This is a genomic window from Pseudoalteromonas aquimarina (genome assembly GCF_049257255.1).
GTDB lineage: Bacteria > Pseudomonadota > Gammaproteobacteria > Enterobacterales > Alteromonadaceae > Pseudoalteromonas.
Window position 1 is genome coordinate 288,358 of sequence record NZ_JBMMUG010000004.1, and the last position, 115,343, is coordinate 403,700.

At 38.4% G+C, this 115,343-nt stretch carries 96 protein-coding genes (1 of these 96 running past the window's edge); 44 read left to right on the plus strand and 52 right to left on the minus strand.

Translation table 11 applies throughout. The annotated features are described in order from the left end of the window. The 5 genes from AAEU29_RS12055 to AAEU29_RS12075 form a co-directional block, all read right to left on the minus strand. Positions 1 to 275 carry the 5' portion of a helix-hairpin-helix domain-containing protein gene (locus AAEU29_RS12055; protein ID WP_421973575.1) on the minus strand. The gene continues 16 nt to the left of window position 1, outside the view, so only the first 275 of its 291 coding nucleotides appear in the window; its start codon is at positions 273 to 275; the stop codon falls past the left edge of the window. A 26-nt stretch (positions 276 to 301) separates the two neighbouring features. Further along, complete coding sequence (locus AAEU29_RS12060) at positions 302 to 970, minus strand: RDD family protein (protein ID WP_421973576.1); 669 nt, start codon at positions 968 to 970, stop codon at positions 302 to 304. A 148-nt stretch (positions 971 to 1,118) separates the two neighbouring features. Then, on the minus strand, positions 1,119 to 2,453 hold the full coding sequence (locus tag AAEU29_RS12065; protein ID WP_421973577.1) for a sigma-54-dependent transcriptional regulator: 1,335 nt from the start codon (positions 2,451 to 2,453) through the stop codon (positions 1,119 to 1,121). Between the two features lie 9 nt (positions 2,454 to 2,462). Next, a complete protein-coding gene (locus AAEU29_RS12070; protein WP_421973578.1) occupies positions 2,463 to 2,939 on the minus strand; it encodes a hypothetical protein in 477 nt (158 codons plus the stop codon). Beyond that, positions 2,936 to 4,291 carry a sensor histidine kinase gene (locus AAEU29_RS12075; RefSeq protein ID WP_421973579.1) on the minus strand — a complete coding sequence of 452 codons (1,356 nt, stop codon included), beginning with the start codon at positions 4,289 to 4,291 and terminating at the stop codon, positions 2,936 to 2,938. Before AAEU29_RS12075 ends, AAEU29_RS12070 begins: the two co-directional genes overlap by 4 nt. Positions 4,292 to 4,639: 348 nt before the next feature. Here AAEU29_RS12075 and AAEU29_RS12080 point away from each other — a divergent pair, with 348 nt between their 5' ends. The 6 genes from AAEU29_RS12080 to phnW all read left to right on the plus strand — a co-directional run bounded on the left by AAEU29_RS12080 (position 4,640) and on the right by phnW (position 7,608). Beyond that, positions 4,640 to 4,864, plus strand: a complete 225-nt coding sequence (locus tag AAEU29_RS12080) for an EF-hand domain-containing protein (RefSeq protein ID WP_372768498.1) — start codon at positions 4,640 to 4,642, stop codon at positions 4,862 to 4,864. A gap of 74 nt (positions 4,865 to 4,938) precedes the next feature. After that, positions 4,939 to 5,154: an EF-hand domain-containing protein gene (locus AAEU29_RS12085; RefSeq protein ID WP_274759885.1), complete on the plus strand. Its 216-nt coding sequence runs from the start codon at positions 4,939 to 4,941 to the stop codon at positions 5,152 to 5,154. 70 nt (positions 5,155 to 5,224) lie between these two features. After that, positions 5,225 to 5,440 carry an EF-hand domain-containing protein gene (locus AAEU29_RS12090; protein WP_274759886.1) on the plus strand — a complete coding sequence of 72 codons (216 nt, stop codon included), beginning with the start codon at positions 5,225 to 5,227 and terminating at the stop codon, positions 5,438 to 5,440. A gap of 107 nt (positions 5,441 to 5,547) precedes the next feature. Beyond that, on the plus strand, positions 5,548 to 5,772 hold the full coding sequence (locus tag AAEU29_RS12095; protein ID WP_421973580.1) for an EF-hand domain-containing protein: 225 nt from the start codon (positions 5,548 to 5,550) through the stop codon (positions 5,770 to 5,772). A gap of 156 nt (positions 5,773 to 5,928) precedes the next feature. Continuing rightward, positions 5,929 to 6,399, plus strand: coding sequence for a Cys-tRNA(Pro) deacylase (gene ybaK / locus AAEU29_RS12100; protein ID WP_421973581.1), 471 nt, complete (start codon positions 5,929 to 5,931; stop codon positions 6,397 to 6,399). 108 nt (positions 6,400 to 6,507) lie between these two features. Then, positions 6,508 to 7,608 (plus strand): 2-aminoethylphosphonate--pyruvate transaminase, encoded by a 1,101-nt coding sequence (gene phnW / locus AAEU29_RS12105; protein WP_421973582.1) that lies wholly within the window; start codon positions 6,508 to 6,510, stop codon positions 7,606 to 7,608. A gap of 55 nt (positions 7,609 to 7,663) precedes the next feature. Here phnW and AAEU29_RS12110 read toward each other — a convergent pair whose 3' ends face one another. The 7 genes from AAEU29_RS12110 to AAEU29_RS12140 all read right to left on the minus strand — a co-directional run bounded on the left by AAEU29_RS12110 (position 7,664) and on the right by AAEU29_RS12140 (position 17,692). Beyond that, complete coding sequence (locus AAEU29_RS12110; RefSeq protein ID WP_421973583.1) at positions 7,664 to 8,776, minus strand: GGDEF domain-containing protein; 1,113 nt, start codon at positions 8,774 to 8,776, stop codon at positions 7,664 to 7,666. A 117-nt stretch (positions 8,777 to 8,893) separates the two neighbouring features. Beyond that, entirely contained in the window at positions 8,894 to 9,580 is a 687-nt protein-coding gene (locus tag AAEU29_RS12115; protein WP_421973584.1) for a UTRA domain-containing protein, read from the minus strand. An 81-nt stretch (positions 9,581 to 9,661) separates the two neighbouring features. Then, on the minus strand, positions 9,662 to 11,077 hold the full coding sequence (locus AAEU29_RS12120; RefSeq protein WP_421973585.1) for an FAD-dependent oxidoreductase: 1,416 nt from the start codon (positions 11,075 to 11,077) through the stop codon (positions 9,662 to 9,664). After that, positions 11,077 to 11,886 (minus strand): phosphonoacetaldehyde hydrolase, encoded by an 810-nt coding sequence (gene phnX / locus AAEU29_RS12125; protein ID WP_421973586.1) that lies wholly within the window; start codon positions 11,884 to 11,886, stop codon positions 11,077 to 11,079. The genes AAEU29_RS12120 and phnX overlap by 1 nt, the downstream gene beginning before the upstream one ends. Positions 11,887 to 11,895: 9 nt before the next feature. Continuing rightward, on the minus strand, positions 11,896 to 13,221 hold the full coding sequence (locus AAEU29_RS12130) for a DUF5690 family protein (protein WP_421973587.1): 1,326 nt from the start codon (positions 13,219 to 13,221) through the stop codon (positions 11,896 to 11,898). A gap of 218 nt (positions 13,222 to 13,439) precedes the next feature. Then, positions 13,440 to 16,244 carry a TonB-dependent receptor gene (locus AAEU29_RS12135; RefSeq protein ID WP_421973588.1) on the minus strand — a complete coding sequence of 935 codons (2,805 nt, stop codon included), beginning with the start codon at positions 16,242 to 16,244 and terminating at the stop codon, positions 13,440 to 13,442. Positions 16,245 to 16,489: 245 nt separating this feature from the next. Further along, entirely contained in the window at positions 16,490 to 17,692 is a 1,203-nt protein-coding gene (locus AAEU29_RS12140; protein WP_421973589.1) for a hypothetical protein, read from the minus strand. A gap of 164 nt (positions 17,693 to 17,856) precedes the next feature. Here AAEU29_RS12140 and AAEU29_RS12145 point away from each other — a divergent pair, with 164 nt between their 5' ends. Beyond that, positions 17,857 to 19,557: an alkaline phosphatase family protein gene (locus AAEU29_RS12145; protein ID WP_421973590.1), complete on the plus strand. Its 1,701-nt coding sequence runs from the start codon at positions 17,857 to 17,859 to the stop codon at positions 19,555 to 19,557. A gap of 52 nt (positions 19,558 to 19,609) precedes the next feature. Here the strand turns inward: AAEU29_RS12145 and AAEU29_RS12150 are convergent, their stop codons facing one another. Continuing rightward, on the minus strand, positions 19,610 to 21,262 hold the full coding sequence (locus tag AAEU29_RS12150) for a methyl-accepting chemotaxis protein (RefSeq protein ID WP_421973591.1): 1,653 nt from the start codon (positions 21,260 to 21,262) through the stop codon (positions 19,610 to 19,612). A gap of 121 nt (positions 21,263 to 21,383) precedes the next feature. Here AAEU29_RS12150 and AAEU29_RS12155 point away from each other — a divergent pair, with 121 nt between their 5' ends. Next, positions 21,384 to 22,250: a patatin-like phospholipase family protein gene (locus AAEU29_RS12155; RefSeq protein ID WP_421973592.1), complete on the plus strand. Its 867-nt coding sequence runs from the start codon at positions 21,384 to 21,386 to the stop codon at positions 22,248 to 22,250. 9 nt (positions 22,251 to 22,259) lie between these two features. Here AAEU29_RS12155 and AAEU29_RS12160 read toward each other — a convergent pair whose 3' ends face one another. Genes AAEU29_RS12160 through AAEU29_RS12185 form a run of 6 tightly spaced genes read right to left on the minus strand, consistent with a single transcriptional unit; the run spans position 22,260 to position 28,423 of the window. After that, positions 22,260 to 23,465, minus strand: a complete 1,206-nt coding sequence (locus AAEU29_RS12160) for a hypothetical protein (RefSeq protein WP_421973593.1) — start codon at positions 23,463 to 23,465, stop codon at positions 22,260 to 22,262. Next, positions 23,465 to 25,081, minus strand: coding sequence for a VWA domain-containing protein (locus tag AAEU29_RS12165; protein WP_421973594.1), 1,617 nt, complete (start codon positions 25,079 to 25,081; stop codon positions 23,465 to 23,467). The genes AAEU29_RS12160 and AAEU29_RS12165 overlap by 1 nt, the downstream gene beginning before the upstream one ends. Then, positions 25,074 to 26,054, minus strand: coding sequence for a vWA domain-containing protein (locus AAEU29_RS12170; RefSeq protein ID WP_421973595.1), 981 nt, complete (start codon positions 26,052 to 26,054; stop codon positions 25,074 to 25,076). Before AAEU29_RS12170 ends, AAEU29_RS12165 begins: the two co-directional genes overlap by 8 nt. Continuing rightward, complete coding sequence (locus tag AAEU29_RS12175; protein ID WP_421973596.1) at positions 26,047 to 26,499, minus strand: DUF4381 domain-containing protein; 453 nt, start codon at positions 26,497 to 26,499, stop codon at positions 26,047 to 26,049. The genes AAEU29_RS12170 and AAEU29_RS12175 overlap by 8 nt, the downstream gene beginning before the upstream one ends. 6 nt (positions 26,500 to 26,505) lie before the next feature. After that, positions 26,506 to 27,426 carry a DUF58 domain-containing protein gene (locus AAEU29_RS12180; RefSeq protein ID WP_421973597.1) on the minus strand — a complete coding sequence of 307 codons (921 nt, stop codon included), beginning with the start codon at positions 27,424 to 27,426 and terminating at the stop codon, positions 26,506 to 26,508. A gap of 10 nt (positions 27,427 to 27,436) precedes the next feature. Next, positions 27,437 to 28,423: an AAA family ATPase gene (locus tag AAEU29_RS12185; RefSeq protein ID WP_421973598.1), complete on the minus strand. Its 987-nt coding sequence runs from the start codon at positions 28,421 to 28,423 to the stop codon at positions 27,437 to 27,439. A 368-nt stretch (positions 28,424 to 28,791) separates the two neighbouring features. On the opposite strand from AAEU29_RS12185, the gene AAEU29_RS12190 reads away from it, so the two are divergent. From AAEU29_RS12190 to AAEU29_RS12200, 3 genes are all read left to right on the plus strand, one after another. After that, positions 28,792 to 30,333 carry an arylsulfatase gene (locus AAEU29_RS12190; protein WP_421973795.1) on the plus strand — a complete coding sequence of 514 codons (1,542 nt, stop codon included), beginning with the start codon at positions 28,792 to 28,794 and terminating at the stop codon, positions 30,331 to 30,333. Positions 30,334 to 30,390: 57 nt separating this feature from the next. Next, on the plus strand, positions 30,391 to 31,935 hold the full coding sequence (locus tag AAEU29_RS12195) for an arylsulfatase (RefSeq protein WP_421973599.1): 1,545 nt from the start codon (positions 30,391 to 30,393) through the stop codon (positions 31,933 to 31,935). Positions 31,936 to 32,133: 198 nt separating this feature from the next. After that, positions 32,134 to 36,612, plus strand: coding sequence for an EAL domain-containing protein (locus tag AAEU29_RS12200; RefSeq protein WP_421973600.1), 4,479 nt, complete (start codon positions 32,134 to 32,136; stop codon positions 36,610 to 36,612). Between the two features lie 39 nt (positions 36,613 to 36,651). On the opposite strand, the gene AAEU29_RS12205 is transcribed toward AAEU29_RS12200, so the two are convergent. Then, positions 36,652 to 38,847 (minus strand): fasciclin domain-containing protein, encoded by a 2,196-nt coding sequence (locus tag AAEU29_RS12205; RefSeq protein ID WP_421973601.1) that lies wholly within the window; start codon positions 38,845 to 38,847, stop codon positions 36,652 to 36,654. 214 nt (positions 38,848 to 39,061) lie between these two features. Here AAEU29_RS12205 and AAEU29_RS12210 point away from each other — a divergent pair, with 214 nt between their 5' ends. Together AAEU29_RS12210 and AAEU29_RS12215 are read left to right on the plus strand one after the other, a co-directional pair. Further along, positions 39,062 to 40,270: an EAL domain-containing response regulator gene (locus tag AAEU29_RS12210; protein ID WP_421973602.1), complete on the plus strand. Its 1,209-nt coding sequence runs from the start codon at positions 39,062 to 39,064 to the stop codon at positions 40,268 to 40,270. A gap of 125 nt (positions 40,271 to 40,395) precedes the next feature. Next, complete coding sequence (locus AAEU29_RS12215; protein ID WP_421973603.1) at positions 40,396 to 41,196, plus strand: transporter; 801 nt, start codon at positions 40,396 to 40,398, stop codon at positions 41,194 to 41,196. 37 nt (positions 41,197 to 41,233) lie between these two features. Here AAEU29_RS12215 and AAEU29_RS12220 read toward each other — a convergent pair whose 3' ends face one another. Beyond that, positions 41,234 to 42,082 carry a hypothetical protein gene (locus tag AAEU29_RS12220; RefSeq protein ID WP_421973604.1) on the minus strand — a complete coding sequence of 283 codons (849 nt, stop codon included), beginning with the start codon at positions 42,080 to 42,082 and terminating at the stop codon, positions 41,234 to 41,236. Between the two features lie 406 nt (positions 42,083 to 42,488). Here AAEU29_RS12220 and AAEU29_RS12225 point away from each other — a divergent pair, with 406 nt between their 5' ends. Then, complete coding sequence (locus tag AAEU29_RS12225) at positions 42,489 to 44,072, plus strand: ATP-binding cassette domain-containing protein (protein WP_421973605.1); 1,584 nt, start codon at positions 42,489 to 42,491, stop codon at positions 44,070 to 44,072. Between the two features lie 168 nt (positions 44,073 to 44,240). After that, on the plus strand, positions 44,241 to 44,753 hold the full coding sequence (locus tag AAEU29_RS12230) for a GNAT family N-acetyltransferase (protein ID WP_421973606.1): 513 nt from the start codon (positions 44,241 to 44,243) through the stop codon (positions 44,751 to 44,753). A 79-nt stretch (positions 44,754 to 44,832) separates the two neighbouring features. Here AAEU29_RS12230 and AAEU29_RS12235 read toward each other — a convergent pair whose 3' ends face one another. Next, a complete protein-coding gene (locus AAEU29_RS12235; protein WP_421973607.1) occupies positions 44,833 to 45,321 on the minus strand; it encodes a GNAT family N-acetyltransferase in 489 nt (162 codons plus the stop codon). Positions 45,322 to 45,418: 97 nt separating this feature from the next. Here AAEU29_RS12235 and AAEU29_RS12240 point away from each other — a divergent pair, with 97 nt between their 5' ends. Further along, on the plus strand, positions 45,419 to 46,330 hold the full coding sequence (locus AAEU29_RS12240; RefSeq protein WP_421973608.1) for a LysR family transcriptional regulator: 912 nt from the start codon (positions 45,419 to 45,421) through the stop codon (positions 46,328 to 46,330). A 61-nt stretch (positions 46,331 to 46,391) separates the two neighbouring features. Here AAEU29_RS12240 and AAEU29_RS12245 read toward each other — a convergent pair whose 3' ends face one another. From AAEU29_RS12245 to AAEU29_RS12255, 3 genes are read right to left on the minus strand one after another with little or no spacing between them, the layout of a single operon-like run. After that, positions 46,392 to 49,490, minus strand: coding sequence for an efflux RND transporter permease subunit (locus AAEU29_RS12245; RefSeq protein ID WP_421973609.1), 3,099 nt, complete (start codon positions 49,488 to 49,490; stop codon positions 46,392 to 46,394). Beyond that, a complete protein-coding gene (locus AAEU29_RS12250; RefSeq protein WP_421973610.1) occupies positions 49,490 to 50,599 on the minus strand; it encodes an efflux RND transporter periplasmic adaptor subunit in 1,110 nt (369 codons plus the stop codon). The genes AAEU29_RS12245 and AAEU29_RS12250 overlap by 1 nt, the downstream gene beginning before the upstream one ends. 21 nt (positions 50,600 to 50,620) lie before the next feature. Next, positions 50,621 to 51,346: a TetR/AcrR family transcriptional regulator gene (locus AAEU29_RS12255; protein WP_421973611.1), complete on the minus strand. Its 726-nt coding sequence runs from the start codon at positions 51,344 to 51,346 to the stop codon at positions 50,621 to 50,623. Positions 51,347 to 52,105: 759 nt separating this feature from the next. Here AAEU29_RS12255 and AAEU29_RS12260 point away from each other — a divergent pair. Continuing rightward, a complete protein-coding gene (locus tag AAEU29_RS12260; protein ID WP_421973612.1) occupies positions 52,106 to 54,916 on the plus strand; it encodes a bifunctional aconitate hydratase 2/2-methylisocitrate dehydratase in 2,811 nt (936 codons plus the stop codon). 49 nt (positions 54,917 to 54,965) lie between these two features. Here the strand turns inward: AAEU29_RS12260 and AAEU29_RS12265 are convergent, their stop codons facing one another. From AAEU29_RS12265 to AAEU29_RS12280, 4 genes are all read right to left on the minus strand, one after another. Further along, on the minus strand, positions 54,966 to 58,343 hold the full coding sequence (locus tag AAEU29_RS12265; RefSeq protein ID WP_421973613.1) for a PAS domain S-box protein: 3,378 nt from the start codon (positions 58,341 to 58,343) through the stop codon (positions 54,966 to 54,968). A 108-nt stretch (positions 58,344 to 58,451) separates the two neighbouring features. After that, the gene (locus AAEU29_RS12270) at positions 58,452 to 59,678 is read right to left on the minus strand and encodes an EAL domain-containing response regulator (RefSeq protein ID WP_421973614.1); all 1,227 of its coding nucleotides are present in this window, start codon (positions 59,676 to 59,678) and stop codon (positions 58,452 to 58,454) included. A gap of 12 nt (positions 59,679 to 59,690) precedes the next feature. Then, positions 59,691 to 60,038, minus strand: coding sequence for a response regulator (locus AAEU29_RS12275; RefSeq protein WP_421973615.1), 348 nt, complete (start codon positions 60,036 to 60,038; stop codon positions 59,691 to 59,693). Further along, positions 60,031 to 61,842: a PAS domain S-box protein gene (locus AAEU29_RS12280; RefSeq protein WP_421973616.1), complete on the minus strand. Its 1,812-nt coding sequence runs from the start codon at positions 61,840 to 61,842 to the stop codon at positions 60,031 to 60,033. Before AAEU29_RS12280 ends, AAEU29_RS12275 begins: the two co-directional genes overlap by 8 nt. Before the next feature lie 206 nt (positions 61,843 to 62,048). Here AAEU29_RS12280 and AAEU29_RS12285 point away from each other — a divergent pair, with 206 nt between their 5' ends. After that, on the plus strand, positions 62,049 to 62,744 hold the full coding sequence (locus tag AAEU29_RS12285) for a response regulator transcription factor (protein ID WP_421973617.1): 696 nt from the start codon (positions 62,049 to 62,051) through the stop codon (positions 62,742 to 62,744). 50 nt (positions 62,745 to 62,794) lie between these two features. Here the strand turns inward: AAEU29_RS12285 and AAEU29_RS12290 are convergent, their stop codons facing one another. The 3 genes from AAEU29_RS12290 to AAEU29_RS12300 all read right to left on the minus strand — a co-directional run bounded on the left by AAEU29_RS12290 (position 62,795) and on the right by AAEU29_RS12300 (position 64,278). Then, positions 62,795 to 63,262, minus strand: a complete 468-nt coding sequence (locus AAEU29_RS12290) for a nuclear transport factor 2 family protein (protein ID WP_421973618.1) — start codon at positions 63,260 to 63,262, stop codon at positions 62,795 to 62,797. An 85-nt stretch (positions 63,263 to 63,347) separates the two neighbouring features. Then, on the minus strand, positions 63,348 to 63,794 hold the full coding sequence (locus AAEU29_RS12295; RefSeq protein WP_421973619.1) for an acyltransferase: 447 nt from the start codon (positions 63,792 to 63,794) through the stop codon (positions 63,348 to 63,350). Between the two features lie 10 nt (positions 63,795 to 63,804). Beyond that, positions 63,805 to 64,278 carry an NYN domain-containing protein gene (locus AAEU29_RS12300; RefSeq protein WP_421973620.1) on the minus strand — a complete coding sequence of 158 codons (474 nt, stop codon included), beginning with the start codon at positions 64,276 to 64,278 and terminating at the stop codon, positions 63,805 to 63,807. Positions 64,279 to 64,385: 107 nt separating this feature from the next. Here AAEU29_RS12300 and dbpA point away from each other — a divergent pair, with 107 nt between their 5' ends. Continuing rightward, on the plus strand, positions 64,386 to 65,777 hold the full coding sequence (gene dbpA, locus AAEU29_RS12305) for an ATP-dependent RNA helicase DbpA (RefSeq protein WP_421973621.1): 1,392 nt from the start codon (positions 64,386 to 64,388) through the stop codon (positions 65,775 to 65,777). A gap of 35 nt (positions 65,778 to 65,812) precedes the next feature. On the opposite strand, the gene AAEU29_RS12310 is transcribed toward dbpA, so the two are convergent. From AAEU29_RS12310 to AAEU29_RS12320, 3 genes are all read right to left on the minus strand, one after another. Next, on the minus strand, positions 65,813 to 66,460 hold the full coding sequence (locus AAEU29_RS12310; RefSeq protein WP_421973622.1) for a substrate-binding periplasmic protein: 648 nt from the start codon (positions 66,458 to 66,460) through the stop codon (positions 65,813 to 65,815). Positions 66,461 to 66,816: 356 nt separating this feature from the next. Beyond that, entirely contained in the window at positions 66,817 to 66,966 is a 150-nt protein-coding gene (locus AAEU29_RS12315; RefSeq protein WP_421973623.1) for a DUF2986 domain-containing protein, read from the minus strand. A 60-nt stretch (positions 66,967 to 67,026) separates the two neighbouring features. After that, the gene (locus tag AAEU29_RS12320; protein ID WP_421973624.1) at positions 67,027 to 67,977 is read right to left on the minus strand and encodes an endonuclease/exonuclease/phosphatase family protein; all 951 of its coding nucleotides are present in this window, start codon (positions 67,975 to 67,977) and stop codon (positions 67,027 to 67,029) included. Positions 67,978 to 68,365: 388 nt separating this feature from the next. Here AAEU29_RS12320 and yegD point away from each other — a divergent pair, with 388 nt between their 5' ends. Both yegD and AAEU29_RS12330 read left to right on the plus strand, forming a co-directional pair. After that, positions 68,366 to 69,730 carry a molecular chaperone gene (gene yegD / locus AAEU29_RS12325; RefSeq protein ID WP_421973625.1) on the plus strand — a complete coding sequence of 455 codons (1,365 nt, stop codon included), beginning with the start codon at positions 68,366 to 68,368 and terminating at the stop codon, positions 69,728 to 69,730. A gap of 151 nt (positions 69,731 to 69,881) precedes the next feature. Beyond that, positions 69,882 to 70,217: a hypothetical protein gene (locus tag AAEU29_RS12330; protein ID WP_421973626.1), complete on the plus strand. Its 336-nt coding sequence runs from the start codon at positions 69,882 to 69,884 to the stop codon at positions 70,215 to 70,217. Positions 70,218 to 70,259: 42 nt separating this feature from the next. Here the strand turns inward: AAEU29_RS12330 and AAEU29_RS12335 are convergent, their stop codons facing one another. Then, positions 70,260 to 70,946, minus strand: a complete 687-nt coding sequence (locus tag AAEU29_RS12335) for a pirin family protein (RefSeq protein WP_421973627.1) — start codon at positions 70,944 to 70,946, stop codon at positions 70,260 to 70,262. 118 nt (positions 70,947 to 71,064) lie between these two features. Here AAEU29_RS12335 and AAEU29_RS12340 point away from each other — a divergent pair, with 118 nt between their 5' ends. Further along, complete coding sequence (locus AAEU29_RS12340; RefSeq protein ID WP_421973628.1) at positions 71,065 to 71,961, plus strand: LysR family transcriptional regulator; 897 nt, start codon at positions 71,065 to 71,067, stop codon at positions 71,959 to 71,961. 55 nt (positions 71,962 to 72,016) lie between these two features. Here AAEU29_RS12340 and nhaD read toward each other — a convergent pair whose 3' ends face one another. From nhaD to AAEU29_RS12360, 4 genes are all read right to left on the minus strand, one after another. After that, positions 72,017 to 73,411, minus strand: coding sequence for a sodium:proton antiporter NhaD (nhaD, locus tag AAEU29_RS12345; RefSeq protein ID WP_421973796.1), 1,395 nt, complete (start codon positions 73,409 to 73,411; stop codon positions 72,017 to 72,019). 345 nt (positions 73,412 to 73,756) lie between these two features. Further along, positions 73,757 to 75,850: a M13 family metallopeptidase gene (locus AAEU29_RS12350; protein ID WP_421973629.1), complete on the minus strand. Its 2,094-nt coding sequence runs from the start codon at positions 75,848 to 75,850 to the stop codon at positions 73,757 to 73,759. A gap of 147 nt (positions 75,851 to 75,997) precedes the next feature. After that, positions 75,998 to 77,686 (minus strand): diguanylate cyclase, encoded by a 1,689-nt coding sequence (locus AAEU29_RS12355; protein WP_421973630.1) that lies wholly within the window; start codon positions 77,684 to 77,686, stop codon positions 75,998 to 76,000. A gap of 116 nt (positions 77,687 to 77,802) precedes the next feature. Next, complete coding sequence (locus AAEU29_RS12360; protein ID WP_421973631.1) at positions 77,803 to 78,357, minus strand: hypothetical protein; 555 nt, start codon at positions 78,355 to 78,357, stop codon at positions 77,803 to 77,805. A 208-nt stretch (positions 78,358 to 78,565) separates the two neighbouring features. On the opposite strand from AAEU29_RS12360, the gene AAEU29_RS12365 reads away from it, so the two are divergent. Together AAEU29_RS12365 and AAEU29_RS12370 are read left to right on the plus strand one after the other, a co-directional pair. Next, complete coding sequence (locus AAEU29_RS12365) at positions 78,566 to 79,816, plus strand: DEAD/DEAH box helicase (protein WP_421973797.1); 1,251 nt, start codon at positions 78,566 to 78,568, stop codon at positions 79,814 to 79,816. A 244-nt stretch (positions 79,817 to 80,060) separates the two neighbouring features. Further along, entirely contained in the window at positions 80,061 to 83,417 is a 3,357-nt protein-coding gene (locus AAEU29_RS12370; protein ID WP_421973632.1) for a methyl-accepting chemotaxis protein, read from the plus strand. 47 nt (positions 83,418 to 83,464) lie between these two features. Here the strand turns inward: AAEU29_RS12370 and AAEU29_RS12375 are convergent, their stop codons facing one another. From AAEU29_RS12375 to AAEU29_RS12385, 3 genes are all read right to left on the minus strand, one after another. Further along, on the minus strand, positions 83,465 to 84,943 hold the full coding sequence (locus AAEU29_RS12375; protein ID WP_421973633.1) for a cytochrome-c peroxidase: 1,479 nt from the start codon (positions 84,941 to 84,943) through the stop codon (positions 83,465 to 83,467). Between the two features lie 148 nt (positions 84,944 to 85,091). After that, positions 85,092 to 85,481, minus strand: coding sequence for a DUF4019 domain-containing protein (locus tag AAEU29_RS12380; RefSeq protein ID WP_421973634.1), 390 nt, complete (start codon positions 85,479 to 85,481; stop codon positions 85,092 to 85,094). Positions 85,482 to 85,560: 79 nt separating this feature from the next. Next, on the minus strand, positions 85,561 to 86,379 hold the full coding sequence (locus tag AAEU29_RS12385; RefSeq protein ID WP_421973635.1) for an SDR family NAD(P)-dependent oxidoreductase: 819 nt from the start codon (positions 86,377 to 86,379) through the stop codon (positions 85,561 to 85,563). 59 nt (positions 86,380 to 86,438) lie between these two features. On the opposite strand from AAEU29_RS12385, the gene AAEU29_RS12390 reads away from it, so the two are divergent. Further along, on the plus strand, positions 86,439 to 89,102 hold the full coding sequence (locus AAEU29_RS12390; RefSeq protein WP_421973636.1) for a DUF2339 domain-containing protein: 2,664 nt from the start codon (positions 86,439 to 86,441) through the stop codon (positions 89,100 to 89,102). After that, positions 89,099 to 89,440 (plus strand): hypothetical protein, encoded by a 342-nt coding sequence (locus AAEU29_RS12395; RefSeq protein ID WP_421973637.1) that lies wholly within the window; start codon positions 89,099 to 89,101, stop codon positions 89,438 to 89,440. Before AAEU29_RS12390 ends, AAEU29_RS12395 begins: the two co-directional genes overlap by 4 nt. 4 nt (positions 89,441 to 89,444) lie before the next feature. Here AAEU29_RS12395 and AAEU29_RS12400 read toward each other — a convergent pair whose 3' ends face one another. Next, positions 89,445 to 89,720, minus strand: coding sequence for an HU family DNA-binding protein (locus tag AAEU29_RS12400; RefSeq protein ID WP_421973638.1), 276 nt, complete (start codon positions 89,718 to 89,720; stop codon positions 89,445 to 89,447). Between the two features lie 174 nt (positions 89,721 to 89,894). On the opposite strand from AAEU29_RS12400, the gene AAEU29_RS12405 reads away from it, so the two are divergent. The 7 genes from AAEU29_RS12405 to rsgA all read left to right on the plus strand — a co-directional run bounded on the left by AAEU29_RS12405 (position 89,895) and on the right by rsgA (position 95,818). Continuing rightward, entirely contained in the window at positions 89,895 to 90,068 is a 174-nt protein-coding gene (locus AAEU29_RS12405) for a hypothetical protein (RefSeq protein WP_421973639.1), read from the plus strand. 209 nt (positions 90,069 to 90,277) lie between these two features. Further along, a complete protein-coding gene (locus tag AAEU29_RS12410; RefSeq protein ID WP_421973640.1) occupies positions 90,278 to 90,994 on the plus strand; it encodes a YIP1 family protein in 717 nt (238 codons plus the stop codon). Positions 90,995 to 91,021: 27 nt separating this feature from the next. After that, positions 91,022 to 92,203, plus strand: coding sequence for an efflux RND transporter periplasmic adaptor subunit (locus AAEU29_RS12415; RefSeq protein WP_421973641.1), 1,182 nt, complete (start codon positions 91,022 to 91,024; stop codon positions 92,201 to 92,203). Further along, positions 92,184 to 92,885: an ABC transporter ATP-binding protein gene (locus tag AAEU29_RS12420; RefSeq protein ID WP_421973642.1), complete on the plus strand. Its 702-nt coding sequence runs from the start codon at positions 92,184 to 92,186 to the stop codon at positions 92,883 to 92,885. The genes AAEU29_RS12415 and AAEU29_RS12420 overlap by 20 nt, the downstream gene beginning before the upstream one ends. Then, positions 92,878 to 94,116, plus strand: coding sequence for an ABC transporter permease (locus AAEU29_RS12425; RefSeq protein ID WP_421973643.1), 1,239 nt, complete (start codon positions 92,878 to 92,880; stop codon positions 94,114 to 94,116). The genes AAEU29_RS12420 and AAEU29_RS12425 overlap by 8 nt, the downstream gene beginning before the upstream one ends. Positions 94,117 to 94,140: 24 nt before the next feature. Continuing rightward, positions 94,141 to 94,608, plus strand: a complete 468-nt coding sequence (locus tag AAEU29_RS12430; RefSeq protein WP_421973644.1) for a CreA family protein — start codon at positions 94,141 to 94,143, stop codon at positions 94,606 to 94,608. Between the two features lie 166 nt (positions 94,609 to 94,774). After that, complete coding sequence (rsgA, locus tag AAEU29_RS12435) at positions 94,775 to 95,818, plus strand: ribosome small subunit-dependent GTPase A (RefSeq protein ID WP_421973645.1); 1,044 nt, start codon at positions 94,775 to 94,777, stop codon at positions 95,816 to 95,818. Between the two features lie 22 nt (positions 95,819 to 95,840). Here the strand turns inward: rsgA and AAEU29_RS12440 are convergent, their stop codons facing one another. The 4 genes from AAEU29_RS12440 to lolB form a co-directional block, all read right to left on the minus strand. Then, a complete protein-coding gene (locus AAEU29_RS12440; RefSeq protein ID WP_421973646.1) occupies positions 95,841 to 97,793 on the minus strand; it encodes a HAMP domain-containing methyl-accepting chemotaxis protein in 1,953 nt (650 codons plus the stop codon). 277 nt (positions 97,794 to 98,070) lie between these two features. Further along, complete coding sequence (locus AAEU29_RS12445) at positions 98,071 to 99,018, minus strand: ribose-phosphate pyrophosphokinase (protein WP_421973647.1); 948 nt, start codon at positions 99,016 to 99,018, stop codon at positions 98,071 to 98,073. Positions 99,019 to 99,065: 47 nt separating this feature from the next. Next, complete coding sequence (gene ispE / locus AAEU29_RS12450) at positions 99,066 to 99,920, minus strand: 4-(cytidine 5'-diphospho)-2-C-methyl-D-erythritol kinase (RefSeq protein WP_421973648.1); 855 nt, start codon at positions 99,918 to 99,920, stop codon at positions 99,066 to 99,068. Then, entirely contained in the window at positions 99,908 to 100,489 is a 582-nt protein-coding gene (gene lolB / locus AAEU29_RS12455; RefSeq protein WP_421973798.1) for a lipoprotein insertase outer membrane protein LolB, read from the minus strand. The genes ispE and lolB overlap by 13 nt, the downstream gene beginning before the upstream one ends. An 87-nt stretch (positions 100,490 to 100,576) precedes the next feature. Here lolB and hemA point away from each other — a divergent pair, with 87 nt between their 5' ends. The 9 genes from hemA to AAEU29_RS12500 all read left to right on the plus strand — a co-directional run bounded on the left by hemA (position 100,577) and on the right by AAEU29_RS12500 (position 109,531). Next, positions 100,577 to 101,830, plus strand: a complete 1,254-nt coding sequence (gene hemA / locus AAEU29_RS12460) for a glutamyl-tRNA reductase (protein ID WP_421973649.1) — start codon at positions 100,577 to 100,579, stop codon at positions 101,828 to 101,830. A gap of 16 nt (positions 101,831 to 101,846) precedes the next feature. Beyond that, the gene (gene prfA, locus AAEU29_RS12465) at positions 101,847 to 102,932 is read left to right on the plus strand and encodes a peptide chain release factor 1 (protein ID WP_421973650.1); all 1,086 of its coding nucleotides are present in this window, start codon (positions 101,847 to 101,849) and stop codon (positions 102,930 to 102,932) included. Beyond that, a complete protein-coding gene (prmC, locus tag AAEU29_RS12470) occupies positions 102,925 to 103,773 on the plus strand; it encodes a peptide chain release factor N(5)-glutamine methyltransferase (protein WP_421973651.1) in 849 nt (282 codons plus the stop codon). Before prfA ends, prmC begins: the two co-directional genes overlap by 8 nt. Before the next feature lie 49 nt (positions 103,774 to 103,822). After that, positions 103,823 to 105,367: a DUF3369 domain-containing protein gene (locus tag AAEU29_RS12475; RefSeq protein ID WP_421973652.1), complete on the plus strand. Its 1,545-nt coding sequence runs from the start codon at positions 103,823 to 103,825 to the stop codon at positions 105,365 to 105,367. Between the two features lie 5 nt (positions 105,368 to 105,372). Next, complete coding sequence (locus AAEU29_RS12480; protein ID WP_421973653.1) at positions 105,373 to 105,747, plus strand: SirB2 family protein; 375 nt, start codon at positions 105,373 to 105,375, stop codon at positions 105,745 to 105,747. A 197-nt stretch (positions 105,748 to 105,944) separates the two neighbouring features. Next, positions 105,945 to 106,739 carry a tetratricopeptide repeat protein gene (locus tag AAEU29_RS12485; protein WP_274759949.1) on the plus strand — a complete coding sequence of 265 codons (795 nt, stop codon included), beginning with the start codon at positions 105,945 to 105,947 and terminating at the stop codon, positions 106,737 to 106,739. Positions 106,740 to 106,768: 29 nt separating this feature from the next. Then, complete coding sequence (locus tag AAEU29_RS12490) at positions 106,769 to 108,019, plus strand: DUF819 family protein (RefSeq protein WP_421973654.1); 1,251 nt, start codon at positions 106,769 to 106,771, stop codon at positions 108,017 to 108,019. A gap of 20 nt (positions 108,020 to 108,039) precedes the next feature. Continuing rightward, positions 108,040 to 108,888: a 3-deoxy-8-phosphooctulonate synthase gene (gene kdsA, locus AAEU29_RS12495; protein ID WP_421973655.1), complete on the plus strand. Its 849-nt coding sequence runs from the start codon at positions 108,040 to 108,042 to the stop codon at positions 108,886 to 108,888. A 238-nt stretch (positions 108,889 to 109,126) separates the two neighbouring features. Continuing rightward, positions 109,127 to 109,531: a hypothetical protein gene (locus AAEU29_RS12500; protein WP_421973656.1), complete on the plus strand. Its 405-nt coding sequence runs from the start codon at positions 109,127 to 109,129 to the stop codon at positions 109,529 to 109,531. 39 nt (positions 109,532 to 109,570) lie between these two features. Here AAEU29_RS12500 and AAEU29_RS12505 read toward each other — a convergent pair whose 3' ends face one another. From AAEU29_RS12505 to AAEU29_RS12515, 3 genes are all read right to left on the minus strand, one after another. Further along, complete coding sequence (locus tag AAEU29_RS12505) at positions 109,571 to 110,569, minus strand: cytochrome d ubiquinol oxidase subunit II (RefSeq protein WP_421973657.1); 999 nt, start codon at positions 110,567 to 110,569, stop codon at positions 109,571 to 109,573. Continuing rightward, a complete protein-coding gene (locus AAEU29_RS12510; protein ID WP_421973658.1) occupies positions 110,562 to 111,929 on the minus strand; it encodes a cytochrome ubiquinol oxidase subunit I in 1,368 nt (455 codons plus the stop codon). Before AAEU29_RS12510 ends, AAEU29_RS12505 begins: the two co-directional genes overlap by 8 nt. Positions 111,930 to 112,036: 107 nt before the next feature. Next, positions 112,037 to 112,591: a GbsR/MarR family transcriptional regulator gene (locus AAEU29_RS12515; protein WP_274759955.1), complete on the minus strand. Its 555-nt coding sequence runs from the start codon at positions 112,589 to 112,591 to the stop codon at positions 112,037 to 112,039. Positions 112,592 to 113,046: 455 nt separating this feature from the next. On the opposite strand from AAEU29_RS12515, the gene AAEU29_RS12520 reads away from it, so the two are divergent. Further along, complete coding sequence (locus AAEU29_RS12520) at positions 113,047 to 114,051, plus strand: substrate-binding domain-containing protein (protein ID WP_421973659.1); 1,005 nt, start codon at positions 113,047 to 113,049, stop codon at positions 114,049 to 114,051. Positions 114,052 to 114,077: 26 nt separating this feature from the next. Here the strand turns inward: AAEU29_RS12520 and AAEU29_RS12525 are convergent, their stop codons facing one another. After that, entirely contained in the window at positions 114,078 to 114,665 is a 588-nt protein-coding gene (locus AAEU29_RS12525; RefSeq protein WP_421973660.1) for a LysE family translocator, read from the minus strand. Positions 114,666 to 114,767: 102 nt separating this feature from the next. On the opposite strand from AAEU29_RS12525, the gene AAEU29_RS12530 reads away from it, so the two are divergent. Next, entirely contained in the window at positions 114,768 to 115,205 is a 438-nt protein-coding gene (locus AAEU29_RS12530) for an Lrp/AsnC family transcriptional regulator (RefSeq protein ID WP_421973661.1), read from the plus strand. The last annotated feature ends 138 nt before the right edge of the window (positions 115,206 to 115,343 follow it).

Genomic DNA, 115,343 nt, shown 5'->3' on the forward strand with positions numbered 1-115,343 from the left:
ATGCGCTTTCGTTGAGGTGTATAATCCCACCAAGGTTTGGCTTCTGCACCATTCATAAAGTCTGTAATTGACATAAACACATCGATAACACATGGGTCGTGTCTCGTGTTAGTTATGGCGCATAGTCTCTCATACATTTCAAAAGGGTCTTGCCCAATAAGATCTTCAGGGCTTTTAATCCCTAATAATTCAAGATCTAAAGCACTTGCTTTACCTATGTTTGGTAAGTCAGTTAATTTGTGAGTGTTTTCACGAATAACTTTTATTGGGTTCATTATTACTATTCAGCACATATATTAATTTATATTCGAACTACAACTGTTTTACCGATGAAATCATGCAATGCCCTTCGTTTTTTATTAAATAGCATGGTGATGAATTCAGATATACCCCAAATTAAGGCAATAATGCCAAATGCAATTACGCCATATGCTAAACCCTCAGGAATAGAACCCGTCATTTCATAAATGGTGGCAATAGTTATTAACATGATTACCCAAGAAGCATTTAAGGCCAATGAAACTGATTCTCTTCGTAGTGCTTGGAGAAGATTAATTTTATCTTCAGTTTCATTATTCAACACTTTAACTTGAGTTATCATTTTCCCGAGAGTTTGACCAAACATACCGTGCATCACAATTGCATATAACGAAAATTGCAACCCATTTAAAGCTTGAAGAAACCTGTCTCTAGAATCGTATTCAACACCAAATAGTAAACATTCAATGTATAAGATGACAGCGAATAATAAACCATCTATTAAAGCAGCCCAAAAGCGAGGCCAAAAAGTAGAGTATTTAGTATCAAGTCTTTCCGTTAGATCTTTTTCAAAGTTTTGTTTATGACAAGGGTCATCTAATAGCTTGATTATGGTTTCGTATCTGTCAGGATAAGCCTGTCTGTCAATATGGGCTTTTGCATCAAGTAATTCTTCATAAGTGTATTTAGAAAAGTCAGGTGTATATTCCATTATTTATTATTATCCCTTATTAAATGTAATTTTTTGACTTACTTTGTTAGCTTAAGTTTGAACGTTTTAGAAATCCATCAACAATTTAGTCAGAATAGATTAAAGCTACAAGCAAAATAAGCACTTCTCACTGACGAAGTTTAACGCACTATTCATTATTTATTTCGTGTTTTTTCATCAGCTTATAAAAGTCTGAACGATTGCGTTGTGCAAGTTTTGCAGCTTCTGACACATTTCCGCCTGAAAGTGCTAACACCTTTTGAATGTAGTCATACTCAAACTGACGTTTTGCCTCGTTTAAGCCAACAAACGCATTATGTGTTTCATTTGAGTCGGGTAGGGCTTTTGCAACTACGTCTTCGGTTATGATTTTGCCAGCGCTAATGGCAATACAATGCTCCACAATATTATGGAGCTGACGTACATTGCCTGGCCAATCATAACTTAATAAGCGTGTAATACTTTGCGGATTAAATTGTTTATCATCATTGGTGAGTTTGTTTAAAAAACGCGTTGCTAACAATGGAATATCATCAAGGCGTTCTTTTAAACTTGGTAAGGTGATAGACACCACATTAAGGCGATAATATAAATCTTCACGAAATTGGTTATCTTTAACCGCTTGTACAATGTTTTTATGACTGGCTGAAACAACACGTATATCAACGTCTTGCTCTAATTGGCTGCCGACTGGGCGAACTTTCTTTTCTTGTAATACGCGCAGCAATTTTACCTGTAAATCGAGCGGCATATCGCCAATTTCATCTAAAAACAGGGTACCGCCATTGGCTGCTTGCACAAGGCCTTGTTTATCACTAACTGCACCTGTAAACGCCCCTTTTGTATGACCAAAAAGTTCAGATTCTAGTAAATGCCCTGGCATAGCACCACAGTTTATTGCGATAAAAGGGCCATTCGCTTGCTCACTGGCTAGGTGAATGGCTTTTGCTGCAACTTCTTTACCACTGCCACTTTGCCCTTGAATAAGAATGTTTACTTTACTGTTGGCAAGCGCTTTAATTTGTTGCACCAATTGATGCATTTTCTCGCTTTGATATAACAAGCCATGGAAGTTATTAGGCTCAACACCTACTTGCTGTGTTACTTTACCTTCAAGCGTTTTTTCAATCACGTCCAACATTTGTTGACTGTCGATTGGCTTGGTTAAAAAGCTGACAAATCCTTGGTGCATTGCATCGACTGCATCAGGTATTGAGCCATGAGCAGTCATCATAATGACAGGTAAGCCAGTATAAAATTTCTTAATTTCTTGATTAAGTGCAAATCCATCCATATTGGCCATTTTGAAATCAGTTATCACTAAATCTATGGCTGTTTGCTTTAATATCGCAAGCGCTTGGTTGCCATTTTCTGCAACGGTCACCTGATAACCATGGCTCTCTAAACGGATTGCTAACAGCTCTGCAAGTGCAGTGTCATCATCAACAAGTAACAAGCTGGCGGATAAAGCATGATTGTTCATAATATTCCTTTAAAGAGAGCTTTCTAGGCGCTGTTTTTCAATATCAACTAATTTTTGTTTTAATTCAATTAGTTGTTTTTGCAATTCTAAAAGTTGTTGTTCGTGTTTTTGTGCTTTTGAATCAGAATAAAAATTGGTGATTTTTTGTTTGCGTAAATTCTCGGTATGCCATGTTAAAGATGCAAACCAAATTTGATAGTCGCTAGGCCAAATCGCTTGATTTTCAATATCACTAATAAGTTTTAGCTGTTTATTAGTTGAGTCAGTTTCACAGTAGTCACTAATAAACTGCGCAATTTCTGCATTTTCGATAACAGCTGAAGGTTGGTTATTTTCGCACACACTTAAAAATGCTTGCATCACTTGTGTGATAGGTTGATGCGTTAGTTGCTTTGTCTCAATTGGCTTCTCTACGGGCTCTTCGGTTAATGAGCAGGCTGAGATAAGCGCGATAAAACTAATTAATAATATATTTTTAATGATCATAATTGTCGCGGAAAAGTGATTAATATACTTGCGCCAGCTGTGTTTTCTAGCCATTTAACATCGCCTTTTAGCTGCTTAACGCACTCAGAAACAATCGCTAAACCAAGGCCCGAGCCCTGATTGTTTTGACTGTGTTCACTTTGATAAAACGGTTGAAATAATAAATGTGCTTCATCATGTTGTATGCCAGCACCATCGTCTGTCACGTTAAGCTCAATGGTATTGTTATTTTGCTTAATGTAAACATTAACGGAACTGCTTGCATGTATTAATGCATTACTTACTAACTGAGTAAGGATTAATTTGCAGGGCAAATAAGGCACTTTGCAATTAGCAGTGATATGCCAATACAAACTAACATTACTTCTTTCTATGGTATCACTTAAATGACGATTAATTTCTTCTTCAAGAGTAGATAACTGAGTTAGTTGCTGTAATCCATCAGGGTGGCTCGCTGCACTGTAGTTTAAAAGATCATCAATCATGCGTGCCAATTTCTCTACTGACTGCTGCACAATAGTTAAAATACGGCTTTGCTTTTCGGTTACATCACCAAGTAACCGGCTATTTAATAAGCTACTGCCTTCATTTATGGAGGCGAGAGGGGTTTTTAGCTCGTGGGTCACATGCCGCAAAAATGTTTCTTTTTGTTGTTGCACGCGTTTAAGTTCTAACCTTAGCCAATCAAGCCTTCTACCTAACTGTTTTAGTTCGTGGCTACCAGATAGTTGCACCGGTGTATCAAGTTGGCCTCGGCCTACCTCAGAAACCACAGTCTCAACCTGATCTAATTGACGGCATATTCTAAAAATTAAAAACGAACTAATAATCACAAGCACTGGCAGTAAAATAATTAAGCCAATTAAAAACTCAGTTTGTAAGTCTTTAAACTGTGCATTCTTTTTTGCTAATCGGTTATCAAGGGTTCGGTCAAATAGATCATCAAATTGTTTTAATTGAGTCACTAGATTTGCAAATTCTTCGGCGCTTTCGACATCAATTTTTATGGTTTGTTGCCATTTTGCAACAAAATCACTGCTCTGCAGTTTTATTTTTAAAATTTCGATGCGTTTTTGTGTGTTCTGCCATTTTTGATCGATCGATTCTTGTAACTGATCGCTTTCTAACAATTGATTGTTTTTGAGTGCTTTTTCAATCCCACTTACATCGCTTTTTATATAATTATAATCAAGTATAAGTTGTTGATTTTCATCATATATTGAAAGGGTTTCTTGTTGGTGGTAAGAGATGCTTTGCGCATACCAAAGGGTTAAAAAAACAATCGGTAATACCCCCACCAGCATGGCTACTAGCGCTTGTTTTTGTAAAGACTGAGAAAAAAATTGTTTCACTAAAAAAACCTTATTAAATGGTCACCAAATGAACATAACTTGATACATAAATCACACCTTACTGATTGTATTGTTGCAAATTGGCAACATTTTAACTTATTGATTTTTATGTATTTAATTTATCAAGAATTAGATGTGTTGCTATTTGGCAACACATTTTAAGCTGGTTTTTAGATGATTTCGCAAATTTAAAATATAAAGCATTGTTTTTAATGGTTTTTTCAAAGTTGGCACCAAAGTTGGAATATCCTAGTTGTCAGTGCGAAAGCATAAAACGCTAACAAGCTTAACAAATGTATTTTGGGTTAAGCAAAAATTAATCGATTTCCAATTTAGGGGGAAATACCAATGCAGATCAGAGCAATTGCATATGTAACAGCGGTTCTTGGTGTAGCAGCACTTAACACTCAAGCAAGCACTTTATTCAGTGAATTAGACCTAAATAATGATGGCTATATCTCTGAAGTAGAAGCGGGTGTGAACAGCATCTTATCAGCAGCATTCGAAGAGCTAGACGTTAATGAAGACGCAAAGCTAAGTAAAGAAGAGTTTGCAGCCTTTAAAGGCGAATAAATTAAAACAATGGGGAAGTGCGCTACTTTCCAATTTATTTGAATACCCAAAAGTAAAGATGAAAGGAAATTAAAATGAAAAAATTAGTAATGTCAGTAATGGTAGTTGCAAGTTCATTTTCAGTAGTTGCAGCTGATGATTTCGCATCATTTGATGTTGATGGTAACGGTGCAATTAGCATTGAAGAAGCGGCTACAAACGAAGCACTTTCTGAGCAATTCAAATCTCTTGATACTGATGGCAATGGCGAGTTAAGCAAAGACGAGTTTGCCTCTTTTAAAGGCGAGTAATCGCCAATCGAAAGTTCGATACTTTCAAACCAGTTTAGATACCCAAAGTGAAGATGAAGGAAGTTAAAAAATGAAAAAATTAGTTATGTCAGTATTTGTTATCGCAAGTTCATTCTCAGCTATTGCAGCAGACGACTTTGCAACATTAGATGTTGATAACAGCGGCACTATTAGCAAAGAAGAAGCGATGCAAAATGTATCTTTAGTTCACCAGTTTAAAGACTTAGATGCAGACAGTAATGGCGAATTAAGCAAGGAAGAATTTGCTAACTTTAAAGCGTCATAACGTTTAAGGCTCTAGATATCCGTTTTACAGTCGGGCTTACTTTACTCCTTGTCAATCAGTATGCCGAGTGAGTCCGACTTTTTTTAATTCAAAGAGTAGTATGTGAAATGAAAAAGGCAGTTATTCTCGCTATATCAATGTATGTAATGTTATTTGTCACAGTTAAAGCCGTTGCAGATGAAGAGTTTGCTTTGTTCGATTATGACAACAGCGGCACCATTAGTTTAGAAGAAGCCAAAATTAATCACACACTACTTGAACAATTTACACATTTAGACCGTGATAATAATGGCGAATTAAGCCCACAAGAATTTGCCAAATTCACAGGATAATCCCAAATCAACCCTCCCTAGTGCGGCCTGAACTATTTTTTGTTGGACATGAATACTTTTACGGTCGCACTATTTATATCTTTGCCTGAAAAATATCTTTTCTTTTGATATGGCTTATATAAGCTGTTTATATCGTTAATTTTAATAACTAATACCATGACGCCAGCAATTAAAGCGTTAGAAAAAGCCAAAGTTGGATTTTCTGTGCACCAGTACGAACACGACAGTAATGCAGCATCGTACGGTTTAGAAGCAAGTGAAAAATTAGGTGTAGCTACAGAGAAAGTATTTAAAACCTTAGTCACTAACCTTGATAGTGGCGATTTAGTGGTTGCGATTATTCCCGTTGATCAAAAATTAAATCTAAAAGCTGTGGCGAAGGCGAGTAAAGCAAAAAAAGCAAAAATGGCCGATCCGTTAGATGTAGAACGTGCTACAGGGTATGTTTTAGGTGGAGTGAGTCCGCTAGGCCAAAAAAAGCGCCTTAAAACCCTGCTTGATGAATCAGCTAAAGCGCAATCAACCATTTATATCAGTGCAGGGCGTCGCGGTCTTGAAGTTGAATTAAGTGCCACTGATCTTCTTAAAATCACTAATGGGCAATTTGCGCAGTTAAAAGCTGAGTAAGTTGATTACCAAAGCAATAACTACAAATATTTGTCATTGAAGTTTCATAATTCCATACAATTTTTTGTGATTAAATAATCTGGACTATACCAGATTGGAAAAGATGAAATGAATGAATACTTGTTATTGACGCCGGGCCCACTTTCTACCAGCGAGACAGTTAAGCAGGCTATGCTAAAGGATTGGTGTACTTGGGATGACGACTATAACATTGAGATTGTAGAGGCGATCCGTGCAAAACTCACCGCACTTGCGAGTAACACTCACGATTATACCAGTGTATTAATGCAAGGTAGTGGCACTGCAAGCGTTGAATCAGCACTTGGCAGTTTAATTAAAAATACCGATAAACTGCTTATTATCAATAATGGCGCTTATGGTAAGCGCATCGCTGAAATAGCAAAGTACCTAAATATCAATGCAATAGTGCTTAATTTAAATGAGACTCAGCTGCCAGATATGGCAGAGGTTGAAGAGCAATTACAAGCGCAAAGTGATATTACTCATATTGCAATGGTGCACTGCGAAACCACAACAGGCATGCTTAACCCGGTTGCAGAAATGGGCGCCCTTGCTAAAAAATACAATAAAACCTTTATATTAGATGCAATGAGCAGCTTTGGTGGTATTGAGCTTGATATGGCTGAACTAAACATAGATGTGCTTATAAGCTCTGCTAATAAATGTATTCAAGGTGTACCGGGTTTTGGTTTTGTGATTGTTAAAAAGGCAATTATTGAAAAATGCCAAGGTATTGCACGTTCACTTAGCTTAGATTTGTACGCGCAGTGGAAAACCATGGAAGAACACAATGGTAAGTGGCGTTTCACGTCACCGACTCATGTGGTAAGAGCTTTCCATCAAGCGCTTTTGGAACTAGAAGAGGAAGGTGGTGTAAAAGCCCGCTATAACCGCTACAAAACAAATCAACAGCGTTTAGTTGATGGTATGCAAGCACTTGGTTTTACCACCTTGCTAGCGAAAGAGCTTCATTCGCCGATTATCACCTCGTTTTATTCACCAAAGAGTAATCAATATAACTTTGACCTATTTTACAGTGCGTTAAAAGAGCAAGGGTTTGTTATTTATCCAGGGAAAGTATCTGATGCCGATTGCTTTCGTATTGGCAATATTGGCGAAATTTACCCTGATGATATTGACCAACTACTTAGCGCAATAGAGCGCAGTCGATTTTGGTTAGAAAAATAAAAAATCGCTTTAATAGGTCAAAAGGTAATAGCCAAACACTATTACCTTTTGCTTGTTAACTTACGGTTGTTTGATTGCGTCCCGCTTGTTTTGAGGCATAAAGTGCCTTATCAGCGATATCGATATTTTCGTCTAAAGAATTAGCTTCTTGAAATTGAGTTAACCCCACACTAATGGTTAATGGTCCATATAGTTTATCTTTTGACTGTTCGGTTACCGCATGACGAATGCGTTCTGCAATTTGAAAGGCAGCGTTACTATCAGTATTAGTTAAAAAAATAAAAAACTCTTCACCACCATAACGACAACTAATGTCGTATTCGCGTGTGCAGTATTGTATTTGTTCTGCAACGAGCTTAATTGCATCATCTCCTTGTTGGTGGCCATGTTGATCATTCACTTTTTTAAAGTGATCAATATCTAACATTACCACCGAGCATGTTTGCTTATTGCGCTTGGCTAATGCCAATTGATTATTAACAAGATTGTAAACCGCTGTGCGATTATATAAGCCTGTTAACGCGTCTTTGGTAGCAAGCGTTTTGTACTTACTGGTCAGGTTGATAAGTTGGCTGGTGAAGATAAATACTGTAAGTACCAAAATAAGTGATGAAAAATATACAAGAGGGTAGTAAAAGTCAGACTTGTAATAATCAACACGGCTAATGCTGCTTGGGATTGCGCTTAATTCATAGGTGATTACGATGAGCGAAATTGCGATAAATATAGCCAAGCCTTTATCCGCTTGATTAAGCTTTTCCGCACTGATAAGGCTGACAAATGCTAATAAAATACATAATGCCGAAAAGGTCATAGTGTAATTTACATGATTTTCAATGAAGGGAATTGAACAAATAAAAATAACAAATGCACCAATAAGCAATTTGCAAAGCCCGTCACTATGGCCTTTTTTACAGATAGTTAAGCCAAAAAATAAAGAGGTAATAGTGCCAAAAAGGTCTTCAATGTACCAACCTGTGTTGCCAATCTCTAAGGTCGATTTATTGAGAAAATAAAAGAAAAGTAATGAGCTAATAAAGTAACCAAAAAGATAGGGGGTTTCTTTGTTGTCTTTCATTACAGAGCGCAAAATAAATAGCGCGAAAATGCAGGCGATGATCTCGATGGTGGTACTCACACCCACTGCTTCTTGGTAACTGATGCTCATTCATTCTGCCGCACAATAATTAATGCTCTGAGTTTAGTAAAAATCCAGCATAGTTAAAATGTTAGCGCTTAAAATTTAAAGAAAAAAGAGTGTAAACTCAGCCCTACGCGTTAGTTTTTATTGGCCAATTACAATCATTTCAATGGCATCGTGTAACCAGTATTCAATGTTGTAATCGATTAAAATACCGCTTGTTTCATAACGCTGACGAATCACTTTTAAACACGGCGCGCCACTATTTTTTTCAAGGCTTTTGGCAACATCATCTGGCAGAACGGTAACACTTATTACGCATTCTTCGTTGTTAATATCCACATGAAAATGTGAGGTCATAATAGTGGTGATTGAGCCATTGAGCGGTTGTGATTCTAAATCATCAAAACGGCTGGCATCGCAGTTAATCTGCTCAAACATAATTGGTCGGCCATCAAGGCTGCGAACACGCTCGATTTTATATAACGTATCCCCACTAAAGTGCTGGTTAAGCGACACATTTTCTTGTTTATCGATACTCAATACATGGGTGTTTGGCGTAAAGCCTTGCTCTTGCGCTAATTGATAAAAATTAACCTTAGTTGCAGGTCGCCACTTGAGTTTATTGGGTGTAACAAACCAGCCGCGACGTTTTTGGCTGTAAATTAAGCCTTGTGCTTCGAGGCGGTTTAATGCTTCACGCACAGTAATACGAGTAGAGTTAAAGTGTTCTTGCAGCGTGCGCTCAGATGGCAGTTTATCACCAATAGCAAGTTCACCACTGGCGATATGTGTTTGAATATAATTTTGTATTTTTTGATATAGCAACATAGAAAGCGGCTTTTAAAATCTGCAGAAAACGAGGCCTATGCTATTAGGCCTAAGAAATATGTCAAGCGTATGAATCGCGCGTTAATTTGTATCTGCTTTTGCAGCAGTACCGGAAAGCTTAGCTAAGTAATTATCGAGTTTAGATGGCGCTAAATTGTTATCCTCCGCACGCTCTTTTCGCCTGATCCCGTTGCGAATAACATAAGCGCCAAGTGTTCGAAAGGGCTCGATGGGAAAACGTTCAAGGTTTTGGTTTACAAGGCCACACTTTTGCCATTCATCGTTCGTATTTAAAAGCATAGACGCGAGGATTTGCCCGCCTAAATACGATTGCACCACACCATTACCCGAGTAACCTGCTGCAACCACTACATTTTTATCGCACTCTTGGAAAAATGGAAAGCCGCTTACGCTGCGATCCGATGGGCCTGTCCAGGTGCGGTCAATTTCAAAGCCATGATCGCCAAAGAAATAATTAAGTGAATGTTGTAACTCAGCTTGATATTGGCTGGGTGCGTTGAATTTATCACTCATCTGATTGGCAAAACTAAAATAGTTACCGCCTTTACCGAGCATTAAACGGCCATCGATTGTTGTGCGGTAATAATTAACAAAGATACGCGAATCGATAACTGCTGCACCATGGTTAAGGTTAAGTGTTTTTAACCTTTCAGGCATCGGTTTAGTAATCACCATATCGGATGATACCAATACGACATTGCGCGAAAATTGCGGCATTAACTCTGGTAACCAGGCATTGACAGCAAATAACAATTTTTCAGTTTTAAGGGTTTTTATTGACTGACTTTTATCGCTATAACAAACGCTAATAGTCTCGTTTTGTGGTGCGCTTGCCTTTGCGTGGGAAATATAACGGGTAGATTCACTTATGACTATGCCCATTTCAATGGCAATACGGCGTAGCCCACGAACCAGTTTAGCCGGTTGCACACTGCCAGCGTGAGGTGAAAAGAGCGCCTGTTGATTCTGCCGTGATCCAGTATGTTTTAGCTGCTCTTTATTTACAACTTGCCATTGATTAAGCGAAACAGCGTCAAGGGCATTAAGACAGGGTGCAAGCACATCTTGCTGCGCAGTATTGGATGCAGTGATATAACAGCCATCAACACGTAAATCACAGTTAATATTGTGCTCTTTTGCGAATTTGGATATTGCATGAACGGCGTTTTCAGATTGTTGCACTAGCCACTTGGCTTGTGACTCACCAAAGCGTTTTTTCAAACTTAAATACTTTGTTGACCACGTCAGCATGGCGCCGCCATTTCGACCAGAAGCCCCTTGGCCACATAAATCTTTTTCAAGGATCACAATACGCGTGTTTGCTGAGCGCTGTTTAAGGGTGATTGCCGTCCAAAGTCCGGTAAATCCGCCACCAATAATCGCAATGTCATAAGGGTTTTCATCAATACTAGCCGAAGAAACAGAGATTGTTTCTTCAGCCATAGCTTGATCAAACCAAAAGGGTTGATACGTCATTATGGGCGTTCGCCTCTTGCTAAGCGTGCATTAATCTCAAAAAGAACCGGTTCAATATCGGCTAAACTATTAATCACGAAATGAGCACCTGCACTTGATAATTGGGCATATGCTTCGCGTGATAAAGCGCTTTGTTCACTTGCTGATAATGCTTTCCACTCTTCTTCACTTTTGCCCACAGCGTTGCCCGTCAGTGCCACACCGACTGTCCACATGCCCGCATTTAACCCTTCTAAAATACCGGGAATTGAGTCATCGACTTTTACACAGTGATTGACAGAATTGATTGCCAGCTTGTTAACATTTTCCAGTGCCATCCAAGGTCCAGGGCGAGAGCCCACAGTCAACTCGTCACTTGCCACACAGTAATCAGGGCGATAGCCATGTTCAGCTGCGGCAATTTCAAGTTCGGTCATTACTTCGCGCGGGTAGCCTGAACAGCTGCCTATTTTAACTCCTTTTGCTTGTAAGCGTTGTATCACTGGTAGCACTCCTTCGATAGGTGCTGAACGATCCGCAACTTTGGCTTTTTGTAGCGGCATAAATGTTTGATAAATATGGTCAATTTGTTCGGTGGTCATTGCCGTACCAAATTGTTCACACCAACGGCGATTAACAGTGTCGAGCTTGCCAAGTGATTCGATGTGATCCCATTTACCCATGCCCATTGGAATTCGTGCTTCTTCGAGCGTGATGTCAAAATCATAAGCCGATTTAAACGCTTCAACAAAGATGGTAGTGGGTGCAATTGAGCCATAGTCAACAACGGTGCCAGCCCAGTCGAGAATAAGCGCTTCTACTTGTTTCATAAAAAGTCCTTAATGAGTTGGTGCGAGCGACTTAGCATTAAGTGCTCGTTTAGAGGTGTATTTGTTAGATAAAATAATGCTGAAGTAGCAAAGGGAACTGATGACCAATACACTTGCAACCGCACAGATCCAGTAACTGGTAGCAATAAAATAGCTCAGCCATGACAGCTCTGGCTCAGCAAAGGTGCGATACAGCAAAATACTGACCGAGCCGATATACCCAGCAGAATCAGCTAAATAGAGTAGAAAACCCACATTGGCAACACCGCCCACGGCGGCAATCATGCGGTCGAATAAAAAGCAGTTGTAGGGGATATACGCGATATAAAGCCCTGCGCCAAGTAGCACCATCCAGGCTTTTGCATCTAAGATGCCTAATTCAAAGCCATAAGTGCTGGCACCAAGTAACAATGTACCAAATAAGATAAAACCATGATTGACTAAAAACGCGGTTTTGTTGTTTTTAATTAGTACCATCATGGCAAGGGCAATCAGCACGATAAATGAAATGCGAATGCCTGCGTAAGCAAAAATGGTTGGCTCTTCTCCATAACCTAACGCCATCCACAGTTCTGCTTGAAAGTTATCTAAAAAGTCGCGAAAGCCTGTGAAAAGTAAAAAGCTTAAAACGAGCGCTGTAATACCAAACCAATATTGTTTAAAGAAATTAAACCGTGCTTTGCCATCCATTGGTGTGCGTTTTTGCCTAGCAGCAATATCGCTTTGATCAGGTTTTGGAATGGCGTTTAAGCACACAACACTGAGCAATAATAAGGGTAAGAAGAGTAGGCCTGTTAGGGCAGGCATCCATAACTCTGAAACGCCTAGGTTGTTGGTAATAAAGCGGCCAACGGTTTTCACAACACCGGATGATAAAATAAAGGTGATACTTAAAATTGCACCGAGGATTTCGGTGGTGCGTCTGCCTTCTAAATAACTAAAGACGACCCCCCAAATCATGCCAAGAGATAAACCATTAAAAAATAGGCAAATAATGTTAAGGCCAATTGGCAATAGTGCAAATAACACCAGCGAGAGCTCTGCGCCTAAGATCATTAAAATGATGGCTTTAGCTCGCTGATCCGATTGCATTTCGGAAATCACTTTTACACCGATAAATTTTGCTAGCATGTAACCAAATACTTGGCTTAATACCAGCGCCACTTTAAAGCTTACAAGCCAGTTTTCTTGCTCAAATGCAAGATAGCTTGATGCGGCAAATGGCTTTCGAAATGCGTACATACAAAAATAAGTCATAAAGGCAGCGGAGGCTGCGAATAATACGAATGCGGGGCCTTGTGTCTTTTGTAACCAGTTAGCATTTTTAAACAACATAATACGTCTCGACTGCGTGTGAAAAAGGGTGCAAAGCAGCTGCTTTGCAACCTCGGTACTATCAACAAATCAGTGTTAATTTAGGGCAATTTATTCGGGGACCCATTGTGATAGTGTTATGTGAACTTAATGTGTAACTTGAGGGGTTAAGTTTGCACTGTGATGCACCCTTACCCCTGTTAGCTCGTTCGCGTTAAAAATGTTCGTTAGAACATTCGTTAAAAACGATAATTAAGGCCGAGCATGCCGCGAATACCGTAATATTCAACTTGCAATGGGCGACCTTGCTGACCTTGGTAATACATTAAGGGTTCGTTCGTTAAGTTATTAAGCTCAAGGTAAACCATGGCATCGTCATTAATTTGATACGAGGTAGTAAAATCAACGCTGGTATAGTCACCGTAGTAACTGTCGCTTTGTTTATCACTGCCGTGTTCTTCAATGTATTCGCCTTTGTGGTTCACAGCTAAGCGCGCAGCAAAGAAGGTGTTGTCGTAGTAAAGGGTAATGTTAAATAATTCATTGGCTTGGCGAGGGATGCTAACGACGTCATTGCGTTCTGGAATGGTCATTTCTGAATCCATAAAGGTCACATTTGCCATTACACCAAAGTTCTCAAGGTTTGGCGCAATAAAGCCAAAATCACGATTAAACGCAAGTTCTAATCCTATTAACGATGCATTGTCGCCATTTTCTGGGCGAATTAAATTAACGCCTTCACGGCCGTTGTAACTGCCAATGGAACTGCTTTGGAAAATAGGATCTTCAATATCTTTATAGAACGCGCCGGCTGACACTAAACCAAGGCGGTCAAAGTAATGTTCAAACATGACATCAATGTTGTTTGAATAGGTTGGGTCAAGTTCAGGGTTACCTGAAAACAGTTGGTTATCTGCTTCTAGGTAAGTTGCACCTGGCGATAATGAGCCAAAATCCGGACGGGCAAAGGTGCGCGTGAGTGCTAAACGCCAATTGGTCATATCACTCATTTTATAAGTGATATGGAGCGATGGCAGCACAGAGAGATAATCATTCTCGGCTTTACTTTCAACCACTTTGTCTTGATCGGCAAGGTAGGTAAAGCCCGATACTTCGGTATCGGTTTGGGTTAAACGCAGGCCACCAAGTATTTCGATTTGTGCATTTGCTTGCCATGTTGCCATACCGTAAATACTGGCATGTTGCTCGTTTACATCAAAGTTACGACCAAGGGCGCCACCATTTGAAATAAGCGCTGATTCACCAGCATCGAGCTTAAATTTATTGCGGTTTTGTGTCCAAAACTGTGCTAACGCATCCGTGGAAGCCACTTGAGAGAACTGGCTTGCGTAATCAATGCTGAGTTCGTTCAAGTAATCATTTCGACCTGGTTGGTCGCTTAACGCAAAGTCAGCAAGGGTAGGCGCATCGCCGTAGTTCTCACTATCCCATGCGTAAAATTCATCAGCAAATTCGGCAACGCGTTCTTTATCACGATACTTCAAACCGAATTTAAGTAATAAGCTGTTATCTAGTTGCCAGTCAAAATCACTGCTGAAAACGATTTTGTCTTTTTCATTAACGAATACTTTGTAGAGCTCTACCCATGCAAGCTTGGTATCGCTCGGTGACATTTGAAAGCCATTTGGCAAGTGGTTACTGATGGCATTCCATGGGTCACTGCCGCCGTCCACTTCGTTGTAGGCATAGTTTTTACCTGTGCCACGGTCTTCAAGGCCAACATAGCCAACGTTCTTTTGGTCAAAGCGTACAACAAAGTAACTGTTGTCTTCACCATTTGGCATATCGCCGTAGCGGAATTCATTTTCGTAACTCGACAGTGACCAAGAAAGTGTTTTATCAAAACCAAAATAATGTTCACCAGCAAGCTCACCGCCACGCATTTCGGTGATAAGTTCATTACGAATGTGCTGCACTTCAACGCGGTCTTTGTCAAAACGCATACGATGTTTGTAATGGGTTTCATCGTCGATTAAGGTACCGTACATTGCGCTTGCACTGACTTTACCCTGATCTAAGGTATACTCTAAAGAGCCATTTAAACCGTAGGTTTCGCGTGTGCCTGTATAGTCTCTAAGCTCTAAACGACGAATACCAATACCATCATTTCCGCGACGAGGTTCAAAGTTATCCGTCGCCCAATCACGTTTCCAAGCCGTGGCATTAATTAGATAACCGAGTTTGTCATCGGCGATACGGTCGCCATATAGCACACTCGCAGAGTAGTTAGTGCCTTCGGCAAGTTCATTTGCGCCCAGCGCGATATTGGTATTTAAAGTAAATTCGTCAGGGGCTTTTTTGGTAATGAAATTAACGTTACCACCAATTGCATCACCTTCCATATCCGGTGTGATGGCTTTAGATACTTCAACAAATTCAATAAGTTCACTTGGGAAAAAATCAAATGCGGTAGCGCGGCTGGTGGTTTCTTCTTCAGCGGTTGGTAAGCGATTGCCATTAATTGATGCTGAGCTCCATTGTGATGGTAAACCGCGCACAGCAACAAAGCGGCCTTCACCTTGGTCGCGCTCAATGGAAATACCTGGAATACGCTGTACTGCTTCTGCTGCATTTCGGTCTGGTAATTTGCCAATGCCGTCACTTGATATCACATTGATAATATTGCTTGCATTTTTTTGGCTGTTAGCTGCAGCCATTTCGCCACGTTGAATTTGACCAATCGCAACCACTTCTTCAATTTCATTGTTGGTGTTGTTTGCATTGAGGAAAATGGTTTCAAGTACTTTCATTTCATCATCTTTAACAGAAACGCTCAGTAACTTTGTTTGGTAACCCATATAATTAACTTCCAGTTGATACGTACCTGGTGTTAATTTAGGAAGTTCAAAGCGGCCATTAAAGTCGGTAACGGCACTGTTATTAGTACCAATGACTTTCACCATGGCACCTGGCAGTGTTGCATGTTGATCTTTTACAACACCTGTCAGTTTTGCTTCGGCGGCAAGAATGTGGGGGCTTGTTATCAGCAGTATACTGGCGGCAATACGCGATATATTTTTCATGTTAAGGCTTCTCAGTTAGTAAAATTATTATGGTCTAGACCAGAAACTAAGAAACAGTCTAACGAGGGTTTTTTACAAATCGGTTACGCTTGTGTGAAAAATAGAAATTATACTGGGTTTTTTATTTAATACATTGATTTTAAATGATATAAAATAAAGCAGTCACGAAGAGTATTGGTTGTAACTGCTTATTTGGAATTTGTTGAAGAGGCTTACAGCAAAGTGAAACAGCCTTATTAGATTTGCTATACCAGCAAGCTTGCGGGTCTTGGATTTGCTAGTAAATCGGCAAATACCTGCCAAACAGAGGTTTTATCTTGCATATTGGCATGTTTTTCAATGTAGGCTTTAACAATATCTTGGCCGAGGTTGTAATTAAGCACATAGGCACGGTTTGCTTTAATAAACCCTAAGCGCTGTGCTGCACGCTCTTTACTCACTAATGTGTATTTAACTAATAAATCGATTGCGTGTTGCTCTGATATTTCGCCATCGAGTAAACGTTTAGCGACCATATTGTCAGCATAAGAGAGTTTTTGCATTAGCGTTTGTACTTGATAGTAGCGCTCAGCCTTTGAGACATCGAGACCGGCAAGCACGAAGAGTACTTCTTTTTCAAAGGCCATGCGTTCATGCTTTGGAAAAACTACTTCAATTCCATAGTTAGCCGAGCCTTCAGCAAGAAGTGACATCGGGGAAAATAATGGATAAACACAATATTCCATCCAACCTTTTTCGTTTACAAGGTGTTTTTCCATCAATGAGTTAAACACATGGTGGCCGGGATAGCCTTCATGGGCAGCTAAATCGACCGCACGTGAAATATAAATCGGGAAGTCGGTATTCATTTGAATCAGGCTAAAGTTATCGCCTTTATACCAGTTATAGCCACTCCAAATTTGGTTTGTTACATACTCCAACTGAAAATTCTCGTTATCTGCAAGGGGAATATACTGTTTGGTAATCTCCCGTGAGCGCGCTACTGCGGCTTTAAATACGTCATCGAGTTTGTTTTTGGGGATTTCAAATTGCGCGTTAAATGCCACCATGCGTTCGCTCAAAGTACCGTCACCTGGCACTAGTTTTTCCAGTTCTAACAATACTTCATCAAATTCAGATTCTGTCTTATTTGGCGAAATGGCATCGTATAACGCAAGCGATTCATCATCGAAATTTGGTGCGTAGCCCGAAATTACATTTATAAAGGTCAGTATTGACTCACTTTGTTTTAATAAAAAGGTATGACGCAGTGAATCTAATTCACTTGGCGTTGTTTTTTTTAAGTTATCTACAAGCTCTGTAACCTGTTGTTGAATAGCTTCAAGCGGCTCTTTCGTTTTGGGTTGCCAGTCACTTGGGCCATAGTAAGCGTCAACATAGTCCGGGTGATGAAGGCCAATTGCCAGTACAAGTTTTACGTATTGCTCTGCAAGGGGATTTAATGACATCGCTAACTCATTTTGAACGTTAAAGAGGTTTGCATCTTAACGAATTTTAAAATTGTATACAATTAATGGAAGGGTAGTCGTAACTTAAATTACTGCAAATATTGCTATTACGCTTATCTCGCACTAAGGTGGCTAAATCACCTATTTTGCACAAGGAATAATCAGTGAAAAATACCCTACTTGTTGCCATCTCATTGCTTTGCAGTTTGCCTGTTACTGCACTTTATGCAGATAACCTAAAACAACCGCCAAAATTAATTGTGCAAATAACCGTTGATGCACTCAGAGGCGATTTACTAAACCGTTACCGCCATAACTTTGGCCCTAATGGTTTTAATTACCTCATCAATAATGGGGTTTATTATAAAAATGCACACTATCAACATGGCAATACCGAAACCATTGTTGGACATGCGTCACTTGCTACCGGTGCGCCGCCTTCGGTGCATGGCATGGTCGGTAATATTTGGTTTGATGAATCGCAATCGCGCATTGTTTATAACATTGAAGATGCTAATTACAATTTGCTGACGCAAGGGGCAGGTGTAAATAAAAAAACCGAAATTGATAGCACTCAAGCGGCGGCAAAATCACAAGGACGTTCACCATCAAATATTCGTGTATCAACCTTTTCAGATGAAGTTGTGATGGCAAGTGCAGGTATTGGTAAAGCATTTGCGGTTTCGGTTAAAGATAGAGGGGCTGTTGCGCTGGCTGGGCATTCAGGTAAAGCTTTTTGGTTTGATAAAGCAACGGGCACGTTTGTCACTAGTAATTATTATTATGAGACCTACCCAAGCTGGGTGATGGTTTGGAACAATCAGCAGTTACCCGCCAAATACAGTGGAACAGTTTGGCAGCCTAGCATTAAAAAAGACAATTTCACGCTTAACGATTTACAGCAAAAAAGTAAGCTTGATTTAGCTGGGTTTGGCAGTCAATTTCCACACCCTTATGGTAAAAAAGAGGACAAATACTTTACTACTAAGCTCACTCTCAGCCCAGCAGGCGATGAGCTCACTGCTGATTTTGCTAAAACACTGCTAGTCAAAGAAGATTTAGGCCAGGATAACATTACAGACTTCTTATCAGTCAGCTTTTCATCAAATGATTATGTGATTCATGTGTTTGGTCCTTCATCGCAAGAAGCAGAAGATAATCTAGTGAGGCTTGATCGCACCTTAGCTGAATTCTTTAAGCAGCTTGATAACCAGGTTGGGTTAGAAAATACCTTAATTGTACTTTCTGCGGATCATGGTGCACCTGAAAGTGCGGATTATGCGCATACTTTGGGTATTGATCATGCCAGTTATTTTGCAATTGATACGCTTATTAATGACGACATTAAATTGGCTGTTAAAAAGCGCTTTGGTCTGACAGATAAAGTATTTCGCACCTATGCACATCCTTATGTGTATTTAGATAAAGATTATATTGCTAGTAAAAATATAAAACTGGCTGATGTACAAACCTTCATTGCAAGTCTTATACGAAAGCAGCAGGGCGTTTATGCAGCATATGCCGAAACCGACATTTTACGAAATCAATTAGCGCCTTCGCGAATAGCACGTTTGGTATCGAATAATCATTTTGACGGTCGTTCAGGTGATATCTATATCGTGCTCAATGAACGAGGTTATGTGAATGATTTTGATGGCTTAACAGTATCATCAACACATGGCTCAGTGTGGCAGCACGATACTCATGTGCCGATTATTTTTGCGGGTTATGGCATAAAGCAAAAAGCGATATACCGCGCTGTAACCCCTTATGATATTGCACCTACATTAGCGCTTAGCGCAAATACCACTATACCCAGTGGTGCAGTAGGAGAGGCGCTTGTTGAAGTATTAACGGGGAAATAGAGACTTTTTCAAATAAAAAAGGGCTTGGCAGCAACGCCAAGCCCTTTTGAGATTACACTTTAAATTGAGCCACTTGATTTTTAAGTTCACTGGCGAGGGCTGCTAATTCAGTACTTGCACTACTCGTACTGGCTGCTTCTTGTGCTGTATTATCTGAAATGGTCGAAATATTCACAACATTTCGATTTATTTCTTCATTCACACTGGTTTGCTCCTCAGCTGCTGTGGCTATTTGCGCTGCCATGTCATTAATAGTTGCAACTGCTGTTGTGATTAAATCTAACGCTTCACCAGCTTGAGATGCGTTGGCAACGCTGTTTTCTGCTTGTTGCTTGCTTTGCTCCATTAGTAGTACAGCATCTTTACTGCCACTTTGTAAGCTTTCAATCATTTGCTGAATTTCTTGAATAGAGCTTTCGGTACGAGATGCGAGTGAACGCACTTCATCTGCTACAACCGCAAACCCACGGCCCTGTTCACCTGCGCGAGCTGCTTCAATCGCTGCATTGAGTGCTAATAAGTTTGTTTGTTCAGCAATGCCGCGAATAACGTCGAGCACACGGCCAATTTCTTGGCTATCGTTTGATAGTTTATCAATTGAAAGGGATGCAGTATCAATTTGTTGTGCAAGCTTATCAATACTCGCAACGGTTGATGCAACCACTTGTTGGCCGTTTTCAGCTTGATTATTTGCATCTATTGCACCTGATGCTGTGTCAGCTGCATTACGCGATACTTCATTGGCAGTAATTGCCATTTCGTTCATGGCCGTTGCGACCATATCGGTTTCTTGTCGTTGTTCAGTTATAAGTGAGCTGGTGTTTTCACTAGATTGCGCCAACATATTAGACGCTTGATGCACTTGCTCACTTGCATAAACCACTTGCTGTAGGGTTTTGTGAAAATTGTCAATTAAAGTGTCAAAGGCGTGGCTAACAGCACCTAGCTCATCTCGTGATACAAGGTTGGTACGTTTTGTTAAATCGTTTGAAGATGAGATTTGATTGATTGATTCACGTAATGTAAGTAATGGGCTGATAATGTTTTTGGTAATTATCCAGCTTAAAAAAGCGGCGATAATAGTGACGATAACTGCAAAGTAAATTGATGCAGAGACGGAAGATTCGATGCTTTCTGAAGTACTTTTTTCAATGATTCTTTGCTTGCTATCAATTAAGTCATCAAGCGCTGTGAACTCTTCTCTAGCAGTTGCGGCTAATGGGCTTAAGTCTGATTTGTATTTCTGCCATGCGGTAGTAAGTTCTTGTTTGGATGAATCAGCCGATAATGATTGCAACAACTGCAAACTTTGATCTAAAAAACGTGTGGTTGAGGTTTTAGATTGCCTGATCATTTGAGCAAGGCGATTGTCGATATTTGGGTCTTTTGCTTGAATAGTTTCAAGAGAATCAAATAAAGTTTTAATATTATTGATTCTGTCACGCATTTTACTCATGTTTTCATGGTAGTTGTCGCCAAGCATTATGCTGCGATTTAAACGAGAAACATAATTAGTGTCACGATTGATTTCAAGTGTAGTTACTTCCAGTGCCACCGAAACTTCACTGTATTTTTTAAAGTTTTCATTAATCGTTGATAGCTTATAAATTTCAAAAGAAGCAAATAAAATCAAAGCTAACAGTAAGGTGCCTGAAAGAATATTTATTTTATTTCGAACAGAAATATTTGAAATCAATGTGCTCATATACGCGATCCATGGGTTATAAGTATTATTTATGCTAAGTAACAAGTTTAGCCTAGCTTATTGTATCGACATATTATCTAAAGTATTAATAGTAAAAGATGGAATTAATTGATAAATCGCAATGAATAAAAAGATTTCCCTTATTTTAGGCAGCGGTGGTGCTCGCGGTCTTGCACATATTGGTGTTATTAATGCGCTAGATGAGCATAACTTCGAAATTTGTTCGATATCAGGGTGTTCAATTGGTGCGCTAATTGGCGGAATTTATGCTGCAGGTAAATTACCTGAGTTTGAGAAATGGATATTAACTATTGATAAGTACGATATTGTGTCGTTACTTGATCTTGCATGGGGCAATAATGGCTTAGTAAAAGGCGATAAAATTATCAATACCTTAAAAACCATGGTTGATGATCTTACTATTGAAGAGCTTCCTATCGCATATACTGCAGTTGCCGCTGATATTCTTAATGGCAAAGAAGTATGGCTTAACTCTGGTCCATTATTTGATGCGATAAGGGCCTCTATTTCTCTGCCGCTTTTCTTTACACCCGTTGAAAGAAACGGGAAAGTATTAATTGATGGTGGGGTGCTTAACCCAGTACCCATTGCACCTACCTTTAACGATGACACAGATCTGAAATTAGCTGTCAATTTAGGCAGTGAACTAGCAATGCCTCCGGAGCCTATCGAGAAGCCTTTATCCCACAGTGAAAGTTCGGCAATTTCACGATTTATTGCCTCCTTAAAATTTGATAAAGAAGAGAAAGAAGTTAATAAGCTGGGAGCATATGAAGTGGCGGACAAAGCCTTCGACGCTATGCAATCGCATTTAGCAGCAGCTAAATTGGCAGCATACCCTCCTGATGTACTGGTTGAAATTAGTCGCACTGCCTGCGGTACCTTGGAATTTGATAAAGCGGCAGAAATGATAGCGCTTGGGTATAAAACCTGTATTAAAGCTTTAAAAGATAATTACCTTATTTAAATTGCGGGACTATGGGTTTAATGAGTTTAAGCGAGCTTTATTAGTGTTAGCAGCTTGCTTTAAGCGAAGTCGTAACTGCATAAAGTGTTTGTCTAACTGGTCTGGATGTTTATTAAAATAACGCGCTTCATCCAATGCTGTTTGAAACAGCACAGCATTTTGCGAAACTAAGCTATTTTCTTCAATCTCTTTTTGCCAATGATTTTGCCACGCAAAATAAAGATCATAGGCATCAACTGGGTTTTGTTTTAATGTTTTACGCGTTTTATGAAAGAGATACCATTCTGAGTTTTTAATTAAACAAAGTGTACTTAAATATAAACTTAACAATTGTTTTCTGCTAACAAATACAATTATTAATAATGAAATAATCACTAGGCTTAAAGCCCATTTTTGTTGTTTAGTCAGCGGCGCTTTTTTTACAACCAAATGATGTTTTTTACTGGATACCGTTTTAATACTGTCGCTGCTTGGTTGATAGTAGCGAATTTCAATGTTTTCGAATTTGCTATCGCCAGTTTGCAGTAACATAATATTTTGAGATTGGGTTACTGTGCTTAAAAGTTCGCCTTTACGAGCGTTCAGATTATCATCTACATGATTTGACATAGTGTAACGTTTCAAACTAGGTGTTGATCCATCACTCAATAAAGGTGGAATAAAAAGCCCCGAAGTACCGCTAACTTTTACTGTTACTTTACGGGTTAACACACTGCCTTTTATAAGTGGTTCAGGTGCTTGTACCACATCTTCTAAAATGATGTCTTCTGCAATAATAAGCGGAACTAACTGCTTTGCTACTTTAGGTATAACTGCTTGAATTTGCACTTGTTGTGGCGGGATTTTATGCGTTAAATTTTGTTTGTTTTCGCCCATGTAATGTACCGTTATTGCAGGTATGGTGATGCTATAATTACCTGCTGCCATCGGAACAACCGCATACTCCTTCATCACCCCAGACCACGTAGTGCCATTTACTTTATTGGATATCGGGTATGCACTTTTATTTGTATTTACACTAATGAGATTAACGGCATCAATTTCATTGAAATAAAGCGGTTTTGTAAGCCATGTTGGGACAAGTACTGAAACTTTAATATAGTTAACCTGCCCAACAATTTGCTTTTTTTGCGATAGCGTGACCGTGACATTCAAAGTGGATGCATATGTGCAAGATACAAATGAAAGTAAAAAAACACTGAGTAAAACGCGCATTACTTACTTCCTTGTGGTTTGTTTAGATCATTTGCAAACTTAGTCGCGAGGAATTCCGCCATATCTGTATTCACTGAGCGCATCCACTGCTCTTTGGCATCTTGTGAAAGCGTATCTGATACCTGATACTCAACAAATTCACCCTCACTTGGCTTTGCTAATTTTGTTGGTTCGTTATCAATTGCAATATTTTGTTCAAGATCCTCATTGCCAGCTTGTGCAATTACTAACTGATATGCTTGTTTTGCAATGGCAAGATTATGTTTGGCATCGTGATGATTTGGAGATGTGGCTAGTACTTGCTCAAATGCTTGAATAGCAAGTAAGTATTGATGTCCTTTGAGTAAGGCTGTGGCGCGATTATAAAAACCTTCGGTGGTGCCAAGTGTGGCATAAAGTTCAGCCGCTTTTAGATAATTCCCATTTTCGTAATAGGCATTTGCCTGCCACTTAGGATCTGTGAAAAGCTGGGCTGCTTTTTCGTAGTTATGTTGTTTAAACGCAATTATGCCTTGCTGATCTTTTGTGAAAAACCAATCAAGGGGATTTGCTATGCTTTGAGGCGCAAAACTAATTAAACCAATAGCGATGAAAACTAAAGGTAAATTTGTGATTGTCTGTTTTTGATTAGACAGAACAGATGTCCAGCCTTTTCGGAACCACAAAAGCACTAGCAGCAAAATAATTAAGCTTACATGCCACGCCATATCTTCGTACTCAGTTGCATTGCTGTGCTGAAATTGCGCGTAATTTTGGTCTGCTAAACGATTTATAGAAACAACATCCTTGTTATTAATCGAAACAGAAACGGTGTTAATAAAGTCAATGTAGTCAATGTAGTCAATGTTGAAGTTGTTTGGTTTATGGATTAACGGTTGGCCTCGTGTATTTATAAGTAAATTGCCTGTTTCATCAGTTACTACGCCGCCTTTTTCTGTTGCAAATTGCCACCAAATGAAAGATGTTTTTAAATTGTTTAATGTGGTGAGTTCAGTCTCAGAAATGCTATCAGCCAGTACTAAGATACTACCTCCAAGTGGTGTTACTTCCTCTCTAGCAAGTTTAACCGCAGTTGCTAAATCATCATTTGAAATTGATTGGTTGTTAGGCATTAACTCAGAGCTTAATGCGTCAATAAAAGGATCAAATACTCGGTTGTCAGAAGTAAGAGGCAACACACGATGTGTACTACTGGCATACACAATTAAACTGTGCTTTGCGCCGCTTCTTAACGCTAATAAATCTTTTATTTTCAATTTTGCATAGCTGATACGACTTGGTGAAAAATCGTTAGCATTCATCGATTGGCTAAGTTTTAAAACAATCGCTAATGGTGCATGGTTGTTTACATTGTTATTTAAAGGGCGCCAAGTAGGCCCTGCACAAGCAATACTCAGTAAAATGCCAAGCAGCATCGTAAAATCAATAGGCTTAATTTTGTCATGCCAAGTGTGTTGTGGTGTGAGTGCATGTTTTAAATGGCTTGCAATCACGTTGTCGTTTTGCTGTTTTAGGTAGGCATGTTTTCTAATAATGCGAGCTAAAAAAAAGACTAGTGGGATTGCCAATAAATAGTAGGGTCGCAAAAAATGAAAAGCCAAAATAAGATCAACCATCTGCCTTCCTTAAGTTACCAGCGTGCAAAGAGAGAGCGATAAGATAGATTAGCAATGCAAACAAAAGTGGCAGATGCACTAAACTAGTATGCTTTTGTGGTTGTGGTGAGTCGCTTTCTGAGAGGGTGATTTTATCTATTTCACTGTAAATACGCTGCAATTCTGCTTGGTTAATTGCACGATAAAATTGCCCTCCCGTTATATCGGCAATGTTTGCAAGTGTGTCAAAATCAACTTTGTATTGTCCTTCACCATGTTCATCTCCAATGCCTATGGTAAAAATTTTAAGTTGCTCAGTTTTAGCAATATGTGCGGCGTTAATAGGCGACATTCTTGAACCAGTATCGGCACCATCGGTCAATAAAATCAGCGCTTTGTCTGTTACTTTTGATTCTTCAAACGATTTAAGAGCAAGTCCTATCGCATCTCCAATTGCAGTATGCGGCCCGGCCATTGCAACACTGGAATCTGCGAGTATTTGCTCTGCGATATTTAAATCTTCAGTAAATGGCACTTGCAGATACGCACGAGTACCAAACACAATTAAACCAATCCTGTCATTATTGCGTGTGTTAATAAAGTCAGAGACTACGTTTTTTACTGCATCTAAACGCCTAATCGGTGTTTGAGTATTGTTATTAAAGTCTTGCTCATCCATAGAGCCAGATAAATCAATCGCAAGCATAATATCGCGACTCATAATACGTTTATTTACTTCAGCCTCTAATATCACGGGTTTCGTGGCTGCAATGACGCAACAAAGCCAAACTATTGATGCGAATAATATATCCAATTTAGCTTTGCTATGAACTTGGCTGCCACTACTAATGTGTGCTTGAGCAGCGTGTGCTGCAAGCTTAAAAAAAGGAATACGATAAGCTAGGGCTTTTTGGCGGTACTCTGGCAATAGTTGATAACAAAGGTAAGGTAGTGGCAAGAGTATTAATAGCCATGGGTAGGTTAAATCAATCATTAGCCACCTCATAACAATTTAGCCAGTCAATGGCAGTTTGCTTTAGCTTATCTAACTCGTTTTTTTGGTAGTGATTAAAGTTTTTAAAGTGCGCAATACCCGTTGCTTGTTGATTTAAAAATGCAGCCCAATCGTCACCTGTCAGTGAGGCAATGTCGGCTCGTTGGTAATCATAAAGCGCACAACGTTTTAAAATACTGCTTATTGTGAGTGCTGTGAAATCAACCGAAAGCGTATTAATTAGTTCAATAGCATAAAAACGATGCTGTCTTTTAATAAATCGACGGTGGGTGAGCCATTTTTTCAAAAAATAAACGACCAATACTAAAATCGGCACAGCTAACCAACCTAATGTTTGTGGGTACCAGCTGATAGGCTCCGGTTGAGATACAGGAGTGATTAACGCCATTAGTTGATAAAGTTCTAAGCCTGCTAAATCGTCCATAAAATGCTATCGGGCTAACGCCTGTTTAAGTTGTTCAAAGCTATCTAGACTGGCACAAAACGGAATAACCGTAATGTTTGGCCGATTTTGCCAGCTTTTGATTTGTGCTACGCGGTCTAAAAATACTGCATTTAACGCGTTATGTGTTTTTTCATTAAACGTATTTAACAGCATTTGTGAATCACCATTGCTCACATTTAAACGCATGTTTTTTGGCAATGATTGCGTTAGGCTGTCGGTGATAAGGCACAATATAACGCTATTGTGATTGGCAATTTGACTAAGGTATTGCTCGGTTGTCTCATCAACTTCAGAAAAATCACTTAAAACTACAACAATTTGGTCATGGCTTATCAAACGCTGAGCTGCTTGTAGAGGCGTATTTAGGTGCATAACGGCTTCGGTATTTTTGCAGTTCACGTTAAGCTGGCAGTTAAATTCACTTAATAGTGAAACAAACTGCTCAATTGCAGCAGGGCGTTTAGAAGGTTTTAGACTGGTAACGGTGTGATCATTAAAAATAACCCCGCCAATACGATCGCCTTGTGCAACCAAACTGTAAGCAATTAATGTTGCAAGCTCACTTGCTGTAACCGATTTCATATTATGTTTTGAGCCAAAAAACATCGAAAGCCGTTGATCCACAATTAGCAGCGCAGATTTGTCTTTTTCTTCACTATAGACCCGAATATGTGGCTTACCGGTGCGCGCTGTAACTCGCCAATCAATAGTGCGAACATCATCCCCAGCCCGATAATCACGCAGCTCTTCAAAACTTAAGCCACGACCACGGATCCGCGAGCTATGCCGACCCGATAGTACACTTTTGCTGTGTTGGCGACCCAAAAAATGAATGCTTTTTGCCTTGCTCTGCAAACTTTTTAAATGCATGAAATCAGTATGAATACGCGGATCTAACTTATTCATTTTATTATCTCTAGGGCAGTGCAACGAGAGATATAATTTTATCGATAACGTCATCACTTGATATCGCCATTCCTTGCGCTTGATAACTGAGTGTAATGCGATGGCGCAAAACATCATGAGCGATGGCGCGAATGTCCTCAGGTAGAACATGGTCACGTTGGTTGAGCCATGCATGGGTGCGAGCACATTTATCTAATGCAATGGACGCTCTAGGCGAAGCACCGATATCGATCCAGCTTGCTAATGTGTCATCGTACTTATTTGGGTATCGCGTGGCATCTACAAGGTCGGCCATGTAGTGCGTCATTTCGTTGATTACCAAAATATTAGCGATTTCTTCTCTAGCTGAAAAAATAGCGTCTTGACTAATTTTTTTAGTTACTTCATTCAGAGAATTATTACTTGTTATAAGGGCGTGCTGTTCCTCTTTTCTGACTAATTCGATAATGGCAACTTCATGTTCAATGGCAGGGTAATTTATTATTACATGCATTAAAAAGCGATCCATTTGTGCTTCAGGTAAAGGGTAGGTGCCTTCTTGCTCTACTGGGTTTTGGGTTGCTAACACCATGAAAAGCGGCGGCATTTTATGAGTTTTACCTGAAACTGTGATTTGTTTCTCTTCCATCGCTTCAAGTAATGCTGATTGTACTTTTGCAGGAGCGCGGTTTATTTCATCGGCAAGCACGATATTGGCAAACAAAGGGCCTTTATCAAATTTAAATTCTCCGCCTGTATTTGTTTGAAAGTAAATTTCAGAACCAGTGATATCTGAAGGTAATAAATCAGGAGTGAATTGAATGCGGCTAAATTGGCTATCAAGATGATTGGCAAGGGATTTTATGGCACGGGTTTTAGCAAGACCAGGCAAACCTTCAATGAGTAAATTGCCCCCCGCAAGTAAACCAATAATTAACCGTTCAACCACCTTATTTTGGCCAATAATACTTGATGCAACTGCGGCTTGTAATTGCGCAATTTGACTATGGCAATTCATATTCAACTCCTTGAAAGCTTACGCTTAAACTAATGTGCAATAAATAATCATTATTTTCCACTGTTTTGATGATTTTATTTGCAGTTAAATCCATAACTTAAGAAGCCCTTAAAGGGTTCTTTTAATGCGCTACTACAATCTTTATGAAATAAAACAGCGTTTATTTATCAATCTATTAGCAATATCTATAGACTTCGGTTAGATTATTTTTAGGGGCAGTATAGATTTTTAATTTCTACCTGTACGCAATAGCTATTTTTAAGTAGCGGGTTAAGTTGTCGACACTACATGCTAGGGAATGCAGGTGCTTACACATCATCTTTAAGGAGATAAACGTGTTGTCATTACGAACGAAAACCAAAAAACTAATGCTTGGCGTCACTTTTGCGTTTGGCTGTTTAGGAGCGCAGGCGGCGGATAAACCCAACTTTTTAGTAATTTGGGGAGATGATATTGGTGTACACAATATCAGTAAATATAACCATGGCATTATGGGTTATAAAACGCCTAATATCGATAGAATCGCCAATGAAGGCGCGATGTTTACCGATTCATATGCACAGCAGTCTTGTACCGCAGGACGCGCGTCATTTGTTTTGGGTCAGCATCCATTTCGTACCGGCTTACTCACAATTGGTATGCCTGGTTCTGATCATGGTATTCCTGATTGGGCGCCAACCATTGCTGACCTTTTAAAAGATAAAGGTTATGTGTCTGGCCAATTTGGCAAAAATCATTTAGGCGATCAAGACAAACACCTACCTACTGCCCACGGTTTCGATGAGTTTTTTGGTAACCTCTACCACTTAAATGCAGAAGAAGAGCCAGAAGGTTATTACTATCCTAAAGACCCTGAATTTCGAAAAAAATACGGTCCTCGCGGTGTGTTAAAAGCCACTGCTGACGGCAAAATTGAAGACACAGGCCCACTGACTAAAAAGCGCATGGAAACCGCAGATGATGAGTTTCTTGCGGCAGGTTTAGATTTTATGGAGCGTGCGGTCAAACAGAAGAAACCGTTTTTTATGTGGATGAATACATCCCGCATGCACGTGTGGACACACCTTAAAGAAGAGTCTGTGGGTGTGACGGGCAAAGGCCTGTATCCAGATGGCATGGTTGAGCACGATAAAGCTGTTGGTGTTCTACTCGATAAATTAGATGAGCTAAAAATTGCTGACAACACTGTGGTTGTTTACTCAACAGATAACGGTGCAGAAACTATTTCTTGGCCGGATGGTGGAACCACGCCTTTCCATGGTGAAAAAGGCACTACATGGGAAGGAGGTTTTAGGATCCCATTAATGGTGCGTTGGCCAGGCGTTATAAAACCAAACACTATTTATAATGACATCATTTCTCATGAAGATTGGATGCCAACACTGCTTGCAGCTGCTGGTGAGCCGGATCTAGTTGCTAAATTAAAAAAAGGATATCGCGCCAATGGTAAAAAATGGAAAGTACATTTAGATGGTTTTAATTTTTTACCGTACTTTCAAGGAAAAGCCGATAAAGGACCGCGTGATTCTATTTATTATTTTGGTGCAACGGGTGAACTTAACGCGGTGCGTTGGAATGATTGGAAAATTCACTTTGCGACATTACAAGGTGGTATAAATACTGCTGTACGTGAAACACCTGCGTGGCCATTAATTATTAATTTGCGTGAAGACCCTTACCAAAAAGGAGCGCTTGAATCTGCAATGTATTTAAAGTGGTATGCTGAAAATACCATGTGGTTGTTTGTACCAGTACAAGAAAAAGTTATGGGTTTCTTATCCACAATTCCTGAATATCCCTTCCAAGCAGGTTCTAGTTTGACTGCGAGTAATATTAGCTATCAAACATTTGCTGTGAAAGACGCCATGAAGCGTTTGAAAATGTTAGAAACAATGGCACCAAGAAATTAATTTTTGAATGTAACGCCGACCCCTACGGCGTTACTTTTTTAATACATAGGAAATGTTATGACAAAAATTACGTCACACTTTAAAAAGTGCCTTGTTGCACTGTCGCTTTCGACCGTTGCTATCACGGCGAATGCGGCTGAAAAGCCAAATATTGTGGTAGTTTGGGGTGATGATATTGGTCAATCTAATATCAGTGCTTACACTCGTGGTTTAGTTGGCTATACCACACCAAACATCGACAGAATTGCTAACGAAGGTATGATTTTTACAGATTACTACGGTGAACAAAGTTGCACTGCCGGTCGCTCTTCTTTTATTACTGGTCAATCCGTATTTAGAACGGGCTTATCTAAAGTAGGTTTACCTGGGGCTGAGCTTGGTCTTAGAAAAGAAGACCCTACCATTGCGACTTTGTTAAAGTCGAAAGGCTATGCGACAGGGCAATTTGGTAAAAATCACTTAGGCGACCGTGATGAACATTTACCAACAGCGCATGGCTTTGACGAGTTTTTTGGTAATTTGTATCACTTAAATGCCGAAGAAGAACCTGAAAATGTTGATTACCCGAAGGATCCTGAATTTAGAAAAAAATACGGACCTCGTGGAGTTATTAAATCATCAGCAGATGGCAAAATTGAAGATACAGGACCGCTGACCAAAAAACGTATGGAAACAGTGGATGATGAAGCGACTGCTGCTGCAATTGATTTTATGCAGCGTCAAGTTAAGAAGAAAAAGCCATTCTTTATGTGGTGGAACGCTACGCGCATGCACTTCCGTACGCACATTAAACCAGAAAGCAAAGGAATTTCAGGCCAAAACTTTTATGGTGATGGCATGGTGGAACATGATAACCACGTTGGTCAGATTTTAGATGAAATCGATAAGTTAGGTATTAAAGATAATACTATCGTATTTTATTCTACAGATAATGGCCCGCACTTAAATACTTGGCCTGATGCTGCAGCAACGCCTTTCCGTGGTGAAAAGAACACAAACTGGGAAGGGGGTTGGCGTGTGCCTGCCATGGTGCGCTGGCCGGGTAAAATCAAGCCGGGTTCAGTTTCGAACGAAATTATGCACCATATGGATTGGATGCCAACATTACTCGCTGCTGCTGGGGATTCTAAGGTTAAAAACGACCTATTAAAAGGTAAGCGTCTTGGCAGCATGAATTATAAGGTGCACTTAGATGGTTACAACTTCTTACCACATTTGACGGGTAAAGAGAAAAAAGGACCACGTAAAGAGATTTTCTATTTTTCAGATGATGGTGATTTAACCGCACTACGTTATGAAGATTGGAAATTTATTTTTATGGAACAACGAGAAACTGGGACATTAAATATTTGGGCTGAACCTTTTATTCCATTACGTATTCCACGTATTTTAAATTTACGTCGCGATCCTTATGAAATTGCACCAATAACCTCAAATACGTATTACGATTGGATGATCGATCGCGCTTATATGTTAGTGCCAGTGCAAGATTATGTTGCCAAATTCTTAGGTACATTCAAAGAGTATCCACCAAGACAAAAGGCAGCGAGCTTTAGCCTTGATCAAGTTATGGAAAAATTAACTACGCCTGTTAATAATTAATTTATTCAGGATGTTAGGTAAGCTTTCTGTTGTTTGAAAGCTTACCTATATTGTTAATGATTTGTTTGAAATAAGATCATTTATTTCTTTTGAAGATGCGATTTCTGTTTTACACTGTATTAATGAAACAACAGCAGTGACAGCTCGTTTGTTTACTTTTTCTTTTACGAATGGATTCATGGGGCTAGGGTTTTATTTTTGTTTCATAAAGTCATCTCTTTTTGCTTAATTTTATTATTTGCAATCAGCAATGCATATTCTGCTGAATACAGCCGCTATCTTAAAAATTACTCTGTAGAAGAAGGGCTCTCTCAAAGCTATGTAAATCAAACCATTCAAGATGATTATGGGTATTTGTGGGTTGCAACAGACTATGGTCTGAATCGCTTTGATGGTTATGAGTTTGAGCAAATAAGCGGTCCAGATAATATTTTTGCAAATGATGGCATCATTGCAATAAAAAAACTAAAAAATGGTAAGTTAATTGTAAGTACTTACTATACTGGTGCATATTTTCTTGATCCTTTAACGCTTGATGTTACTCGCTTTTACGATGGTAAGTTAATAGAAACAAAAGATGAGTACCTTAGCGTTGAAGAGGTTATTGAAATAGATGACAACTTATGGCTTGCAATTGGTCGTCATCTAGTTTTGTATGATACTTCAACAAACCAAATGAAAATTCAGTTTTCGCTCGCAGAAGTACCTGATTTAATTCGCGCATTATATTTGAAAGATGAATATATTTATTTAGGCACTTCAAAAGGACTGTATGTTTATCACATAGAAACTGGTGGCGCTGGCTTAACACATCATAAACCTTCCGAACTGCCAGACACCGATGATAATAACAATGTTAAGTATTTAGCATGGGATCATCGATTGGGGTTATTGGTTGGCACAGTAGAAGGTTTATATGCAATAAAGCCACATGAAGCAGACTCGAAACCTCGTATGCTTATCCCTGAATTAAATATTTGGGGTGTTGTGAGAAATGCAAATGCTTTTTATATCGCAACAGAAAAAGGCTTATATCGATTTGACCCGATTAATTTAGATCTAAACCTTTTAGCTCAATTCTCTAAGCGCCATCCCTTAGTAAGTAATAATGCGATAAAGGATATTTATCAAGATGATAGTGGCCTTCTTTGGCTTGCTTCAGAATCTAAGGGTGTTTATTACTGGCATCCGGATTTACAAAAATTTTCAAGCTTTAGTAAAGCATCCGGAATAGATTTATCAAATTCTTCAGTTATTGATTTTATTGAAATCGAGCCTGGTATTTTATGGATTTCCACTGAAAATGGATTAACTAAGCTCAATATAAAAACAAAAGAAACAAAACATTTTTTTGTTGATAGTAATCCTAAAAATAAGTTTGGTAATCACTTTATCACAAATGTTTTTGACGCTGGTGATGGCAAAGTATGGCTGGTACATTCAGAAGGGTTAACGTTATTTGATACAGTCAAGGAAGTAGTGGTACCAACGAATTTATCGGCGGAATTGAATAAAGAGTTTTCAGAATTATATGCTTATGGCACATATCCTATTGATAATGGTCGTTTCATTTTTGTTAGTTACAAGGGTCATTACATCCTTGATACGGTAAATAACAGTTTAAAGTCACTTCCTAATTTAGATAAGCATTTTGATACCGAGCTATCGATAGGGTTTAAGAAAAGTTTTGTTGATGATACAGGTGTTCTTTATACCGTAGGTGGTGAAATCTATCATTACAATTACCAAGAAGATACTTATCAATTAATTCATCAACTCGAAAACTATCAAGTACATGATTATAAGTTCGCATCCGATTGGGTACGTGATGCCGATGGCATCGTCTGGATTGCTTATAATGCACATGGCATTTTAGCATTAGATGATAAGTTTCAAGTGCATAAAGAAATTACTTTTGCAGATGGCTTGCCTGATAATCGAGTATTTAGTATTACTCAAAGCGATAATAATTCGTTATGGATTAGCTCACAAAGTGGGTTGATGAAATATGACAAATCACTAGATACCATTAATCAATATACCCATGAACAAGGATTAATTAGTGATGAAGTCTATAACGCACCACATAAACTTAAAGACGGTCGTATAGCGTTTACTTCGCCAGCAGGCATTATTTTGTTTAATGCAAACGATATTGAAAAAGTCGGTAAAGAGAAACCTGTAAAACTATTGGATGTGGAAGTTAAATCGCGTAATAGCAAAACAACTATTGCCAGTATTTTAAAAGATGATTTTTCACTTGAATATGATGATTTTGGTTTGAAATTCCATTTTTCAAATTTTGATTTTGCTAACCAAAAACAAATCAAATATCGTGTGGAACTCGATGGCCCAAGCCATGTTAAATATGATAATTACACTAAAAACAACATCGAATTTACACGACTAACACCAGGTAAATATACATTTAAAGTCGCTGCATACTCTCTTAAAACTGGGTTGGCAGGTAAAACTGAGAACTTCAATTTTGTTGTAAAATACAATCCTTGGACTTCACCGCTTGCTATTATTTGCTATTTACTAGTTTTAATTATTAGCTTTATTTCAGTGTATGTTAGACGTGTTAAACAACAGCATATTTTACAGAAGCTACATGATGATTCGATGGCAGCTAAAGAACGTGCTCGTTTAGCACTGGAAGCAAGTAATAGTGGTGTGTGGGTATACAACAGTCAAGATCACAATATTTATCAAGAACGCATCACTTCTGATCTAGGTTACGGCAAAGAATTGGACGGCAGTCTACATGATCATATGACGTTAATTCATCCCGAAGATCGAAAACGTTTAGATACTGAATGGCGAAACTTCTCACAGGGAAATTCTACTCTTTGGGATGTTACTTACCGGATGTTGTCAAAAAGTGGGGATTGGATTTGGTACCGTGATATGGGTAAGCTTTCCAAAGAAAGTAATACTGACGGAAGCCCTGTTTATACTGGGACGTATACGAATATTAGTGAAACAAAAAATAAAGAGATGCAAGCGCGCCTATATGGCGAAGCGCTTCGTAAAATGAATGAATGGCTGATTATTCTCGATAGCAAATTCCAACTTGTTGCCTCAAATGAAGCTTTTAATAAACGGTTTTCCAAAAAGGGAGAAGATGCAAATCAGGAAACCTTACTTGCCTTATTTAATGAAACGAAACAAGCTGAGTACCGTGAGCAACTGGCTAAGTTAAAAGTGGGCCAACACCTTCGTCGTGAAGAGGTTTGGGTTTTTGATAATGAGCACATTGATGTGCTGTTATCAATTTCAACGATAGGCGAAGAATATATTTCCAATTACGTTGTAGTGGTGACAGACCTTACACAGCAAAAAATCGCTGAGAAAAAGCTAAAACAAATGGCAAATTTCGACCATTTGACGCAACTTGCCAATAGAAGTCTAATAAATGATCGCATTGAACAAGCAATTCTGCATGCCAAGAATAAAGTGGTTGCTGTTTTGTTTATTGACCTTGACCGATTTAAACAAGTAAATGATTCCTTAGGTCATAGTATTGGCGATAGGTTATTAGTTAAAGTTGCAGAACGTATGTCTCGAGTTGTAGGTGAAGAGCATAGTGTTGGCAGACAAAGTGGCGATGAATTTATTATTCTGTTTGAGGATGTAGTTTCACCCGAAGAAGTTAGCCAATATGCGAGTGATCTTAATAAACAGTTAGAAAAACCTTACAATATTGATGGCAATACCATCAATATAAGTTCATCGATTGGCATATCCTTCTACCCGTTTGACGCAGAAACCACCGAAGAGCTTATTCAAAAAGCAGACATTGCAATGATCCACGCTAAAAATAGTGGCCGAAATTGTTATCGTTTCTATACAGAGCAGCTTAATAAAGATGCGCGTAATCGTGTACTTTTAGAAAATGAATTAGTGAATGCTGTAAAGCAAAACCAGTTAACCAACTTTTATCAACCTATTATAAATACCCAGTCACAAAAAATGGTAGGTGTAGAGCTATTGTTACGTTGGTTCAACAAAGAGGAAATGATATCCCCAGGTGTGTTTATTCCACTGGCAGAACAAATTGGCCAAATTGTGACAATAACCGAGCTTGCTTTAGAAAAAGCTACTCGGGAGTTAAAAGACTGGCTTGCCAATGATCGCAACCGCTATTTATCAATAAACTTATCAGCCCTGCATATAGGTCAACCTAATCTTGTTAAAAGTTTTGTGGATATTCTCAATAGCACCGCCGTATCTCCAAGACAAATACGCCTAGAAATTACGGAAGGGATCTTGATTGATGATACGTCCAATGCGCTTGAACAATTACAACGCTTGAAAGATGCTGGTTTTAAGCTGTATTTAGATGATTTTGGTACAGGTTACTCATCCCTTACTTACATTAATCAATTCCCGATTGATGTAATTAAAATAGATCAAAGCTTTATTCGTCAAATGCTTTCCAGTAAGACAAACCAAGCTATAGTTCAAACTATAGCCGTACTTGCTAAAAACTTAGGTACTTATTGTATTGCAGAAGGTGTAGAAGAGCTAACGCAAGTAACCGTATTAAAACGCTTGGGCTGCTATAATTTACAAGGGTTTTACTTTGCAAAACCTGTTCCTGCAAGTACATTTTTAAGTGAAGAATTTCAATCAAATGTAGAACGTAAAATTAGCGCTTGCAAGAATGCTTAAAAAAAGGGGCATTTAAGCCCCTTATACACGAAGGGAGTGTTAATTTAGGGTTTCTGTAATAACAGTATCGATCACATGAATAACACCATTAGTAGTGTAAATATCTTTAGAAACCACATTTGCACCTTGGATCTGTAGGGCAACTTGTGGCAGTGATACTTTCCACCAAACATTATTTACGCCATCACCTTTAGTTTCTCCTGCAGCCATATCTTGTGCAAAGAAGTATAAAGGACGACCCATAAATGCCGCTTGTTTAGTGCCATCAGCACGTGTGATGATGCTTAAACCTTGAATGTTATCTACCATTTCATCAGTAACCATTACTGGTGGCCACGCATCTGCACATGCATCAATACATGTACTGCTAGCTTGACCAAGGTCGTTATCGAACACATATAACGTATAACCTGCTTTGGCAGAACCATTACCACCAACAAGCATTTGATCTGTTGCATCATAAGCAACTTCATCAGACGCCGAATTGGTTGATTCGGTGTAATTGATTAAATCTACTGATACATCATTGTTTGCAAGAGTGTCCACGGCTTTACCATTTGCGGCAAACGCAGAAACCGAATCAATTTCAGCTGCGACAACATGTTGAAGTAATACATTTGTAAGCGCTGTGTTGTCAGCAAGAAGTGCTGAAAGCACATCATCAGGGATTTTATCAAAAGCAGCATTAGTTGGTGCGAAAACAGTATACGATTTAGTTTCATCAGCTAACGCATCAACCAGATTTGCAGCTTGTAATGCAGTTACTAATGTAGAAAAATCTGGGTTAGATACAGCAACTTCAACAATGTTTTGTGTTGGTTCACCTTTAATTGACGGCGGTAAAATTACTTGGTCAACAACATGAATTACACCATTACTTGCAGCTACATTGGCAGCAGATACTTTTGATGTATTGATATATAAATCAGAACCAGATAGTGATAAAGCAGCCATTTGTGTATTAGCCATAGTGACTTTGTTATTTTCACTATTCGCAACTGCAACAGCACCATCCGACATGACTTTTGCATCAGCGATTACATGATAAAGTAACACATTCTTAAGGGCTTCAGTGTCAGCAAGTAGTGCATTTAACGTACTTTCTGGAATTTGTGCAAAAGCGGCATCAGTAGGAGCGAAAACAGTATAGGTAGCTGATTCATCAGCAAGTACATCAGCAAGGCCTGCGGCTGCGGCAGCAATTAATAATGTATTAAATGAACCAGTTTTAGACGCAACCTCAACAATGTTACCAAAAGGCTCAGGCACAGTTACATCGCCTACAATAACAGCATCAATTACATGGATAATTCCGTTAGTAGTGTAGATATCTTTGGTAATTATCTTTGCACCACCGAACATCAATGAATCTGTTTCAGAATTAATAGACACAGGAAATTTTGCGCCAGAGGCTGTTTCTACATCCACACCGTTTAACGTATATGCCGTAACCGAATCAACTTCGCCCATAACAACATGTTGCAATAGAATGCTGCTCAGCACATCTGTATTTTCAAGCAAAGTATTTATGGTTTCTTCACCTAATAGTGCAAAAGCATCATCGGTAGGTGCAAATACGGTGTAAGACTTTGATTCATCAGCAAGTACTGTATCTAGGTTTGTTGCTTGTAGGGCGGCAACTAAGGTGTTAAATGTGCCTGCGCCAACAGCCGTTTCTACGATATTTGTAGTTGGCATGTCTTTGTCTTTAGGTGGCATCAAAACAGCATCGATAACATGAATTATGCCATTGTCGGCCATAATATCCGTTGCGGTAACTGTCACAGTGTTAACAAGCAAACTATCACCGCTTAATGATAAGCCAACATAATCGCCATTGACCATTTCAACCTTTGAACCTGCACTTGAAATTGCTGCAGATGCATCCACTTTGTTACCAATCACATGATAGGTAAGTATATCTGTCAGCGTATCTGTATCAGCTAGTAATGCTTCTAAAGCGCCTTCGGGTAGTAGTTCAAACGCGGCATCAGTTGGCGCGAACACAGTAAAATTCCCGTCAGTGTTTGCAAGGGTTTCATCAAGACCTGTAGCCTCTAGTGCAGCAACAAGTGTTGTAAAATTTCCATCATTTACTGCAACATCAACCACGGTAGTGGCTGCAGGCTCTGGGATGGTTGGTATTTCGACTTTTTCGTTGTTGTCATCGTCATTACACCCAGTTACCACGAGCATTGACGACACTAATAGTGCAGTTTTCAATAAATTTCTCACCGTGTTTATCCTTTTAAATAATTAACTGGCGAGATTTTGTACGCTTAAAAAATTTAACTAGATCAAAGATTCTAAAATTATTCATTTTTCAACTAATAAAAGAGGTTATTCTATGAAAGATAAATAAATAGATTTTTGTAATATTTCAGATTGTTACTAAACTTAAAAATAGGGTTTTAATACTCTGGTATTTCGCAATTGCAAGGAAAGCGGCATGCATAAAAATTTAATTAGAATCGCAATTGTTGATGACAGTAAAACCATGTTATTAACATTAAAAGCAATGCTTAATGGGCTCGGTTACCCCAATATCGAGACCTTCTCTTCTGCGCGCTTAGCGTTTGGAATAGTGGAAAAGGATGTTAATGCGTTTCACTGTATTTTAACTGATTTAAATATGCCAGAGTACGATGGTATGGCGTTTATTCGTCAACTTGGAGAAATAGGTTACCCCGGTGGCGTTGCTATAGTTTCTGAAATGGATGAGCGGGTGATTGCACTCGCTGCTGATTTAGCAAAAATTCATCATATTAGGTTAATTGGTAATCTCTCAAAACCTGTCAGTATTAAGCAAATTGAAATGGTGTTAGACCGGCTTAGTACGCTAAACGTCGTTAAACAACAAACGCTGCAATACCTTTCTGAACAAGAGCTAATTGATGCCATCGAAAACCAACAAATCGAACCTTACTACCAACCTAAAATTAATAGCATTACAAACCGAGTTGAAAGCCTTGAAATTTTAGCGCGTATTGTCAAACCAGGACACATAGATGCTATTTTACCGCAGCATTTCTTACCAACGGCAGTTGCTTTAGGTATCGAAAATATTGTCACATTCCAATTGGTCGAAAAAGCTGCAAGGCATTACTCAGAACTGAAAGTTCTGTTTGATCATGATTTTAAATTAGCGGTTAATCTTTCACCAAAGCAAATGCAGGATTACTTTTGTGCTCAGCAAATGGCCACGATTTTATGTGTTAACGGCTTAGAACCTAATCAATTTATTATTGAAGTAACTGAAGAATACGCACTTAGAACACCTGAACAGCTAGAAACACTTAACCGCTTACGTATGAGTGGCTATGGCATTGCGCTAGATGATTTTGGTACCGGTTTTACTAATTTAAACCAGCTTAGAACATTACCCTTTACTGAAATAAAAATTGATCGCAGTTTTATTTCAAGTATCCGTGATGACAAATTTTCGCAAGTTATCGTTAAGTCATTAATCGACGTGGCAAAAGAGCAAAAAGTAGAACTAGTTGCTGAAGGTGTTGAAGATGTTGAAGATTTAGAATACTTGCAAAAGAGTGAAATTGGTATTTTACTGCAAGGGTTTTTTATTTGCCGTCCTAAACCAATTAAAGAAGTCATGCGCTGGTATGCAAAATGGAAACAAATGACCGAAACACCTCTCTAAGTGTACTTATAAATAACAGTTTAATTGAGATATAAAATCTGAATAAAAAACAACCTTAAACACTGTTCTTTGTACTTAAACCACTATAAAGTAATGTTGTTTTTATGGCTTTAAGGAAAAAGCGAATGAAAGTAACTTATCCACTTATCACTTTTACAATTTTATCTTCACTGACTTCTTTTAATTCAATAGCAGCCGATACTGCTGACATTGCTAAAAAACTGCAAAACCCAGTTGCTGATATGATCAGTGTGCCTGTGCAATTTAATTATGATCAAAATATTGGTTTAAACGATCAAGGCGAACGCTGGCTTACCAATATTCAGCCAGTAGTCCCATTTGATTTAAATGACGACTGGAATTTAATATCGCGCACAATTATTCCTGTTGTTAATCAAGATTTTGGTAATTTTACGGAATCAGGTATTGGTGACATAGTACAAAGCTACTTTTTTTCACCGAAACAAGCTACTGATAATGGCTGGATTTGGGGCGCTGGTCCTGTTTTAATGTTTCCTACGGCTTCTGAGCCTATGTTTGGCACTGAAAACTGGGGAATAGGGCCTACGGCAGTTGTATTAAAGCAAGATAACGGTTGGACATATGGCGCTTTAGCTAACCACATTTGGGGCTTTGGTGCAGATAAAAACAAAGGTGAAACAGATGTAAATGCGACCTTTATACAACCCTTTATTGGCTACACATGGCCATCTGCAACATCGCTATTTTTAAACAGTGAAACAACAATTGATTGGGAAAATGATGTTGAATCAGTACCTATCAATTTGGTTGCAAGCCAAGTAGTTAAATTTGGTGACAATGTATTTAGCATTGGAGGTGGTTTGCGCTACTGGACAAAATCACCAGAACCGGCAGCCGAAGGGTTAGGCGTACGCTTAATGGTAACTTGGTTAATTCCTCAGTAGATTTCATTAATGTATTAGTGATCTGAGAGCTTTAAAACTACCGGATCACTAACCAATCTTTAACATGGTCATTAATAAAGCCACTTTGACGGTAAGCTTTTTCTATTTGGCCTTTTTCGCGAAGAATCGAAAGGCCTTTCTCAATTATTTCATAAATCTGTTTATTTTCTTGTCTTGAATTTGACACTACAAAGTGCCGACTGCCAGGAAGCTTAACTTTAAAACCTTTGATTGGCACAAATCGTTTGCCGTCCTGTGTGAAACTCAGGTCACTTGTATTATAAAATGCAGCTAACATCACATCGCTACGACCCTTAATAATCATATCAGTCATCTGTGTGAATTGACTTACATTATCAAGGTGTTTAAAGCCAATCGCCGACATAATTTTCCAGTCAACTTGCCAGTGTTGGTTTGATATAGCGTGTAACTGCCTCAAATCAGCAAGTTCAGTTACAGCAGTTGCTTTTTTATTTTCTTCAGAAGTATAAAACCCAGCTTCAGCCTCGCCATTGCGAAGCAGTGGTGAGGAAATAAATACACTTTCTTTAATCGATAACGAATCCGATTGCCAAACAGCGGTGACACTTAAATCTAACATGCCTTGCTCTAATAATCGTAAACGTCTTTTATAATGGTCTGCTTGAACAAATTCAATTTTACCATCATAACCGCCGTAATAAAGAGCCTGTAAAAGCAATACTTGTTCGATTACATCACGATAGGCAAGTGGTCCAGAGTAATCAGTGATTGATTGAATAGGGCGGTTGTTTATGAACTGTTCTACATGCGTCTGTCCTTCAAGTTGAACACCAATGCGAAGAGCGGCATTAACATATGGCGAAACCAAACAACATAACACTGCACAGAAAAGCCAAATACGCATCTTGAATCCTTTTACATATATAAATCCTATTTACAACAATGATTTAATCATAATTATTTTGTTAAAGCAGCTTTAGCGTTTAATTTTATAAAAAATAATCATTAGGTTAGAAGTAGGTTGAGTTGTAAATAAAGTCATAAAAAACAGCAATGGAATAAAGGTTTTCAATTTTTATATTGTATCTTGCTTATAATTCAGGCACAGTTTCCGTACTTACCTTTTTGGAGTCGACGCCGACATGAACAACTAACTCCCATACAACACAAACATTTTGTTTTCTGTTCGGGATTAGTGGGCGTTACTTCGTCGATTTTCTATAAATTTTTTGTATGTTTTAACAACATAAAACTACGGCAATTAGCGCCATAACGCTTATCCCGTTTTACTTTTGTAAAGGGAGGCTGTTATGCCACACATTATTATTTCAAATTTCACTAAGCAACTTGGCAATAAAGTTTTATTCAATAATCTTAATTTGACACTTCAAAACGGTGTTTATGGCATTGTTGGTAGCAATGGTTCGGGCAAATCGACATTTTTAAATGCATTAAATGAAGTAAATCTGGGCACTAATACCATTCAGTTGTTTGGTATGAGTATTTTGTTTTCACAACTATCAACAATACCAAATCAAAATATAGCTCAATATCTAGGTGTAGATAAGCAGCTAAAAGCGTTTAATCAAATCGAAGCGGGTATTGCAAATGATACTGACTTTGAATTACTTAATGAACAATGGCATTTACCACATAAAGTGAATGCTTTATTAGCTGAGCTTGGGTTACCAGAAGACCCTTTTATGTCATGTAAAAATTTAAGTGGGGGGCAATTAGCACGGTTAAAATTGCATTTATGTTTTGCTAGTGATGCAGACATTTTACTTTTGGATGAGCCTTCTAATCACTTAGATAGTAAAGGCAAAGAGTGGCTGATTTCATCCATAAACAAGTTTAAAGGGCTGGTGTTAATTGCAAGTCATGATGAGCAGGTATTGAATTGTGTAGATAACATTTTGCACTTTAATAATAACAGTGTTCAAAGTTACCCTATGGACTATCAAACGTTCAAAAAGCACTTTACCAGTGAACAGGTGTCTTTATTAGCTAAAATAGATCATGAAAAGGCGGCGCAAAGAAAGCTTAAAAAAGTAGCTCAGCAAAGCCTCGAAAAAGCCCAGCAGCGTGCTGCACAAGGGAAGAAATTACGCGCGTCAGGCAGCCAAGCCAAAGTGCTATTAGATGCTAAAAAGAATGCTGCCGATAAAACAAAAAGCAGGCTTATATCGATGCAGCAACATCGATTAAGTGATGCAAAAGAAAAACTGGCAAACCTCACAACACAGCAATCTTCGTCTAAATCACAACATTTTTACCTTAACCAAGCGGAGCATCATAAAGAGAGTACTTTGCTTACAATAGAAGATTGGCAATGTGCCTATTTAAATAGCTCAAGTGTCTCGTTTACAGTAAAACAAACAAATCGAATTTGGCTAAAAGGGCCAAACGGTTCAGGCAAGTCAACGCTATTAAAAGCTCTCACAGATGCAGAAAGTACCTCGCCATTTATTACTTTTAAAAGTGGTGACATTACCTATTTAGATCAACATTATGTGTGGTTAGATAGGTTTTCTTCAAGCCTAGACGCCTTAATGACGATATCTAGTAATTTGACCGAGCAACAAGCAAGAAGCTTGCTTGCAGGCGTAGGTTTTAAAGGTGATAAGGTTTTTTCAAACACATTAAGCTTAAGCGGCGGTGAAAAAATGAAACTGGCGATGTTATGTGTAAGTTATGCCAAAGAAAATGCGTTATTACTGTTAGACGAGCCTGACAATCATTTAGATATTGAATCTAAAGCGCAATTAGCAAAGGCGTTATCAGCATATCAAGGCGCTTTTATACTTGTAAGCCATGATAATTACTTTGTAAATTCATTGAATATCAATATGATAATAGATATACAGGTTGGGCAAACTTTTGCAGTAAATTAAAAATGTTGCTCTGTAGTAACATTTAAAGTATTTCTGAACAAAGAGCCTATTTATTTTTGCACTGCAATACTATTTTAAGGCGGTGTGTTATTAGTGATTGCTTGGTAAAGTCATACGCGTATTTTTACCGCTAAATCAATGAATTCATGACTTCAGCACAGGTGCCTTTTGCTTAAATTAAGACGATTAACAATTGATGATAAAGACGCACTCGTTAATTATTTAAACGATGCGTCTGTCACACAGTATTTATCAAGTAATATTCCATCTCCTTACGCACAAGAAGATGCAATTTGGTTTATCACCAAAGGCAGTTTAGAAAATGCGATGGTTAGAGCAATAGAACGAAACGATAAATTGTGTGGTGTCATTGGCGTATATTTAAAACAAGCTGAATATGCGCATAGCGCTGAAATTGGTTATTGGTTAGGGAAAAATTTTTGGCAACAAGGGATTGCAACTACTGCGGTCAAACTATTTGTTGATGATATTTTTAGTAAAACACAGATTTCACGTATTTATAATCCGGTAACGAGTGCAAATATCGGGTCTATCCGAGTTTTGGAAAAAGCAGGGTTTGTAAGGGAAGGGGTGTTAAAACAGTCTGTTAAACATCAAGGCAAATTGTATGATGAATACCTTTACGCCATAACAAAATCGTTTAAAAGCGAAGGTGATTAGTAAAACACCTTCGCTGTTTATTGTTAGCCTAAACTCGGGCTAAAAAGTTAACTCACAATTTTTTCCGAGCTCAGGTGAGTTACGCTTTACCCTTTTCAGCGAATTGTAAAAGAGTATCACCACTCATGCGGTAACCAATCCATTCATGTTGAGGCTCTGCACCCAGTGACTCATAAAATTCACGTGATGGTGTGTTCCAATCTAAACAGCTCCATTCAAATCGACCGCAGCTTTTATCAACAGCGATTTGTGCTAAGTGTTTTAATAGTGCAATGCCAGCACCCTTACCACGATGCTCTGGTGAAACATAGAGATCTTCTAGGTATAAACCAGGTTTAGCAAGCCATGTTGAATAGTTGTAGAAGAACACAGAAAAACCAATTGCTTTACCCTCTAATTCACAAATTAAACCGTGAACACCAGAGTGCTCAGCAAACATAGTTTGTTTAATGGTGTCAGGTGTGGCTAATACTTCATGTTCAGCTTTTTCATAAATCGCTAGCTCTTTAATGAAATACAAAATTGTGTCGACATCGTTTATCGTTGCTGGACGAATAGTTAAGCTCATGGAAACCTCATCTAGAAAATTTGCAGCTAGTTTATGTTTAAATGGATAATGAAACCAATGCATAATAAACATAAATACATGAATATTGATCATAATTATGAATGTAAAACAGTTTGATTTAAATTTACTCATCTTATTTCATAAACTTTATTTAACAGGCTCTGTAAGCCAAGCTGCAGATGAAATGTGTATAAGCCAGTCTGCATTTAGCCATGCTTTAGCACGTTTAAGAAAGAGTTTGAACGACCCGCTTTTTGTCCGTGAAGACAATCAAATGAAACCGACAGAGCGCGCGCATTTACTTGCTAACTATACGGAAAAAGCACTGCCGCTGATTGAACAAGGCCTTAGTCGTGTCGCACCATTTGAACCGCTAACAAGCGAAAAAACCTTTCGTATTGCAGCAACAGATTTCTCAGAGTTTTGCTTATTGCCTAAATTAACTAAGCATTTTGCAACCGTTGCACCTAAAGTAAAATTGCAAGTTTTACCAGCAAGCCCATTGCCAGTGAAGCAACAACTTTCGCAAGGCAATTTAGATTTTGTTCTTGGTTTTCAACATAAAGATAGCGAAATGGAAGGGGTTAAACACTTAACTTGGTTAAGTGATGAATATGCAACCTTAGTGTGCCAACATCATAAAGATATCAAACAGCAAATTACCTTAGAGCAATTTTTAGCTCAAAAACATATTTTAATTGCACCATGGGGCGAGAATGCTGGAGTTGTAGATCACGCACTTGCGAGTTTAGATTTAACTCGCGACATTGGTGCTCAACAAGCGAGTGTTCTCGTTGCTCCCTATTTACTGCCTAATAGTGATTACGTGTTAACCATGCCTAAACGCATCGCTACCTTAGTAGCGGACGACTTAAAATTACAAGTTCTCAAACCACCTATTCATATTCCTAACTATTTTTTACAGTTGTATTGGCATGCAACGAAGTCAAATAATGCAGCAACTACGTGGTTTGTAGAGCAGGTTGAAAGGTTATTTGTTGAATCGTGAAATCAAGTAATTCACTAAACATTGTTAAAAAGCCAGTCTGATTGACTGACTGGCTTTTGCTTTAAAGGCTAGTTTTAAATTGAGTGTGTGCGAGTGCTTCTTCAGATTCCATCTCACCACGGTGATCTTTTGCTAACTTTTCATAAAGTAACGGCAAAACAATTAAGGTGAAAAAGGTACCAATTAACATTCCCGCGACTAAGATAATACCAATACTGTTACGGGCTTCTGCACCAGCACCTGTCACTAATACCAGTGGGAAATGACCTAAAACGGTGGCTCCCGTTGTCATTAGTATTGGGCGTAATCGGGTTGCTGCAGCACCTTTTACCGCATCCAACTTAGATTTCCCTTCAAGCTGTAAATGATTAGCAAATTCAACAATAAGAATACCGTTTTTAGCAATCAAACCAATCAGGGTTATAAGACCAATTTGGCTATAAATATTAACGGTTGTTAGTGATAAAAATGGCAACATTAATGCGCCTGCAAGAGCAAGGGGCGCACAGCCTAAAAGCACCACAAGAGGGTCGCGGAAACTATTAAACTGAATTGTTAGTAAGAAATACACCACTATCATTGAAACAAGTAACACACCAACCATGGTATTACCTTCTTTGCGCAGCTGACGCGATTCACCAGCATAATCAATTGAGTAATGTTTTGGTAAAATGTCAGCAGCAATTTGCTCAATCGTACTTAAACCTTGCTCTTTTGTGATGTGTGGCAATACACCAGCTAAAATTCTAAATGAACTTTGCTGGTTAAAAGAACCAAGTACACGCGGGCTTGTGAAAGTACGCAGTGTCGCAAATGAAGACACAGGAATAAGTTCACCACTGCCTGTACGTATTTTCATGTCGAGAATGTTTTCAGGATTATAACGTTCGTTTGCGCCAACAATGGGGATAACGCGGTATGCTTTACCATCTTTGTTGAAGTAATTTACAAAGTTATTGGACATTAAAATACTTAGCTGATCGTTTACTGACTGTAGGTTAAGCCCTAAATCGGCAATTAACTCACGGTCAATTTCAAGCTCTGCTTGCGGTAAATCGATTTTTAAATCGGTGTTTACAAACATAAAGCTGCCACTTTCATTGGCTTTAGCAATGATTTGATCAGCGTACTCTTTCATTACTTCAGGTTTGTCGTTTGCACGTAATACTACTTCAACATCAAATTGCCCTGCAGTAGGCAGTGACGCAGGTAAAATAGGGAACAAACTTAAACCGGTAACACTACCAAGTCTTGCGTATAAATCAAACAGCAAATCATGTACGGAGTTTTCGCGCTCTTCGTATGGTGCAAGTTCAACCCCACCAAACCCGGCAGCCGCAGTAATAATTTGCCAGGTAAATTTCCCGCCTTCCGTTGCATTCATAACTACTGCAGTGTCGTTCATTTTAGTTGCAGTATATTCTTGTGACGATTCAGGCGGTGCTTCAACCACGACTTGAATACTGCTTTGATCTTCAATTGGCGCCAGCTCTTTTTGTGACAATAAGTAAAATGGCGCTGATAAAAGTGAAAACACAATTGCCACAAAGAACACCTGAGGGCGAAGTGCAAATAGCTTATCAAGTGCATTAAAATAGAACGCTTGTAAGCGGTCAAAGTAGCCATTCACTTTTTGTGTTAATTTACCTTCTTTACCACCTTCAGCATTTACCCATGCACTCATAATTGGCGACAAGGTCACGGCAACAACCCCTGAGATTAATACTGCAATGGCAAGAGTAAAAGCGAATTCGCGAAACAAGAACCCTGTTAGACCTGTCAGAAAACCAATAGGTGCATAAACCGCTGCTAAAGTAAGCGTCATCGCAATCACTGGTACTAATAATTGGCGCGAACTGATAAGTGCTGCTTGCCAACGAGGGCGACCTTCGCGCATATGACGGGCGACGTTTTCTACTACAACAATGGCGTCATCTACCACTAAACCTACGGAAAGTACTATCGCGAGTATTGTGAGCAGATTAAGTGAAAAGCCCATCATGTAAATTACGGCAATGGCGCCTAATATAGAAATTGGAATAGTGATAAGTGGCACCATAGCGGTTCTAAACGAGCCCATCATGGCAAGCACTACAATCCCTACAAGCAAAACGGTTTCGCCGAGCGTGGTAAAAATCTCTTTGATTGAGTCACGCATGTACAAGGTACCATCGTAACCAATTTCAATGTGTAAACCATTCGGTAAAACATCGTTTATTTGATCAAGTTTTTCGTAAAGTGCATCACCAATAACAATTTCATTTGCTCCTGGTAATGCCCACACAGCTAAAAATACAGTGTCGTGGTCATCTAAACGGGCAGTAACCATACCTTCAGCTTCGCCAATTTCAATTTTGGCAACGGTGCCTAAACGCAGTTGGACTCCATCACTTTCTTTGATCACTAAATTTTCAAAATCAGCAATGCTTTTAAGCGATGTATTGGCCATCAAATCAATGCGCTGACGACTATTTTCACTATAGCCAAGGGTGGCAATAGTGTTATTTGCTTGCAGGGCTTGAAATACATCCACAGCACTTACGTTATAAACTGCGAGTTTGTCAGTATCTAACCAAATACGCATTGCGGGGTCGCGGCCACCTTCTAGCGTTACTTTCTGAACGCCTGGAATATCGCTCATTTGTGGCACAATGTTACGAGTTAAATAATCACTTACTTCACTGCGGGGTAAGTCTTGCGATTGTACATCGAGGTAAAAAACGGCGTATGGGCTATCAGCACGTACAATTTGAATTGCAGGGTCTTCTGCACCGGTTGGCAGCTCAAATTTTATTTGATTTAGCTTAGTTGTGAGCTCCGCTAATGCATCAGTGGTGTTGTGATTTAATTCTAGCCAAGCAGTTACCTTGCTAAGACCTGCTGTGGTAATTGAATCAACATAATCTACCCCAGGTACTGTAGAAGTTACGCGCTCGATTGGTTCTGTAACGTACCCTTTTACAACATCAGCAGCAGCACCGGTATAAACTGTGTTAATTACAAGCGATGCACTTTCTATTTTAGGGTATTGCTGGACTGAAATTTTTTGCGCAGCATTGATGCCCGCTAATACAATTAGTACAGAGAGCACAATGGCTAATACCGGGCGGTTTACAAAAATATCCATAAAGGATGGCTTATTTTCATGTAATGCACTCATTACAAGCCTCCAGTATTTGAGCTATCTTGTGCAGTTTCGGTGGTATACACCAATAAGTTTTCTTTTAGTTTGAAGGCACCTTCGCTTGCAATAAACTCACCTGCGTTTAAACCACTTAAAATTAACTGTTGAGCCGCATTTTTATCGCCAAGTACAACTTTAATTGGCTTGGCACGCCAATTTTGTTGTTCATCTTTTTCAAGCTTATAAACAAAATCACCAAAGTGATTGCGTGTTACCGCATTCGTTGGCACAGATACTGCGCTCATGGCTTCAATAGGCACAAAAACACTCACAATTTGATTATGATATAAACTGTTATTCTCATTACTTAGTTCAGCACGATAACTTTGTTGGCGAGAATTGATATCGATATTAGGTGCCGTTGCAATAATTTTCGCGCTGAGTTTATTACCTTGAGCCGCTTGTTTTATTAAAGCAATTTCTACCGTATCACCGATGTTTAAACGGGGTAGGGTTTGCGGTACTGAAAAGTCCACCCAAATGTTAGCATCTAAACCAACAAGCGTTGTAATTTGACTATTCACATCTAGCAGCTGGCCAACTTGATATTGATTTAAGCCAATGCGCCCAGAAAAAGGTGCCTTAATTGTCTTTTTATTAATGATCGATGTTAAATTTGCAACTTCCGCTTTTGCAACGCTTACATTTGCATCAGCTTTATCAACTTCGTCTTGGCTGATACGTTTTTGCGCTAAAAGTTTTTCAACGCGCACAAGTGTCGACTCTGCTAGTTTAAGGCGAGCTCGAGCTGCACTTAAATTAGCTTCTTCAATGCTAGTATCTAATTTAATTAGCAACTGGTCTTTTTCTACAATGTCACCAGGTTTAAAACCAATGTCAGTGATGGTCCCTGCATATTCGTTGCTTAACGTTAAAATACTCGGCGCTTGAACTTGACCAACTACTTTAACAGTTTTGACATGCTCAACGGATTGCGCATAAGTACTTTTAACACTTGCCGATGGTTCAGGAAAAGATTCGGCAAAGGCAATCATCGCTTGTATTTGGCTAAATTTGGTAATGCCAAGTCCTAAGACAACAATGATTATAAGGATAATGGCTGCGAGCCAGCGTTTAATGTTCATACCTACTCCATTTGTAATGTTCTAACGCAAATTTAAATTAATTAATTCTTTTTCAATGCGAACTAACGCCGCATCGTCAATGGCTTGTTTCCACGGATAGGTATTAAGTAAACGTACCGTGCTTCTAATAATAGGGTGATTTAATGACATTGGTTCAAAAAGCGACTCTGTGCCCTCGGTAATTTGTTGAGTTTGTCTAACGCGCTGTACTTGTTCGTATCCAACTGTCATGGCCCAGCCACTGATGATAATTTCCTCAATAACTTCAGATAAATTAGGCACATCTTTAAGCTCACCCGAGCTGATACCTTCAGTTAGAGTTAATTTGAATGCATGCTCGCAACAATTGCAGGCTTGGATCATTTTCTCTGTCCACATGCGAGAAGCGCGCTGAATAACGGCTGTGTTGGTTGCATACGATTGTAACTCGTAATCAAAACTAAAGCGTTGCAACGCCTTTGGTGAGACTAAGCACACAGCAAGAATTTTTTCAGGTGTCGGTAACGGTAGGTTAAGTACCGTTTGAAAGACTTTTGAAAAATGGCTAAATGACTCACACGCTAATGCCAAAACGATGTCTTCTTTACTTTGCACAAATTTATAAACCGAACCCATGGAGAGCCCTGCAAGGCGAGCGACCTTGGCCATAGTGAAATCTGTTACAGATGATTCGTTAATGCATTGCTCTGCTGCATTTAAAATCATCTTTTCTTGCTCTTGTAAGCTGTATTTTGGTGCTGGAGCCATATTGATACCTTTACAATTCTCTTTGGTAATTGTGTTCGAATGGTATTCGAATGGCGTTATTCTAGTTCAGCTAAGGTTAATGTCAATTAAAAATGCGCAATTATTGCTCTTGTTTTATTTGTAGTAAGAAAATTAAAAATGCTTTGTAAAAATGTAAGTTTTGAAGGTTGGTAAATAAAAAGTTGATGTCAGCATAGGCTCTTTGTATAGAGACTATGTTGTATTTAATGAGTATTCATAATGAAACGATGAGAATCAAAACTGATCAATAAATTTTCTAAAACTCCAAGTTATTTAGCAATTTCAAGATGAATAGTGAAAAACAAATTACGTTAATTGAGAGAGGTATGTTCAAATATTGACCTTAATTATGTTTTTAAAAACCATTATAAATACTATTTATAATGGGTATTGTTATGGTAAATCTTGCTATTGTTCTTAGCATGTTACAATCGTAGAAAATAGATATATGGTGAAGTTAGCCAATTAAAAATAGGCAACTGTATATAAGCAATTGCCCATATATAAAGCGTTTAACGCAGTATTTTTTTGAAAGTTAACTTATTAGTAATAGTAATTATTATCAATAATTTAATGGGTGTTTGATGCTTTGCTTCATCATAGTGACCACTAAGGTTATCAATTAGTATTAATTTGCTAAATTTTTTATGTTTTTTGAACTCTACAACTTCGTAGGCTAGTTTAAATCATGTAAAATAATTAGTTCATATCTTTTCAAAAACACGTCGAGAGTTTTTTATGAGTTTGTATACAGAATACATGGCGGAAATCCAAACCCGTAAAGCGGAACTTGGATTAAACCCTAAGCCAATTGATAGTGCAGAGCTACTATCTGAAATCATTGCTCAAATCAAAGATACAACAAATGAGCACCGTGAAGATTCATTAAAGTTTTTCATTTACAACACGCTTCCAGGGACTACTCCTGCTGCGGGTGTAAAAGCAGCATTCTTAAAAGAAATTATTCTTGGTGAAGAGAGTGTTGCTGAAATTACAGCTGAATTTGCATTTGAGCTACTTTCACACATGAAAGGTGGTCCTTCAATCGCTGTATTACTTGACCTTGCACTAGGTAACGATGAAGCAGTTGCAAAACAAGCTGCAGACGTACTAAAAACACAAGTATTCCTATACGATGCGGATACAACACGCTTACAAGACGCATTCAAAGCAGGTAATGCGATTGCGAAGGAAATTCTTGAAAGCTACGCAAATGCTGAGTTCTTCACAAAACTTCCTAACATTCCAGAGAAGATTGAAGTTGTAACTTACATTGCAGGTGAAGGTGATATCTCAACTGACTTACTTTCTCCAGGTAACCAAGCGCACTCACGTGCTGACCGTGAACTTCACGGCCAATGTATGATCACACCTGAAGCACAACAAGAAATCGTTGCGCTAAAAGAAAAGCACCCTAACGCGAAAGTAATGCTTATCGCTGAAAAAGGTACTATGGGTGTAGGTTCTTCACGTATGTCTGGTGTGAACAACGTTGCACTTTGGGCAGGTGAGCAAGCAAGCCCTTACGTTCCTTTCATCAACATCGCACCTGTTGTTGCAGGTACTAACGGTATCGCGCCTATCTTCCTTACTACGGTAGATGTAACGGGTGGTATTGGTCTTGACCTTAAAAACTGGGTTAAGAAAGTAGACGCTGACGGCAACACAGTTACTGATGAAAATGGCGATGCAGTATTAGAAGAAGCTTACTCAGTAGCAACAGGAACGGTATTAACTATCGACACTCAAGCTAAGAAGCTTTACAACGGTGACAAAGAGCTAGTTGATGTATCTTCTGCTTTCACACCACAAAAAGTTGAATTTATGCGCGCAGGTGGTTCTTACGCGGTTGTATTCGGTAAGAAGCTTCAAACACTTGCTGCTGAAACACTAGGTGTTACTGCACCTGCGGTTTACGCACCTTCAAAAGAGATTTCACATGCAGGCCAAGGCCTTACTGCTGTTGAGAAAATCTTTAACCGTAATGCAGTAGGTGTTCAGTCTGAAACGCCACTACACGCAGGTTCTAACGTTCGTGTACGTGTAAACATCGTAGGTTCTCAAGATACAACAGGTCCTATGACGTGTCAGGAACTTGAAGCAATGGCTGCTTCAACGATTTCTCCACTTGTTGATGGTGCATATCAGTCTGGTTGTCACACGGCATCAGTTTGGGATTCAAAAGCGCAAGCTAACATTCCAAAACTTATGGCGTTCATGAACAAGTTTGGCCTTATCACAGCGCGTGACCCTAAGGGCATCTACCATTCAATGACTGACGTAATCCACAAAGTATTAAACGATATTACTGTGGATGACCGTGCAATCATCATCGGTGGTGACTCACACACGCGTATGTCTAAGGGCGTAGCATTCGGTGCTGACTCTGGTACGGTAGCACTTGCTTTAGCAACAGGTGAATCGGCAATGCCAATTCCTGATTCTGTTAAAGTAACGTTTAAAGGCAACATGGCTAAGCACATGGACTTCCGTGACGTAGTACACGCAACGCAAGCACAAATGCTTAAGCAATTTGGCGGTGAGAACGTGTTCCAAGGTCGTATCATTGAAGTTCACATTGGTACGCTAATGGCTGACCAAGCGTTTACTTTCACTGACTGGACTGCAGAAATGAAAGCGAAAGCGTCAATCTGTATTTCAAACGACGAAACGCTTATCAAGTCAATTGAACTTGCTAAGAGCCGTATCCAGATCATGATCAACAAGGGTATGGAAAACGAAGCGAAGACACTTCAAGGTCTTATCGACTTAGCTGACGAGCGTATCGCAGGTATTAAGTCTGGTGAACAACCAGCACTTGCACCGGATGATAATGCTAAGTACTACGCCGAAGTTGTAGTTAATCTTGACGAAATCGTTGAGCCAATGATTGCTGACCCAGACGTAAACAACGAAGATGTTTCTAAGCGTTATACACACGACGTTATCCGTCCGGTTTCTTTCTACGATGGCAAGCCAGTTGACCTTGGTTTCGTTGGTTCTTGTATGGTTCACAAAGGTGACATGCAGATCATCGCACAAATGCTTCGTAACCTAGAAAAACAAAACGGTTCAATCGAGTTTAAAGCGCCACTTGTTGTTGCGCCACCAACATACAACATTGTTGATGAGCTTAAAGCTGAAGGTGATTGGGAAGTACTTGCTAAGTACGCAGGTTTTGAGTTTGACGATAACAATCCGAAAACAGCTGCACGTACTAAGTACGAAAACATCCTATATCTAGAACGCCCAGGTTGTAACTTATGTATGGGTAACCAAGAAAAAGCAGAACCAGGTGATACTGTTATCGCAACATCAACGCGTCTTTTCCAAGGCCGTGTTGTAGCAGATACTGCAGAGAAAAAAGGTGAATCACTACTTGGTTCAACACCATTAGTAGTTCTTTCAACTATTCTTGGTCGCTTCCCAACAATGGCTGAATACACAGCAGCTGTTGAGGGCATTGACCTAACTGCGTTTACGCCACTTGAAGAAGAACTAACTACTAAGTACGGTTCTGAGCAAGCAGTGCCAGTTAAAATGGTTTAATAAACCGATTTAACGAAAAAGCGCGGTAAGTTATGCTTACCGCGCTTTTTTATTGCATTTTGCTTAAACTATTAATCTTTTCGATTAACTGTACCTTATTAAAAGGCTTATAAAGAATACGATTCTTAATAATCCCACTATTGTCCGGTGCGTTTAGGTAACCTGAGATAAATAAATAGTTTAAGTTAGGCACTTTTGTTAACGTCATTTCAATAAAAGTAATGCCATCTGTATCGGGCATTAAAACATCACTAATCACAAGGTCGACCTTGTTTTCTGCCAATATTGTAAGTGCTTCTTTAACACTACTCGCTTCAAAAATACAGGTCGTTTCATTTTCTAAAAATGATTTAACTAGGAAGCGTATATCGAATTCGTCATCAACCACCAAAATATTTTTGTAATGAGTCTGCATTACAAGTGGAGGATAATCATTAGTCTCTGTTTGTTGGGTTTTGGATTCTGAAACAACAGGAAAGAAAATAGTAAATGTTGTACCTTGATTCTCTCTTGAAAAAACATCAATAGTACCGCCACTGGCTTTAATAAACCCATAGCACTGTGAGAGACCAAGGCCATTACCAAATTCTTTTTTGGTAGTAAAAAATGGGTCAAAAATTTTGTCGACATTTTCTTGCGATATTCCACAGCCATTATCAGTTAGCGTTAATTGAATGACTGAATTTGTATTTAATTGATAAAAAGACACTTCGTCTTGGCTTAGTAAGCGATTTTTCGTTGAAATTGTAAAATGACCCGTTGTTTTGATTGCATGCATGGCATTAATTGCCATGTTTAGCAACAAATCTTCAAATAAATGCTCTTCTAGTTGGGTTTGTTTCAGGCTATCGTCAAGTTCAAGACTCAGTTTTACTTTAGTGGTTAAAGCAGTCTCAAGTAATTTTTGGTTTTTACGAATAAGATCATTTATGTTAACAGAGACGGGAAAGCGATTACTGGTTTTAGCAAAGGTTAATAAATTGCTGGTAAGTTTTTGTCCTCGTTCACAGGCTTTTTCAATTGCTTCCATGCAACTAAGCGGATCTTTATTATGGTCGGTTATTAAGTTTGTGTATCCTACAATGATGCTTAAAATATTATTAAAATCATGGGCAACCCCACCTGCAATATTTCCCAATGATTCCAACTTTAGACTGCGATTTAATAACTTTCGTTGTTGATCGTGCTCGGTCATATCTTGAAAGTTAGCGATAAAATGTATCTCGCCATTTGACGTGGGAGGCATACATGCTACAGAAATGCGGATAGGAAAAATGTGACCATCTTTGTGTTTTGCTAACACATCACGTCCTAACCGGTTGTTAACAATTTTAGATTGACCAGTTTCAATAAAATGCGCCAGCTTTTCTTTGTGTTGCCCAACATTATCTGTCAGAACATCAATACTTTGGCCGATAATTTCGCTCTCGCTGTAACCAAAGATACTCTGTGCTTCAGGATTGAAAGAGAGAAGCTTACCTTTGGCATCAGCGGTGAAGATGCCTTCTAACATGGATTCAATAATATGCTTTTGCTCTGCTTCGCGCAGCTCGATCAGCTTTTGCTTTTGCTCAAGTTCTGTGATGTCCTCGCCTTTGAAAATGAAACCAATGATCTCCTGACCTTTTGAATAGTAAGGAATATAAGAAGCTTTAAGAGTTTTAGTGGAATTATCTGAAATCGTGATATTTTCCGTAAACGAAACAACATGACCCTTTAGTGCATAGTCGATGCGGCTTTTTAATTTTTGTTCGAAAAACGTGTCACCAAGAATATCACTGATTGTTTTATCAATAACGTCTGATTTGCTTTTCTTATGCAGATCTAAATAAGCCTGATTTACAGCTTTAAATCGATATTCAAGATCTAAAAATGCAAACATATCTCGCGAGTTTTCAACAATGCCTTTGTATTGTTCAAGCTCTTGCATCTTTTGATATTTATCGGATAGGTTAATGATAAAAACAATGAATTCTTGATTACTTTTATTAAATATTGAACCACCAATTAATATTGGTACTAGGTGTCCATCTTTATGCCGATAAGCTTTTTCAAAAGGGGTCCAAAATCCTTTCTCATTAGCTTCATCAATGGCATGTAAATCAAGCGTTAAAAATTCCTCGGGTGTTAGATTTTTCCAATCTATTCGACCTTGTTCAAGGTCTTCTTGTGAGTAACCGATCATGTCAAGCAAAGTTGAATTGGTATCGATAATTTGTCCAGTTGCGGTTGAGTGAATAATGCCGATGAAATTTGATTCCTTCCATCGTTTAAAGCGCTCAGCCTCTGCATCGAGTTTGGAATTAAGTTCGGTTAATTCAGCAATCGTATTATGCAGGAATTCCTCTGTTTTAAATTTTTCTGCGTTTAATCGATTAATTGCCTGATACACTTCCGACACTTCTAACACATTTGATTTTTCGTTGATTTCGACATTATGTCCGTTAGAAGTTGCTTTTAAAGCATTAAGAATTGATAAGAATAAGCGAGAAATGTTTTTGCTAAAATAAATTGATATAAATGCTGAAACAACCAAAGTGCCAATTAACACACTGTAAGCAAGTTGTTTAAATTGTTCGATATTTTGGAACACCTCTACTTTATCAATTTTAACAACCATTCCCCAATCAGTTTCTGGAATATGATGAGATATCGCCAGTACTGGAATATCCCTGTAATCAACATAATTAGGGAAAAGGCTATTTGTACCATTCATAGCATGAGTGATGGGGATTTCTAAATTACTTTTAGGAATTGTTAACGATAATGCCACCGTTGGATCATGGCGTGTTGGGGTTAAAAAGAATGCATCGCCATTTTTATCCCGCGATGCAAGCACTATTTCGCCTGTATCACCAAGCCCTTGGTAGTCACTTACAATATTTTTCAGGCTTTGGTCGTTAAAGGTAACAGTAATATACCCAATTAATTCGTTTTCAAAATAGATAGGATCTATCAGTATCAATAGCTGCAATTCAGCAATAAAATGAAGTTTTACATTAAGAGTATTACCACTGTGTTTTAAATCGTCAGGTTTAATCAAACTCGCTAACTCACTTTGGCTAGAATAAATTAGCGACTTCTTTTTGTTGTAAACAATGATGCCATACACATTTGGACTAGCGTTGATTGCATGTTGGCTAATTTCTTGAATACGTGTAAGCAGTGTTGGGGTTGATTCCGTATTTGCTTTTTTAAGCAGCTTTCTGAATTGGGTTCGACTTTTAATTAGGGCGACGGCGTCATTTTTATTGGCTAACAAACTTTTAATTCGAGCATGATTAATATTTGCAACCGTTTGCAATTTATTTACAGACTCGTCGAGTAACAGCTGACGTTCAAGGCCAATGTATATAAAATTGAAAATAACTAATGGTAAACTGGTTGAAAGTAAGACAACGATCAGAATTAATGTTTTTAATCTCATATTTCTACCAATTAAATAGGTGTTAAAGCCAAAGCTAATGATCAGGCGTTACATTGAGTATAGTTAGGAAAAAATTAATTTTTCTGTCCGCTCACTTTTCTTAATTAATCAAAATTTAATAATCTTAGATACCGGCCCTCGTTTGAATTTTCCTTTGCCTAAAATTAGGCTTTGTAAATCATCCGTTGAAAGCGGTTTTGAAAGTAAATAGCCTTGAATAATACAATTACCCTTGTCCCTTAAAAAATCTAATTGTTCTTGCGTTTCGACCCCTTCTACTATCAAATTAAAATGCAGTGACGTTGCAAGGTTAAAAGTGGCACTAATAATTGCCTGTGCTTTCTTGTTATCGGCAAGTTGGCACACAAAGCTGCGGTCTATTTTTATTTCATCAAAAGGTAAATCGACGAGTTGGCTGATGGAGGAGTAACCCGTACCAAAATCATCAATAGCGAGCTTTACTCCATATAACTTCAATCGCGAGATAGCGTACAAAGCCTCGGATGTCATTTTTATTGCATTACTTTCAGTAATTTCTAACGTTATTTGTTTTGGTAAAACCGTATAATTTTGAAATAAATTGACTAATTTATCTGCGAACGCTTTATCCAAGTTTTGTGCTGAAATATTAAAGGAGCATGACAGATGTGGATTGTGAAGTAACAAGCTGTGGATTGATGTTAAAGCATTATCGATAAAATAAAGCGTATATTCATCAATACGATTATTTTGTTCCACAGCTGCAATAAAATCAAATGGGCTAATAGCACCAATATTGGGTAAATTGACACGCGTTAAACACTCGATACCAGTAATTTTTTCAGAGTCACTGTCATATTGAGGTTGAAATACAGGGTAAACATAATGGTTACTAAACCATTGTTTTATATTGTTTTCATGTGAAAGTAGCGTTAAGTCGACAGGCATTTTTGTGTTTTGAATACGAGATTGTTGTTGTAACTGAGAATCCGCTTTAGCAATTAAATCTCTAAGTGCGTTAAATCGAATTGGTTTTGATAATGCACCACAAAATGAAATTTTGAGCAGATTTATGGTTGATTGAACTGAGTTAATTGTGTCTTGATCAGTACCCGACATCAGCGCAAGGTTACTTTTAAACTCTAAATTTGATAGGTCCAAAATAATGTCTAGCGCATCTTTTTCTGGCATATAGATATCAAGAATCAATAAGTCGGTTTCTTTTAATTCTGAAAAATTTATTTTTGAGTGGTCAGTAAAACCGTCAAACTTGAGATTGAGTAAGTCAGCAAACCCAGCAAATAATGCTATGTATTCTTGGTTGTCATCTAATACTACAAGTCGTTGAATGTTCATTTCAAACTCCTATCAGTGAGAAACCGAGTTGTGTGTTAAAGCTTCGATTGTTTGCAGCAAGTCGTTTAATTTAAACGGCTTTTCCACAAACGCATCAAAGGGGTATTTCGTTTTAATATGGACATCACCTGAAACGAGTACTTTATGAATATGCTCGGGTACGTGACGAGCAACATCGTCCCCCCGTAATTGAGCTAAACGGTAATCTATAAATAAAATATCAGGGGGGGTATTTTTACAAAACTCGATTGCTTTGAACTCGTCGGTAAATACATTGACCTGATAATTCTGCCCAGAAAAAAAGTGTGTAAAAATATCCGTTAGGTATTGCTCATCGTCGACATAAACTATGCTAGTCATAGCCGTGCTCCTGATTATAAAGTAATGGCGGGAAAGACACTTCGAAACGTGCTCCGCATTCGGTATTGTTAACTTTGATGTGTGCGTTATGGTCTTCTAAAATACCTTTAACAACTGACAACCCCAGCCCGGTTCCTTTATTTTCTGACTTAGTGGTCACAAAAGGATCAAATATTCTCAGTTGAAATGATTCATCTATACCACCGCCTGTATCCTCAATGATCACAAGGGGTGAGTGAGCCTTATCTAATAATTGAACGTTGATTTTTTTGGTGAGTGAGGTCTCTACGGCATCTATTGCGTTATTGATAAGATTGATAAGTACTTGTTCAAGCTCAATATGCACCCCCCAAACAGAAATATTCTCAGCAATTTGGGCTGTCAATTTGGCGTGATATTTTCTTGCTCGTGGTTGGGTAAGAGAAATGGCATCTTTAACCACTTCACTTAAAATAACACGTGTTTTACATGGAATTGTGTCGGTACTAGAAAAGCGTTTTAAATTTTTAACTATATGAGAAATACGGTCACAAGAATCAATAATAGCTGAAAGCTTTTCGTCCTGATTTGGTAATTGGTACAGCAATATTTCTGAAAAGCCTGAAATAATACCAAGTGGATTGTTGATTTCATGGGCAATGCTCGCGGCAAGCTCACCTAGCGCAGAAAACTTAGCATTTTGAATGCTTTTTCTTCGCTCTTCTTTATATTTAATTTGCGCAAGTTTGTGCTCATGGATATCTTGAACTGTCCCAAAAATAATGCGTTCATCCACGAAGGGTTCCTTTTTTTTGCCGGTGAGGCGAAGCCACTTAGCGGGTTGTTTTTCTCCTGATGTCTGAATTTCTAACTCAAATGGGGAACCTGTTTTTATCGTATCATCTATAGCCTGATGCAGTAGTTTCGAGTGTGATTGTGAAAAGAGTGATAGTCCTTGATTAAGAGATATTGAAATTGGTCCGGCAGATTTTAAATCAAAAATTTTGCTTGTTTCAGCGGTGCAAAATATTTCGTTCGATTGTGTATTTAGCTCCCAGCCTCCCACCTTAGCTACAGTACCTGTTTCATGGAGTATTTCTAGGTTTTTTTGATTAGCTTGCTGGTATTGGATTTGTTCAGTAATGTCTTGACGCAAAGCGATGTAAGATTCGATTTGGTTATCAATATTAAAAAGGGGAATAATGATGCTTTTAACAATGTAGTATTTGCCATTTTTAGCACGGTTAGTAATTAAACCTGTCCATACACTGCCAGAAGAGATTGTTTCCCACATTTGTGAGAAGAAAGCACGACTGTGATAACCTGAATTAACAATTTTATGTGTTCGTCCCACTAATTCGTTTTTGTCATAGCCACTAATATCACAAAATTTTTGATTAACTTCAGTGATCACACCTTTAACGTTGGTTTTAGCAAATATAATATTATCTGAAACGGCTTTGTAGAGTTGTGAATACTGGCTAATAGCTAAACGTTCCTTTGTAATGTCTCGTGCTGTAGCAAAAATACTATTTGATTCATGGTCAAATGTTGCTTGCCAACTTAATATTTTAATCTCACCATTACTAACACAGTAACGATTTTCAAAGTTTACTGTATCGACGCCATTACCGATGTTTTTTAATTCATCAAGGGTTTTATCGATATCGTTAGGATGTATAAAAGAAGTGAAAGGCTCTGAAAGTAATGTTTCTTTTGGGTAACCCAAAGTGTCAATAAAAGCATCATTAATTTGAAGGAAATATCCGTCTAATGATGCGATACACATTAACTCATTTGAGTAATTAAAAAAGCGTTCAAACATTACGCTTAACTCCCAAGCTATACATTAGCGATTTATAAGTGTTTTACAAAACGTCGCAATGTTTTCTACAGACTTACCAGCTAGCCATAATCAACAGGCAAAATTAAAAAATGCATAGAATATATAGTGCTGAGATTTGTCTATAATTTGTCTGAGATGTTTCTGTAATGTTTCTACGAATAATTTTCATACCTAAGGTTGATAGTGTGTATTCTTTACTACTGATAGAAGACGATGAACAATTAGCTGAAGTGACAAGTGCTTATTTAGAATTAGAAGGTTTTCTTGTTGTTAAAGCACACAATGTAGAAGTAAGTTGGAATCAGATAACAAATAGGTCCTTTGATTTAATTATTCTAGATTTGGGGCTGCCTGACGAAGATGGATTAGTGTTACTTAGAAAGCTAAAAGCAAGTGGTACCACTACGCCGATTATTGTCTCATCTGGCAGGGCCAGTGATGAGGATAGGATTGCTGGACTTGAATTAGGCGCCAATGATTATTTAGTAAAACCTTATACGATTAAAGAGCTATTACTGAGAATAAAACTCTTAGTAGGTATGCATAAACCAAGTAAACGAGAAACAAAACAACTTAAATTAGGCAATTTCGTACTAGATTTTGCAAATAAAATTGTTATTGATGAAGCAACGAATGAAGTTAATTTAACTCTTCATGAACAGTCTGTATTGTTCCTGTTAGCTGAAAATTCACCTCGCATTTATTCAAGGGAAGAGATAATAGATGCGGTTAGTATAAGCGAGGGGCCAAACTCTGTTCGCGCTGTTGATACAACGATTTGTCGCTTACGCAAAAAGTTAGAATCTAATGCAAAAAAACCAGCCCATATTAAAACAGTCAATGGGCTTGGCTATAGGGTCTTGCTGACAGCAAATTTATAAAAAATCAGTTAAATTTGATAACCAAAATGTAAGTGTCTACGCTGTTGTAATTATTCGTGGTATTTGCGAATAACTGCAACTTTACCATTTTCAATTTCGAGCACTTCCATCATTACATTTGAATACTCAAGCGCTTGATTGTTTTGTGGGTGAATACCCTTAGCATCCGAGGTGTAGCGGATTGCGACAGCTGAATCATTAAAAGCAAATACATTGAGCAGTTCTGAGTTATATTCAGTATGCGCACCTAAATAAAATGTCATGCCTTTTCGCATCGCTTCTTTACCATCAGGCAAACGTGCATCATCGGTAACATAAGGTAGGTGTGAGTGACCCACATCGTCAGTAAGAAAAGCCAAATAAGCTTCAAGTTCTTTCGTTGTTGCGTTTGGTGCTTGAGAAGCAACCATCGCTTTATAGTAGTCTGTTGCAAATGTTTTAAGATCAAGTTGCTCTGCGTTTGCGAGCACATTTGGTATTGTGAACAATGAGAGTAAGCAAATAAATAGTAAGCGCATTTTAATTCCTGTTGATTTGGTTAATACCTAATCTAGCGACTAACTATTTTCTTGCCAAGAAAAATAAAAGCTTAGAATTATTTTGTTACATTAATCGCAAAGCAAAATAACTTAACCAATAGCAAATAATCACAGTAGATGTATGTATAAATGCTCGGAGGAAAAAAGGATACTTGCTCACATCTACCTTCAATTTACTCGATGCTATTACGGCTAAACTCATCACAAAAAACCAAGGTGTACAAACAAAAAAAACTTCTTGTTTGATTACACTCACCGCTAAATCATGAAGTAGCCCACTGATACTAAAGGTTAAAATTAGCGCGAGAGAGTGCGGTAAAAAGTGCGTTAATGGTATTTGAACTTTCGTAGCTAAGTAATAGCCCCAAATTGGGTTCCAATATAGCCAAAATTGTGAAAAGTTTTTAGCACCAAGGGCATTTTTGAGCATGTTAGTTAATGAGCCAGATGCACCGAGTGGTACACCATTACGGCGTTTTACATATTGTCTAAGGGATAATTTTCTAGCCATTACTAGACATCTAAAGTAACAATCCATTAGTAATGGGCTGAAAACGACTCGCGCTGTAAATGAGTGACTGTGCAGTCAATTGTTCAACCCCATATACCCAGGTTTCTATACCATGTTTAGCTGCAACTTTTTGCAGTAGTAAATCGAAATCCCCATCGCCAGAGAGTAAACACACCACATCAACATTAGGAGCATGCTCTAAAACATCAATGGTAATACCTACATCCCAATCACCTTTTGCTGAGCCATCAGCACGTTGGATAAACGGTTTGAGTTTTACATCAAAACCAATGTGCTTAAGCGCTTTTTGAAATTTATGTTGTTGGTCGTCTTGGCGTGCAATTGCGTAAGCATTAGCGAGCACAATCTCGCCTTGATTTGATAATTGCTGCCATAATTCACGGTAGTTAAATTGGCGTTGATAAGCCTGGCGTGTTGTGTAGTAAATATTTTGAATATCTACAAAAAGGGCGATTTTTTTCAAAATAAGTCATCGTTTTGAGTTTTGTTTACTATAGCAAGCATCGATTGAGAGTAACAGCGTAGCGATGCTGTGATATAATTAGCGTTTTGAAATTTTGAGTAATCACTTTGTCTACAGCTTCTTGTTTCTCCCAAACGGCGCTATCGCCAGCACTTTTGGAAAACTTAACCAGTTTAGGTTATACATCCATGACCGATATTCAGGCGCAAACCTTGCCACTTATTCTTGCAGGTAAAGATGTGATCGGGCAGGGCAAAACAGGTTCGGGTAAAACGGCTGCGTTTTCACTTGGCTTGTTGCATAACTTAAATGTTAAACGTTTTCGCGTTCAAGCAGTGGTTGTGTGCCCAACTCGTGAACTAGCCGACCAAGTAGCGGTAGAGATACGAAAACTTGCGCGCGCTATTCATAATATTAAAGTGCTTGCGTTATGTGGTGGTGCACCAATGGGGCCACAAATAGGCTCGCTTGAACATGGTGCGCACATAGTGGTGGGCACACCAGGGCGTATTGAAGAACATTTACGAAAAGGCCGTTTGAACTTAGACGAAGTGAATACCTTTGTGCTTGATGAAGCAGACCGAATGCTTGAAATGGGTTTTGAAGAATCCCTTAATTGTATTATTGAGCATTTACCGGCTGTTCGCCAAAACTTGCTTTTCAGTGCAACTTACCCAACTAAAATCGAGCAGTTAGCACAGCATGTGATGGGTAATCCTGAAAAAATCGTGGTAGAAGCAACACATGATCACAGCTCAATTAGCCAATATTTTTATGAAGTTGAAAATAACGAAGCTCGCTTAGATGCGGTTAATCGTCTGTTACTTAAGTTTCAGCCAAAATCAGCCGTGGTGTTTTGTAATACAAAAAATGAATGCCAAAGTGTATGCGATGAATTAAGTCAGTTTGGTTTTGATAGCGCAGCGCTACACGGTGATTTAGAACAAAAAGATCGTGACCGTACTTTAGTGCGCTTTGCAAATAAAAGCCTCACAATATTGGTTGCAACTGACGTTGCGGCGCGTGGTATTGATGTCGACCATGTTGATATGGTTATTAACTATCATATTGCCCATGACCCTGAAGTGCATGTTCACCGCATTGGTCGTACAGGCCGTGCCGGTAATAAAGGCATTGCCTGTTCACTTATGAGCTATAAAGAATCTCATAAGGTGAATGCCCTTGAAGACTATTTAAAGATTGAAGCAATACCCACTGATTTGCCAAGCGATGATGTGTTTGCTAACCCAATTGAACGCGCACCTAATATCACACTACAAATTGATGGTGGTAAAAAAGCAAAACTTCGCCCGGGCGATATTCTGGGGGCTCTAACTGCAAATAACGCAATTAGTGGTGATCAGATTGGCAAAATCAAAGTAACTGCAATGGCATCATTTGTTGCAGTTGACCGTAAAATGGCAAATTTAGCGGTAAAGACAATTAGCGAAGGTAAGATGAAAGGGCGCAGCTTTAGGGTTCGTAAAGTTTCTAATTAATTTTTAATATGGCGATCTACTTTGTAGTATCGCCACTATAACCCATGCTTTGCGTTATAGTCTTTGAGAGCTTTTCTTATTTTATCGACAAGTATTTTGTCTGTTTTTAGTCCAAATGCCATACACCCTTCGGCATCGCTTGGTTTTTTAACTTCATATACTTTTTCAACATCAGAAGCGGGACGCTTGAAATGGCGCAGGTTTTCTTTCATTTCCCATTCTGTTTGTAACACTAAATCAACGCGCTCCGCAAAAAACTTACGTGTTCCAGCATAAGGGTCGCCTGTCACATCTAAATTAACACCATTGATAAAGCCTTTGGACAACAGATATTCGTGATCACTTTCACTTTTTTCAATGGAAGTAACGTAATTACGAGCATCCTCAATCGTATTGATATTGATATCTTTTCGTTTGGATAATTTGTAAAGGTGAACTTTAACAGGGCCAATCAGCGGGCAAATCCATTGAAACTTGTCTTCGCGGTCTTTGGTACGGAGTATTGTATAAATAAGCGTGTTTTCATCATTAGATGTGAGGATCATCGAGCGAGCCCAAGGGTAAGATGAAATGGTGTATTCGATGTTAATGCTGTCTAAAACTGCTTTTAATCGTTCAGTTGCAATGCCAGTAATTTCACCATTTTCGTCGGTGTAATTAAAGGGGCGCCATTCTTCAGTCACTACATTAAGCTTGGTGACAGCGAAAGACATCTTTGCAAAGATCAAAAATAGAAAAACTACACAGTTTAAAACAACCCGAAACACACTAATCGCAACTCCTTAAGCAAATGCGATTATGTAATTTTAGTACGTTATCGCATAATTAAATTCAAATTTAAGAACAATTTAATCCATTTTTAAGCTTCACTATATAACGTTGTATTACGTTTTTAAACTAAGAAATAAATTCCCAAAAAAGAAAGTATTAAAAACTACATTAATTGTACGTTGCAAGTGAGGTTATGGATTGATTTAAGGAGATTTAAATACAAAGAAACAGACACAAAAAAGGGCGTACAGCCCTTTTTATAATATACTTAACTTTCAGAAGTAGCATTTTGCTCTAACGCTAACTTTTCTCGCTCAGCCTTAGATATATATTTTGGTTTATTACTTTTATTTACTTTATCGTTGGCTTTTTTGTCTTTCTTCTTGAGCTTTTCGTAGATTTTTTTACGACGGTTCATGATTATCTCAATAAATTTATCTTTGGTTATTTTAACACAGCCAGTTAAAAAGCAATCACATTATTCACTCCTTAAACTTAAATTGTATAAAAGTGCGGCATGATCACTCCCGTTAACGGGAAGGGTAGAAAAGCTGTTAAGTTTAACTGAATTGCTAAGTAAACAGTGGTCAATTGTAATTCCAATCAATGAATATAATGAGTTGGGTAAACTAAACGGAGCCCAAGAAGCATAATGGCCTGAATTATCATAGCAGCTACTGTATTGCGTTATTTTGGGGAAATGTGTTGAGTGCGGGTTTGTATTAAAATCGCCAAGTACAATGGTATGTTTTACTTTAGTTTCACTTTCTAATAAGTTTTTAAGTTGTGTCAGCATCATATTGCGTTTATGCCAAAGTGTTTGTGTTCTTGGTGATGGGGGATGCAGTGCAAATACTCTTACTTTTGTATCACCGACAGCCAGTATAAGTTCAATTATTACGCCGCGTACACTGCTTTGAAAAATGTGGTGTTTTTGGCGAGATAGTATTGGGTACTTCGAAATAATACCTATGCCATCCGGAAATCCCTCTATTTCAGCTGAGCCATAATCAAAGTAATCGCCTCTTAAGCTAATGAACTCGGCTCTGTGGCTATCATTTACTTCAAATAGTACGGTGAGCTCCGCTCTATTCGTTGCAAGTGTTTGATAGAAATTATTAATATTTGGATTGTAGTAATTTAAATTAAGCTGAAAAACGCTAATAGCAGGCTGAACTTCGCTTACTGAATATGAAAAAAGTGGCACCTTTGTAAATAGCAAACCAATAGATATAAACGTAAGCAATAAGCCAAATTTAATATTAAAACAGAGTAATAGAAATGAAATTACGCTGGCAAATATAATCAACTGGGGTGTGATACTACTGCTCAAATCGAGCCAGTAGAGCATGGATGCAAACGATGAGTTTGACACTAAAACAAGCAGCACAATAACACACCACATTAAAATCAGAAGATTTTTAGCCATATTTCTCATTTGTCTTTTAGTTAGTGTAATAAGTATAGGAGGTGATTAGCTATGATGATATTTTGACTTGGTATGGCGGTAGTGAAGCGGCATTAGGGGTTTTCACATGCGTATAATCAATGACGTCTGAAAGCTACTGGCAAAATAAAGAATCAGTATCGTTATGCGCTAAGTCAAATTGGCCTACTTCCGAAGAATGAACATTCCTTTTTTAGAAAATAACACCTCACCAGTTTTACCTTGATAGAGGCAATGCGATCAAAGTGCTTAGTTATTAAACAAAGTCGAACAAGCTATGCTTACTAAGCTGGTTTTATTTTTAAAAGAAATAGAAGTTCCTAAACCACTGTGCTAATCTGCGCGACCTTTTTTTGCTTAGGAGTTTTCTATGATTGTTGGTTTTGATTATGGTAGTTCAAATTGCGCCATGGGCGTAATGGATGAGTCATCACCTAAGCTAATTCCATTAGAGCAAGGCAAACCCTATTTACCTTCTACACTGTACGCGCAGCACAATAGTTTGATTGTTGATTATGTCGCTAAAAATCTGTCTAAAAATGCCGAGCATGAACACTATCTAGCATCACGAAAAGGCTTATTAAGTGGCATTCCTTCGATTCGTGCTGATTTAGACTTAGCTTCACATGAAAGCGGCATTTACATTGGTAAAGAAGCAATAGAAGAATATATAGAATTCCCTGAAGAAGGTTTTTACGTCAAATCACCAAAATCGTTTTTTGGTGCAACAGGACTAAAAACAGAGCAAATTGCTTTTTTTGAAGATATTGCAACAGCCATGATTATGGCGATAAAAAAGCGTGCTGAAAGCCATTTAGGGCGTGAATTATTGCAAACGGTAATAGGGCGACCGGTAAATTTCCAAGCGGTTGGTGGTGAAGAAAGTAACCAACAAGCGGTTGAAATTTTAACAAAAGCTGCCAAGCGTGCAGGTTTTAAAGATGTAGAATTTTTATATGAACCACTGGCTGCTGGTATCGATTTTGAAACATCACTGAACCAAGACAAAAAAGTCCTCGTTGTTGATATTGGCGGTGGTACATCCGATTGTTCATTTGTGCAAATGGGGCCTTCATTTCGTGATAAGCATGACCGTTCGAACGATTTTCTTTCTCATAGTGGTAAGCGAATTGGCGGGAATGATCTTGATATTGCCCTTAGTTTTCATAAGTTAATGCCACAGTTTGGCTTAGGCACACAAATGAAATCTGGGCTACCAATGCCTCATCCACTGTATTGGCAAGCCTGTAAAATAAACGATATTCATCTACAAAGTGAGTTCTACAGTGATGCAAATCACCGAGAATTAACTCGCTTGCTACGTGAAGTAGAGCAACCAAATTTGTTAGCGAGACTGATAAAAGTATTAGAGAATAAACAATCTCATCAGCTAGTTAGGCAAGGCGAGCTGGCAAAAATTGCGCTTTCAGAAGATACTGAGCACACGGCAGATCTTTCGTTTATTGAATCATGTTTAAAGCAATCAATTGTAAGTAATGATTTAAGCGATGCGATAAATGAGAGTCTTAAACAAATGGTAAATTTAGCCAATGATGCGATTACAAGTGCAGCTACACGCCCAGATGTCATCTACTTAACGGGTGGCAGTGCACAATCACCACTTTTGAAAAAAGCATTACAACATGCCCTTGGTGATATCCCAATGTTAAATGGGGATAACTTTGGCAGTGTGACTGCGGGTCTTACAAAGTGGGCGCATAAACTCTATAAATAATTAAAAAGCGCTTTATTAAGGTTACAAGTGATGTGCCTTAACACTGACAATGGTTGCTATTAGCGCTTTTCTTTGTTTATAGTAAAACCTACTGCTAAAGGAGTTATGCAGTAGGTCGATAAATAAACAACAATTTTTTCAAGGATGACATATGGAATCTTCAATCCATTCAGAGGCTGAACAGGCTGTGATGTCTGTTCATGCAAGCCGCAAAATAGATTTACTTTTACTGTTTTTGCTCAGTATTTTAGTTGTTGTAAATGCTTACTTAGCCCACTATGCATCGATAAATCATGCCGTTTTTAATGTGAAAAGTAAGCAAGTTGCATTTGTGTTAGCTGCGACATTTGGTTTGCCATTTATTTGTTTTGTCACAAGTCTTTGTTTTCCGGCAATGCGGAAATTATCAAACCAGCTAAGAATGTTTACCCTTACTTCTGCAATTGTCTTTGTTTCTAACATGCCATTGCTGGCGTTGGTTTTTTAAATAATAAGCCGCTGTTAAAGGCGGCTTTATTGACTGTTTCGATTAGCTTTTAGTAATAACAATACATTCACTGTACGTTATTGCAGTAATACTGATTTTTTCAGCCCTGACGAGAGTGCCATCTAGAGCCAAAATTTGCTCATCCCCTTCGCTTAATTTCAATTCACCTTGGTATACATACACCATTGTTTTACCTTCGGTATGGTAAGTTTGCCCCGCTTGAAGCTTTACAATATGCATATGAGTTGTGCTATCGAAGGTGTCAGTTTGCGTTTTATCACCGCCATAAATATGGGTTACACCGATACCCTTGGGGTTGTAATGTTTATATGCTGCAGGACGACCAAACTCTTCTGGAAGCGCCCAAATCTGTAATAATCGGTTTTGAGAATTATTGGGGTTAATCTCATTATGTGAAAAGCCTTCACCACCTGCACGTTGAACTTGGGTTTCACCAGCTTTTAAGCTTTTACCGTGCTCAAGAGAGCCTTCATGGGTTACTTCACCTTCTAACATAACAGTAATGACATCAATTTCTTTGTGTGGATGCATTGTGGTATCGCCAAAAGGATTAAACTTTGCATCTGCTAAGTAAACAAATTGTCCTAAACCTTCAAAAGTGTTTGGTGATTTATGATTGCCAAATAATCGACTATCTGTAACTAAACGGTGCTCTGTTAAACCTCCAAACCCGCCAAGTGGCAGTGAGTTTCTTGTAAGTACTTTCATTGTGTTTCCTTGTAATTATTCGTGTTTAACCAATGAAGTAATATTAGGGTGTTTTTATTGTTCAATAAATATAGGTTTTTGGTTAACATAAATCCATAATTAACAACAATGATGTGTTATGCAAGACCTAAACGATATGATGGTATTTTTAGCTGTTGTTGAAACAGGCAGTTTCACACTGGCCGCTGAGCGTTTATCAATGCCTAAAGCTAATGTGAGCCGTAAAGTAACAAAGCTAGAAAATACGTTAGGCGTTACACTTTTAGAAAGAACAACACGTACTCAAAGGTTAACTGAAGCAGGTAGGGCCTATATTGCTCATTGTAAGCGGATTTATGATGAAGCTGAGTTAGCAAAAGGCGTTGCAGACAAAGCCCGTAATTCTATTTCAGGTCCCATTAAACTTGGATGTTCTGTGTCAATTGGGCAAGAAATTCTAAAACCCAATATTGCAGGGTTTTTGGCAAAATTTCCTGATGTTGAATTACAACTTAATTTGACCAATCAGCGAGTGGATATGGTCGAAGGCGGTTTTGATATGCTGATCCGTATAGGCAAACTGAGCGATTCTAGTTTGATTGGTAAAAAGCTGGGATGTGCAACACGCAGCCTTTATACAAGCCCAAAATATTTAGCATCATTAAATGTCGAACCTAATCTCGAAAACTTACATCGGTTAAATTGGTTGGTGATGAGTAGCAGTGTAAGTGCCCAAGGCATTACACTTTTTAATGCTAACAAAGAGAAACATGCATCATTTAAAGCAAAACTGATTGTTGATGATTTTAGTGTGATCAAACAAGCAACAATTGATGGTTTGGGTATTACTGTAATGCCAAACTATATGTGCCAAAAAGAACTTGAATCAGGAAAACTGGTTAAGGTGCTGCCAGATTGGCAACTGGAACCTTCAATGATGTATGCGCTTTATGCAAAAAATCGCGTTAATCTACCCAAAATTAATGCGCTTTTAACGTTTTTACAAACGGTATTTGAAAACAAGTTAGCATGCTAATAAAACTAATAAGGGAAGCAATTGCTTCCCTTTTAAATATTAGATTTAAATCATGTTAGGTATAAATACTGAAAAGATCCGCATTTAACCAAAGGTGAACTAATATACTTGCCGCATAACCAAGGGCAATTACTGGCGCCCATTTTAAGTGGCCAAAGAAAGTATAGTAACCACGTGCTTGACCCATTAAAGCAACGCCTGCCGCAGAGCCGATAGACAGTAAACTACCACCTACGCCGGCAGTAAGGGTGATTAGCAGCCATTGACCGTGTGATAATTCTGGTGACATCGCAAGTACAGCAAACATTACCGGAATATTATCGATAACCGCTGAAATAATGCCTAAGAAAACGTTTGCCGTGGTTGCAGACCACCCGCCATAAAGAACTTCTGACATTAAAGTAAGGTATCCAAGGAAGCCTAAACCACCTACACAAATAACAATACCGTAAAAGAACAGTAAGGTATCCCACTCGGCGCGCGAGACTTTCGCAAATACGTCAAATGGCACAACACTACCTAATGTTTCTAAGCGTTTTTGGTCGCCTTTACTCTCTGCAAGCGCTTTTTTACGCGCAAGTGAACCTGGCAGAGTCATGCGTAGGAAATAACCAAAGAACTGTAAGTAACCTAAGCCCATCATCATGCCAAGTACAGGTGGTAAGTGCAGTAAGCTATGACAAAGTACCGCTGTTGCTACAGTAAGTAAGAACAGACATAAAATACGAATGGCACCGCGTTTTAGTTCTACGTCTTCTTGTGCCGCAGCGGGTTGTTTACGTTCAACAAAGAAACTCATAATTGCCGCAGGTACCACGTAATTGGTCACAGAAGGGAGGAAAAGGGCAAAGAATTCAAAGAACTCAACTTTACCAGCTTGCCACACCATTAAGGTGGTGATATCACCAAATGGGCTAAATGCACCGCCAGCGTTTGCGGCAACGACAATATTAATACAACATAAGTTGATGAATTTTTTATCACCTGCGGCTACTTTCATGACAACGGCGCACATTAATAATGCAGTTGTTAAGTTATCGGCTATGGGTGAAATAAAAAATGATAACCAACCTGTTAGCCAAAAAAGCACAGGGTAACTAAACCCTTTACGCACCATCCAAGCACGCAGTGCGTCAAATACACGGCGTTCTTCCAATGCATTTATATAAGTCATAGCAACAAGCAAAAATAACATCAGCTCAGCAAATTCAAGCAAGTTATGCCTAAATGCAGCTTCTGTAACGCCCGGTAAGCCATTATTTATGTAATAGCTTCCTATTAAAATCCAAATGAGGCCTGCGGCAACCAAAACAGGTTTCGATTTGCGCATATGGAGTTTTTCTTCAAGCATTACTAACGCATACGCTAATACAAAGATAGCGATACAGATAAAGCCAACGGTACTAGTTGTTAAATCAAGAGGTTGGCCACCTACAGCAGATGCGGCCATTAATGACGGTGTAAACAGCGAGAAGCTGAACAGGAGTAAACACAAATACAGCTTATTTTTCATGGTGAAGCCTTGTTCTAAAATTGCAGCGTTTGTTAAAAAGCGCGCGAACAGTAACACAAAAAATTAACAAATTGCATAAGACAGAGGTCTAAATGGCTAAAATAATGGTTAATATCGGAAATAGATCAAAAGAATGGCTAATATGCTCACGATTTACTAGCGATTTTATTAAGACGAAGTGAGCAAGATGAGTCTTTGAAAATAAGTCTTTTAAAATCAAGATTATTTATTAGTTGATATAAAAAAGCCCAGCAATGCTGGGCTTAATTTTTGGTAATTAAATTACCAAATACGTACGCGCTCTTCAGGTTTTAAGTAAAGTGCATCGCCTTCTTTAACGTCAAACGCTTTATACCATGCATCATGGTTGCGCGGTGCAAGTGCACGGAAACGACCAGGTGCGTGTGTACCCGCACGTAATTGGTTAAGCATGCTTTGCTCAGTACGCTTTTCTTTCCATACTTGTGCCCACGCTAAGAAAAAGCGCTGGTCGCCAGTTAAGCCGTCAATTACTTCAGCTTCTTTACCATTTAAGCTTAACTTGTAAGCATGGTATGCCATAGCAAGGCCACCTACATCACCAATGTTTTCGCCAAGGCTGTTACGGCCGTTAACAAAGTTATCAGGAATTGGCTCGTACTTGCTGTATTGCTCTGCAAGTTTATCTGCTTTTGCTTCAAATGCTGCGCGATCTGCATCAGTCCACCAATTACGTTGAATACCGTTGGCATCTGATTTAGAACCCTGATCATCAAAACCGTGACCCATTTCATGGCCAATTACCGCGCCGATTGCGCCATAGTTAACCGCTGCATCTGCATTTGGATCAAAGAATGGTGGTTGTAAAATTGCTGCTGGGAAAACAATCTCGTTAAATGAACTGTTGTAGTATGCATTTACACGTTGTGGTGTCATGCCCCAACGGTTACGGTCTGTTTTTTCAAGCTCTTTAGCTGCGCTTTCAGCACGGAAAAACTGACGCGTGTTTTTAATATTGCCCATTAAGTCGTCTTTGGCGATTTTTAAGCCATCAAATTCTTGCCATACATCTGGGTAACCAATTTTAGGGTTAAATGCAGCAAGTTTTGCTTTTGCATTTACTTTGGTCTCTTCACCCATCCAATCTAAGCCATCAATACGCTCACCCAGTGCTGTGCGCAGATTTTCAACCAGTTCAGCCATTTGTGTTTTAGATGATTCTGGGAAGTAACGATTTACGTATACTTTACCAATTGCAAAGCCAAGTGATTCAGTGTCTGACATTTCGCTGATTGCACGTTTCCAACGAGGGCGAGGCTCTTGTTGACCGCTTAATTCTTTACCGAAGAATTCAAAGTTGTTTGCATAAATTTCTTCAGAAAGAAGGCTAGCATTACCGCGAATTGCGTGGAAAGTTAAATAGTCTTTCCATACATTAAGGTCTTCACCGTTAATTAGCGCGATCATTGCTTTAATTGGCTCAGGTTGAGACACATTTAACTGAGGTACTTTATAGCCTGTTTGTTCAAAATACAGATCCCAGTTAAAGCCAGGGTATTCTTTTGCTAAATCAGCACGTTTAATTTGGTTAAGCGTCAAGTCACGGTTACGACGCTTTTCACGTGGCCAGTGGCCTTCTGCAATTTTAGTTTCTAACGCTAAAATTGCTTTTGCGCGTTCTTCTGTGTTTTCAACACCCGCAAATTTTAGAGCGCTGGCAATATGTGCAACATAAGCATCACGTGTTTTTGCAAAACGCTCACTGTCTTCTAAATAGTATGAACGATCAGGTAAACCTAGACCGCCAGCACCCATCGACATCTCATATTGGTTTGGATCTAAACGGTTAAACCACATGCCACCCCAAATTGGCGAAGACACACCCGTTAACCAAGCATTACCAAATAGTTTTGTTAAATCATCCGTACCTTTAACAGCACTGATCTCATCTAATAAACCTTGGATTGGTGTAATGCCTTTTTTGTTGATTGTTTCAACGTCCATATAGGCATTGTAAAAGTCAGCAATAAGCTGCTCTTCAGCATTAAGATCTTCACGGCTGATAATATCGTCGATAATTTCTTTTACTTGCTTTTCACTGCGCTCAGCAAGCGCTGTGAATGCACCAAAGCGTGTTTTGTCGGCAGGCATAATGTAATTGTCGTACCAAGTACCACTTGCATACATAAAGAAGTCATCGCCTGGTTTAATTTCTAGATTACGTGCTGTTAAATCAACACCAAAGCTACCTAATTCCGCTTTGTTTTGAGTTTGATTTTCGGCAACTACTGGCGCAGCAGCTTGTTGTTTTTCTACTTTAGCTGTTTCAGCTTGTTGGTCACCACAACCACCAAGAAAGGCAGTTGCAAGTGCAACTGCTAGCATTGATTTTTTCATTAAGATTTCCCTTAGCGTTTATTTTTTCTATTTTGCGTTAAAAACAGCAAAACTTAGCTTGTTTTTAACCAAATTAAGACAAGATAGCAAATAGAACACGTTTAATAGCGCGCTGTTTTGTAAATAAATATGTCGGTAATACGATTATTACCCGTTAGTTTGCAATGCAAGTGAATTAACGCCATCCAAATCTAAGCAAATGACTTTATTACGGCCATTTTCTTTTGCTCTGTAGAGTGCTTTATCTGCATTAATGATTGCTGGTTTTAATAAACTATCTACTTGTGAAATACCAAAACTTGCCGTAATTGAAAGTGCATCATGGCATGCTGAACTGATCCGGGTATTTTCAATTTGTTTTCTAATATGTTCAATATGCTTAAAAGCGTTTGCTAAATCTTGTTTTGGTAAAGCGATAATAAATTCCTCTCCACCTAAACGCGCAACAATGGCATTTTCTGGAGTGAATTTTTGCAAAATATCAGCAAATGCAACCAATACTTCATCACCTACTTGATGGCCATATTGATCATTAAACTTTTTAAAGAAATCGATATCGGCAATGGCAATACACATCGGGGTATGACAATTCTTCTCAGCTAATAAACGTTCGACGGATTGATCAAAATAACGGCGGTTATAAAGTTGAGTAAGGGGATCTGTATTAGCTTGATATTGCAACTCTGCTTGTTCTTTTTCAATACGCTCTAACACACGAATTCGATAAGAAATGATGAATGCTAGCATAAACGATTCAAGCATGATGCCGATGCCAACACCGTGACTTGTGACGTAGGTATTGGGTAAAAGTCCTTTGTAATAGCCAATTGCGAGTAAATTAAAAATGAAGAATAAGCTGTGACCGAGTAAAAAGTACTTTGCTAATGGATTGCCCTTTCTCAAAATTGAAATACTAACACTCAGTGTCACAGCTATCATAATTGCTGCTAAGGTACTTGCAGGCTTTAGTGCAGCCACAATGTTGAACATACCAAAAACGAGATCTAAGAGAATGATCACAAGTACAAAAAGTAAGGCTTTATGTTCGGTGGGGTATAAGCGTTTTGTCTCAAATATGTTCATCATAAATAAGATTAAAAAACTGGGCATTGTTAACAACGAAAGATGTAAATGCATCATTGATTGACCATAAACACCAAATAACGTCGCTAAAAAGCCGTAAGATAAAGCAATCCATGTTGTGCCTGATACTAAATAAAGTGCATAGAAAATATTTTCTTTTTTGCGAGAAGAAATAAATAAGATGATGTTGTACAGCATCAGCGCGAGCAACATGCCGACCATAATCGCGATATCGTAGTTTTCGCTGACTAAAGCATGTTTTGAGTTTAATTCATCGTATAAACCAAGAGTGAACCATTGATGTGAGTATACATCACTTTTTAAATAAATATCATGTGAGCTGTATGCCGCAAGTGTGATTGGAAAAACGGCGGTGCCGCCAAAGAGCAATGGCTGGGCATTATTTTTGTTAAGTTGAATTGTATGTTGCTCAATTACTTCATCATTGGTCAACTGGAATAGAGAGAGTGTTTCGGTATGGTATGCCTCAGGAATATGCAAAAAAAGTTGCTTGGCAGATGACGAACTGTTGGATATAGAAAATCTAACCCAGGTTGTTTTAGCATCTGTGCCTAATGTTAGGCGATTAGATGCCGCAATAAATTGTTTGCTTTTAATTTCGTCTAAGCCTTCACGGCGTGACTTATCAACATAGTAATGTACTTTAAATTCACTTAAAGATGTTGCTGAATCGTCAATCGCAATATTCGCACTTGTTGAAAAACTTAATAAGAGTAAAAAAAATACCGTCATAAGGGGTAATGGTATGTGTTTTTTTACTATTTATGCCATGGATTTGGTTAAAAACATAACACAAGCTATTACATCAAACGCAAAAAGGCATCTCTTTTGGCTATGTAAGTAAATTACTAATTAATAATGTTTTCCAAATCTTGTGAATTCTGTCTGTAGCATTGCAATGTGAATAGTCGTAACTTGTACAACGCATAGCACACAGCGGCAGTAATAACCGAGTAAACAATGCCACTGAGTGCACCAAATACAATGCAGAGGCTCAAAGCAAATCCTAAAATACATTCAGCACGATATGCCTTTACTAAAAAAGCAATAAATGCGATTGCAATAATTAATATTCCAACATAGTCGGCGTAACCCAAATACACACTACCTGAAATAGTCGCGCCATAATTAAATGACAGCAAAAAGCCAATTAAAGTAAAGGTAGTGGCTTTTGCTCGTTTACGGGCATTTTGCTTAAACCGAGTTTGAATCAAACAAAGGCAACTATATACAAAGGTTGGCATTAAGATAACTGTTAACCAGTTAGGTAATTCAAATGAGTAAGGATAGGTTGAGAAAGTATAAATCGTTAAAATGTTGTGATTAGCCTCAAAATTTAACAGCGATAGCTGAAGCATTGCTGTAAACGCTGTGACACTCCAAATAAATTTGTTTTTTAACATTTCCCACACCAAGTAACATCTTTTTTTATTCTTTAATGGCAAAAGTCGCGCCAAAAATAAAATCATTTAAATTCAACATCCTACATTTTAAGTTGATTGTGTGTTTTGGGTGTTTAGTTAGATTTTAGTGAACTTGGTAAGCAGAGTTAGTCTTTTTCACAACTTTCAATGATATAATTTTGTGACTTTGCGCTTAATTACATTAACTATGGCATTTTCAGATTTTCGTTTAAACAAAACGCTTTTAACTACACTGCAACAATTAAATTATTTAGAGCCTACACCAATACAGCAATTGGCGATCCCTGAAGTACTAAAGGGCGCTGATTTAATAGCCCATGCGCAAACAGGCACAGGCAAAACGGCGGCCTTTATGTTGCCAATTATTCATCATATTTTAGAACAAAATGAAGTCTCATCTTTACCAAGTAAACAAGTAAGCGCACTTGTATTAGTGCCGACAAGAGAACTCGCTCAGCAAGTTGCTAAGGCTTCAGAAAGCTATAGTCAAAACAGTCAAATTAGCGTTGCCTGTTTATATGGTGGGGCAAATATTGGCCCGCAAGAAAAACAGCTCGCAAAAGGTGTACAGATTGTGGTTGCCACGCCGGGTCGATTGCTAGACCATTTAATTAAGGGCACTGTCGATTTATCCCAACTAACCCATTTAGTGTTTGATGAAGCCGATCGCATGTTAGATATGGGGTTTATCGGAGAAATCAAACGCATCATGCGACGTGTTCCTGAAAAAAGGCAAACATTATTGTTCTCAGCTACGGTTGATGAGCATGTAATTAAAAATGTAAGCCCATGGCTAAACAACCCACAACGAATTGGTGTCGATGCGCCAAATACGGCAGCAACCAAGGTTGAACAATTATTTTATGCTGTTGATGAAGAACGTAAACGCGAATTAATTGCTTACACCATAGGTAAAAATAACTGGCATCAAGTGCTTGTATTTACCCGTACCAAAAATTATGCCGATGAATTAGCAAAAGAACTCAATAAAGATGGGCTCAAAACGCAAGCTATTCATGGTGACAAGTCACAAGGGGCTAGAAATAAAGCGTTAGAGCAATTTCGTGATGGTGAACTGCGTGTGTTGGTTGCAACCGATGTTGCTGCGCGAGGCATTGATATTCCAACGTTAGATTTCGTTATTAATGCTGAATTACCTTATGTAGCAGAAGATTATGTGCATCGAATTGGTCGAACAGGGCGAGCAGGTAAAGCAGGCACAGCAATTTCATTGGTTGGCTTAGATGAAAACTGGTTGCTTGAAGAAATAGAAGTACTTCTTGATGAACGCCTTACCCCGCAATGGTTAGCTGGATTTGAACCAGATCTTACTCGTGAACCTAAAGATAATCGTAAAAATACGGCAAAATCACGAAAGCAGCGTGATAAAAAACGCATTTTGGGGCAGCGTAGCACGCGTCGTCGCAAAAAGAACTAAGTAAAACTAGGTCCTAACTTTTTGAGACGTGTTTCATAAACTGAAATTTTTTGAAATGCGTCTCTTATTTTAAGCCTCTAATTAATTCCACTTATATTCCTTTCTAAACGCTCAATCTTAAAAATATTAGTCAATTAGCTTAGCTATTTTACTAATAAAATTTTCTTTTAATAAAAATAAACTATTTTGAAAAAGGTGTCGTATTAAATAATTGCTTTGCTAGCCAATCAATGGGGCGTTCATAATGCTAAAAAACCTTCCTATTTTGCTCAAGCTACTGCTAATTCTACTTATACCAAGTGCATTATGTGGCATGCTCATTTACCAATTAAATAAAACCAGCGAAGTGCAAATCACAGCTCAATTTGACATCAATAAGGTGATTGCGCTTACACAAGGGCTTAATAACGTTGCGCACAACTTTGCGGTTGAACGTGGAATAAGTGCCGGATTTTTGGGCTCGCGAGGAGCAGAGGGCAAACAAGCCCTTGCGGAGCAACGCTTAAAAGCAGATAAAGCAGCGGAAGCATTATTACTTGAGCTAGATAAAATTAAGACGCTATCACTAAATAAGCATTCGATTGAGGTGATTAACACCTTAAAAAAACAATTTGCAGAACGAGAAACCGTTCGATCAAAAGTGGATACACTCACAAGTGATTCAGATTTCTTTGCTTTCTATTCCTCACTAAATGCCAATGCCATCACGCTTACTGAAAAGTTATCGGTGTATATTACCGAGCCGACTTTAGCCGCTAAATTCAAAGCATCAATTCAACTAATCTGGTTAAAAGAGCATTTAGGGCAAGTGCGAGGAGCGCTTAATGGTATTTTTGCTAAAGGAGATTATGCGAAAGAGCGCGCAACCCAGGTTAATCAATTTTTGGCACAACTAGTTATTAGAGAAAGACAATTTAAGCACTATGCAAATGATGAATATTTGAGCCTTTATGAGACACTTCAAAGCAAAAAAGAAGTCGAAAATGTAAAATCAATGACGTCAATATTTACTAATAACGTAGAACTTCGAAACCAAAACAAAGCGCTAAAAGTTTTACTAAGCCAGAACGTTGTTAATCAGAATGAACTGTTAGAGCTTAAACAAGTTTTAAATGAGTTGAAGCCACTTGTATCAAATGAAATCTACCGTTCATTATCTGGTGAAATTAATTCAATACAGCCTAATTCTGAGATTGCGACTAAGAATTTAAAACGAATTAATTCACTTTTATCTACAACTGTAGTGCTACCAAAAGTAGATGCTAAAACGTGGTTTTTAAATGCCACAGAGGAAATAAAGCTTGTAAATGGTTTAATTCAAACACTTTCAAGTGAAATATCAACTAAGGCACAGCAAACCTTAACTAATACCCAAAAAACAATTGAAAAAGCGCTCTACACAGTCTTAGCTTTTCTTCTGATAAGCCTTGTAATGGGTTACCTTATTGCCCGTTCAATAAAACTTGCACTCAATCAGATCCAGCAAACAATCGAACAGGTTCAACAGGATAATAATTACAGCTTAAGAGTTCCTTTAAAACAAAAAGATGAAATTGGCAAAACCGCGGATAATATAAATTCATTGCTTGGCAATTTAAGAATGGCATTTGATGAAATAACCACAATGAGTGATGCATTAGCAAATGGACGTTATAGTGATATTAACTGTAAAGGCAGTTACACCGGCGATTTGGCAAGCTTAGTTAAACAAATCGAAACAGCAGGTAGGCAAGTAGGTACAGGTGTTGGCGAAATAAGTTCGGTGATGTCAGCTGTCAAACAAGGTGATTTTTCTAATACCATTCAAGCTGATTTAAAAGGGCAATTGGGTCAACTAAAAGAGGATGTTAATAATACAGTAATCATCTGTGACCAATCATTTAGTGCTATTACATCCGTTGTTACAGATTTGGCTCATGGTAATTTGAACAATCAATACGCCAATGATTTGACTGGTGAGTTTGGTAATGTACTCAATGCTGCAATTCAATGCCGAGACATTTTACAAAAAACAATAGAACAAGAAATTCAACAGCTGGTGGATGCTGCTTCCAAAGGCAAATTAGACGTTCAAATAAAAGAAACCGGTAAAGAAGGGTGTTTCTTGGCGTTAACTGTTGGCATAAACAAACTCCAAACTCTAAATCGCCAAGTGATCGGTGAGGTGGATAAGGTATTTGCTAACTTAGCAAAAGGTAGTTTAGCCACAAATATAGCGGGCAACTTCGACGGTGCTTATGCCCGATTACAGCAAAACGCAAACAAAACGATTTTAACCCTAGAGCAAATTATTGAAAAAGAAATTGCGAATATTGTTGACGATTGTTTGACTGGTGAACTCTCAACAAGAATAAATACACATGGTAAAGAAGGCTTCTTTCTCTCATTAAGTCAGTCACTTAATAACTTGGTATCTCTCAATCAAAATGTCATAAGTGAGTTGAATTCGGTGGCAAATTCTCTTGCTAATGGCAATCTCAATGTAAGTGTTGTTGGTGACTATAAAGGCGAATTTAACTCTTTGAAAGTTAATATTAATAAATCACTTTCAGAACTTAGCCAAGTGATAGAAGTTGAAGTGCAAGAGGTGATAAACGAGCTACAAGTAGGCAATTTAGATAAACGCATTGACAGTGAGAATAAACAAGGCTGTTTTTTACAGTTAAGTGACGGTGTTAATCAGATTATTTCTGTTGTGAGTCAGGTTCTGAATGATTTAGATAGTCTATTTGAAAACTTGGTTTCAGGTGATTTAACCGCTCGCGTAACAACACATTATGATGGGCAGTTTAAGCGTCTTAAAGAGAATGCGAATAATACGGTCAGCAAGTTAGACTCATTACTTTCTAATTTACTTACCCTTGCACAATCAGTATCGAACAGTGTGCATGAAATTGCCCATGCTAATGAAGATTTAAGAAGACGGACAGAATCGCAAGCAAGTGCAGTGGAGCAAACCAGTGTAAGTGTTCAGCGCGTTAATGAATCTGCAAAAGTAGCTCAATCAAATCTTATGGATACTGAGCAGTTGATGCTTACAATGCAAACTAATGCGAAAAGTGGTCAAAATATAGCCTTTGATGCTAAGGCAACTATGCAACAAGTGAGTGCTTCTAGCGAGCGAATTAAAAATATCATAGGTGTGATTGATGAAATTGCTTTCCAGACTAATTTACTTGCTCTTAATGCTGCTGTTGAGGCCGCAAGAGCAGGTGAACATGGTCGTGGATTTAGTGTTGTTGCAAGTGAAGTTCGAAATCTTGCTCAGCGAAGTGCGCAATCAGCAAACGAAATCAAATCACTTATTACATCTAGTGTTGAACAAGTAACTCAAGGAAATCTTCATGTTGATAAATCAAGTGAAGCGTTGGTGGGTATTGCAAGTTCAATAACCAATGCAAATGAAAAAATGGAAGAAATCGCAGAAGCTAATAAACAGCAAACGGCAAGCTTTAACGAAATTAATATTGCGGTAAATAATATTGAGCAAAGTACACAACAAAATGCAGCAATGGTTGAGCAAATTGCAAGTTCGGCAGCTGCACTTAACGAAGAAACAAAACGTATGGTGGAAGAAGTTAATTACTTTAAGGTAAGTTAGCATGAAAAGGAAAATACCTTTTCATGCTAACGTCTTGGTGTTGCTGTTTAATTAAATTCAGCAACTAATTGGGTATTATCAACATCTTGCTCAGTTGTTGGGATCCACTTCATTAAGCATTGTTCATCTTTAACACAGGGGTCAGTTTGTGCTTTTAAGAAAGCAACAACGGCATCCACTTGTTGGTCTGTGTATTCAACAGTTTTAAGTTTAGCTGTACCCGCATTTTGTAACTGAGTTAAATGGTTTAGCGCTTTTTCTGTATTTGCTAACCAATTTTCAGTTTGTAACCCAGGTTGTAAAGTACTTGGATCGTAATTAGCAATCGAAACTGCTGGATTAAGATGATGTTTTACAACCTCTTCTAATGTTGCAAAAGCACCGCTGTGGCCGTATGGGAATGTTACTTCGATATTGGTTAAATGCGGCGTTCTAAACGCAAAACGATCGCTATCAGTTTTAGTTTCACGAAAGCGGCCAAAATCTTCATCACCATTAACACCATCGCCTTTGCCACGGCCAATTTGTGGCATGGCAATAACGTGGAATGATTCATCCGTCATAAAGTCACCTGAATGACAAGATGCACAATTAAACCCGCCATTTTCATACGACGTATAAAACAGTTTTGCACCAACTAATTGTTGTTCGGTTAGTGCATTATCATCACCTTCCACAAATTTGTGCCAAGGTGAGTTAATTAATACTTGCGAGCGCTGGAATTCACCAAGTGCAAACGCAATGTTGTCATAAGTAATTAATTCTTCTAAAGACGTTGTGTCGGCGCTGGTTTCAAAGCCAGTTATAAACGCGTCAAACCAGCCATTGCTTGAGAGTTCATTCGTTTTTCCTTGCAATCGAGTAGCAAGTTGATCTCGCAATTGTTGGTTTGTTAAGCCAACGGCAAACGAAAAGCCACGCATTTCTTCTTTAGAGGTTACAGGGAAGCGAGCCTGTGCAGCCGATAAGTTATTACCTGCAAAAGTGTCGAGTGTATTAAATGGGCTATCAGGCGTGCGAATATCTTGACCAACACCGTTGAGTGTTGTGTCATCTGACAAGCTTTCTACACGACCATCATGGAACATTTCTTTGTTATAAAACGCAATGTTAAAAGTTGATGGCGCATTACGCGGTACTGTTGGACCACCATCTGCGTGTTCTGCGGAGGGTAAATGTTCGCGGCCAGGGCCGAGAAGCTCAGGGTTAATAGCATCAACACCAATTGGAAGTGCTAAGTCATCACCACCGCCAAGAAATGGATGATGGCAACTTGCACATGCTGTATCCATATTGCCACTTAATGATTTGGCGTAAAACAATTGCATACCAAGTTGTGCGATAGGCTGGTCAATTTGCGGCAATTCAGCAACGTGTTGTGATAAGCCTTTTAATTGATAAGGTTCAATTAAAGTACGCACTTCACTGGCTAAATTGGTTTCAACATCAGGTTCTTTTACGTTGTTATCATCGTTACAACCAAGTAACGATGATAACACCACTAATCCTATAAATATCCTTTTCATTTGCGCCCCTATTTTTATTTTAAATTTAAGTTAAGAAGCGCAATATTAGTAGAAAGTAACAATATAGCAATAAAATCTGTTCTATATATTCACATTAGTTAGACTGCAAAAATATAAATCTATTAATGAATAAAATTAAACAATTGTTTTATTTTATAAAATAGCCAATTGTGTGCCACTTGCCGTCATAATAAATCATAGAAAGGGTTTCGTTACTCTGTGGTTTATTTTCGTACTGAGTATTGAATTGGAAAACTTTATAGCGACCTTCTGGCATACCAGGGAGCTGAGAATGTTCTTTTGCATCAATCAAGGAGCGGTTTACTAATTTTCCTAGGGGAAAACGTAATTGTTCTAAAGCTGCTTGCCATTGTTTCTCATTTAGAAGATTTTGAAATCTTTCACTGGTACCTTGCCATGATTTTGCATATTCGCCGTTATCTATTAATGCAAGCCACTCATTTGCATCCTGTTCTATTTCGAGCTGATTTGCCATCACGTTCATTGAAAATAACATAAAAAAAAGTAAGTATTTCATACTTAGGTTGATCCTTATATTTTTGTTTTTATTGGTTTATTATAATTTTTTTTGGGTTTTACTGACAGTGCGAGAGTTCCTATAATCGCTGTTTTTTATATTTTAATTTAGCTTTTGCGCCCATTTTGTATAACATGGGACGTAGTGCGCGTCTTAATTTTGGGAAAAGATAAGCCAAAGTGGTGAGTTTGCCACTAAACCAAGGCATTGCTATTTCTTCTTTGTCATTAATTGATAGTGCAACAATGGCATTGGCAACATCAAGTGCACTACTCATAGGCTGTGAATAGACGATATCTTCCACGTCGTCTATTTCGTCCATAATAAAACCGGTATTAATCGGACCCGGAGATACAACTGCCACTTTGACATTGTATTGTGTTAATTCATCGAACAATGAATAGGTAAATGCTCTTAACCCTGCTTTGGTTGCAGCATAAACTGCGGCGCCTTGCAGTGGTGCTCGACCCGCAAGAGAACCTACCATGACGATTGCACCATTATTTGATTTTTTAAGATAAGGTAAACACAAGCTGGTTAAGGTAAGTGGTGCTGTTAAATTGACCTGAACCATATTAGTCACTTGTAAGGGTGACAGACCTTGAAATTCCCCACGATGATGCAGACCTGCATTATTCACAAGGACATCTATTGAACCAAAGGTGTTAATTACGTCATCAACGAGCGTAGCAAGGTTATTAATATCACCAATATCACAAAGGAATATTTCGGCATGAGCATATTGGTTAATTTGTTCAGCAAGTTCTTTTAGTGGGCCTTCATTCCTTGCGACTAGCGCAACATTCGCTCCTAGTTTCGCAAATTGTTTCGCTGTCTCAGCGCCGACACCTTTAGAAGCACCTGTTATTAAAACCGTTTTATTTTTATAATTATTCATTTAAATAGCCATTCAAGGTACATTAAAGCAAGACTGTTGTTTAATTTATATGAAAATGTATGGAAACACTATTAGCACTTATTGGTTTGTTAATCACATTATTTATCTTAGGCGGTGTGACCGTAGCATGGATAAGCTTTGCCAAAATACGAAGTGCAGATGAAAAAATAAAGGAACTGACACTTGCAGTGCTTCATTTAAAGTCGCTGGTAAAAAAATTAAGTGATAATGTTGCTGAAAACCAATTGAGCCAATCTCCGCCCACTGAATTTGAAAATGTATCTCAATCGGCACAACAATCTTCGAAACCAATATTGCACGAAGGTTCACCAGAATATCAAGCAACAGAAACAGAGAATCTAAAAGCTGCCGCTACGAATAAGACGTCTATTAAGCAAGTTAATAAAACTAAAGTAAGCTTGGCTGAGCGCTTAGAAATGTTTCTAGCTAACAATGGCTTACTTTGGATTGGTGGGGCAATTCTCGCCCTTGGAGGTGTGTTTCTTGCGAAGTATTCAATAGAATCTGGGCTTATTTCAATTACTGTAAGGTTAATCATTGGTGGCGTTTTTGCCACTTCACTAGTTGTACTGGCAGAGTATCTCTATCGCAAACATCATGGAAGTGCAGAGTATATTACCACCTGTGCGGCGCTAGCGAGTGGCGGAGTGATCACTGGCTTTGCTTTAGTGCTCGTTACCTTTAGCTACTATCAGTTTATTTCACCTTTTATTGCGTTTGTAGGACTTGGTGTAATATCGCTTTTAGCCACAGCGTTAGCACTTCGGTTTGGTCCATTACTCGCGGTAATAGGTATTATTGGCGCTTATGCGGTACCTGCATTAGTGAGCACAGGCAGTAATAATGTGTTTGCTCTTCTATTGTATGTAAATTTTGTTTCACTGGCTGCTATTTGGGTGGTTCACAAGGTAGCTAAACAATGGCTATGGTGGCAAAGTTTTGTCGGCCATTTTTTATGGTTGAGTATAAGTGTTTTTATCGCGGATAAAGCCGATATTTGGATAATTTTAGCGACAATTTTCGTTGGCTTGTACTTGTATGTAGTTTCAAGTGTTTTGGGCTGGCGATTGACTCGTATTAATGTAGAAGCACTGCCAATAAAAATCTTATTAATGCCAAGAAAAGAACAGTTAGCAATTGTGCTAAGTGTTTTCCTACTTTCATTATTTTATATATTGCACGGCTTTAATAGCAGTTTAATTATGGTCACCATACTATTAACCTGTTTGTGTTTATACTTACCACTTAGGCACAGTGCATTTGATTCATGGCCATTTGTGTCATTACTTTTTAATTGTTTTGTCATTCTAAACTACCCGCCGCCAATTGAATTAACTGACTCAATGCTTATTTTTTCAGGCATGTTTTTATTTGCTCAGGTGACGGCGATAAGTTATTTCGTGTATGCAGTTGTTTTTCAAAAGGTACATAATGAGCGGCCAAGTTTTAGCTTGCTCTTAGCAACAGCACCCGTATTACTGTTTGCTCTTTCGTATATTGTTTCTCCGAAAGAAGTTGAAACAGCGTTGTATTCACTTTGGACGTTTTATTTGATGTCGATAGCCGCCTACGCATTATGGCAAACAACTAGGTCCAATCATGTTATGGCGAAAATTACTTTCTGGATTCTGGCAAATACTAATTTGGCTTTAGTCGCATCCATGTGGCTAAATGCGAGCACATTAACGTTAGCAATCTGTAGTCAGCTTGTACTTATCGCCTATGGTCAAAAACGCTTTAAAATAGAGCTGCCATTGTGGTTAAGCAAAATTGCACTAACACTTGTGATGACTCGAATTACGCTTTCGCCATGGACTGCAAAGTACAGTAATGAAACAATTGTTGGTGTGCATTGGAGTTTAATTGTTTTACCAATAATAACAGCCTTAGTGTACTTTGCTTATAGACTGCATACCAACCTAGCACTAAAAAAATGGTATGAAGGTGCTTTAGTTCATTTAGTTGCGTTGTTTGTAACAACTGAAACAAGTTACTTGTTAGTTGGACGATATCCAGATTTTAATAATCTTAATTTTGCTGAACTTGCTGTTTTATCGATGAACTGGCTAGTGCTTGCTGCTGTGTATAGTTGGCGATATAAATTAAATGAGCGAAAGCTTTACTTATATGCTGCGTCAGGACTTACAATAGCAAGTGCTTTGGCGCATGTGGTGATTAATACAGAATATAATCCGTTTTTAACGTCTATTTCAGTAGGGGAATACTTCTTTTTAAATTGGTTACTAGTAATTTGGGCGGCACCTGCAATAGTACTTGGCATTGTTTATCACTTTAATCTTCTGCCAGGCATCTTAGAAATTAGTAAACAAAAACTACTCTTACCTTTAATTACAGTCTTTGGTTTTTTATTTATAAACGGTGTGATCCGTGACTATTTTCAAGTAAATCAAATTTGGCTCAGGCTTGCGACCAGTCAGGCTGAAATTTACGCCTATTCAGTGGTATGGTTATTGATTGCTGCTGGCTTTATACTTTTAGGGCAACAGAGGAACAAAGCAGTACTTTATCAATCCGGATTTGCTATATTGCTGGTTGTAATATTAAAAGCATTTTTGTTTGATATGGCGCATTTTGATGGGCTTTATCGAGCGATTTCGTTTATTGGTTTAGGTTTATCGTTAGTTGCTTTAGGCTGGTTATTTACTCGTTATAAGCTGTCTAACAAAGAGGATGTTAAATGATCGTTCTGATCATCATTTGTTTTATTATGTGGCTTTTTATGATGTGGCTGACATATTCAAAAAAGTTAAACAGTGTTAACCACTTAATCACGAAATCTGAGGGTGTTTTGTATGTTCGAGATACGCCTATTGCAAGATTAATAAAAGGTTTGTCGGTATCGGTAGCAATAGATGAAATAAGGCAAATCGAAGCAACGAATACGCATGTGATTCTTCGTACTGCAAAAAGCTCGGTTGATCTTTTTATCAACCATCGTTTTATTAATAATGTACTTGATTATCTCAAAGAAGAATTGGATGAAATCGAGATAAAAGATTTGCGCCCAATTGGTAAGTAAAGCGCTATTTACTTAGCGCTTGCTTTAATTTACTACCTGCTTTAAAACTGACTTTATTTTGCCCTGCAATCGTTATTTGCTCACCTGTTTGTGGGTTTCGCCCTTGTTTTTCTGGGTGATAGCTCAATGAAAAGCTGCCAAAGCCTGGTAATTGCACTAAATCACCTTCAGATAAAGAACGAACAATACTATTCATTAGGCTTTCTACAATTAGTTTGGATTTGGCTTTTGTAATGTCATTTTGTTTTGCAATTTCATCTATTAATTGGGATTTATTCATAATAGCGCCCTTAAAAAGCGGCAAAGGCTAATCGTCTGTTGGCTAGGAGTCAAGTATTCTGCAGTTTGTAGCGCACTTTCTTAGCAAAAAAAGTTTGATAGTAAATGTGATCGCGTTTTTGTTCAATTGCGTAAATTACCAATGACAGAGTTAATTGCGTTGTTGGAGGAATGTATGGAATTATTAGTTTCTGTATTAGCCTATCAAAAAGCCCGTGATGAAGGCAGAAAAGATCCCGCTGAACGAGATTTTGAATGGGCAGAGCTAAACTTAAGTTACTTTGAAAGTCATAAATGTGAATTAGGTTTATGCGATAGCATTGAAAGCACAACTTCTCCATTGGATTAACTGATTTTTGAAAGGGAATTCAAACGTGTTTTTGTTTTTAATCCATTCAACATTACTTCTAAAGGTGTTTATTAAATAAACGAATATCCACACATCTTTATTTTTACTTACCGTTCGAAATCAATTTTAACCGTTTATCATTTTTAGTTTTTCAAAATGTTTCAGGTTGTTATGGTTTGTGAATCAAAACAACTAAAACGGGTAACACTATGAAATCAGAAAATGCTATCAGCGCAATTGGCGATACTTTTTTAGCGCCAACAAAAGCGTTTAACGGATTAAAAGAAGCAAAAGGCTGGTCATGGCTGGCAATCATATTAATTTTTATTTTTGGCGTTTCAGCGCAAGTAATTTATTTCAACTCAGTTGATCAAGCTTTCTTTGTTGAGCAACAAGTAGCACAAATGGAACAAAGTGGCGATTATAACCCAGCACAACTAGAACAAGCTGAGGCGATGACCGCACAGCAGTTCCCAATGATGTGGATTTTCTCTGCAATTGGTGTGTTGATTGGTGTACCAACCATTTTTTGTATCTTTGCGCTTTATTACTACTTGATTGGCAAACAAGATATGGATTGTCATATGAACTATGGCGATTGGTTTGGATTTACTGCATTCACCAGTTTACCAACTATTTTCGCTGCAATGGGTACTATTGCCTTGGTGTTAACAGCTTCAACCGGTGATATTCCGATGAGTGTCTTAACATTCGCTTCACTTAATCAATTAGTATTTGGCTTTGAAGCAAACCATGCGTTTGCAGGGCTATTAGAAAGTATCAATATTTTTTCAATTTGGTCGTTGGTACTAACTTATGTTGGCTTAAAATCTTGGACAAACTTTAGCAATAACAAAGCATTACTATTTGCATTACTACCAAGCCTGTTAATTTACGGTATTTGGGCAATCATTGCAGCACTTTAATGTGCTGCTTTTTTTCAGGGGTTGAAAATGAAAAAACTTGTAATTGTAGTGGTTGCTATCGCCGCATTTGTTGCACTGATTGTCAGTCAGCAAATCAAAGGAGACAGTAAAGTACCTGAAGTTAAAGTAACGATTGCAGAAAAAGGTAAAATAAAAGATTCCATCTTGGCATCAGGTACACTGGTGTTTAACACACAAGTACAACTTCGCTCAGAAGTTACAGGGCGAGTAGAGCGTGTATTTGTAGAAGAAGGGCAACGAGTTAAAAAAGGCGATATGCTAATGCAACTCGACACCGAAGCCTTTGAAGCTGAAGTTGACCGTTATAAAGCGTTAGTAAGACAAAGCGAAATTGATATTGAACGTGCACAAACACAACTCAAAAACTTTGAATCACAGTTAAAGCGTCAAAAAGAATTATATGATGTTGGTCTTTCGCAGCAAGAAGTTTATGACAATGTAAAAAATGCGAAAGAACTCGCTGAAATTGATGTGGAAGCGCGCAAAGAATCACTCAATCAAGCAAAAGCATCACTTTCTATTGCAGAAGATCGTTTAAGTAAAAGTGTTTTTAGAGCAACTATGAGTGGTTTGCTTGCCTCAGTAGATATTAAAGAAGGCGAAACGGTCATAGCCGGTACCACCAATATTGTCGGCTCTGATCTGATGTTACTTGCTGATCCAAGTAAAATACTTGCAGAGCTTAAAGTTGATGAAACGGATATCGCAAACATTAAGCTCCATCAAGAAGCTGAAATTTATGCAGCTGCCTACCCAAATAAACCGTTTATTGGCCGAGTCATTCATATTGGCACTTCAGCAAAACAGTTTGCAGGTTCGCAAGGTCGTTCATTTAAAGTAAAAGTACTATTGAATACTGATGAGCGTACACTTTATGCCGGTATGAGTTGCCGCGCTGAAATTGCTACTGCAATAGGCGAAGATGCAATTAAGTTACCTATTGAAGCCGTTCAAAATGAAAAAGACAAACATTATGTATGGTTGTTAAATGATGACAATACAGTGACAAAGAAATCTGTTGAATTAGGGGTTTCATCAGATATTGAACAAGCTATTGAAAATGGTGTAAGTGCCCAGCAGAAAGTTGTGATAGGGCCAGCTCGTGCAATTAGCAAACTAAAAGAAGGCGAAAAAGTTAAGATAAAAGCGGATGAAAAGGACAGCAAAGATGTCAGTGATCGCGCTTAATAACATTCGTAAAGAATATAATATGGGCGAGCAAACATTTCGAGCACTCGATGATGTGAGTTTAACCATAGATGAAAATGAATATTTGGCGATTATCGGTCCTTCTGGCTCAGGTAAATCAACGCTAATGAATATTATCGGTTGCTTAGATGTTGCCACCAGTGGTGAGTATGTATTACAGGGTAAACCTGTAAAAAAAATGACAGAAACGGAACTTGCTGGTCAACGGAATAAAAGTGTGGGGTTTATATTTCAAAGCTTTAACCTTATTCCCCGTGCAAGTGCATTAAGTAATGTAATGCAGCCGCTTATTTATCGCTTTATTTCAGCAAAAGAGAGACAAAAATTAGCGACAGAAGCCCTAGAAAAAGTGGGACTTGGCGACAAGCTCAATCATTTGCCATCACAATTATCAGGCGGCCAAAGGCAACGTGTAGCAATTGCAAGGGCGTTGGTAACTAAACCGGATATTTTATTAGGGGACGAACCAACCGGTAACTTGGACAGTAAAACAACTAATGAAATCATGGCGTTATTTGATGAATTACACCGTGAAGGGCACACAATTATTCTGGTTACTCACGAGCAAGAAATTGCTGAACATTGCCACCGAGTGATCCGTTTAGTCGATGGTAACGTGGTATCTGATACCCGAAATTGCGAGGAAAAAGCATATGTTTAAATCATTTCTCGCGATTATTGAGGGTACAAAAGCTGCTCTGCAAGCAATTCGTGCAAATGCCATGCGAAGCGCACTTACTTGTTTAGGCATCATTATTGGTGTTGCGGCAGTTATTACTGTGGTTGCTGTGATGCAAGGTTTTACTAAACAAATTAACGACCAACTTGCTGATATGGCACCCGATGTGACAACCATTAAACCTTATACAACGCCACAACAAGAAATGCTTGGTAAGCGCTCGTACCTAACAGTGAATGATTTTGAAACACTCAAAGGGAAAGTAGAGGGGTTTGATACGATAACAGCACAAATGATGGCATTTCGTTTTCAAGGAGCTGTGGAGTACAAAGGTGAAAGCCATAATACGCGAGTAGTGGGGACGGAGTCGAATTACCAAAAAGCCTATCGCATTTATCCTGAATCGGGTCGCTACATTCGCCCTCAAGATGATGAAAAACGCCGTCGCGTTGCGTTTATTGGGGAAAGTTTAATTGAAAAATTAAAGCTACCTAAAAACCCTGTTGGCGAATATATAAAACTTGGGGGAGAGTGGTTTCGAATTATTGGTGTTGCTGAAAAGCAAGGTAGCTTTTTAGGGTTTGACCAAGATGATTACATTAATATTCCGATTAGCACCATGCAATTGCTTGAAGGGAATCAGCGCAAACCTTATTTCCAAATTATGTTTCGCTTAAAAGCTGATGTTGATGAAGCCAAAACACTCGCGCAAATGAAACGAATCTTGCGACAAAATCATAAGCTAACAAAAGATGAACATGATGATTTTGAATTTGAAACGGCTGAAAAGGCGCGAGAAAATATTGATAAATTTACCGGAAGTGCAACAGCCATTACCGCAGGTATCGTAGGTATTAGCTTGATTGTCGGTGGTATTGGTGTGATGAATATTATGCTAGTTTCGGTAACGGAGCGCACGCGTATTATAGGTACATTGAAAGCATTAGGCGCAACACCAGGCTTTATAATGCTGCAGTTTTTGGTTGAAGCGGTGGTTTTAAGTCTCTTTGGTGGCATTATAGGGCTTGTGACAGGATATGGCGCTGCTGCTGCAATTTCCGCAATTGTACCCGGTATGCCAGATGCGTACATTCCGATGTGGGCAATTTTGTTGTCATTTGGATTCACTTCAGCAATCGGTGTTATCTTTGGATTGGTACCTGCAATTAAAGCTGCAAGACTCAACCCCATTGATGCGTTAAGATACGAATAACAAGTGGGCATTAAGGAGCTTAAAATGAAAAAATGGTTTTTCGCTTTACTGGTAAGTACATTTTTAGTTGGTTGTGACTCAAATGAAGTGGGTGATGTATCACTAGGTATGTTTACAACTAAAGATATTAAACTCAATCATTTTAAAGACCCAATTATCACTGGAGTGACATGTCATGTTGCTTCTATTGAAGCCAATTTGAGCCTATCCGACCCAAGTGATAGCTCAATTGCATGCAGACAAACAGGCCCAATTACCAAAGAGATGATTGCAAAAATAGATATGTCGGATTCAGGTGAAGTGATTTTTAAAAAATCTAAAAGTGTCTTATTCAAATCAATGAAAATAAGGCGCGTTTTAGATAAAGAAAACCAAACCTTGATGTATCTTGCTTATTCTACAAAAGAAACTTCTGGTAGTTTTAAACACAGTTTATCGACGGTGCCACTGTGGGGAACTAAAGCGTATAATTTCCAAAGCATAGAAAATTAACTTTAAATTCAGCTTTGCTTTGTTAATGTGTAATTTTGAATAAAAAACTAAATAGGAGATTTTGATGATTGTTTTAAACCCAACCGGGTGTAATGCATAAATAATTTCACCCGGTACCAATTACCGGGGTTAAAAGCCCCTTTTTTAAAATATTTAAGGGCATAAAATGATAAATATTAACAAGTTAAACCTTATTGGCTGGCAGCCATTCTTTCAACAACAATTAAATATGGAAGAGTGGTCAGATACCATACCAGTACGTGTAATTGAGCAGCATCGTAGTCAATTAGTTGTTGATAATACAGAGCAGCTACTAATGTTGCCAATAACAATGACAACATCAAAGTGTGTTGTGGGTGATTGGCTGTTACTTGATGAAGCGCATCAATTTACTAGGTTACTTGAGCGTAAAAGCTTATTTTCACGAAAATCAGTAGGCTCACAGCGTGAAGTGCAACACATTGCTGCGAATATAGACGTTGCATTTATTATGTGTTCGCTTAATGATGATTTTAATTTGAATCGGATTGAACGCTACCTAGCATTAGTGAATGAGGCTGAATGTGAAGCCGTAATTATTTTAACAAAAGCGGATTTAGTTGATGATTGCGAGCAAAAGCAAGCATTAGTACAAGGGTTAGATCCTCTATTAAACGTTGAAGTAATTAATTGTTGTGACGATAAAGTGAATGAACAACTTGCACCTTGGCTAAAACCGCAAACAAGTATTGTATTGCTTGGTTCATCAGGTGTTGGTAAGTCAACTTTAAGCAACACGCTTTTAGGTGGAAGTGTGCAAAATACGGGCGCAATCCGTGAACAAGATAGTAAAGGACGGCACACAACTACCAGTCGTCATTTACTTATGCTTGAAAGTGGTGCGGTCATTATTGACACTCCTGGCATGCGTGAATTGCAGTTAGCCGATGTAACTGATGGCATTGAGGCGACGTTTAAAGATATTGAAATGTTATCAAATAACTGTAAGTTTGCGGATTGTAGTCATACAGCCGAACATGCTTGTGCAGTGAGAGCAGCAATTGAATTGGGCGACTTAGCGGAACGTCGATTTTTGAACTATCAAAAATTACGTAAAGAAAACCAATTTAATACAGCTTCTTTACAAGAGCGGCGGGCACACGATAAGTCACTGAGTAAATATTACAAACGTACTCAGAGCCAAGCGGTTAAATTAAAACGATTAGATTAAAAGGGAGCAAATGCTCCCTTTTTTATACTTTAAACCGATTTACTAACTGCTCTAAATTTGACGCGATACCGACAAGGCCTCTAGCTGTTTCGGCTGCTTTTTCTGCGCCAGCAACAGTTTGCACTGCCATTTCATTAACTTGGCCAACACTGTCTGTAATTTGCTGCGTTACCACATTTTGCTCTTCAGAAGCTCCGGCTATTTGCATATTCATATCTCTGATGGTGCCAACAGAGCTTGAAATAGAATCAAGAGCCAAATTGGTTTCATCCGCTTTTTCTGTTGTGATACGAGCACTTTCTAAATTGGCATTCATTTGATCTACTGAGGTTTTAGCTTCGTTTTGTAACTTATGGATCATGGTTTGAATTTCTTCAGTACTTTGCTGCGTGCGACTGGCCAAACTTCTCACTTCATCAGCAACTACTGCAAATCCCCGTCCTTGCTCGCCTGCACGTGCAGCTTCAATAGCAGCATTGAGAGCAAGTAAATTTGTTTGATCTGCAATTGCTCTTATCACATCAAGAATTGACCCTACAGATTCAGTTTCGCTTTCTAAATTCTTTATTGAACTACTAACTAATTCAATATTACTGACGAGGTTATCAATAGCACTTCTTGTATTATCAACTACTTGTTTACCCGTATGGCTTTGCTGATCAGCATTTGTCGCTGCATCTGCAGCAAGTTGCGCGCTTTGAGTGATCTCAGCAACGGTAGATGCCATCTCATTCATTGACAGCACGGTTTGATTTAGCTGCTCCATTTGGTGTTCAGCACCTTGCATTGAACTTGCTGTATTCTCATCCAAAATAGTCGTTGCACGAGTAAGTTCTTTCGTGGCTGATTTCAGGTTATCAATAATATGTCTTAATGTTTCGACCATTTCGCCCATGGCTTTATAAATACCTGTCTCATCACCATTTTTAGAGAAGGATATAGTGAGGTCGCCATCGGCTATACGATTTGCAATATGTTCAATTTCAATTGGCTCGCCGCCAATTGGTTTACGTATTGTTACAGTAATAAACCAACTAAAGAATGCGCCTACAAGTACTACGATAACTGATACAATAATAATCGTAGTTATGGTGCTTTCGCTCTGAGATTGTACAAGTGGTCCTAATGTGTCTTGATCTTGTTTAACTGATAATTTGACTTGTTCAAGTTCAGAGGCAATTTCAGGGCCTACTTTGTTAAGTACACCTTGAATAATCAAATTACGTTCGGTTATGACTGCATTAACATTATCAATTCCAGCTACATATAATTTGATTAATGTAGTTGCTTCTTCTAATAGAGCACGCCTGTTTTTAGATTGTGTATTGTCATCGAGGTCTGCAAGGTTCTCGTTTAAAGCACTAAATTCTTGTTTTGCTCTTTGATAATCTTGTTGGGTATTGGTGACTAAAAATTTGGTGGTATAGAGCCTGCCTAGCAATAGTTGCTCTTGAACCAGTGCTGCAAAATAGGTGACATCAGTGTCCCCATCTTCATAAGCGGTTCTAATTATTTCACTGATGTTTTTTCGAATTTTAGCGCCATTTGCATCTAACTCTTTTGATACGATGTCATTGCGCTTATTAAAAAGTTCGACAACTTTATAAAAACCGTCTTCATAGGCAATTACTTTATCGTAAGAGCTGTGAATTAATCGTGAACGTTCTGGTTCAACAATCTCTTCTTTGGCTTGTTGCAACAGTTCGTTAAGTTGCTTTTCGCGCTCTTTAAATTGCGCAACGCTTTCAGGGTTTTGCTCTTTTAAAAATTTAAGTGCATTAAGCCTAATATGAAGCAAGTTAGACTGCACCATGGCTGCTAAGTTACTGTCTCTAGCAAGTTCACGATATTCTACAAAATTGGTATATCCTCTACTTAAACCAAAATAAGCGATTGAAGCAAGCAGAACCATTAAGCCAATCATGGCACCAAATGATATCGATAGTTGCTGAACAAGTCTTAACTTAGTAAACATGGAACCTATCCTTCTATAAAGAAGTTTTTAGGAAAAATTTAAGTTAAGTATAGATAGAAAAAATCAGAGTAATGCTAAAAATTCAGTAATGAAAACAGAATGATTTTACTTAGGGGATTTTAAAGTGGTAAAAAATTGAATGCTTTATAGGAAATAATAGTGCTTTGAAATAGTAAGAAAAAGAAATAGCCAGAAAATTGAACTAGCAATAATTTTATTAAAAAATAAAAACGCAGGACTCGCCTGCGTTTTAAAAAGTGTGATTTTGAGCTAGAGATTAATGCTCAAAAAGTGCTGAAATTGATTCTTCGTTGCTTACGCGACGAATTGTTTCAGCAAGCATATCAGCAAGAGTAAGCACTTTAATCTTATCGATTGCTTTAAGCTCATCTGTCAGTGGTACTGAATCAGTTACAATTACTTCATCAATTACTGAGTTTTTAATGTTTTCAGCAGCTGCGCCTGATAATACTGGGTGTGTAGCGTATGCAAATACACGGCGTGCACCATGCTCTTTTAAAGCTTCAGCGGCTTTACATAATGTGCCACCAGTATCAATCATATCGTCAACGATAATACAGTCACGACCTTCAACATCACCAATAATGTGCATTACTTGCGAAACGTTAGCGCGTGGGCGACGCTTATCGATAATCGCAAGATCCGTGTCGTCTAGTAATTTTGCAATTGCACGTGCACGAACTACACCGCCGATATCTGGAGATACAACGACTACATCTTCGAAGTTCTTAGCTTTCATATCTTCAAGTAGAATTGGGCTACCGAAAACATTATCAACAGGTACATCGAAGAAACCTTGAATTTGCTCAGCGTGTAAATCAACCGTAAGAACACGGTCTACACCTACACTTGAAAGGAAATCTGCAACTACTTTCGCGGTGATTGGTACACGAGCACTACGCACGCGACGATCTTGGCGAGAATAACCGAAATATGGGATAACCGCAGTAATACGACCAGCTGATGCACGACGAAGTGCGTCAACCATTACGATTAATTCCATTAAGTTGTCATTAGTAGGCGCACAAGTAGATTGTACGATGAAAACGTCAGAACCACGTACGTTTTCGTTAATTTGAACGCTAATTTCACCGTCACTAAAACGACCAACTTCAGCGTCACCAAGATCAATGTATAAGCGTTTTGCAACTTTTTGAGCTAACTCAGGCGTTGCGTTACCAGCGAAGAGCTTCATGTCTGGCACGGTAGGTTTCCTCAGGCACTTTTTTGGGTAACGTTAGTTACCAATAATTAATTTAGTTTAGTACGTAGCTCCGAATGTGCTGGAGATATGTTCGTACTTCTTGCTACAAAGCCTTGCCAAGTGTCAGGGAGCATATTTAACGCTGCTTGGGCTGCGTGTTGTGTTTCAAAACTGACAAAACAACATGCGCCGGTACCTGTCATTCTCGACGGGGCGTATTTTAACAACCAGTTAAGGGTCTTTTCAACCTCAGGATAGCGCTTTTTCACTAACTCTTCGCAGTCATTGCGATGATTAACGCTTTGCCAATGGCTTGATAATTTAGGTGTATTACGTGGTAAGTCAGGATCGTTGAAGATTAATCCTGTACTAATATGCACATTTGGGTGAACTACTAAGTACCATTTTTCGGGTAATTCAACAGCTTCAAGCTGCTCACCAATACCATGCGCAATCGCAGCGCGACCATTAATAAATACGGGAACGTCAGCACCAAGATGTACACCAATATTAGCGAGCTCTTGCAATGATAAATTTAATTGCCAAAGTGAGTTTAGTGCAAGCAAGGTAGTTGCTGCATCGGAAGAGCCACCGCCAACACCGCCACCACTTGGTAAACGTTTATCAAAAGAAATTTCAGCGCCTAATTTACAACCAGTCGCTTCTTTTAATGCAACTGCTGCTTTGTAAATTAAATTATCACTATCATTTAGCCCTGAAATTTGTGTAGTTAATACAATTTTGTCGCTCGTGTTAGTTTTAAAATGAAGGGTGTCACCATAGTCTAAAAACACAAACAGTGTCTCTAGTTCATGATAACCATTTTCTAAACGGCCATTTATATGAAGAAATAAATTGAGTTTTGCTGGAGCAATTAAAGAAAGTTCGTTTAAATCTGCCATGAATATACTTTTAATTTAAGTTTTACACTGCTGTGGGTTAGCGAAATTGAATAAGGCAGCCAATAACCACCGTGCTTTTTATAATCATTGTACGAAATTTGCCACTGCTCGCCCTTAGAATCAGTTAACGTAGCTTGGTTAACTCGATTTAGCTCATCGGAAAGGTACTGTGTGGTGTTTGGTAATCCCTTTAACCAATTAGGATCATCTAAAAAAGGCAAGTTCATACCTGTTAACCAATAAACTAATTGTTGCGCATTTTTTCCGGTATGCGTTTCGCCATCAAGTTCAAGAGTCGCTTGTTTTGCCGTTTTTTCGAGTGCTAAAACAGATGTACCGACAAAACTGGTGAGATTTAAATTATCTTTTTGTGGGGTAGTGGACCAAAATAAATTCGCACTTTGTCGTTTGTTTGGTTGAATAATCGCCAGTTTTCCTTGGGCTTGCCAAGTATCCTGTTGAAGTAATTGTCTTTGCCAATTTTCTTTTACTGTCGCATTATCGAAGTATTGACTTGCACAGCCACTCAAAAAGACCAAAAATATGACAAATATCATGCGTAATTGCATCAAATCTTAAATCCTTACTTTTTTTATTGACTTGATTTACGTAAAATTAATCGCTTTAAAACGTGCTAAAAACAAATTGTAGACATAATGACCATAGTTGCTTTAGGCATTAATCATAAAACAGCATCTGTTGAACTCAGAGAACGCGTGGCGTTTTCACCCGAGCAAATCGATGTTGCCCTTTCTCAGCTTTGCCAACAATCTGGTGTAAATGAAGCCGTTGTTGTGTCTACCTGTAATCGTACAGAACTCTATTGTATCCTTGAAAATCAACATCCCCAAGTGCTTATTGAGTGGTTAGCGCAATTTCACAAAATTGGTGAGAATGAACTGGCTGAGCATATTTATCAGCATCAAGACTTTGCGGCTATCCAACATTTAATGCGCGTATCGGTCGGGTTAGATTCATTGGTATTAGGTGAACCACAAATACTTGGTCAGATAAAACAATCCTATGCTAAAGCGAAACAAGCAGGGGTTGTTAATGCATTACTTGAACGCTTATTTCAGAAATGTTTTTCAGTAGCGAAACAGGTGCGTACCGAAACAGATATCGGAGCGAGTGCCGTTTCTGTAGCTTATGCTGCGGTAAATTTAGCAAAACACATCTATGGTAATTTAGAACCAACCAAAGTGCTCTTGATAGGTGCAGGCGAAACAATCGAGCTAGTTGCACGTCATTTATATCAAAATGGCTGTCAGCATATGACGGTTGCCAACCGCACGTTATCCAGAGCGGAAAATTTAGCTGAAGAATTTAACGCTAAAGTTGTGCCTTTAGCACGCGTGCCGGAAAGTTTAATTGAGGCTGATATTGTGATCAGCTCCACAGCAAGTACCTTACCGATTATTGGTAAGGGAATGGTTGAACAAGCTCTTAAAGCGCGTCGATATAAGCCGATGCTGTTAGTAGATATTGCTGTACCGCGCGATATTGAAGCGCAAGTGGCAGAACTTGATGACGCATACCTTTATTCAGTTGATGATTTACAAGAGATTGTTAATCAGAATATGGAATCCCGTGAGCGTGCGGCGGCTGAAGCTGAAGAAATCATAGTAAATAAAGCCAACGAATTTGTCACTTGGCGAAATGCGCTAGATTCCGTCGATATAATCCGCAGTTACCGCGAAAATATTGAACAAATCAAATTAGAGTTAGTACAAAAGGCGCAAGGTCAGTTAAAATCAGGTAAAGATCCAGAGAAAGTATTAAATGAGCTTGCTAACAAATTAGCAAATCGCATTATACATTCACCTACAAAAGCGATTAAGCAAGCGGCAGAAGAAGATGATATTGCCAAGCTTGCACAAATCAAAAAAGTTTTAGATTTAGATAATTAATAGGCGTCAAGCTTAAATGAAAGAATCCGTTTATAGAAAGTTAGAAACGCTGGTTGAGCGTTACGAAGAAGTACAAGCACTGTTAAGTGACCCTGAAGTTATTTCAGACCAAGACCGTTTCCGTTCGTTATCAAAAGAGTACTCAGAACTTGAAGAAGTAACAAAAGCATTTAATGCGTATCGTCAAGCTGAAGAAGATGTTGCAACAGCAGAAGAAATGCTAAAAGACAACGATCCTGATATGCGTGAAATGGCACAAGAAGAATTTAAAGAAGCCAAAGCCAATATTGAAGCGTTAGAAGATGAACTTCAAGTGCTTATGCTACCGAAAGATCCACGCGATAATAACAACGTATTTTTAGAAGTACGTGCAGGTACGGGTGGTGATGAAGCTGCTATTTTCGCGGGTGATTTATTCCGTATGTATAGCCGTTACGCTGAAACACAAAAGTGGAAAGTTGAAATTGTGAGCACGAATGAAGGTGAGCACGGTGGCTTTAAAGAAGTGATTGCCAATATTTCTGGTGATGGTGTTTACGGAAAACTTAAATTTGAATCAGGTGCACACCGTGTTCAACGTGTTCCTGAAACAGAATCTCAGGGGCGTGTTCACACCTCAGCATGTACTGTAGCGGTAATGGCGGAAGTACCTGAAGCTGAAGCAATTGAAATTAACCCGTCAGATTTAAAAATCGATACCTTCCGTGCATCTGGTGCCGGTGGTCAGCACGTAAACAAAACTGACTCGGCAATTCGTATTACTCACTTACCAACAGGCGTGGTTGTTGAATGTCAGGATGAGCGTTCGCAACATAAGAATAAAGCAAAAGCACTCAGTGTACTTGCATCACGCTTACAACAAGCGGAAGATGAAAAACGTATGGCTGCCGAAGCAAGTGAACGACGTAATTTAGTTGGTAGTGGTGACCGTTCAGAGCGTATTCGTACTTATAACTATCCGCAAGGTCGTGTAACAGATCACCGCATTAATTTAACACTTTATAAGTTAAATGAAATTGTTGAAGGTGATTTAGGCTCAATTGTCGATCCGCTTGTGCTAGAACACCAAGCAGATCTACTTGCAGCGATGGGCGATGAATAATTATTCACTTGAACAAGCACTTGCGTTTGGCGCAAGTGCTTTAATTACGACCTCTGAATCCCCTAAATTAGACGCTGAAGTACTGCTTCTCGCGACAATCAATCAATCACGTACCTACCTTTTTACATGGCCTGAAAAAGAACTTACAGATGATCAGCAGTCACACTTTTTTACTGCGATTGAAAAACGTAAGTTGGGCGAACCTGTGGCGCATATTACACAGTACCGTGAATTTTGGAGCCTAAATTTTAAAGTAAGTCCCGCGACATTAATTCCGCGTCCAGATACCGAAACGCTCGTTGAACTTGCATTAACCAAAGCCTCAGAAAACACAGGTAAATTACTTGATTTAGGCACGGGTACGGGTGCGATTGCGTTATCGCTTGCCAGTGAACTACCGCAATGGCAAGTAACTGCGGTTGATTTTAAACCGGAAGCAGTTGAACTCGCTAAGCAAAACAAACAATCACTCAAAATTGAAAATGCTGAAATTTTACAAAGTGATTGGTTTAGTGCGTTGAGTGATTCACAGTACGATATTATTGTCTCAAACCCACCTTATATCGACCCTCAAGATCCTCACTTACAACAAGGTGATGTTCGTTTTGAACCGCTTTCGGCATTGGTTGCTCAAAAGCAGGGCATGGCGGATATTGAGCATATAATAAAAACAAGTCGTAAATATTTGAAAGCAAAAGGCTGGTTATTGATTGAGCATGGCTACGATCAAGGCCAGTTAGTACGTGATTTTTTTGCAAAAATGGCATATAAAGTTATAACAACAGAGAAAGATTTAGGCGGCAATGACCGTGTAACCTTAGCCAAATGGGACCCAGATTAGTTATTTAATTCGGTGCGTTAGCTAAGCAGTCATAAGGGGTATGGATAAGATGGCAAGTGATTTTTTATTTTCGGAAGAATCAGAGCAAACACCTGAGCAAGAAAATAATTGCGGTACTTGGAAAGTATTAATAGTTGATGATGAACCCGAAGTTCATGCCGTAACAAAACTTGCACTGAGTGACTTTTCTTTCCAAGGAAAGCGTTTAGAATTTATTAGTGCGTTTTCAGGTAAAGAAGCTGAGCAAATGATTCTAGCGCACCCTGATGCCGCGATTGTATTACTCGATGTTGTAATGGAAACGGACGATGCAGGGCTTAAAGTCGCGCAATATATACGTGAAGAAGCTAAAAATAATCATGTACGTATTATTCTTCGTACCGGTCAACCAGGTCAGGCACCTGAACGCCATGTAATTGTTAATTACGATATTAATGATTACAAATCTAAGACGGAACTTACCGCACAAAAACTGTTTACAGTTGTGATGTCGAGTTTGCGTTCTTATCGCGATATTTTATCTATTGAACAATCAAGGCAAGGGCTTGAGAAAATTATTACGGCATCTCGTGATATTTTTTCTGCTCATTCAATGGACACGTTTATCCACGGTGTAATGCAACAGCTGACCTCTATTCTTGGATCTGTTGATGAAGCTATGTATGCCACATCACTTGTTGCCAGTAATCCCAATGAAAAAGAGCAAGAGCTGATAGTCTTTGCAGGACAGGGCGAATTTGAACAAAGTGAAGGTAAGCCTGTTAATAGCGTGCTTTCAGAAAAGCAATTAGAAGCATGTAAAGAGGCGCTTCAAAATAAAAGTATTGTTTATAAAGAAGATTACTTATTTGCGTATTGCTCTAGCCGTTTTAACCACAACTCAATGCTGTATGTGTCTGGGATCCCAAAAAGTTTGACTCAGACACATAAAGATCTTATTGAAATCTTTTCACAAAATGTACAAATTGCTTATGAAAATGTGCAATTACAGTCTGAAATTGAAGATACACAACGTGAAATCGTTTACCGCTTGAGTGAAGCTGTTGAGCAACGTTCTTCTGAAACAGGCAATCATGTTAAACGTGTTTCGTTAATCAGTTATGAACTAGCAAAAGGCTATGGGCTTACCGATAAAGAAGCTGAAATTTTGCGATATGCTGCACCACTTCACGATGTGGGTAAAGTGGGTATTCCAGATACCATTTTACATAAGCCTGGCGCGTTAAATGATGAAGAATGGAAAGTGATGCAAACTCATGCCATGAAAGGCCATGATATTTTATCCGGCTCACGTCGTGACATTATTCAAGCTGGTGCTATTTTGGCACGTGATCATCATGAAAAGTGGGATGGTACTGGCTACCCGCGCGGCATTAAAGAAGATGAAATTCATGTTTATGGCCGCATTGTTGCGTTAGCAGATGTTTATGATGCATTAAGACATAAGCGTTGCTACAAAGAAGCGTGGACGTTAGATCAAGTTATTCAAGAATTAACAGAGCAAAGAGGAAAGCATTTTGAACCTAAATTGGTTGATGTTTTACTCAATAATATCAATACATTCGAACAAATTTTAAATAATTATCCAGAGTAGTAAAAATGGAATATACAGCGTTAAAACATACCCATATGTTATTGGCATTAATCAGTATTGTGCTTTTTTATACCCGTGCTTTTGCGAGAATAAAGCAGCTGCAATTAGCTAAAAACAAATTACTTTTCATTGGTAGTCACAGTGTTGATACATTGTTGCTGGTTTCAGCTGTTGCACTTGCAATGACCTTAGGCTTAAGTCCTCATAATCAACCTTGGTTACTCGAAAAGATTATTTTAGTTGTTGCTTATATTGCAGTGGGTATTTTGATGGCTAGGCAAAAACACATAAAAGGCCAGCTTTCTTTATTGTTACTTGCAACAACGGTTATTTTTGCCATTTTCTATCTAGCAAGGTTTAAAACACCATTTCTTTTTTAAAGGCTGATTTTTCAGCCTTTTCTTTTATCTTTTAAACAATTCTATTTTCACAAAGTTAAAAAGCGTTAAAGTCTTTTTGAGCTAAAGCATAAAGTTAGTCTCTATTCTTTATCTATTCTGCTGTGAACGTTGGTATTCATAGTAAAACACGATAAACTGGCAGTAATTTTTAGTAACTATGAGACCGAAGGGTATTGATGTTTGATATCTCTGAGGAAGAATACACAGCAGCAGTCGAAGCGCCAGTATTTACGTGTTTAAATCATGAATCATCATGGCTAAATAAATTCGATCATCTTGCATGTAAAGATAAACTTTCTGAACTTGTCTTAATGGCGGTTAAAACACAAAAATCCGAAAACACAATCGAGCAGAATCTAAATTCATTGTTAGATAGTTTTTATAGTGATTGGGCTTTTAGTGGTACCAGCCAAAAAGTACCGATGAGTTTATTAAACAGCGTTGCTTACACCTTACATTATCGCACTGGGAGTACAATTTCTCTTGGTATGATCTTAACGTATGTAATGGAACAACTCGGGTTTGATGTGGAAATGCTGGTCTTTGAAAATGATATCCAGGTATTACTCGAAGTAAGCCAAGGCGAAGGCTATTTAATTGACCCATGTTCTGGCTCCCAGCGTTGGTATATCAAACCTGAAAATGATGAAGACAATAGCCTTGAAAATGCATTTCAGCAATTATTTGAAGAAGACGTTGAGAAATTATTTTTAGCACATCAAAAATGGGCTTTTATAAGCGAAAAGCGCTACGGCGAAGCATTTAAATGTGTTGAAAAGTTAATGGTCTTAACGGGTGGTGATCCGTATGAGCTTCGCGACCGTGGCTATTTATTACAGAATCTAAACTGTGACGAATTAGCTAAAAAAGACTTTGAAAAGTTTATTGAAGAATGCCCTGATGATCCATCAATTGAGCTATTACAAAGCCAAATTGAGGAAATGGATAAGCATCTTCGCACCATTCATTAATCAAAAACAAAAATACAGGAAGCAAACTAATGGACTCTCACTCGGTTATGTTCACAAACGACGCAGTCGTTATGGGCATGTTGGCCATTATTTTAGGATTTGTTTTTTATACATCTAATCTTAAAAGTGGTTTTTGGGCAAAATTTTATAAATATGTACCAGCGCTTTTGATGTGCTATTTCTTACCGTCATTATTAAATACATTCGGCATAGTGGATGGTGAAGGGAACAAAGTATATACGGTTGCTAAATATTATCTGTTACCTGCGTGTTTAGTGTTATTAACATTAAGTATTGATTTAAAAGCGGTTGCAGCGCTCGGTCCTAAAGCAATTATCATGTTTTTAACAGGTACGGTAGGGGTTGTAATCGGTGGTCCAATTGCGCTTTTAGTGGCAGCGACCTTTATGCCAGAATTGTTAGGCGTAGATGGTGCAGGCGAATTATGGCGTGGTATGGCGGCACTTGCTGGCAGTTGGATTGGCGGTGGCGCTAATATGGTTGCGATGAAAGAAATTTACCAAGCCAATGGTGATATCTTCACAATTATGGTGACAGTAGACATTGTTGTAGCCAATATTTGGATGGCAGGCCTGTTATATCTTGCGGCGCGCCACAAAGAAATTGATAAGCATACCGGTGCAGATACCAGTTCTATTGATAAACTAATTGATACAGTAACCCATTTTGAGAAGCAAAATTCACGTAAACCAGAGCTGCGAGATTTAATGCTATTAGTCGCGTTTGGTTTTGGTGCAACAGGTTTTGCGCATCTAATTGCAGACACTGCAGTGCCTTTTTTCCAAGCGAATTATCCTGAACTCGAAAAGTTTTCACTGCATTCAAAATTATTCTGGATCATCTTTGTTGTAACAACAATAGGACTTAGTTTGTCATTTACCAAAGCACGTCAATTTGAAGCCGTAGGTGCATCTAAAGTGGGCGGTGCATTTTTATATATTCTTGTTGCCACTATTGGTCTTCATATGGATATTGGTAAAGTTTTTGAAGCACCTAAATACGTGATTATTGGTTTAATCTGGATGGCTGTGCATGTCATTTTATTATTTGTTGTTGCTAAGCTAATTAAAGCGCCTGTTTTTTATGTTGCAGTAGGCAGTAAAGCAAATATTGGTGGTGCAGCGTCAGCACCCGTTGTGGCTTCTGCGTTTCATCCGGCATTAGCACCTGTTGGGGTACTCTTAGCTGTGTTAGGTTACGCTTTAGGTACTTATGCGGCTTGGTTCTGTGGACAGGTCTTACAACTCGTTGGAAGTTAATAATTCAGTTAGGAATTTGAATGAATACACAAATTATCAAAGTAGGTAACTGCGACGTTGCCAACGACAAGCCATTTGTTTTATTTGGCGGTATGAACGTGCTTGAATCACGTGACTTGGCAATGCAAATTGCTGAGCATTATGTAGAAGTAACATCAAAGCTTAATATTCCATATGTGTTTAAAGCGTCATTTGATAAAGCGAATCGCTCATCAATTAATTCATATCGTGGCCCTGGTTTAGATGAGGGTCTTAAAATATTTGAAGAAATTAAGAACACTTTTAATGTACCGGTGATTACAGATGTACATGAACCATATCAAGCAGCACCTGTTGCTGAAGTTGTTGATGTGATCCAATTGCCTGCATTTTTGGCTCGTCAAACAGATCTTGTTGTTGCAATGGCTAAAACAGGTGCAGTGATAAATGTTAAAAAACCACAGTTTTTAGCACCTCACGAAATGCGTCATATTATTAAAAAAATTAATGAAGCAGGTAACGACCAAGTTATTTTATGTGAGCGTGGTTCGAGCTTTGGCTACAATAACCTCGTTGTTGATATGCTGGGAATGGATGATATGAAGCATCAAGCGCCCGTTATTTTTGACGCAACTCACGCATTACAACGCCCAGGTGGACGTGCCGATTCAGCAGATGGCCGTCGTGCACAAGCAGCAGAACTGGCAAGAAGCGGAATGGCATTAGGTTTAGCAGGTTTATTTATCGAAGCTCACCCTGATCCTAATAGTGCAAAATGTGATGGTCCGTGCGCACTGCCGCTTGCAAAGCTTGAAGGGTATTTAAGTCAAATGAAAGCGGTAGATGAGCTTGTGAAAAGCTTTGAGCCATTAGATACTTCTGCAAGTTAATAACTTAAAAAAACACCGGCAAACGCCGGTGTTTTTTTGTAATTAAAAATTCATACTAGCTGTTTACTAACTTCAAAGTTTTAAAAAAAGGCAATCTCAAACAACGCAGGTTCAGCTTTTATAGCGTTTAAATTCCTTCGATTAGAATTTTCACTCGAACTCTTTATTAGAAATGCTTGAACCAAAATTTCCAATAAAGTAGAGTATTTACGTCTTATTTTTATATGGAAATTGAAAAATGTTAAGATCAATCACACTTTCACTCGTTGCACTTTCTTCACTTACTCTTGCAGGTTGTGGCTCTACACCACCGATTCAAGCACAAGAAAAAACCATAGCATACAAAGGAAAAACGTATGTTTTTGGTGGTCAGTACGACACAAAACGTAATGAAGTACAGCTCACTGTGAATGGTGATCCAGTAATGAAGGGGCGTTTTCCGCCGTACACACCAACACTTAACTTAGATACAAATTACCAAGATGTGAATGTTTCAAGCTATTGTTACTTTAGTTCGGTATTGAATAATCAAGGTGGCGTTTTTGGTGCGGTGGCTGGTGCAATTCAGTCATCTAACTCTAAATCTGGCGATAAATGTGAAGTTAAAATTGCTGGTGAAATTGTAGAAAGCCTTTATTTCTAATTAAAAGAAAGTGTAGCCAATGGCTACACTTTTTTAATGTTAATAGTAACGTAACTCGTCAACTTTGCCCCAAAACACCCTGTAAGAAAACGCCGTATACGCTAAAATTGTTGGCACAACAATTAATGCTCCCCACAGTAAAAAGTTTAGCGATTCTGGCGCTGCAACAGCTTGCCAAATAGTTAACTGCCCTGGAACGATTTCAGGGAAGAAGCTAAATGCTAAGCCAAAGAATGACAGTGAAAATATCAGTAAGGCAAAAATAAAAGGTAGGCTCGCTCCAATATTAGGCTTGCACTCTAAACGCTTTAATACAAACCAACATAAAACAAAAAAGCTCGTACAAATAAGCGGGATTGGAATTAAAATCAACGCATATGGGAAGGTAAACCACTTTAAATATATTTCAGGTGAGATAAAGAGATTCACTAATGACACCGCAAAAATACCCAGAAAAGTGATAATAACGGTAGATTTACATACAGATATTGCCTTTTTCTGCAGCGCACCTTCAGTTTTCATTACAAGCCATGCACTACCAATAAATGCATACGCTGCGGTTACACCAATAGCACTTAAGACTGCAAAACCATGGGCTTCAAAACTATTATTAAACCCCATTACATATAAACCAAGCATATAACCTTGAGCAAGTGACGCAAGAAGTGAACCTAATTTGAACACGGTATCCCAACTTCGTTTATGGGCTACAATGGCTTTAGCTCTAAAATCAAATGCAACACCTCGCATAATTAACCCAATTAACATGAAAGTGCAGGGAATATAAAGTGTTTGCAATACAATGCTGTGCGCAGTGGGAAAAGCAATTAATAGTAAGCCAATTGCAAGCACCAGCCAGGTTTCATTGGCATCCCAAAAAGGGCCAATTGAGGCAATCATGGTATCAGCATCTGTATCATTATCTAGAGGCAATAAAATACCGACACCCAAATCATAACCATCTAAAACAGCATACATTAAGGTCGCTAAGCCCATCAGGGATACAAAAATCACCGCAAGTGTATTTTGATCAAACATATACATTCTCTCCATTTTGTGAAATTGTTTTGATAGGTTGTTCTGCCATATCAAACTCTTCAATTTCTACTGCACGGCGTGCCATTAAAAACACAGTGTGAAGGTAAGCGACTAGTAAGACGCCATAAACACTTAGATACATTGCTAAGCTAAAGCCAACATTTGCTGGGGCAATTTGAGTTGCAGCGTCCGATACTTTTAATACACCACTAACAAGATAAGGTTGTCTGCCAATTTCCGTTACATACCAACCTGCAAGGGTTGCAAGCCAGCCTGAAAAGGTAAGTAATACAAAGCTACGCATCAACCAATTTGGCAATTTATTTCGCTTTTTAAGCTGATAAACACCAAACCAAGAGGCGGCAATCATCAATAAACCAAGGCCAACCATAATTCTAAAACCGAAAAAGACAGGTTTTACAGGAGGGTGCTCGCCAATAAATTCATTAAGCCCTTTAATTTCACCTTCCCAGTCATGGGTAAGAATAAAACTGGCCATGTTTGGAATACCTATCTCGAAGTGATTAGTACGGCTTTCTTCATCAGGGATGGCAAATAGCAATAATGGAGCGCCTTTTTCGCTATGCCAAACGCCTTCCATTGCAGCAATTTTTTGCGGCTGATACTTGAGCGTATTTAAACCATGCAAATCACCTACAAATGCTTGAAGCGGAGAAAGCACTGCTGCAACAATTAATGCGACTTTTAGTGTTAGTTTTGGGGCTTGTTTGTCATCACCTTTTAATAATCGATAACAACTAATACCAATAATTAAAAAACTTGCAGTTAAGCCTGATGCAAGCAGCATATGAGCTAAACGGTATGGAAAACTCGGGTTAAAAATTATCGCAAACCAATCTGTTGGATAAGCAACCCCATCTCGCATCTCAAAGCCTGTAGGTGTTTGCATCCATGAATTTAGGCTTAAAATCCAAAAAGCTGATAGCGTAGTACCAAGAGCAACAATAAAGCATGCAAGGGTATGGACTTTCGGTGGCACGCGTTTAATACCAAACAGCATAATGCCTAAAAATGTTGCTTCTAAGAAAAATGCAGTGAGCACTTCATAACCGAGAAGAGGGCCTGCAATATTACCGACCTTTTCCATAAAACCTGGCCAATTTGTGCCAAATTGAAAAGACATCGTAATCCCACTAACCACTCCTAAAGCAAAGGATAAAGCGAAAATTTTCACCCAAAAACGATATGCACGCATCCAAACAGGATTACCTGTCATATCAAATCTGACTTTAAAAAATACTAAAAACCAACATAAAGCGATGGTAATAGTGGGAAATAAAATATGAAAACTAATGTTGGCCGCAAACTGTATGCGTGAAAGCATTAATGTATCCAACATAAACAACCCCCAAAAATGAGGCTATCAATACTTATTCCTTTAAAAAATGTATTGAATAGCACGACGACAAAAAACACCTTATTTGGTGCACAAAAAAAGCGGTATGGTTATTTACCATTACCGCTTTTTAAAACCTTATCTTTAAATTCGAGTACTTTAACCACACCAGAGCCAAGCTTCATTAATGTGGTTAACTTCTCAGGGCTCATACTTTGTAACTCACTTGCCCAGACTGTTATTGTTTCAAGTAAATCATGGATTTCAGCCATTTTATCTTGTGCATATGCTTCTTCGGCATTTGCAGGCTCGTCGATAATAGAAGCGCGCAAGAGAGATAGGGTTGGGTCCATCTCTCTTTTTCTGCGCTCTTCGAAAACTCGATTTGCTAACTCCCAAATATCACCAGCAGGTGCGTAATAGTCTTTTCTATCACCTGGTTTATGAATAACAGATACTAAACGCCATGACTGCAGCTCTTTAATTGCCATACTGACATTACCGCGAGAGATATTAAGTGTCTCTGACAAATCAACGGCACTAAGGGGCTGTTCACTCATGAGTAATAATCCCATGATTTGCCCAATTGTACGGTTAAATCCCCAACGACTGCCCATTTCACCGCAGTGCATTACAAAACTTTCGATTTTTGGTGTTAACAACATTCTAAACTTTCAATAATTTCTGAAACTTTAAAATTATAGTAATTGTATACTTGATGTAGATCAATCTTTTTATTCAGTTAATAGAAATTAAATTGAAGGGCTTTTAGTTTTATTACTGATTTAGGTGAATTCATGATGAATTGAATTGGCTAAAACGGAAGCAAAAATAAGGTGATTAATACAAGTGTCATTAATATGGGTTAAATTTAATTTGGCAGTACAAATGTCTTTATTGAGCTTTTATAAATTAAAACGGTTGTTATGCTTTTGGTGTTCATCGCAATTTTAAGTGTGCATTGATGGATTTAACATTATAAATGACACTGAAAACTTCCTTTTTTAGACTGTAAATTAGACAGTTATAAATATTAATTAAAAAAGGCGTAAAAATATTGTTTAATAATTGGTAATAATACTTCTATACTCCTTATGAAATTTATTGATGTGCAGTATCCATGTGGAATAAAACAAGCTATTTAACCTTTATCACTTCTTTTTTATTTAATGCATTATTACTTTTATTAAGCTCTACAACTTATGCTAATTACACAATTGGTGTGATTGGCAAAACTAAAAATGATAGTTTTTACATTCAGTCGTTTAAAGGGTGTGAAGCTGTAGCCAAAAGCGTACCTGATTTAAGATGCATTTATGATGGTGCTGACGATTTTCAAGATATTCGTGGTCAAGTATTAAAAGTAAATCGTCTGATTGATAATGGCGTTAATGCATTACTCATATCAACCACCGATTCTGAGTTTTTGGTGAATGGTGCATTAAAAAGAGCCTATGATAGAAATATTCCTGTAATTACGTTTGATTCAGACTTACTTCCGCAACATCATGATTATCGCATGGCTTATGTTGGTACAAATAACTTTGATTTTGGCGTTGCGCTAGGTCAATACATCAAAGATCATGTCAAAAATAAAAATACGGTTTGTATGCAATCGGGTCATCCATCCACACCTAACTTAAACGAGCGTATAAAAGGTGTTCGTCATGCGCTAAGTGGGCAGAGTATTCAACCTTTGAAAGGGCAGCAAGGCTGGTATGAACACGAGCTATGCCCACTTTATAGTTTAGGTAAACGCGGTCTGGCATTAAGTCAAATGGTAGGCAAACTTAAATTAGAACCTTCACCAATTTTTGTGGCAGTTGCAGGCTTTGCACAATTTAACCCGCGTTATATTGAACAAATGGCACTTTTTAAAAATAAGATCAAAAAAGATCAAGTTGTTATAGTGTCAGCGGATACAGAAGCGATACAACTAAAAGCACTTGAAAAAGGCCTATCGACGGTAAATATTGGTCAAAAACCGTTTGATATGGGTAAAAAAGGGGCTGAATACCTCTATCAGTTTTTACAAAGCAAAGAAAAACCCAAACAAGAATTTACTTATTTAGGCTTTCATTATTGTGATAAAAACAATGCACAAACGTGTACAGTAAATTACTAATGCACTGATGTATTAATGTGCTGGATTTACAGCATTGGCACTATTGAACACACTAAAAGCGCGGCCATAAGCCAATTAAATAACTTAACTTTTATTGGCGATTCAATAAATCGCTTCATTTGTTTACCTAATACCAACCAGCAGAAAATGGCCGGAAAATTCACAAGTAGAAATACAAGAGTTACAAATAAAACAGCACTTAGGGTTTGTTCGCTTGCGTAGATGGCATTCACACTTATTGCCATTGTCCATGCTTTTGGGTTAACCCATTGAAAAATTACAGCCTGTAAAAAAGTTAATGGTTTTGGGTTTGCACAATCGTGCTTAACAACATGGTTGTTAGCAATTTGATAAGCCAAATAACTTAGGTAGATAATACTTACCCATTTTAATATTTCATAACTTATTGGAAAAAGGTTAAACAGTTTTCCAATACCAATACCGACAAGTAAGACCATCATGGCAAAGCCAAACGTCACACCAAATAGATGATTCAGTGATCGCCTGAGACCAAAATTTAATCCTGAACTAAGCAACATTAAATTATTAGGGCCAGGTGTAATGGAAGAGACGAAGCAAAACGTGACGAGGGCAATGAGTATTTCTGTATTCATAGATTATTCTCCAGTTGATTGAACAAAAGAATAATTTACTTTTAACGCAATTTGGCATCTTATATTGTTATCTATAAATTATTTGAACAATTTTAATTAGCCATGGATAAATATAACGAACAAATATTGTTTGAATTATCTCGCAATAGCAATATTTCAAACATAGAACTCGCTGAGCGGATCGGATTATCACCCTCGGCCTGCCTAAGGCGTGTTCAGGATTTAGAACGCAAAAAGGTGATAACAGGCTACAAAGCAACGATTGATACTGAGCAGTTAGGTATAGGGTTTAAAGCATTTGTGACCGTAGGATTATCAGTGCATACAAAAGCTGCACAAACACAATTTGAGCAAGCAATTACATTATCAAAAGAAGTACTTGAATGTCATAACGTTACCGGTGCTTTTGAATATATTTTGCGAGTAGAAACTGCAGATTTAAAAAGTTATAAGCAATTTCATACCAATGTATTGGGTGATATTGAACAAGTGGCGACAATTACAACGCATGTTGTAATGGCTTCGGTAAAGGATTCTTGAGTAGCGAGCCATAGTGCTAGCAATGTATTTACAGCTCTACAAAGAAAATAAACTGGTTTCTGGTTAGCCTAATACTGTTTCTAGGTAATTGGTTGTTAGTAAGGTTCATTTTGAGAACAGTTTTACTTAGCCACTTAA

Coding starts and splice junctions, on each gene's coding strand:
- AAEU29_RS12060 (WP_421973576.1), bottom strand. CDS start 970: ATGGAATATACACCTGACTTTTCTAAATACACTTATGAAGAATTACTT.
- AAEU29_RS12065 (WP_421973577.1), bottom strand. CDS start 2,453: ATGAACAATCATGCTTTATCCGCCAGCTTGTTACTTGTTGATGATGAC.
- AAEU29_RS12070 (WP_421973578.1), bottom strand. CDS start 2,939: ATGATCATTAAAAATATATTATTAATTAGTTTTATCGCGCTTATCTCA.
- AAEU29_RS12080 (WP_372768498.1), top strand. CDS start 4,640: ATGCAGATCAGAGCAATTGCATATGTAACAGCGGTTCTTGGTGTAGCA.
- AAEU29_RS12085 (WP_274759885.1), top strand. CDS start 4,939: ATGAAAAAATTAGTAATGTCAGTAATGGTAGTTGCAAGTTCATTTTCA.
- AAEU29_RS12090 (WP_274759886.1), top strand. CDS start 5,225: ATGAAAAAATTAGTTATGTCAGTATTTGTTATCGCAAGTTCATTCTCA.
- AAEU29_RS12095 (WP_421973580.1), top strand. CDS start 5,548: ATGAAAAAGGCAGTTATTCTCGCTATATCAATGTATGTAATGTTATTT.
- ybaK (WP_421973581.1), top strand. CDS start 5,929: ATGACGCCAGCAATTAAAGCGTTAGAAAAAGCCAAAGTTGGATTTTCT.
- phnW (WP_421973582.1), top strand. CDS start 6,508: ATGAATGAATACTTGTTATTGACGCCGGGCCCACTTTCTACCAGCGAG.
- AAEU29_RS12110 (WP_421973583.1), bottom strand. CDS start 8,776: ATGAGCATCAGTTACCAAGAAGCAGTGGGTGTGAGTACCACCATCGAG.
- AAEU29_RS12115 (WP_421973584.1), bottom strand. CDS start 9,580: ATGTTGCTATATCAAAAAATACAAAATTATATTCAAACACATATCGCC.
- AAEU29_RS12120 (WP_421973585.1), bottom strand. CDS start 11,077: ATGACGTATCAACCCTTTTGGTTTGATCAAGCTATGGCTGAAGAAACA.
- phnX (WP_421973586.1), bottom strand. CDS start 11,886: ATGAAACAAGTAGAAGCGCTTATTCTCGACTGGGCTGGCACCGTTGTT.
- AAEU29_RS12130 (WP_421973587.1), bottom strand. CDS start 13,221: ATGTTGTTTAAAAATGCTAACTGGTTACAAAAGACACAAGGCCCCGCA.
- AAEU29_RS12135 (WP_421973588.1), bottom strand. CDS start 16,244: ATGAAAAATATATCGCGTATTGCCGCCAGTATACTGCTGATAACAAGC.
- AAEU29_RS12140 (WP_421973589.1), bottom strand. CDS start 17,692: ATGTCATTAAATCCCCTTGCAGAGCAATACGTAAAACTTGTACTGGCA.
- AAEU29_RS12150 (WP_421973591.1), bottom strand. CDS start 21,262: ATGAGCACATTGATTTCAAATATTTCTGTTCGAAATAAAATAAATATT.
- AAEU29_RS12155 (WP_421973592.1), top strand. CDS start 21,384: ATGAATAAAAAGATTTCCCTTATTTTAGGCAGCGGTGGTGCTCGCGGT.
- AAEU29_RS12160 (WP_421973593.1), bottom strand. CDS start 23,465: ATGCGCGTTTTACTCAGTGTTTTTTTACTTTCATTTGTATCTTGCACA.
- AAEU29_RS12165 (WP_421973594.1), bottom strand. CDS start 25,081: ATGGTTGATCTTATTTTGGCTTTTCATTTTTTGCGACCCTACTATTTA.
- AAEU29_RS12170 (WP_421973595.1), bottom strand. CDS start 26,054: ATGATTGATTTAACCTACCCATGGCTATTAATACTCTTGCCACTACCT.
- AAEU29_RS12175 (WP_421973596.1), bottom strand. CDS start 26,499: ATGGACGATTTAGCAGGCTTAGAACTTTATCAACTAATGGCGTTAATC.
- AAEU29_RS12180 (WP_421973597.1), bottom strand. CDS start 27,426: ATGAATAAGTTAGATCCGCGTATTCATACTGATTTCATGCATTTAAAA.
- AAEU29_RS12185 (WP_421973598.1), bottom strand. CDS start 28,423: ATGAATTGCCATAGTCAAATTGCGCAATTACAAGCCGCAGTTGCATCA.
- AAEU29_RS12190 (WP_421973795.1), top strand. CDS start 28,792: ATGCTTGGCGTCACTTTTGCGTTTGGCTGTTTAGGAGCGCAGGCGGCG.
- AAEU29_RS12195 (WP_421973599.1), top strand. CDS start 30,391: ATGACAAAAATTACGTCACACTTTAAAAAGTGCCTTGTTGCACTGTCG.
- AAEU29_RS12210 (WP_421973602.1), top strand. CDS start 39,062: ATGCATAAAAATTTAATTAGAATCGCAATTGTTGATGACAGTAAAACC.
- AAEU29_RS12215 (WP_421973603.1), top strand. CDS start 40,396: ATGAAAGTAACTTATCCACTTATCACTTTTACAATTTTATCTTCACTG.
- AAEU29_RS12220 (WP_421973604.1), bottom strand. CDS start 42,082: ATGCGTATTTGGCTTTTCTGTGCAGTGTTATGTTGTTTGGTTTCGCCA.
- AAEU29_RS12225 (WP_421973605.1), top strand. CDS start 42,489: ATGCCACACATTATTATTTCAAATTTCACTAAGCAACTTGGCAATAAA.
- AAEU29_RS12235 (WP_421973607.1), bottom strand. CDS start 45,321: ATGAGCTTAACTATTCGTCCAGCAACGATAAACGATGTCGACACAATT.
- AAEU29_RS12240 (WP_421973608.1), top strand. CDS start 45,419: ATGAATGTAAAACAGTTTGATTTAAATTTACTCATCTTATTTCATAAA.
- AAEU29_RS12245 (WP_421973609.1), bottom strand. CDS start 49,490: ATGAGTGCATTACATGAAAATAAGCCATCCTTTATGGATATTTTTGTA.
- AAEU29_RS12250 (WP_421973610.1), bottom strand. CDS start 50,599: ATGAACATTAAACGCTGGCTCGCAGCCATTATCCTTATAATCATTGTT.
- AAEU29_RS12255 (WP_421973611.1), bottom strand. CDS start 51,346: ATGGCTCCAGCACCAAAATACAGCTTACAAGAGCAAGAAAAGATGATT.
- AAEU29_RS12260 (WP_421973612.1), top strand. CDS start 52,106: ATGAGTTTGTATACAGAATACATGGCGGAAATCCAAACCCGTAAAGCG.
- AAEU29_RS12265 (WP_421973613.1), bottom strand. CDS start 58,343: ATGAGATTAAAAACATTAATTCTGATCGTTGTCTTACTTTCAACCAGT.
- AAEU29_RS12270 (WP_421973614.1), bottom strand. CDS start 59,678: ATGAACATTCAACGACTTGTAGTATTAGATGACAACCAAGAATACATA.
- AAEU29_RS12275 (WP_421973615.1), bottom strand. CDS start 60,038: ATGACTAGCATAGTTTATGTCGACGATGAGCAATACCTAACGGATATT.
- AAEU29_RS12280 (WP_421973616.1), bottom strand. CDS start 61,842: ATGTTTGAACGCTTTTTTAATTACTCAAATGAGTTAATGTGTATCGCA.
- AAEU29_RS12290 (WP_421973618.1), bottom strand. CDS start 63,262: ATGCGCTTACTATTTATTTGCTTACTCTCATTGTTCACAATACCAAAT.
- AAEU29_RS12295 (WP_421973619.1), bottom strand. CDS start 63,794: ATGGCTAGAAAATTATCCCTTAGACAATATGTAAAACGCCGTAATGGT.
- AAEU29_RS12315 (WP_421973623.1), bottom strand. CDS start 66,966: ATGAACCGTCGTAAAAAAATCTACGAAAAGCTCAAGAAGAAAGACAAA.
- AAEU29_RS12320 (WP_421973624.1), bottom strand. CDS start 67,977: ATGGCTAAAAATCTTCTGATTTTAATGTGGTGTGTTATTGTGCTGCTT.
- yegD (WP_421973625.1), top strand. CDS start 68,366: ATGATTGTTGGTTTTGATTATGGTAGTTCAAATTGCGCCATGGGCGTA.
- AAEU29_RS12330 (WP_421973626.1), top strand. CDS start 69,882: ATGGAATCTTCAATCCATTCAGAGGCTGAACAGGCTGTGATGTCTGTT.
- AAEU29_RS12335 (WP_421973627.1), bottom strand. CDS start 70,946: ATGAAAGTACTTACAAGAAACTCACTGCCACTTGGCGGGTTTGGAGGT.
- AAEU29_RS12340 (WP_421973628.1), top strand. CDS start 71,065: ATGCAAGACCTAAACGATATGATGGTATTTTTAGCTGTTGTTGAAACA.
- nhaD (WP_421973796.1), bottom strand. CDS start 73,411: ATGGCCGCATCTGCTGTAGGTGGCCAACCTCTTGATTTAACAACTAGT.
- AAEU29_RS12350 (WP_421973629.1), bottom strand. CDS start 75,850: ATGAAAAAATCAATGCTAGCAGTTGCACTTGCAACTGCCTTTCTTGGT.
- AAEU29_RS12355 (WP_421973630.1), bottom strand. CDS start 77,686: ATGACGGTATTTTTTTTACTCTTATTAAGTTTTTCAACAAGTGCGAAT.
- AAEU29_RS12360 (WP_421973631.1), bottom strand. CDS start 78,357: ATGTTAAAAAACAAATTTATTTGGAGTGTCACAGCGTTTACAGCAATG.
- AAEU29_RS12365 (WP_421973797.1), top strand. CDS start 78,566: ATGGCATTTTCAGATTTTCGTTTAAACAAAACGCTTTTAACTACACTG.
- AAEU29_RS12370 (WP_421973632.1), top strand. CDS start 80,061: ATGCTAAAAAACCTTCCTATTTTGCTCAAGCTACTGCTAATTCTACTT.
- AAEU29_RS12375 (WP_421973633.1), bottom strand. CDS start 84,943: ATGAAAAGGATATTTATAGGATTAGTGGTGTTATCATCGTTACTTGGT.
- AAEU29_RS12380 (WP_421973634.1), bottom strand. CDS start 85,481: ATGAAATACTTACTTTTTTTTATGTTATTTTCAATGAACGTGATGGCA.
- AAEU29_RS12385 (WP_421973635.1), bottom strand. CDS start 86,379: ATGAATAATTATAAAAATAAAACGGTTTTAATAACAGGTGCTTCTAAA.
- AAEU29_RS12390 (WP_421973636.1), top strand. CDS start 86,439: ATGGAAACACTATTAGCACTTATTGGTTTGTTAATCACATTATTTATC.
- AAEU29_RS12395 (WP_421973637.1), top strand. CDS start 89,099: ATGATCGTTCTGATCATCATTTGTTTTATTATGTGGCTTTTTATGATG.
- AAEU29_RS12400 (WP_421973638.1), bottom strand. CDS start 89,720: ATGAATAAATCCCAATTAATAGATGAAATTGCAAAACAAAATGACATT.
- AAEU29_RS12405 (WP_421973639.1), top strand. CDS start 89,895: ATGGAATTATTAGTTTCTGTATTAGCCTATCAAAAAGCCCGTGATGAA.
- AAEU29_RS12410 (WP_421973640.1), top strand. CDS start 90,278: ATGAAATCAGAAAATGCTATCAGCGCAATTGGCGATACTTTTTTAGCG.
- AAEU29_RS12415 (WP_421973641.1), top strand. CDS start 91,022: ATGAAAAAACTTGTAATTGTAGTGGTTGCTATCGCCGCATTTGTTGCA.
- AAEU29_RS12420 (WP_421973642.1), top strand. CDS start 92,184: ATGTCAGTGATCGCGCTTAATAACATTCGTAAAGAATATAATATGGGC.
- AAEU29_RS12425 (WP_421973643.1), top strand. CDS start 92,878: ATGTTTAAATCATTTCTCGCGATTATTGAGGGTACAAAAGCTGCTCTG.
- AAEU29_RS12430 (WP_421973644.1), top strand. CDS start 94,141: ATGAAAAAATGGTTTTTCGCTTTACTGGTAAGTACATTTTTAGTTGGT.
- rsgA (WP_421973645.1), top strand. CDS start 94,775: ATGATAAATATTAACAAGTTAAACCTTATTGGCTGGCAGCCATTCTTT.
- AAEU29_RS12440 (WP_421973646.1), bottom strand. CDS start 97,793: ATGTTTACTAAGTTAAGACTTGTTCAGCAACTATCGATATCATTTGGT.
- ispE (WP_421973648.1), bottom strand. CDS start 99,920: ATGGCAGATTTAAACGAACTTTCTTTAATTGCTCCAGCAAAACTCAAT.
- lolB (WP_421973798.1), bottom strand. CDS start 100,489: ATGCAATTACGCATGATATTTGTCATATTTTTGGTCTTTTTGAGTGGC.
- hemA (WP_421973649.1), top strand. CDS start 100,577: ATGACCATAGTTGCTTTAGGCATTAATCATAAAACAGCATCTGTTGAA.
- prfA (WP_421973650.1), top strand. CDS start 101,847: ATGAAAGAATCCGTTTATAGAAAGTTAGAAACGCTGGTTGAGCGTTAC.
- prmC (WP_421973651.1), top strand. CDS start 102,925: ATGAATAATTATTCACTTGAACAAGCACTTGCGTTTGGCGCAAGTGCT.
- AAEU29_RS12475 (WP_421973652.1), top strand. CDS start 103,823: ATGGCAAGTGATTTTTTATTTTCGGAAGAATCAGAGCAAACACCTGAG.
- AAEU29_RS12480 (WP_421973653.1), top strand. CDS start 105,373: ATGGAATATACAGCGTTAAAACATACCCATATGTTATTGGCATTAATC.
- AAEU29_RS12485 (WP_274759949.1), top strand. CDS start 105,945: ATGTTTGATATCTCTGAGGAAGAATACACAGCAGCAGTCGAAGCGCCA.
- AAEU29_RS12490 (WP_421973654.1), top strand. CDS start 106,769: ATGGACTCTCACTCGGTTATGTTCACAAACGACGCAGTCGTTATGGGC.
- kdsA (WP_421973655.1), top strand. CDS start 108,040: ATGAATACACAAATTATCAAAGTAGGTAACTGCGACGTTGCCAACGAC.
- AAEU29_RS12500 (WP_421973656.1), top strand. CDS start 109,127: ATGTTAAGATCAATCACACTTTCACTCGTTGCACTTTCTTCACTTACT.
- AAEU29_RS12505 (WP_421973657.1), bottom strand. CDS start 110,569: ATGTTTGATCAAAATACACTTGCGGTGATTTTTGTATCCCTGATGGGC.
- AAEU29_RS12510 (WP_421973658.1), bottom strand. CDS start 111,929: ATGTTGGATACATTAATGCTTTCACGCATACAGTTTGCGGCCAACATT.
- AAEU29_RS12515 (WP_274759955.1), bottom strand. CDS start 112,591: ATGTTGTTAACACCAAAAATCGAAAGTTTTGTAATGCACTGCGGTGAA.
- AAEU29_RS12520 (WP_421973659.1), top strand. CDS start 113,047: ATGTGGAATAAAACAAGCTATTTAACCTTTATCACTTCTTTTTTATTT.
- AAEU29_RS12525 (WP_421973660.1), bottom strand. CDS start 114,665: ATGAATACAGAAATACTCATTGCCCTCGTCACGTTTTGCTTCGTCTCT.
- AAEU29_RS12530 (WP_421973661.1), top strand. CDS start 114,768: ATGGATAAATATAACGAACAAATATTGTTTGAATTATCTCGCAATAGC.